This is a genomic window from Pseudomonas sp. UFMG81 (assembly GCF_015354575.1).
Classification (GTDB): domain Bacteria; phylum Pseudomonadota; class Gammaproteobacteria; order Pseudomonadales; family Pseudomonadaceae; genus Aquipseudomonas.
Genome location: NZ_JACAFQ010000019.1, coordinates 1 through 88,063 on the forward strand (window position 1 = coordinate 1; position 88,063 = coordinate 88,063).

Consider the following 88,063-nt stretch of genomic DNA (forward strand, 5'->3'; position numbering starts at 1 on the left):
CCCTTCGTCTACCATTGAAACCTGCCCCCCACCGCCCCATCTAAGCACCATAGCCATTCACGCAGGTGCCCCATGAGCGACCAGCAGGAACTCCCGGAACGCCCCGACGAACACACCGAAGTCGAACACCTCGACCCGGCGACCGAGCCCGGTCAACACCTCGCCCTGCCCGGCCAACAGCTGCCGGACAAGGTCTACGTGATCCCGATCCACAACCGCCCGTTCTTCCCCGCGCAAGTGCTGCCGGTGATGGTCAACGAAGAGCCGTGGGCCGAAACCCTCGACCTGGTGGCCAAGACCCCGCACCAATCGCTGGCGCTGTTCTTCATGGACACCCCGCCGGAAGACCACCGCCACTTCGACACCAACGCACTCCCCGAATACGGCACCCTGGTCAAGGTGCACCACGCCAGCCGCGAAGGTGGCAAATTGCAGTTCGTCGCCCAGGGCCTTTCGCGGGTACGCATCCGCACCTGGCTCAAGCACCATCGCCCGCCGTACCTGGTCGAAGTGGAATACCCGCGCCAGCCGGCCGAGCCCACTGACGAGGTGAAGGCCTACGGCATGGCCCTGATCAACGCGATCAAGGAGCTGCTGCCGCTCAACCCGTTGTACAGCGAAGAGCTGAAGAACTACCTCAACCGCTTCAGCCCCAACGACCCGTCACCGCTGACCGATTTCGCCGCCGCGCTCACCTCGGCCACCGGCAACCAGTTGCAGGAAGTGCTCGACTGCGTGCCCATGCTCAAGCGCATGGAGAAAGTACTGCCAATGCTGCGCAAGGAAGTGGAGGTCGCGCGCCTGCAAAACGAGATCTCCGCCGAGGTGAACCGGCAGATCGGCGAGCACCAGCGCGAGTTCTTCCTTAAAGAGCAGCTCAAGGTCATCCAGCAGGAGCTGGGCCTGACCAAGGACGACCGCAGCGCGGACCTGGAGCAGTTCCAGCAGCGCCTCGAGGGCAAGACCCTGCCCGACCAGGCGAAAAAGCGCATCGACGAGGAGATGGGCAAACTGGCCATCCTCGAAACCGGCTCGCCGGAATACGCCGTCACCCGCAACTACCTGGAATGGGCCACCGCCCTGCCCTGGGGCGTGTATGGCGACGACAAGCTCGACCTTGCGCATGCGCGCAAGGTGCTCGACCGCCACCACGCCGGGCTCGATGACATCAAGGAACGTATTCTCGAATTCCTCGCCGTCGGCGCCTGGAAAGGCGAGATCAGCGGCTCGATCGTGCTGCTGGTGGGCCCGCCCGGGGTGGGCAAGACCAGCATCGGCAAGTCCATCGCCGAGTCCCTCGGCCGGCCGTTCTACCGCTTCAGCGTCGGCGGCATGCGTGACGAAGCCGAGATCAAGGGCCACCGCCGCACCTACATCGGCGCCCAGCCCGGCAAGCTGGTGCAGGCGCTGAAGGAGGTCGAGGTGATGAACCCGGTAATCATGCTCGACGAGATCGACAAGATGGGCCAGAGCTACCAGGGCGACCCGGCCTCGGCGCTGCTGGAAACCCTCGACCCCGAGCAAAACGTCGATTTCCTCGACCATTACCTGGACCTGCGCCTGGACCTGTCCAAGGTGCTGTTCGTCTGCACCGCCAACACCCTGGACTCGATCCCCGGGCCCCTGCTCGACCGCATGGAAGTGATTCGCCTGTCCGGCTATATCACCGAAGAAAAACTGGCCATCGCCAAGCGCCACCTGTGGCCCAAGCAACTGGAAAAGGCCGGCGTGTCCAAGGCCAGCCTGAGCATCAGCGACAGCGCCCTGCGCACGGTGATCGAGGGCTATGCCCGCGAGGCCGGGGTACGCCAGCTGGAGAAACAGCTGGGCAAGCTGGTGCGCAAGGCGGTGGTCAAGCTGCTGGAAGACCCGGACGCGAAACTGAAGATCGCCAACAAGGACCTGGAAGCGGCCCTTGGCATGCCGGTGTTCCGCAGCGAGCAAGTGCTGGCCGGCAAGGGCGTGATCACCGGCCTTGCCTGGACCAGCATGGGCGGCGCCACCTTGCCGATCGAGGCCACGCGCATTCATACCCTCAACCGCGGCCTCAAGCTCACCGGCCAGCTGGGGGATGTGATGAAGGAATCAGCGGAGATCGCCTACAGCTACGTCAGCTCGAACCTGAAGCAGTTCGGCGGTGCGCCGGGTTACTTCAACGAGGCCTTCATCCACCTGCACGTGCCCGAAGGCGCCACCCCCAAGGATGGCCCCAGCGCTGGCGTAACCATGGCCAGCGCGCTGTTGTCGCTGGCCCGCGACCAGGCGCCGAAGAAAGGCGTGGCCATGACCGGCGAGCTGACCTTGACCGGGCAGGTACTGCCGATTGGCGGGGTGCGCGAGAAGGTGATCGCCGCGCGGCGGCAGAAGATCTTCGAGCTCATTCTTCCCGAAGCCAACCGCGGCGATTTCGCGGAGTTGCCGGAGTATCTGAAGGAAGGGCTGACGGTGCACTTCGCCAAGCGCTTTGCCGACGTGGCGAAAGTGTTGTTCTGACAGACCGCCATCGCGGGGCAAGCCCGCTCCCACAGGCATACCGCAGACCCTGTGGGAGCGGGCTTGCCCCGCGATGAGTCCGGCACAGTCAACACAACTTCGGTTATCCTCAGGCCATTCCAGCCTCCGGAGCCAACATGACCCTCCCTCGTCTGCTCGTTCCCCTGGGCCTCGCCCTGCTTACCGCCTGCGCGCAACAACCGCAGCGTACCGTCGAACTGGACGCTGAAAGCGAATGCCCGACGCGCCTGCAGGTCGGCCAGAACATGACCCTCACCCTGCCCAGCAACCCCACCACCGGTTACCGCTGGCTGCTGCAGAACCCGGCCCCGGAGATCCTGCGTGCCCTCGGCCCCGAGGTGTACAGCAGCCCCGAGGAAGCCGGTATCGTCGGCAGCGCCGGCCTCTCCAGCTGGCGCTTCCAGGCCAAGGCCGCAGGCGAAGGCCACCTGATCCTGGTCTACCAGCAGCCCTGGGCCCCGGAAGTGCGCCCGGTGCAGACCTTCGATTGCGTCATCCGGGTCAAGTGAGCCAGCGGCGCCGGTCAGCCAGTCATGCAAGCTTGCCGTGGTTTGGCTAGAATGCCGCCCCTGTAGATTGCCAGCCGCCCGGACCCTTCGTGAGCAAACAACCCGACCGCCTTTTCGCCCAGCCCCTGGAGCAGGTGCCCGACTTCGTGTTCAACGAGGACGTGGTGCAGGTGTTCCCGGACATGATCAAGCGCTCGGTGCCTGGTTACCCGACCATCGTCGAGAACCTCGGCGTGCTTGCCGCGCGCTTCGCCCAACCGAATACCGCGCTGTACGACCTCGGCGCCTCGCTGGGTGCGGTCACCCAGGCGTTGCGCCGCCACGTGCGCAGCGATGGCTGCCGGGTGATCGCGGTGGACAACTCTGCGGCCATGGTCGAGCGCTGCCGCCAGTACCTCACTGCCCAGGACTCGATGTTCCAGGAGTTGCTGCCGGTAAAGGTGCTGGAGGCCGACATCCTGTCGCTGCCGTTCGAGCCCGCCTCGGTGGTGGCGATGAACTTCACCCTGCAGTTCATCGCTCCCGAACAACGCCTGGAACTGCTCGGCCGCATCCGTCAGGCCCTGCTGCCGGGCGGTGCGCTGATCCTCTCGGAAAAACTGCGCTTCGCCGACGACCAGCAGCAGCAATTGCTCAATGACCTGCACCTGGACTTCAAACGGGCCAATGGCTACAGCGAACTGGAAATCGCCCAGAAGCGCAGTGCCATCGAGAACGTGATGAAGCCCGACACCCTGGAAACCCACACCGAGCGCCTGCGCGCCGCCGGTTTCTCCAAGGTCGTGCCCTGGTTCCAATGCCTCAACTTTGCCTCGCTGATAGCCCTGCCATGATCGATCTGTCCCCCCTCGTCCGCCGCCTGGCGGGCACCCCTCTTGCCACCTGGTCCCAAGGCCTGCAGGCGCAACTGCAAGCCAAGCTGGAAAAGGGCCACGGCGACCTCGATCGCTGGCGCGGCGCGCTCGATGCGCTGCCGCAGCTGACCCCGAGCGAAATCGACCTGGTCGACGGCCTGCGCCTGGACTGCGACTGTGACGACGCCACCCGCGCACAGATGCGCCAGGCCTTGATGGGGTTGTCGCCTTGGCGCAAGGGGCCATTCGACCTGTTCGGCGTGCATGTGGACACCGAATGGCGTTCGGACTGGAAATGGTCGCGGGTCGGCCCGCACCTGGACCTTAAGGGCAAGCGTGTGCTCGACGTGGGTTGCGGCAATGGCTATTACCAGTGGCGGATGCTCGGCGCCGGTGCCGACATGGTGATCGGGGTCGACCCCAACTGGCTGTTCTTCTGCCAGTTCCAGGCGGTGCAGCAGTACCTGCCTGAGCTGCCGGCCTGGCACTTGCCGTTTGCCCTGGAAGAGTTGCCGGCCAACCTCGAAGGCTTCGACACGGTGTTTTCCATGGGCGTGTTCTACCACCGCCGCTCGCCCATCGAGCACCTGCTCGCGCTGAAGGACTGCCTGGTCAAGGGTGGTGAGCTGGTGCTGGAGACGCTGGTGATCGAGGGTGATGAAAACCAGGTGCTGGTGCCTGAAGACCGCTACGCGCAGATGCGCAATGTGTGGTTCCTGCCTTCGGTGCCGGCGCTGGAGCGCTGGCTGCGGCGTGCGGGGTTCAGCGAAGTGCGTTGTGTGGATGTCAGCGTTACCAGCGTCGAGGAACAGCGCAGTACCGAGTGGATGCGGTACCAGTCGCTTGGCGACTTCCTTGATCCGAATGACCATGGCAAGACGGTCGAAGGGTTGCCGGCGCCGCGCCGGGCTACGTTGATAGCGCGTAAGTAAGGTCGAGGTCGAGGTCGAGGTCGAGGTCGAGGTCGAAAATTTAGCGTTTGGGTGTTGGTATTGCGTGAATATCCATTGGCGATGGAGACGTTGATTCACCTTTCCGCCCTTACGGCGGCTTACTTTGCTCTTGGGCAAAGTAAGCAAAACCGCCTGCTCCCATCATCCGGCCCCTACGCTGCGCTTCGGGGTTCCCTCACTCCGGCCTTGCTCCCGCGTGGACGCACCGAAGGGCCATCCATGGCCCATCGGTGCTCGATGGGCATCCATGCCCATCGCCCCGCTCCGCAAGTCCTCCGATCGGCCTCCTGAAGTCGCGTTTGGCGGTGACTGGACTATCGCGCGCTTAGAAGCAAGAGCAAGAGCAAGAGCAAGAGCAAGAGCAAGAGCGGATCGTATTTAATTGTTATTGATGTGTTGTTTGTAATGGCCTCATCGCCGGCAAGCCGGCTCCCACAGTGACCGCGTGAGTTTCGAGCTCAGCGCAGTACTTGTGGGAGCTGCGGTTCGCCGCTGCGACTTGCCAGCGATTGCAATTTGAAGTTCAACAAAATAATCAACTAGCGATAGCAGCGCCAATATAGGCGCCGCCCCTAACTTCGCGACTTCAGGAGGCCGATCGGAGGGCTTGCGGAGGGAGGCGACGGGCATGGATGCCCGTCGAGCACCGATGGGCCATGGATGGCCCTTCGGTGCGTACTCCCGGGAGCAAGACCGGAGTGAGGGAACCCCGGAGCGCAGCGCAGGGGCCGTATGAATGGAGCGAGCGGTTTTGCTTACTTTTTCCAAGAAAAAAGTAAGCCGCCGTAAGGGCGGAAAGGTGAATAAGCGTCACCATCGCAAACGGATATGCTCACAACTGTTAAAACCAACTAACCAACTAACCAACTAACCAACTAACCAACTAACCAACTAACCAAAGCATCAGGGTAGTTTTCGCCTTTTCTGTATCCAATCAACACTCGAACACAACATTGTCATTCTTCGATATCAAGCAGGGCTCCATAAAAAAGGCGCCCATATGGACGCCTGAGTACACCTACCGCGAGGAGCCATCGCAACGCAGGTGCCTGTTACTCAATCCTTGGCCAACTCACGCGCCCTTTCCTCAGCCTTGCGCTCACGCTCAACCAGCGCTTCCTGCTTGTCGCCATGCAACCGCGCCTGGTCCTCGCGAAACGCCTGCCAGAACTGCTTGGAACGCTCCGCGCCACCCTCGGCGAAGACGCTGGTGCTGCCCAGGGCGAGGATCGCCAGCAGCAGGTATTTACTCAGGTTCATCGTGCTTGCCTCGTGATAACCGTATCGACAGGGCCATCATCGCAAGTGGCAGCTAACGCCAAGGTGAGGCGCAGATTACAGTGCTGCAAGGCTGGCCTCATCGCCGGCAAGCCGGCTCCCACAGGGAACGCGCCATCCCAAGGCCCGCTTGCCAGCAATGAGGCCAGGCCTGTCACACACATGACCCACGCATTACAAATCCGTAATCCCCACCGTTTACCCATTCGCATCCAGTAACATCCTCGCCGCTTGACCCTGATGTCACTACAGGGTCGAGAATCGCCCCCTTTCCGCCACCCGAGCCCGACCATGCGCCTACTGATCATCGAGGACGAACCCCGCACCGCCGACTACCTGCAACAGGGCCTGCGCGAAAACGGCTACGTGGTCGACTGCGCCCACACCGGCACCGATGGCCTGCACCTGGCCCGCCAGCAGCCCTACGACCTGGTGATCCTCGACGTCAACCTGCCCGAGCTCGACGGCTGGAGCGTGCTGCAACGCCTGCGCGCCGAGTCGTCCACGCGGATCATGATGCTCACCGCCCACGGTCGCCTGGCCGACCGGGTCAAAGGCCTGGACCTGGGGGCCGACGACTACCTGCTCAAGCCATTCGAGTTCCCCGAGCTGCTGGCGCGTATCCGCAGCCTGCTGCGACGTAACGACCAGCGCCTGCAACCGAGCACGCTGAAAGTCGCCGACCTCGAGCTCGACCCCGGCCGCCACCGCGCCTGGCGCGGCGGCCAGCGCATCGACCTGACCGCCAAGGAATTCGCCCTGCTGCACCTGCTGATGCGACAGAGTGGCGAGGTGCTGTCGCGCACGCAGATCATCTCGCTGGTGTGGGACATGAACTTCGATTGCGACACCAACGTGGTGGAAGTGTCGATCCGCCGCCTGCGGGCGAAGATCGACGACCCCTTCGACGACAAGCTCATCCACACCCTGCGCGGTGTTGGCTACGTGCTCGAGGCCCGGGCTTGAAGCGCCCGACCTTGTCCCTGCGCCTGGGCCTGACCGTCACCCTGATGGGTGCGGCACTGGTGCTGCTGCTGGCCACCCTCGCGGTGTTCGCCCTAGACCACGAACTGGACAGCCGCGCGCGCAAGGACCTGACCCGCAAGATGCTGCAGGTCGAGCACAACCTGCGGGTCGACTTGCGCAGCGACGACCTCGGTACCCGAGCCCATCCGCTGCTCGACGTGGTCATGGGCCACGACAACCTCAGCCTCAGCGTCATGGCCGCCAATGGCCGCCACCCTGCCCTGCTCAGCCTCGGTCAGCCCCTTCAATCCCGGCACCTGCTGGCGCTGGAGGCCGATGCGCGAATGACCTTTCATGCCTGGCGCGACGACGAAGGCAACCAGGTGCTGACGGCCAGCCGCCTGATGCGCCTGCGCGACGACACCCCGGTGAAGGTGCTGATGTCGCTCAACCGCAGCGACGATAACGCCCTGCTCCAGGCCTACCTGCACTCCACCCTGCTCGCCCTGCCCCTGCTGCTGGTGCTGATCGGTATCGCCGCCTGGAAGCTGGTACAGCGCGACCTGCGCCCATTGCGCCATTTCCGCCGCATCGCCGGGCAGGTGTCGGCCCAGGAGCTTGGCCATCGCCTGCCGGACGAAGGCCTGCCGACCGAACTGGCCGACCTGGCCCGGGCCATCAACGTCATGCTCGATCGCCTCGACCAGGGCGTGCGCCAGCTGTCGCAGTTCTCCGACGACCTGGCCCACGAACTGCGCACACCGATCGGCAACCTGATGGGCAAGGCCCAGGTGACCCTGGCCCGCGAACGCGATGGCGACAAGTACCGCGAGGCACTGGAGGACAGCGTCGAGGAGCTGACCCGGCTCAACCGCATCATCAACGACATGCTGTTCCTCGCCCAGGTCAGCCAGCCGCAGAGCCAGGTGGCCTTGCAGCCGCTGCCACTGGCCGACGAGGTGGCCCGGGTCAGTGAACTGTTCGCCTTCAGTGCCGAGCTCAAGGGCATCTCCCTGCACCTGCAAGGCTGGGGCACGGCGCTGGCGGACCGGCTGATGTTCCAACGGGCACTGTCCAACCTGCTGAGCAATGCCATTCGGCACAGCCCTGAGCAACAGGCAGTGGCGGTGGGCATCGAGCGCCACGGCAACGAGGTCGCGGTGTGGGTGGAGAACCAGGGGCCGGGGATTGGCGAGGTGCACCTGCCGCACTTGTTCGAACGCTTTTATCGGGCCGGGGCCGGGCGTTCGCGGCTGGAGGGCGGGACAGGGTTGGGGCTGGCGATCGTGAAGTCGATCATGCAGCTGCATGGGGGGCGGGTCGAGGTGAGCAGCCAGGCCGAGGGGCCTATCCGGTTTACCCTGTTATTTCGCAGCGAATAGCGGCTTCACCTGCACTGGCCTAATCGCCGGCAAGCCGGCTCCCACAGGTACTGCGCGGAACCTGAGGCTGGCGCTATACCTGTGGGAGCCGGCTTGCCGGCGATTGTCCCTAGAAGATCAGTGCGAAGCAGCGACGATCAGCGCCTTCATCTCCGCCACCGCAGCTTTGAAGCCGACGAACAGCGCATGGGCCACCAACGCGTGGCCGATGTTCAGTTCGTTGATGCCCTTGATCGCGGCAACGGCTTCGACGTTGTGATAATGCAGGCCGTGACCGGCGTTGACGATCAGGCCCTGGCCGATACCGAAGGCCACGCCATCGACGATGCGTTTGAGCTCTTCGGCCACTTCGGTCGGGGTCTCGGCGTCAGCATAACGGCCGGTATGCAGCTCGATGGCGGGCGCGCCAACACGACGCGAAGCTTCGATCTGCCGTTCGTCGGCATCAATGAACAGCGACACTTCGGCGCCGGTGCGCGACAGGCGCTCGACCGCCGCCTTGATCCGCGCTTCCTGCCCGGCCACATCCAGGCCACCTTCGGTGGTCAGCTCCTGGCGGGTTTCCGGCACCAGGCAGATATGCGCCGGGCGGATCTTCTCAGCGAACAGCATCATCTCTTCGGTGACGCCCATCTCGAAGTTCATGCGGGTCTGCAGCACGTCCTTGAGCACCAGTACGTCGCGCTCCTGGATGTGCCGGCGGTCTTCGCGCAGGTGCACGGTGATGCCATCGGCACCCGCTTCCTCGGCGTCCAGCGCGGCCTTGACCGGGTCCGGATAACGGGTGCCCCGGGCCTGGCGCAGGGTCGCCACGTGGTCGATGTTGACGCCGAGAAGCATGCGGTTGCTGTGAGTCACGAAGGGGCACTCCTGAAAGTTGAGGGCCACAGCATACGTGCTGATCAGCGCTTGCGAAACAGTTCCCGGCTGACCAGCGGCTTGGGCCCCAGGTGCACCGCCAGGGCCTGGCGCATCAGGCGCTTGGCCGCGAGCAAGGCGCCCGGTGCGTCCCAGTCGGCCTGGGCCAGCGCTTGCAGTTCAGTGCCTTTGAACAACCCCGGCTGGAACAGCTCGACCCGCTCCAGGCCCGCGTCCACTTGCAGGCGGTAGAGACCGTCGGCGACCAGCGGATCGTCGTTCACATCATGTTCCAGCGAGAAGGCGTAGCCCAACTCGTCCAGCAGGCGCCATTCGAAGGAGCGCAGCAGCGGCTCCAGCGCCCGGCCGGCGGCCAGGGCCTGCAAGGTGAGGGTGTAGTGCTCGAACAGCGCCGGATGCGGCGCTTCGGCGGGTAACAGGCGCATCAGCAGCTCGTTGAGGTACAAGCCGCTGAACAGCGCATCGCCGTGCAGCCAGGCGGCGATGCCGCTGCTGTCCAGGCGCCCGACGTTCTTCAACTCGCCGCGCCCGCGCAGTTCCACTTCCAAGGGCACGAACGGCCGCACCAGGCTGCCACCCTTGCCCCGCGCCCGGCGCAGCACCGCCCGTACCCGGCCCTGGGGCGTAAGGAAGTCCACCAGGGCGCTGGTTTCCTTGTAGGCGCGGCTGTGCAGCACGTAGGCCGGTTGCGGGGTGGGTTGGTCCATGGGATATCACTCAGACCGGGAGCGTCGCAAGCCCTGTAGGAGCGGCCTTGTGTCGCGAAAGGGCTGCAAGGCAGCCCCAGCAATCTGCGTATCGACGCTGAAATTTTGGGGCCGCTCTGCGGCCCTTTCGCGACACAAGGCCGCTCCTACAGGCAGAGCAGATTCGCGCGTGGGTCTACAGGTCGCCGTAACCCAGCGAACGCAGGGCGCGTTCGTCGTCGGACCAGCCACCCTTGACCTTGACCCACAGGTTGAGCATGACCTTGGAATCGAACAGCACTTCCATGTCCTTGCGCGCTTCGGAGCCGATGCGCTTGATGCGCTCGCCCTTGTCGCCAATGATGATTTTCTTCTGGCCGTCACGCTCGACCAGGATCAGCGCATGGATGTGCAGCACATGGCCCTGCTGCTTGAACTCTTCGATTTCCACGGTGATCTGGTACGGCAACTCCGCACCCAGCTGGCGCATGATCTTCTCGCGGACCAGTTCGGCGGCGAGGAAGCGGCTGCTGCGGTCGGTGATCTGGTCTTCCGGGAAGAAGTGGTCGTTCTCCGGCAGGTGCTTGGCGATCTGGGCTTCCAGCGCGTCGAGGTTGTGCCCCTGCTGCGCGGAAATCGGCATCACTTCGGCGTTCGGCAGTTGTTCCTGCAACCACTGCAAGTGCGGGATCAGCTCGGCCTTCTCTTCCATGCGGTCGGTCTTGTTGACCGCGATGATCAGCGGGCCGGTGACGTACTGCACGCGCTCGAGCACCAGCTGGTCCTCGTCGGTCCACTTGGTGCGGTCAACCACGAAGATCACCACGTCGACGTCCTTCAGTGCCGCCGAGGCGTTGCGGTTCATGTAGCGGTTGAGCGCTTTGTCATTGGCCTTGTGCATGCCGGGGGTATCGACGTAGATCGCCTGCACGTCACCCTCGGTCTTGATGCCGAGCATGTTGTGGCGGGTGGTCTGCGGCTTGCGCGAGGTGATCGCCAGCTTCTGCCCGAGGATGTGGTTGAGCAGGGTCGACTTGCCGACGTTGGGGCGGCCGACGATGGCAACATAGCCGCAGCGGGTCGAAGTGTTTTCAGTCATTGCCATTCTCCACGCCCAGGGCGATCAATGCGGCGGCGGCGGCGACCTGTTCGGCGATACGCCGGCTTACGCCCTGGCCACGGCTTTTCTTGTTCAGCAGGACCACTTCGCATTCCACGAGGAAGGTCCGGCAGTGCGGTTCGCCCTGGATGTCCACCACTTCGTAACGTGGCAGGTCGCAGGCACGCGATTGCAGGAACTCCTGCAGACGGGTCTTGGGGTCTTTGTTGGTGTCGACCAGCGTGAGGCCTTCGAACTCGTCGGTCAGCCAGGCCAGAATGCGCTCGCGCGCGGTCTGCATGTCGGCGTCCTGGTAGATCGCGCCGATCAGTGCCTCCAACGCGTCCGCCAGGATCGACTCGCGGCGGAAACCGCCGCTCTTGAGTTCGCCCGAGCCCAAACGCAGGTACTCGCCAAGGTCGAAGCCGCGGGCCAGACGGGCGAGCGTCTCGCCCTTGACCAGGCGTGCGCGCAGGCGCGACAGCTGGCCTTCGCGGGCCTGCGGGAAGCGCTCGAACAGCGCCTCGCCAACCACGAAGTTGAGAATGGCATCGCCGAGGAATTCCAGGCGCTCGTTATTGCGCCCGGCATAGCTGCGATGGGTCAGGGCCAGCAACATCTGGTCCTGGTCCTTGAAGGTGTAGCCGAGCTTGCGCTCCAGGCGGGCAAGGGAAGCACTCATGGGGCCACCCGTACAAAGTTCAACGCGTTGTTCAAATCAACATCCTGAAAGACGGTTTGGCTGTGGCTCGCCATCAAGATGGCGAAACCTCTCGTTCCCTGAGAACACAGCCTATGTCAGAAAAGCAATCGGCGCTGTCCGCAGACAGCGCCGTCGATACTTAGTGGATCAGGCCGACCCGCGACAAGTTGGGCAGGTGGCTCAGTTTCGGTTCTGGCCAGCTCATCCATACGGCGAACGCCTTGCCGACGATGTTCCGGTCCGGAACCATGCCGTGCAGCTCTTTGGGGATGTTCGGGTCATCCCAGTAGCGGCTGTCGTTGGAGTTGTCGCGGTTGTCACCCATCATGAAGTAGTGACCCGCCGGCACGGTCCATTGCTGGTCCGGCGGCATGCGGTAGCGGGTCATTTCCTTGCGGATCAGGTGCTCGACCTCACCCAGTTTTTCCTTGTACAGCTCGGCGCTGCCCAAGGTGCCCGGCTCGCTGCCGACCAGTTGCTCGGCGACCGCCTGGCCATTGACGAACAGGCGCTTGTCGTTGGTGTAGCGGATCTGGTCGCCCGGCAGGCCGATTACCCGCTTGATGTAGTTGACGTTCGGGTCGCTCGGGTAGCGGAACACCATGACATCGCCGCGTTGTGGGTCACCGACTTCGATGACCTTCTTGTCGATCACCGGCAGGCGGATGCCGTAGGAGAACTTGTTCACCAGGATGAAGTCGCCCACTTCCAAGGTCGGTTTCATCGAACCCGACGGGATTTGGAACGGCTCAACCAGGAACGAACGCAACACCAGCACGATGAACAGCACCGGGAAGAACGACTTGCCGTACTCGACCAGCAACGGCTCCTTGTTCAGGCGTTCGACCACGGCCATTTCTGGCTGGCTGACGCTGCCCTGGTAGGTGGCGATCGCCGCACGCCGGCGCGGGGCCAGGAACAGCAGGTCGATCAGACCCAACAGGCCGCAGACGGCAACGGCGATGACGAGCAACAGCGGGAAATTTAGCGACATAGGACCTAGCTATCCAACCTGAGCACGGCGAGGAAGGCTTCCTGTGGAATTTCCACGTTGCCGACCTGTTTCATGCGTTTCTTACCGGCCTTCTGCTTCTCCAGCAGCTTCTTCTTACGGCTCACGTCGCCGCCGTAGCACTTGGCCAGTACGTTCTTTCTGAGCGCCTTGACGGTGGTCCGCGCAATGATCTGGCCGCCAATGGCTGCCTGGATCGCCACGTCGAACATCTGCCGAGGGATCAGTTCCTTCATCTTCTCGGTCAACGCACGGCCTTTGTAGGCGGCGTTGTCGCGGTGCACGATCAGTGCCAGGGCATCGACCTTGTCACCGTTGATCAGCACGTCCAGCTTGACCAGGTTGGCCGACTGGTAGCGGTCGAAATGATAGTCCAGCGAAGCGTAGCCGCGGCTGGTCGATTTGAGGCGGTCGAAGAAGTCCAGCACCACCTCGTTCATCGGCATGTCGTAGCGCACCTGCACCTGGCTGCCGAGGAACTGCATGTCGCGCTGCACGCCACGCTTCTCGATGCACAGGGTGATGACGTTGCCCAGGTGCTCCTGGGGTACCAGGATGGTCGCGGTGACGATCGGCTCACGGAAATCGGTGACGGACGACACATCAGGCAGCTTCGACGGGTTGTCGACGATGATGGTTTCGCCAGTCTTGAGCTCGAGCTCGTAGATCACGCTCGGTGCGGTGGTGATCAGGTCCAGGTCGTATTCGCGCTCCAGGCGCTCCTGGATGATCTCCATGTGCAGCATGCCGAGGAAGCCGCAACGGAAGCCGAAGCCAAGCGCGTCGGAGCTTTCCGGCATGTATTGCAGCGACGAGTCGTTCAGGGTGAGCTTCTGCAGCGCGTCACGGAAGTCTTCGAAGTCGTCGGAGCTGACCGGGAACAGGCCGGCGTACACCTGTGGCTGGATCTTCTTGAAGCCTGCGAGCACTTCGACCTCGGGGGTCGAGGACAGGGTCAGGGTGTCACCGACCGGCGCACCATGGATGTCCTTGATGCTGGCGATGATGAAGCCCACTTCGCCTGCCTTCAGGTCGGCGGTTTGCGTGTGCTTGGGGGTGAATACGCCGACGCTGTCGACCAGGTGCACCTTGCCGGTGGACTTGACCAGGATCTTGTCGCCTTTCTTGACGCGGCCCTGGCGCACGCGCACCAGCGAGACCACGCCCAGGTAGTTGTCGAACCAGGAGTCGATGATCAGTGCCTGCAGGGGGGCGTCGATTTCGCCTTCGGGCGCAGGGATGGTGTGCACCAGGCGCTCGAGCACCTCGTCCACGCCCATGCCGCTCTTGGCGCTGCAGGCCACAGCGTCAGTGGCGTCGATGCCGATGATCTTCTCGATCTCGTCCTTGACGCGGTCCGGGTCGGCCTGGGGCAGGTCCATCTTGTTCAGCACCGGCATGACTTCCAGGCCCTGCTCGATGGCGGTGTAGCAGTTGGCGACCGACTGCGCCTCGACGCCTTGGCCGGCGTCGACCACCAGCAGTGCACCCTCACACGCCGCCAGCGAGCGCGAGACTTCATAGGTGAAGTCGACGTGGCCGGGGGTGTCGATGAAGTTCAGCTGGTAGGTTTTGCCGTCCTGCGCCTTGTAGTGCAGGGTGACGCTGTGGGCCTTGATGGTGATCCCGCGCTCGCGCTCCAGGTCCATGGAATCGAGGACCTGGGCCTCCATTTCGCGTGCCGACAGGCCACCGCACATCTGGATGAAACGGTCGGCCAGCGTCGACTTGCCATGGTCGATGTGGGCGATGATGGAGAAATTGCGGATATGACTCAAATCACTCACGGGTCAACACTCGAAAAGGCTGCGAGCCGGACGCCCGCCGAAAAATAGCCGGGAATTGTACCTCAAGCCGGAGGGATATGGGAGATTCCTCTATCGGCCAGCGGCATCACCCTGCGGCTGAGCTGAGAAAAACATGTACTTGTGGGAGCGGGCTTGCCCGCGAACACCGGCAAAGCCGGTGCCCTCCACCGCAGCGCCTGCTTCGCGGGCAAGCCCGCTCCCACAGGGCCCGCGCTGCCTGCCAGCGCAGCAGATTGTCCCATAGCAATTTGAGAGCGCTCATGAAAAAGGGCAGCCAGCGCTGCCCTTTTCCTACCTGCCAATCCGCTTATTCAGCCAGCTTGAAGGTGATGAAGCTGGCGCGCCCCTGGCGCAGCACGCGCATCGACACCGAGCGGTTCTTCGGCAGCTCCTTGGCCACCTCGGTGAACTGCTTGGCCGAAGCGATCGGCTGGTTGTTCAGGTGGCTGATGACATCACCCGGACGCAGGCCGATCAGGGCCGCCGGGCCATCCTGAACTTCCTTGATGACCACACCGCCCTTGAGCTCCAGCGATTTTTTCTGCTCGGCGGTCAGGTCGGTCACGGAAACGCCCAGGCGGTTGCTGCTGCGCTCGGCGCCGCCTTCTGCGCCAGTGCCGATGTCTGCCTCGTCGTCCGGCAGCGCTCCCACGGTCACATCGAGGTTCTGGCGCTTGCCGTTGCGGATGATCTCCAGCTTGGCCTTGGCGCCATCCTTGAGGCTGCCGACCAGGTGCGGCAGGTCGGCCGACATGACGATCGGCTGGCCGTTCATGCTCAGGATCACGTCACCGACTTGCAGGCCGCCCTTGGCCGCCGGGCCGTCTTCCAGCACCTGCGCCACCAGGGCGCCGGCCGGCTTGTCGAGACCGAAGGACTCGGCCAGGTCCTTGTTGACCTCCTGGATCACCACGCCCAGCCAACCACGGCTGACCTTGCCGTCTTTCTTCAGCTGGTTGGACACATCGATCGCCACATCGATCGGGATGGCGAACGACAAGCCCATGAAGCCGCCGGAGCGGGTGAAGATCTGCGAGTTGATACCCACCACTTCACCTTTCATGTTGAACAGCGGGCCACCCGAGTTGCCCGGGTTGATCGCCACGTCGGTCTGGATGAACGGCACATAGGTGTCGTTGGGCAGGGTGCGCCCCTTGGCGCTGACGATACCTTTGGTTACCGAGTGGTCGAAACCGAACGGAGAGCCGATGGCCAGCACCCATTCACCGACCTTGAGCTTTTCCGAATCGCCCAGTTTCACGGTTGGCAGGTTCTTGCCCTCGACCTTGAGCAGGGCGACGTCGGTGCGCGGATCGGTGCCGACCAGCTTGGCTTGCAGCTCGCTGCGGTCGGACAGGCGGACGATGATCTCGTCGGCATCAGCGACCACATGGTTGTTGGTCAGCACGTAGCCATCGTCGGAGATGATGAAGCCCGAACCCAGCGACTGCGCCTCGCGCTGGCGATCACCGCGGGGCGAACGCGGCTGCTGCGGCATGTTGCGCTCGAAGAATTCGCGGAACATCGGCGGCAGGCCTTCGAGGTCAGGCATCTGCCCGGCGGCAATGCGCCGGTCCGGCAGTTTCTGCTTGGTACTGATGTTGACCACCGCCGGCGAGGCCTGCTCGACCAGGGTGGTGAAGTCCGGCAGCGACTCCTCGGCCTGGGCACTGAGCACCTGGCCGAGCATCAGCACGGCGGCGAACATCGAAAGGTAGGTTTTCAAGCGTGGTATCGACATACGGCTCCCGTCACAACGAGCGTAGTTAGCAGTGAGTCCCCTGCGAACGCAGGAAAGGCCAGACTCCGAGAAGCCTGACCTATAGAAAATTTACGTCTGGAATGCAAATGACAATGCCTGAAATTCATGTCAGCACTGTGTAACAGAAGCTGTCAAAGCGCGGCCTGACATCATTGTTTGGCCTGGACATCCTGGGCACGCATCGACAGGGCCACTCGCTCGGCGGTACCCAGCGGGATCTCGCCGACCACGGTGACCATCACCTTTCCCTTGGGCGTATTGAGGTGCCGTGAAACCGCGACGGTGGGGCCGAGCTGGGTGCGGGTGTCGGTCCCTGAATCGCTGCCGATTGGCTCAAGGAACACAGAGAAACGTGCCAAACCATCGTCGTACATCAGGCTGGTGACCATGCTTTTACGCTGCGGGTCGCGACGAACATGGCTGTTGACCAGCTCGAAACCTGGCGGCAACCAGTCGGAGCGCCAGCCAGCGACCGTTTCGGAGGCAGTCGCCGCGGTTCGTTCCACCGGTCTGCACGCACTGCTGGCGCTCAGATCGGCGTCGGTCGGCAGGTCGTCGGTGTCCAGGCGAGTCATCTGGAAGCGTTCGAGCAACTGGCCTTTGTCGTTGAGCATCAACGAGCGCAGGGGCAGGCCGGTCTTGGTGTCCAGATGCAATTCGAAAGCGTAGCGGTGCTGGTCACGGGGGGTGAGCGTGACGATCACGGCATCACGCCCGGCGACGCGTGACTTGCCTGCCACACTCAAGTCGTACCAGCTCATCAACTTCAGGGGATCGAGCACACGCGCTGTCGAGTCTGGCGGCGTACCTACGCCACTCACCAGGGCGCCACTGACGCATTGCACCTTGCCATCGACACGCACGATTTCCTGGGCAGCGCCATCGAGCTGAAGCAAACGCTCGCTGACCTTGCCGTCCTGGACGCGATGCCAGATATCGTGGGTGGAGAAGCTGCCGTTACGTTCGTAGACGAAAGAGCCCTGGTAACTCTGCTCTTGCTCGGCCCGTGCCAGCTTGCTCAGCCAACCACTCGCCTCGGGCGAAGAGTTGGCTGCCAGGGCCTGCACGGTCAGGCTGCTGCCAAGCAGCAGCGACACGAGAGGTAGCGCGCGCATGTGCCTCCTTACTAGCGGTTTTCCAGGCTGGCGGCGCGGGCGTAAGGCAGAGCGGTCTCGGTGCCCTTGAGCGCGGATTCCTGGGCATGCTGGCGCAGGTAGCCTGGCAGACGCTGATCCCAGCCGGCCTGGTTCTGCAGCACACCGTTGGCCATCGGCCCGGTCGGTTGTTCGCTGCTTTCACTATAGCCTGCCAGAACGGCCGGGCCTTGAGCCTGAGGCATGCTCAGCCCCTGCTGTGCAGGTTGCTGGGAAGCCAGCTCGGCGCCAGTGATTTCGTCCTGGTTGTAGAAGCGTACGCCGGCCAGCACCGCAACGGTGACCGAAGCGGCCACGGCCAGGCGGCCAATACTGCGCCATGGGCCCTGCTTGACCTTGGCCGGTACGGCCTCGTCGGCCAATGCGGCGGATACCGCCGAAGCGATGTCCAGCTTGGGCAGCAGCAATTCCTTGTGCATGGCTGCACGGGCTACCTGGTAACGCGACCAGGTGGCACGGGTTTCGGCATCGTCGACGGCACTAAGCACCCGACGCAGTTCCAATTCGTCCGCTTCGTTATCCATCACCGCGGACAGCGATTCCTGCAAAGCTTCACGACTCATGGCGGTTCCTCTCTTGGCTGTCGCCGCTGTCTCAGGTTTCCTGCAACAACGGTTGCAGGGCTTTGTCTATGGCCTCCCGAGCGCGGAAAATTCGAGAGCGCACGGTACCCACTGGACATTGCATGACACTGGCAATGTCTTCGTAACTCAGTCCATCGAACTCGCGCAGCGTCAATGCCGTACGCAGGTCTTCCGGGAGTTGCTGGATGGTGCGATGGACAGTGCCTTCGATTTCATCCCGCAACAACGCGCGCTCTGGGGACTCGAGATCCTTGAGACCGTGATCGCCGTCGTAAAACTCCGCATCCTCGGAGCTCACATCGCTGTCTGGTGGCCGCCTGCCGCGGGACACCAGGTAGTTCTTCGCCGTGTTGATGGCGATGCGGTACAGCCACGTGTAAAACGCACTGTCGCCGCGGAAGTTACCGAGCGCCCGGTAGGCCTTGATGAAGGCTTCCTGCGCTACGTCCTGCGCTTCATGGGTGTCGTGTACAAAACGCACGATCAACCCGAGAATCTTGTGCTGGTACTTCAGCACCAACAGATCGAACGCTCGCCTGTCTCCGCGCTGAACGCGCTCGACAAGCTGCTGATCCTCTTCCTGGGTTAGCATGAACACTCCTCGGTGAACTCGAAGGAGCGTTGCATTAGCCATCGTTCAGGCTTGCAACCATAGACTCGGGCTTTGCGCAAAAGTTCTCCCCTCCAAGCAAGTTTCCTGCGGCCCTTGGTCGGCTCGCACGGAAGACGCAGCGCGGTCACGGCCGGCTACGTCGATATTCTGGTTTCATTACGCAGGTGTCAGCCCAAGATAGAGCCGCTGCCTGCGTCGCCGCGGCAAAATGTGGCGTGCGGGCAGCCTTCTTAGGATTTCCCGGGGTGCCGGAAAGTTCCCAAAAAGATCGTTCCAACGTCGCAAGCGCCATTGGAAATCAGGCCCTCGTGCCTGCTATAAAGGCATCCCGGCCAAGTTTCACGATAGTTTCACAATGCCATCTGCGCTCGACTATTGTGCCGCGCCCCCTCCAAAGATTACTAGTGTCCCGACATGAGCCAACAATTCCAACATGATGTCCTGGTGATCGGCAGTGGTGCCGCCGGTCTCAGCCTGGCACTGAACCTCCCTGGCCACCTGCGCATCGCCGTGCTGAGCAAAGGCGACCTGGCCAATGGTTCGACCTTCTGGGCCCAGGGCGGTGTCGCCGCGGTGCTCGACAACACCGATACCGTGCAGTCCCACGTCGAGGACACCCTCAACGCTGGCGGCGGCTTGTGCCATGAAGACGCCGTGCGTTTCACCGTCGAGCACAGCCGCGAAGCCATCGAGTGGCTGATCGAGCAAGGGGTGCCGTTCACCCGTGACGAACACTACAGCGTCGACGACGGCGGTTTCGAGTTCCACCTCACCCGTGAGGGCGGCCACAGCCATCGGCGCATCATCCATGCCGCCGACGCCACCGGTGCAGCGATCTTCAAGACCCTGCTGGACCAGGCGCGCCAGCGCCCGAACATCGAACTGCTGGAGCAACGCGTGGCGGTCGATCTGATCACCGAGCGTCGCCTGGGCCTGGACGGCGACCGCTGCCTGGGCGCCTACGTACTGGACCGCAACACCGGCGAAGTCGACACCTTCGGCGCCCGCTTCACCGTGCTGGCCACGGGCGGCGCGGCCAAGGTCTACCTCTATACCAGCAACCCCGACGGCGCCTGCGGCGACGGTATCGCCATGGCATGGCGCGCTGGCTGCCGGGTGGCGAACCTGGAGTTCAACCAGTTCCACCCCACGTGCCTGTACCACCCGCAAGCCAAGAGTTTCCTGGTCACCGAGGCCCTGCGCGGCGAGGGTGCGTTGTTGCGCCTGCCCAACGGCGAACGCTTCATGCCACGCTTCGACCCGCGCGAAGAACTGGCCCCGCGCGATATCGTCGCCCGCGCCATCGACCACGAAATGAAGCGCCTGGGCGTTGACTGTGTGTACCTGGACATCAGCCACAAGCCGGCCGAGTTCATCAAGAGCCACTTCCCCACCGTCTACGAGCGCTGCCTCACCTTCGGCATCGACATCACCCGCCAACCGATCCCGGTGGTGCCGGCGGCCCACTACACCTGCGGCGGGGTGATGGTCGACGACCGCGGTCACACCGACGTGCCTGGCCTGTACGCCATTGGCGAAACCAGCTTCACCGGCCTGCACGGTGCCAACCGCATGGCCAGCAACTCGCTGCTCGAATGTTTCGTCTACGGCCGCGCCGCCGCCGCCGACATCGAGGCGCACCTCGACCAGGTGAACATGCCGCGCGCCCTGCCCTGCTGGGATGCCAGCCAGGTCACCGACTCCGACGAGGACGTGATCATCGCCCACAACTGGGACGAACTGCGCCGCTTCATGTGGGACTACGTGGGGATCGTGCGCACCACCAAGCGCCTGCAACGCGCCGAGCACCGCGTACGCATGCTGCTGGACGAGATAGACGAGTTCTACAGCAACTACAAGGTCAGCCGCGACCTGATCGAGCTGCGCAACCTGGCCCAGGTGGCCGAGCTGATGATCCGCTCGGCGATGCAGCGCAAGGAAAGCCGGGGGCTGCATTACACCCTCGACTATCCAGGCATGCTGCCCGAGTCCGTGGATACCGTCTTGAGCCCACTCTGAATCGGCGCCGTGGCCTTCGCGGGTAAACCCGCTCCCACAGGTGCAGCGAAGGCCCTGTGGGAGCGGGTTTACCCGCGAAGGCCACGGCGCGATTTCGAATCAGGGGGCAGACACTTCAGCCCACCGGCGCCGGCTGAACTTCAGCCGGACCCGTAGCCGCCGATGCTGCTCGTGGCCCAGCGCATCCCGCGCGATACATTGGCTTTGTGCCCACCAGCGCCCCTTGCGGACAAATCGGAGCACCACCAGCCCCGGCAACGCCAGGCTGTCCCGGCACAGCTGCACGGGCTGCCACCCCTGCGCACGGCTGAACAACTGCCAGCCACGGCTATCGCGGCGCAAACCTGTTATCGCTTCGGGATGCGTCAGCAGAATACGACGAGGAATGGCCCAGGATGCATGGGCGATGCAGGCCGCAAGTATCGACCCGCGCAGCCACAGCGGCATGGCGACGGCGGCGAGGGTGATGATCGCCAACGCCAGGCTGGCGAGGTAGGCCGTCAGCAGCAGGCGCGAACCCTGCCAACGGCACTCGAAGACTTCACTTGGGCTGGACACGGTCCAGGATGATGCGGACCATGCGCTGCAGTTCAGGGTCTTCCGATTCGGTGCGTTCCATGAACCAGCCGAACATGTCCTGGTCTTCGCAGCTCAGCAGGCGAACATAGAGTTCACGGTCGGCTTCGCTCAGGCTGGGGTAGACCTCCTGGGTGAAAGGTACCAGCAGCACGTCCAGTTCCAGCATGCCGCGGCGGCTGTGCCAGAAAAGCCGGTTGAGTTCAGTTTGTTCGACCATGGGGCCCTCCTCGAATGGTCGCGCAGTATACCGCGCGACGCGCGAAGCGACACCGGGCGTTGGTCTAGTCACCTACCTATTTTGTTACCGGCGTTCTATGATGGCCGCCAGTCTCTAGCTACCGCGATGACCCATGGCCGATTCCGCTTTCTTCTGTACGCTCGCCCACGAGGGCATCCTCGCCGTGCGCGGCTCCGACGCCGGCAAGTTCCTGCAAGGCCAACTGACCTGCAACATCAATTACCTCAGCAATGAGCACGCCAGCCTTGGCGCCCGTTGCATGGTCAAGGGCCGCATGCAGTCGAGTTTCCGCATTCTCCCCGAAGGCAACGGCTACCTGCTGGCCATGGCCAGCGAACTGCTCGAGGCGCAACTGGCCGACCTCAAGAAGTACGCCGTATTCTCCAAAGCCACCCTCAGCGACGAAAGTGCTGCCTGGGTACGCTTTGGTGTGCAACAAGGTGAGACAGCCTTGCAAGGCCTGGGCGTGACAGTGTCCGACGAGGCCGGCGCTACCATTCGTCATGAGGGCCTGATCGCCGTCACCGTGTCCGCCGGGCGCGTGGAATTGTGGGTACCTGCCGACCGGGCCGACAGTGTGCACGGGCAACTGGCCGCCAGCCTCGCCCAAGGCACGCTCAATGATTGGCTGCTGGGCCAGGTCCGCGCCGGCATCGGCCAGGTCATGGGCCCGACCCGCGAGCTGTTCATCCCGCAGATGATCAACCTGCAAGCCGTCGACGGGGTGAGTTTCAAGAAGGGTTGCTACACCGGGCAGGAAATCGTCGCGCGCATGCAGTACCTGGGCAAGCTCAAGCGCCGTCAGTACCGGCTGGCACTTGAACAGCACGACGTGCCGGCACCCGGTGCCGAGATCTTCTCGCCCACCCACGGCTCGTCGGTCGGTGAAGTGGTGATCGCCGCCAGCGCGGGCCACGGCGTCGAGCTGCTGGCTGTGCTCAGCGCCGACGCCGTGGCCGACGACAACCTGCACCTGGGCAACCTCGAAGGCCCACGCCTGACGCTGCTCGACCTGCCTTACGAACTGGACCGCGATCGGGAAATCCAACGCTGACCAGCCCGCCCCGTCACGCTGGCGGGGCCGCACCACCTTTGCGGTAGAGAAGTCCATGAACAAGCTGGCCGAGATGGTCCAAGGGCAATTGCTCGCAGCCATCGACAACGACGACCTGGTGCTGCCGACGCTTCCGGAAGTCGCCCTGAGCATCCGCGAAGCCGCCGAAGACAGCGAAATCAGCGTGGCCGCCCTGAGCAAGGTGATCGGCCGCGATGCTGCCTTGTCGGCGCGACTGATCAAGGTGGTCAACAGCCCGCTGCTACGTGCCGCCGTCGAAGTCACCGACCTGCACACCGCCATCACCCGCCTGGGCATCAACTACAGCTGCAACCTGGCCATCGGCCTGGTGATCGAACAGATCTTCCATGCCCGGGCGCCGGCGGTTGAACAGAAACTGCGCGATATCTGGGCCAACAGCCTGGAAGTGGCAGGTATCAGTTACGAAATCTGCCGCAGGTTCACCCAACTCAAGCCCGACCAGGCCACCCTCGGCGGCCTGGTTCACCAGATCGGCGCACTGCCCGTGCTGATCTATGCCGAAGAGCACAACGAACTGATCTCGGACCCAGTCTGTCTGCATTACGTGATCGAGCAGATCCAGCCGGCGCTGGGCGACAAGATCCTCAGCGCCTGGGAGTTCCCCGAGCAGTTGGTCAAGTTGCCTGGCCAAGTGCAAGACCTGGATCGGCGCACCGACCAGATCGACTACATCGACGTGGTGCAGATCGCCCGCTGCATCAGCCAGCGCGGGCGCAGCCGGCCATTGGCCGCCCTGCCCGCCTACCGTCATTTGGGGCTGCCCTACGGGACTGAACTGGATGTCGCCGAGCTGCTGGAAGCACGAAACATGTTGCGTTGACTAGGATGGCCGATCGCGGGTCAAGCCCGCTCCCACGCACGGTGTGGGAGCGGGCTTGACCCGCGATGAGGCTGTCGATCAATCGGCGATGAAACTCACCCGCACCTTCAACCCACCGCGCTCGCCGTCATGCAGGCTGATCTGCGCCAGGTGCGCCCGGCAGATCTCACCGACGATCGCCAACCCCAACCCGCTACCCTGGGCGCTGCGCCGGTAGAAGCGCTCGAACACCCGCTCACGCTCTTCTTCGGGGATACCCGGCCCGTCATCTTCCACCTCCAGCACCGCTGGCGCCAGCACCCGCAGCACCACATCCCCACCAGGCGGGGTATGGGCCAGGGCGTTGTCCACCAGGTTGCTGAGCAGCTCGTTGAGCAGCGTCGGCTCGCCCTTGAGCCACACCGGCGCCTCGGCCTCCAGCGCCAACGACACGCCACGGGCATGGGCCAACGGTGCCATGGCCATGCCCAGCTCGCGGGCCAGTTGGCTCAAATCCAGGCGCTGCGCGCCACCTTCGGCGATGGCCCGGGCGCCATTCTCCACCCGCGCCAGCGACAGCAGCTGGTTGGCCAGGTGGGTCAGGCGGTCGGTGCCCTGGGCGGCGGCGTCCAGGGTCTCGCGCCATTGCTCCGGCGCCTGCGAGCGCCGCCCCAGTTCGATCCGCGCCTTGAGCGCCGCCAGTGGCGTGCGCAGCTCGTGGGCGGCATCGGCGATAAATTGCGCCTGGCGCTCGAACTGCCCGCGCAGGCGCTCGGTGAAGTGGTCAAGTGCCCGCACCAGCGGCCCCAGCTCCCGCTGTACCTGCACCACCGGCAAGGCACGCAGGTCGTCCGGCTGGCGCTCCTCCACCGCCGTGCGCAAGCGTTCCAGCGGGCGCAGGGCGGCGCTGACGGCGAACCACACCAGCACCAGCGCGCCCAGCGCCAGCATGCCCAGGCGCAGCAGGGTGTCGGCCATCAGCCCACGGGCCATGCGCACCCGCGCCTCTTCGGTCTCGGCCACGCGGATCTCGGCCATGCCGTTCATGTTCGGCTCGCTCACCGCCTTGAGCAGGCTTACCACACGCACGTCCTGACCTTGGTAGGTCGCGTCGTAGAAGCGCGCCAAGGCGGGGTAGTCGTCAGTGCGCGGCGTGCCGGGCGGAGGGGGCGGCAGGTGCTCGTAGCCGGAAATCAGCTTCTGGTGGATGTCCAGCACCTGGTAGTAGATGCGCCCGGCACTGTCGTAGGCGAAGGTGTCCAGGGCCACGTAGGGCACATCGGCGCTGAGGGTGCCATCGCGCTGCGACAGGCCGGCGGCGATGGTTCGCGCCGAGGCCAGCAGGGTACGGTCGTAGGCGGTGTCGGCGGCCTCGCGGCCGTTCCAGTAGGCGCTCAGGCCGCTGGCCAGCATCAGCACCACCAACAGCAAGGCTAGATTGCCCAGCAAGCGCCCGCGCAGGCTGCCGTTGTCACGCATCGCGATGCTCGAGCAGGTAGCCCAGGCCACGGAAGGTGACGATGGCCACCGGGTGGCCGTCGAGCTTCTTGCGCAGGCGGTGGATGTAGATCTCGATGGCGTCGGGGCTGGCCTCCTCGTCCAGGCCAAACACCTGGGCGGCCAGCTGCTCCTTGCTCATCACCCGCCCCGGGCGGGCGATCAACGCCTCGAGCACGCTTTGTTCGCGCTGGGTCAAGGTCAACGGCTCGCTTTCCAGACTGAAGCGACGGGTGTCGAGGTCGTAGACCAGCGGGCCGCAGCGCTGCTGGCGCTCGCCGCCGAGCACGCTGCGACGCAGCAAGGCCTTGACCCGCGCCTCCAGCTCACTCAGCTCGAACGGCTTGGCCAGGTAATCGTCGGCACCCAGGTTCAGCCCGTGCACCCGGTCTTTCACATCGCTGCGCGCGGTGAGCATCAGCACTGGCAAGGTCTTGCCGCGCCCGCGCAGGCGCGCCAGCACCTCGAAACCATCCAGGCGCGGCAGCCCGACATCGAGCACCGCCACGGCATAGTCTTCGCTGGCCAGGGCCAGGTCGGCGGCCACGCCATCGTGCAGCACATCCACGGTCAGCCCTTGGCTCTTGAGGGCCTGGGCCACGCTCTCGGCCAGTTGCAGGTGGTCTTCGACCAGCAGCACACGCATCGGATTCTCCCAGCCCGGGCAGGGCTTTTTGCGCGGAGTGTACCGCCGTCACCGGGCCTGTGAAGCCCTGGCGGTAAACCTTTCACGCTGAAAGGTTAGCGAAAGGTTGATTGCCTAGCATCGCACCACGGTCGCCCCACGCGCCGCAAAAAGCACCAGCAAGGTGCAACTCATAAGAACAATAAATGGAGTCATCGACGATGCTGTCTTCGCAGCCGCAGGCGTTCGCGCCTACCCGTTCCTTCGCCGCACGACCTTCCGCCCTCGCCAGCGCCTTCGCCCTTGCCGGTGTCGCGCCCCTGAGCCAGGCCGCCTTCTTCGAAGACAGCACGGCCACCTTCGAAACCCGCAACATGTACTTCAACCGCGACTTTCGCGATGGCACCAGCGCGCAGCAATCCAAGCGCGACGAATGGGCCCAGGGTTTCATGCTCAACTTCGAGTCCGGCTACACCGAAGGCACCGTCGGCTTCGGCCTGGACGCGCTGGGCATGCTCGGGGTCAAGCTCGACTCCAGCCCCGACCGCACCGACACCGGCCTGCTGCCCACCCATGACGACGGCAAGGCCGCCGACGAGTACTCCAAGCTCGGCCTCACCGGCAAGGTGAAAGTCTCGAAGACCGAACTGAAGATCGGCACCCTGATCCCCGAACTGCCCACCCTGCAGCCCAACGACGGGCGCATCCTGCCGCAAACCTTCGAAGGCGGCCTGGTCACCTCCAACGAAATCAAGGGCCTGACCTTCACCGGCGGGCGCCTGGACAAGGCCAAGGACCGCAACGATACCAACTGGGAAGACCTGGCCCTCAACAACAAGAACGGCCGTTTCGGTGGCAGCTTCAGCGCCGACAACCTCGACCTGGCGGGCCTGGACTACAAGTTCACCGACCGCATCACTGGCAGCTACCACTTCGCCCAGCTCGACGACATCTACCGTCAGCACTTCATCGGCATGCTCGCCACCCAGCCCTGGGGCCCGGGCACTTTCGGCGCCGACCTGCGCCTGGCGGTGAGCGACGAGGCCGGCCAGGCCAAGGCCGGGCGCATCGACAACACCACCTTCAGTGGCATGCTCAGCTATGGCCTGGGCGGGCACAAGCTCAGCGCCGGCTGGCAGCAACTGAGTGGCGACAGCGCCTTCCCCTACGTCGACGGTGCCGACCCCTACCTCGTCAACTTCGTGCAGATCAACGACTTCGCCGGCGCCGACGAGCGCTCCTGGCAAGCGCGCTACGACTACAACTTCGCCGCCCTGGGCATCCCCGGCCTGACCTTCATGACCCGCTACATCAACGGTGACAACGTCAACCGCGCCGATGGCAGCGAGGGCAAGGAGTGGGAACGCAACACCGAGTTCAAGTACGTGGTACAAAGCGGCCCGTTGAAGAACGTCGCCGTGCGCCTGCGCAACGCCACCTTCCGCTCCAACTTCGCCCGCGACGCGGACGAGGTGCGGCTGCTGGTGAGCTACAGCGTGGCTCTGTGGTAATCCATAACAACAATGCTCACGGAGAAAGACGATGACCTTTTCACTGCGCCGCCTCGCCCTCGCCACCGGTTGCCTGCTGCTGGCCGGCAACGCCCTGGCCGCTGAACCGAAACGCCCCGAATGTATCGCCCCGGCCTCGCCGGGCGGTGGTTTCGACCTGACCTGCAAGCTGGTGCAAAGCGCCCTGGTGGAAGAGAAGATCCTCAGCAAGCCGATGCGCGTGACCTACATGCCTGGTGGTGTCGGCGCGGTGGCCTATAACGCCGTGGTTGCCCAGCGGCCAGGCGATGCCGGCACCCTGGTGGCCTGGTCCAGCGGCTCACTGCTCAACCTTGCCCAGGGCAAGTTCGGCCGCTTCGACGAGAACGCGGTGAAATGGCTGGCGGCGGTCGGCACCAGCTATGGCGCCATCGCAGTGAAGAACGATTCGCCCTACAAGACCCTCGACGACCTGGTCGCGGCGCTTAAGAAAGACCCGAGCAAGGTGGTGATCGGCTCCGGCGGCACCGTCGGCAGCCAGGACTGGATGCAGACCGCCCTGATCGCCAAGGCCGCCGGCATCAACCCGCGCGACCTGCGCTACGTGGCCCTGGAGGGCGGCGGCGAGATCGCCACCGCCTTGCTGGGCGGGCACATCCAGGTCGGCTCCACCGATATCTCCGACTCCATGCCGCACATCCAGGCCGGCAACATGCGCATCCTCGCGGTGTTCTCCGAAAAGCGCCTGGACGAGCCGGAAATGAAGGACATCCCCACCGCCAAGGAGCAGGGCTACGACATCGTCTGGCCGGTGGTGCGCGGCTTCTACCTGGGGCCGAAGGTCAGCGACGAGGACTACGCCTGGTGGAAGGCCTCGTTCGACAAGATGCTGGCCTCGGAAGACTTCGCCAAGCTGCGTGACCAGCGCGAGCTGTTCCCCTTCGCCATGACCGGTGAAGAGCTGGACGGCTACGTGAAGAAGCAGGTGGCCGATTACAAGGCGCTGGCCCGTGAGTTCGGGTTGATCCAGTAACGAGCACGCTACCCGATCCCTGTAGGAGCGGCCTTGTGCCGCGAAAGGGCTGCGAAGCAGCCCCAGCGATTCAAGCGTCGCCGCTGAAATCCTGGGGCCGCCATGCGGCCCTATCGCGACACAAGGCCGCTCCTACAAGGGTCCGCGTTATGCCCATTACCACCGAGGATTCTTCCATGATCCTGCAACGTATCTTCGCCCTGTTCTTGCTGGCGATATGCGCCATCCTGGCCGTGATGGCCTGGCCCTACCAGGCCGCGTTCTCCTATGAACCAGTAGGCCCGCGCGCCTACCCGCTGCTGATGCTCGGCCTGATGGGCCTGGGCCTGCTGTACCTCGCCATCCGCCCCACCCCGATCGTGCGCAAGGACGACGAACCGGAGCTGGACCGCGAAACCCTGATCAAGATCAGCGCCTGCGTCGGCCTGCTGCTGGTGTTCGCCAGCACCTTCGAAACCCTGGGCTTCATCCTCAGCGCCGTGCTGGTCGGCATCCCCATGGCCCGCCTGTATGGCGGGCGCTGGCTGCACAGCGCCATCGTGGTGGTGGGCATGAGCGTATTCCTCTACTGGCTGTTCGACCGCGTGATGGACGTGCCCCTGCCCCTTGGCCTGCTGAGCGTACTGGAGAACTGACACATGGATACCTTGAGCTACCTCGGCCAGGGCTTCGGCGTCGCCCTGAGCCCTTACAACCTGGTCACCGCCCTCACCGGCACGCTGATCGGCACCGTGGTCGGCCTGCTGCCGGGCCTGGGCCCGATCAACGGCGTGGCCCTGCTGATCCCCATCGCCTTCGCCCTGGGCCTGCCGCCCGAGTCGGCGCTGATCCTGCTGGCCGCGGTGTACCTGGGCTGCGAGTACGGCGGGCGCATCAGTTCGATCCTACTGAACATCCCCGGTGAAGCCTCCACCGTGATGACCACCCTCGACGGCTACCCCATGGCCCGCCAGGGCCTGGCTGGTGTGGCGCTGTCGCTGTCGGCGTGGAGTTCGTTCATCGGTGCCTTCATCGCCACCTGCGGCATGGTGCTGTTCGCCCCGCTGCTGGCGAAATGGGCGATCGCCTTCGGCCCGGCGGAATACTTCGTGCTGATGGTGTTCGCCATCGTCGCCCTCGGCGGTATGGCCGGCGACAAGCCGTTGAAGACCTTCATCGCCGCGCTGATCGGCCTGTTCCTGTCGGCGGTGGGTATCGACGCCAACAGCGGCGTGTACCGCTTCACCGGTGACAGCGTGCACCTGGCCGACGGCATCCAGTTCGTGGTGCTGGTGCTGGGCCTGTTCTCCATCAGCGAAATCCTCCTGCTGCTGGAAAAGACCCACCACGGCCACGTGGCAGTCAAGGCAACCGGGCGCATGCTGTTCAACCTCAAGGAAGCAGCCTCGGTGTTCGCGGTCAATGTGCGCTGCGGCCTGCTCGGCTTCGTCATGGGCGTGCTGCCCGGCGCCGGCGCCACCCTCGCCAGCGCCGTGGCCTACATGACCGAAAAACGCATCGCCGGTGAAAAAGGCAAGTTCGGCAAGGGCGACGCCCGTGGCCTGGCCGCCCCGGAAACCGCCATCGGCGCCTCCTGCTGCGGTGCCCTGGTACCGATGCTGACCCTGGGCGTACCGGGCTCTGGCACCACCGCCGTGATGATCGGCGCGCTGACCCTGTACAACATCACCCCCGGCCCGCTGCTGTTCGAGCAACAGCCGGACATCGTCTGGGGCCTGATCGCCTCGCTGTTCATCGCCAACATCATGCTGGTGATCCTCAACATCCCGATGATCCGCATCTTCACCCGCATCCTCGCCGTGCCGAACTGGGCGCTGGTACCGGTGATCGCGATCATCACCGCGATCGGCGTGTACGCCGTGCATGCCACCACCTTCGACCTGTTCCTGATGGTCGGCATCGGCATCATGGGCTACATCCTGCGCAAGCTGGACTTCCCACTGTCGCCGATCCTGCTCGGTTTCATCCTGGGTGGCCTGATGGAGCAGAACCTGCGCCGCGCACTGTCGATCTCCAACGGTGAACTGGGCATCCTCTGGTCGAGCCCGATCAGCATGTCGGTATGGGTACTGACGGTGCTGATGCTCAGCCTGCCGCTGCTGCGCATCTGGCGCAAACGTGCCCTGCAGCGCCGGGCCATGGCGGATGCCTGATCGGTCGCTGCCCCTGTTTTGGGCCACCGGGCTGGTCGGTCTTGCTGGCGGTTTCGCCGCCAGCAAGGTCGGCTGGCCTTTGCCGTGGATGGTCGGCTCATTGCTGGCGATCATCCTGGTGCGCTGCCTGACCCCCTGGCAGCTCAGCGAAATCCCCAATGGCCGCAAGTGCGGGCAGTGGATCATCGGCATCGGCATCGGCCTGCACTTCACCCCGGCGGTGATCGAGCAGGTCGCCGACCACTTCGCGCTGATCTTCTTCGGCGCGTTGTTCACCACCCTGTCCAGCGTGATCAGCGTGTGGCTGCTGCGGCGCACCGGCGAGGACCGCGCCACGGCGTTCTTCGCCAGCATGCCGGGCGGCTCGGGGGAAATGGTCAACCTGGGCGCCCGCAACGGTGCGGTGCTCAGCCAGGTGGCGGCGGCGCAGAGCTTGCGGGTGCTGGCGGTGGTGCTGTGCGTGCCGGCGCTGTTCAAGCTGCTGCTGGGCGATGGCGTACCGCCGAATCATGCGGGCAGTGTCAGCTGGGGCTGGCTGGCCTTGATCGCGCCACTGGGCGTGGTCGTGGGGCTGATCTGGCAACGCCTGCGCCAACCCAACCCATGGCTGTTCGGGCCGTTGCTGGTGGCCGCCACGGTGAGCCTTGCCGGCAATCTGCAGATCGGCCTGCCCAACGGCGCCAGCCAGATCGGCCAGTGGTTGATCGGCAGCGGCCTGGCCTGCCACTTCAACCGGGCGTTCTTCCGCCGGGCACCGTCGTTCCTCGGGCGCACCTTGCTGGCCACCGGGTTGTGCATGCTGATCGCCGCAGGCGCGGCGTGGGCATTGAGCCTGCTGACGCACCTGGACCTGCGCTCGCTGACCTTGGGGATGATGCCGGGCGGCATTGCGGAGATGAGCCTGACGGCGGAGACGCTGCAACTGTCGGTACCGCTGGTGACGGCGTTGCAAGTAATGCGATTGTTGTTCGTGCTGTTTCTGGCGGAGCCGTTGTTTCGGCGTTGGAATGCGAGTGGAGGGTGAGTTTCAAGAGAACGTTGGCCGCTGCCGCAACTGGCATTTTTGCCAGTTTCGCTCGTTCTTGCAGTGACGTTGAATGGGCTCCAGCAACTCACTCCAGGAGCCATCGATGACCATGATAAGCGTGACCAACCTCCCTACGCTCGAGTGGCTCTTCGAGTGCCGTAGATTCACCCGGCCATCCTTGTTGCTTATACGCTCCGACAGCTGTCCGCCCTGTGTCGAACTGCACCCACAAATCGAGGCACTGGCCAAGGAGCGGTCAAGGCAATTCGACTTCTACGAGTTCAATGTCGAGCACTGTGCAGCCCCAGAGCTGGATGCAAGGTTGACCTTGCTGTTCCAGCGCTGGAGTGTGAAATACCTGCCTTCGCAGGTGTTCCTCGCCACAGGTCTGCCTCCCACCGTCATCAGTACCCGACGGCTGGACGTGATCGAGCGCCGGTTGCATCTGCTCGCACGCCCAGGCGTTGCCATTGGTCAGAAGTCGTAACGCACGCCTACATTCACGCCATAAGGCTGTTCGATGCTCTTGCCGTTGCTGTACTCCACGTCGGCATGCACACGGAACTGCCTGGACAGCGCCAACGACACCCCCGCACCCAGCTCGGCACGCGAGCCGGACAGGTCATTGTTGAACACATTGTTGTTGACCTGTACCTGGTTGCGCTGGGCAAATTCATGGGCGAACGCACCTTTCACATATGGCTGCACCATGGCCCCGCCATCGAGCGGGATGGTCTTGCCGACGGTAGTGCCCACTTTGCCCAGCAACGACTTGGCCATGTCGCCTTCGGCGCGCAGGCCGTTGTCGAAGGTGTAGTCCTTGCCGGCGACAGCAGCGGTGGCAACCTGGACGAAGGGCTCGATGAAGTAACCGTCATTGAGCTTGATGTGCTTGCCCGCCTCCACCGACGCACTCACACCGTGAGTGTCGTAGTCGCCCTTGCTGCGGGTGTGGTCGCTCATGCCGACCTTGGCGTTGTTCTGATAGCGGTTGTACTTGAGCACGGTGTCGACGTAGAAACCTGTCTCGCGGTCCAGCCAGGTGGCGTAGCCGCCAACGTAGTAGCTATCCACGGTACCGGAAGTGCCATAGTCGAGGTTCAGGTCCGAACGGCTGCTACCGGCCAGCAGGCCCACCAACCAGTCGCTATCGGACAGTTGCATGTCTGCGCCCAGGCTCAGGCCGCGCTGGTTCTGCTGGTAACCTACGCCCTGGGAAGCACCGCTGACGTTGTATTGGTTGCCGTAGGCACGCATCCACACGCCGGCGTTGCGCCCTTCGCTGTAGCGCAGTTCGCCCATGCGGCTGCGCAGCGAGCTGAGTTCGCCGTAGGCCACGGTGATCGGCGTGTTGAACAGCGCCATGGCGGCCATGGTGATCGGCGCGACGGTGCGGGTCTCGCGGTTCAACACCCAGTCATTGCCGTTTTGCGCCAGTTCGTAGGAGTAAGCGCCCACATCGACCCGTTCGCGGTCGTTGAGCAAGTGAAATTGCGCACCGCCGTCGGCGGTCTGGACCAGGCGCAGCGACTCGACGCTCGCCTCCTGGCCGCTGCTGCCCACCAGCAGCCCGTGATTGCCTTCGGACGTGCCGGTGACGATCAACTGGTCACCATTGCCGGTGACAAAGTCGCTGTCCATGACGAAGGTGCCGTTACCGGAGAGGTTGGTCACCGTCAGCGTGTGGAAGCTGCCTGGATCGCCAAAGGTGACCTGCCCGCCGCGCATGGCAAGGTTACCGACGTTGCTGTCAGCCGTCATTGTCCAGTCGGAATCAGTCCCTATGGTTGCCTGGCTAACGTTGGTCAGCGTGCCACGCAGCTGCGAGCCACTGTTCATATTCAGTTGCGCTGTGGCACCGGCTTCTACTGCGATGTCGCCCACCAGCCGGCTCTGCTCCATTGCCAGGTCCAGTGAGCCCGGGCTGGCAACCGCGATGTTGCCGGTCATCGACGATCGTGCGAGCTGTACATGGCTCGTGCCACTGGTTAGCAAGTCACCATTGAGTGTTGCTTGATCCAGTGCCGCAGTAAGTGTTCCCGCATTGCGGATGCTGCCTTGAACTGTCGAATTGCCGACTGCCAGATCTGCCTTGGCTTGCGAGGCGAGCTGGATGTCACCTTGCAGTTGCGAATCGGTTACCTGAATGGTCGACTCACTCAAGCGCCCCAGATTGATAGCGGTACCATTGCCTCCATCAAGGCTTGAGCCATTGCGCAGGATGATGGAACTGCGCGCATCGTTGCCAACATCGATTGCCGCGCCCGTGACACCGACCACACGCGAACCGTCGAGCGTCAGCGACGGGGTATTGTTGGTGGCGCTTTCACGGATCATGCGAATACCCGAGGCCTGCCCGGTAATGACGCTGCCATCGCTGATCGTGGCCGTACCTCCGATCAGGCGAACACCGGTCCCGGTAGGGCCGGTGGCGCTTACCTGGGACCCCTGAATATTCAGCTGGCCGAGCGCGCTGGCCTGCGCGCCCACAGCGCCCCCACTGATCTGGCTGTTGATGACCGTGGCGGATGAACCAGTGGTCATCCGCCCGAGCACCAGACCAATACCATTGGCTGAAGTCGAAATGGCGGCATTGGCAATGGTCGCCTGACTGTCCAACAACTCGATGGCATTCCCCGTTGTTGTTGTGGTTGTTCCGCGCAAAATATTTAATTGCGACTGTGTCGATACAATACTGAGCGTGGTGGCATTATCCATGGTCAAAACCGAACCTGCGCTCAGGTTATAGCGATCCAAAGGCGTCGATGCGTCGATCGTCAGTTGCTCCCCAACCAAGTCCCTCGCCAGTGCGGCACCGGAACAAATAGTCAACAGGGTAATGACACCTGCAAGTGAGAGCGTACGTTTTACAATTTCTTCCGGACGAATAGGTTCACTTACCATCGTCGAGCTCCAAAGTTGGGCATGAGAGGCAATAGAGGTGCCCATCGAGCGCACCGCTGTGTTGAGCGCCGGAAAGTTAATCTATCGAGTGACTTTTTCGTGTAGGAATTTTCATCAATAATTCGATATATTTCCCACACGTTCTATCTCACAACAAAAATTGCGGTGGTCAAATGACCACCGCAATGTCTACATTTTCACTGCCCCCAGTTGTCGCAACGCACGCCACCGACCAACGACACCCCCCAGCGCACCATGCACTCCGTAGAGCGACCAATGCTTTCGTCTGCTTTGGTTACCGTGAAGCTGCTGACGAAGCTGCCCCCCAAAGGATCCTGCGGCTGCTCGGCCCCCCTATTGAAGAAGCGGATCGCCAAGTAAGGCACGGTGTGATTGATCGCCCGGCCGTTTAGGTCTGCCTGGCTCACTCGATGTTCGAAGCTGTAGAACTGGTTGACGAACGTCTCGGCAGTGGCTCTGGTGCTCGTGGCGTATTGCAGCCTGATCGTGACCACATCGCCGACAACCACCCAGCCATCTTCGCTCCGCATCCAGTTGACCCTGAGCTGGACGCCGTTCCAGGGTCGGGCCGCACAGTTGATCACGCCCGTCTGATTGACCACCGCTCCTGGACGCTGATTTTGCTGAGCATTCTGGCTCAGGTAGGGGTAACGCACGAAGAGATTCACTGGAATAGGGAAAGTCACAGCTCTCACCGTGACCACGGTGATCGGTGAGCGCTGATAGTTGCCAGCGCTTTCTGACGTATTGTCCGGATAGACCTCGTAGTAGGCTTGCTTCTGGCCATTGCCACTCTCAAGGAAGACATCCCTGGGCAATACCACAGACTTCGTACCCGCCTCGTTACCCACCAGGGTGAGGACTTCCGCCAACTCCTTACCGTCGTAGAAGAACTTGATCACATGCCCCGCCCCTACCTCGGTGTAGTAGGTGAAGGTGATGCCAGCGTCATCGTTTGCATCGGCTTCCGTGATCAGGTTGTCCTGCTGCGATACCGTGCCACGTACCACGATCGGAACCAAGGCGTCGTTGACAGGCCCTTCATCGCCAGGCACTGGCCCCACTGTCCGCAGGTCCACCGGCACCGTATGTGGAAGCGAAGGCCCAACGGTGGTAGTGCCGCGCATCAGTGAATACGTGATCCGCAACAGGTAGTTTGCCTGGCCGTCAGGTACCGCCAGATGCTCCCAGCTTGCCGTGGTGCTACCGGCACCGACGGTGAACTCTGGCAACACCACAGGATTTCCGGGGCGATCTGGATGATGCAAACTCATGCTGATCCGATCGGTCGGCAGTGCGTTGGGAATCACCGGCAAGCTGATCTGGAGCCCAGCACGCGCCACCTCACGATTTACCCGCGGCACAGTGACAATAGGTGGTGGCAATGGGTCGATTGGCACATTCTCCAACCTCAGCGTAAGAGGGCGCGCAAAGGACACTGTAGAGGCCCACCCGGCACGATCGATCAGCTCGTAGACCAGTTCCTTTACACCCTCCCCTAGGGCCTGCAACTGCGCGGAAGGAACATCGGCCGTTGGATTGGGTTCGTCTTGGTCAGCAGGCCACATCAACGCCGTATGCACGATGGTATTGGTACGTCGCTCCCGAACGACGATGCGATCCTCCTTCGCGGCCAAGGTGGCGAGCGGGACAGGGAACTCGAAGATCGGACGGGCCTCAAGCATGGCTTTAGTGATGATGCCTGGCTCCGGGACGTCTGCTGGCAGATTCAGGGCTGCCGGCGTCACACGGTAAGATGGCGGTCGCAGATCGATATAGAGGGGTTGCAGTGGCGAAACCGACGTATTCCTCAACGCGTCGTTACTGACTCGATAGAAGATGTCGTACTGCCCTTCTCTGGGGAACCACTCCAGAAACTTGGGTTCGAGGGTGAAACTCACGCCATTGGGGAAAGCATTCGGATCCGGCGGGAACGGCGTGCTGAACAGCACCTCCGAGTAAGGAACTTCGATGTAGGTAACCTCACCACCCTCATCTACGCTATACTCCCGTCGATAGAGTCTGACAACGTCATTGCTCCCAGCGTAGTCTCCAGCCTCTGCATCGGGAACAGTGGGATCCCAGAGTGGCATGGTTATGCTGATGTAATTGTTTCCATCCGGCTCGACGAGAAACGCAGCAGCAGGCACGGTGTTGAAACGACCGTCATCAATGTTCGGTAGCGTTCCGACAAACTGGAAGTCCGGGGCGACGGGCTCTTCATTGGCATTGATACCAAAAAACGAGAACGAACCTGACACCTTTGACTTTGACTTTAACTTTTCGTTAGATTCTTCACGTATAGCATCAATCTTTGCTGCCAGTTTCTTTTGCTCCTCCAGCGTTGGCCCAGTGCTACTGTAATTTTCATTTTTTTGCACAATACCTTGCGACTCTGGGCTCACCGAGTCGGCTTCTACCAAACCCTGTTTTTCATAAATTGTCATGGCATCTACTCTCAGGATTGAAACGTCGATGTAAAACCTCAACAACTAACCTGCCCTACGCTTACCCAACCGCCCACTCGTCAAGTTACACACTCCTCTCCCCCCTAACGGATGAAAAAAAGTTTCGCTCTTTAATCAAGGGCCAGGCCTCAATGCCCAGCGGCATGAACGTCAATCATTTATTGGTGCTGACATCACCTGAAGCAGTACATACCAGGCTGCCAGGTCTCTGAATATCAATTGCCAGCCATGTCAATTGCGCTTCCCCGGACCGACCATCGACCTTGGTCAACCGGTAGCCAATTCTTGCGTAGCCACTGAATGCTCCCGCCGCGTCACGGAAGACATCGAAAATCAGACGCGTAAATTCGTTCATCAGCAGGACTTGCCCTGAGGCGGCCCCTTCCGTTGTGATTTCTACCGCTGGCAAATACACCGGGGCAGGCATCAATGGCTGCGCTGGCGGAGGCGCTGGCAAACCGGGCTGGGTAGGCTCCTCACCATCACGTTGGGTCCGGAACATCTGCCAACGCACCTCGACGCGATCCCCCGCCTGAACATCTGCCTGAGCTCCCGGTACGATCAGCGGAATGCCCAGCCAAGGTTTGGAAGCACAGTTGATCCAGCCGAAAAGCGACAATGGCGGGCTTTTCACCTTCAACGAAACGAGTTGGCCAATCGGTGGGCGGGCGGCGGTGTCAACACTGACCCGAGTAGCCTTGGCCCGCTGAAAGTTGACCCCGTTGAATGTCCGATAGAAAACCGGTATGGCGGGACCATCACCGACATCCAGAATCACACTCAGGGGCACCAGTGAGAATGTGACTTCCTGCCCTGGAGCCTCAAGGCCGGTTACTGAATAACGTGCCACAACCTGCGCATTCGCATCCGTGTCCGGATCACGCCCCCAATACAAATGGAGAAGGTCCCCCGCTCGTGGATTGTCATAGAGCCTCACCCTGACGGTTACGGGCAGTTCGGCCTCGATATCCTCCCGAGCGATCACATTGTTTGCCGTAAGTCCTTTCACAACGACCGGTTGCAGTTGCGGGTTGATTTCAACAGGCTCCTGCGGGTCGGGACCCGCGACACGCAAGTCGACATTGACCTGGATACCGGTCTCGTCCTGCGAGCCACCATGGCGGCTGCTGGTGTAGTACACACTTGCAGGCACAGGCCCGACAAAGCCCGGGGCCGTGATATCCGCCCAAGGTACCTCCACACGCACCGGCCATTGCTGGACGACCCCCACCGTGACGGCCTGCAATGGCCGGGTGTTCCAGTACACCTGCAGCACGTCGCCAGGCTGCGCCATTTCAATCCTGGGGATCTCGACCCTCACAGGCGTGCGGGCGTCCTTCAGGTCCACCAGCCCATCGGTGGCCAGTGGCACGTGGGCACGTGGAAGCACGACGGGCCCTGACTGCAGCAGCACTTCCACATCGAGTGAAGGTGATGAAGCCCCCACATTTCCAGAGCGATCCAACAACCTGCAAACCACACGAAACTTGCCATTGGTCAATCGCGCGGCAGGTACTTCGACCAGAAACGGAGTTTGCTGTTTGTTATCAGCATTGACAGAAACTTCGAACAAGGGATCAAAAGGCAGGTTCGTCGTGTCCGACGTGCTCGAATCGAGCATGAACAGTTGCACCGTGTCTTCAAGACGGATGTCGGGCCAGCGGTCAAGCTTGAAGGGCGCCTTGTTTCCGTTCTGGTCCAGATACGCTTGATCGATGAGCGTTACATTGTCTTTTCGCAACGGGCAAGGGCGGCCAATATTGGGTGCCGTCTGGTCTATCCGGATGCTGGTCTCAGGAGAAAGTTCTCGGTTGTCGATATACTCGAACCAGACTTCGCACTTGAACGTGCCCTCACCGGGGTCAAGTTTTGACGCAGGTACACTCAGATCGACCGGGAAAAACCGTTCACCGTTTTCATCTTCTTCGACACTGGGCTGCATGTCCCACTGAACGACTTCGCCTATCGCTATGCCGTCCCAGAACGGCTGGAACACCAGCCGAGGTCTCTCATAACCTTGCTCGATCAACCACCTGTAATCGTTTTCGTAGTCAGCCCAGGCCTTTACCCGAAAAGGCAACGCAGTGATCTGCCTTTCAAGGGGCAGTGTGAGGGCACCTTCCTCGTCAGCGAGCAACGGCAGCACACCCACCGGCACAGGGGCGTCGAGAAAGACTTCGCCGGGTTCTGGAGAGAAAATGGAGCCCTTGCTTTTAGCCTTCACCAGTCTCGACATTTTCAAACCCCTGTAATTTACAGCCCCTGCACTGCAAGGGCTGTATGGCTTCTATGGGGTTGAATCTAGCGCTGACGGAAACTCCGCGAAACTGGCAAAAATACTAGGTGCGGCGGTACTACAACGGTGGCAGCGACCAATCGATCGGCGCCATCCCATGCTGCTGCAGGAAGCCATTGGCACGGCTGAAATGCCCACAGCCGAAGAACCCGCGATACGCCGACAACGGCGATGGATGCACCGACTTGAGCACCAGGTGGCGGGTGCCGTCGATCAGCTTCTGCTTGCTCTGGGCATGGGCGCCCCACAGCAGGAACACCACGTTCGGGCATTGTTCGCTGACCACCTGGATCACCCGGTCGGTGAAAAACTCCCAACCCTTCTTGGCGTGCGAGGCGGCATTGGCGCGCTCCACGGTCATGGTGGTGTTGAGCAGCAGCACGCCCTGCTCGGCCCAGCTTTGCAGGTAACCATGGTTGGGGATCGGCAGGTTGAGGTCGCGATGCAGCTCTTTGTAGATGTTCACCAGCGACGGTGGCGTGGGGGTGCCCGGCTGCACGGAGAAACACAAGCCGTGGGCCTGACCAGGCCCGTGGTACGGATCCTGGCCGAGGATCACCACTTTCACCTGCTTCAACGGCGTGGAATTGAGGGCGTTGAAGATCATCGGCCCTGGCGGGTAGATCTCCTTGCCGGCAGCGTATTCACCGCGCAGGAACTCACGTAGCTGATGCATGTAGGGCTGGTCGAACTCGGCACGCAGCGCGGCCTTCCAGCTGGGTTCGAGTTTGATGCGGTCGTCGTCGGTCATGGGGCGGTCCTGAAGCGAAGTGCCGCGACACTAGGAAAGCCGCCGCGGCTTGTCAATCGATCCGACCGACGACCGGCAGCTTCAACGCAGCGGGCCATACTGGTGGGATGACTTGCGCGAGGTAGCCCATGTCCATTCAATGCGAGGTTCTCATCGGCGCCGACGGCGCCCGCATCGGCATCGCCACCCTGGATGCCTCCAAGGCGCTCAACGCCCTGACGTTGCCCATGATCGAAGTGCTCGACGAGCGCCTGCACGCCTGGGCCAGCGACCCCAGCATCGTCTGCGTGCTGCTGCGTGGTGCCGGGCCCAAGGCGTTCTGTGCCGGCGGCGATGTACGCGCGCTGGTCCAGGCGTGCCGTGACCACCCCGGTAGCGTGCCGCCGCTGGCCGCCACCTTTTTCGCCAGCGAATACCGCTTGGACTTTCGCCTGCACACCTACCCCAAACCGCTCTTGTGCTGGGGCCACGGCCATGTGCTGGGTGGCGGCATGGGCTTGCTGCAGGGGGCGGCGGTACGCATTGTCACCCCCAGCAGCCGCCTGGCCATGCCCGAGATCAGCATCGGCCTGTACCCCGATGTCGGCGCCAGCTGGTTCCTCGCCCGCCTGCCCGGCAAGCTCGGGCTGTTCCTCGGTTTGACCGGGGCGCCGATCAACGCCCGTGATGCACTGGACCTGGGGTTGGCCGACCGCTTCCTGGGGGAACATCAACAGGAAGCGTTGATCGAAGAACTGCTGCAACTGAACTGGCAGGAGCAGACCGCGCTGCAACTCAACAGCCTGCTCAAGGCCGAACAGCACCGCGCCTGTGCCGAACTGCCCGAAGGCCAGTGGCTGGCGCGCCGCTCGCTGATCGACGAGGTGCTCGATGTGGCCGACCCGGTGGCGGCCTGGCGCGCGCTGACCGCGCTGGCCCAGCATGATGACCCGTTGCTGGCTGCCGCCGGCCAACGCCTGCACGAAGGCTGCCCGCTGACCGCGCACCTGGTATGGGAGCAGATCCGCCGGGCGCGCCACCTGTCGCTGGCGCAGGTGTTCCAGATGGAATACACCCTGAGCCTCAACTGTTGCCGGCACCCCGAGTTCAGCGAGGGAGTGCGCGCCAGGTTGCTGGACAAGGACAACACCCCGCACTGGCATTGGCCGGACGTGGCGCAAGTGCCGACGGCGGTGGTGGCGGCGCATTTCGCCAAGGTGTGGGAGGGGCGTCACCCGCTGGCGGACTTGGGACAATGAGGGGCGCCGTGTGCCCCATCGCCGCCAAGCCGGTTCCACCCTAAGGCTTGCGCGCCCTCTGTAGGAGCGGCCTTATGTCGCGAAAGGGCTGCGCAGCAGCCCCAGCAATTTATGCGGGAACGCAAGAACCTGGGGCCGCTTCGCGCCCCTTTCGCGACACAAGGCCGCTCCTACAAAAACGGTGCACTCCCATCAACGATGCCGGTTGCGATCCCCGCCCCAGCCACCGTCCGGCCGTCGATCGCCCTGCCCGTTGGAGTGCCAGCGGTCGCCACGCCCCCCACGGTTGTCATTGCGGTAGTCGTTGCGGTTACGGTCACCGCCGTAGTCATAGCGCTGGCGGTTGCCATAGTCGTAACGCGGGTTGCCCTGCCAGCGCGGCTGCATGCCGGGGGCGGGATAGGGCCGGTAGTGCGGCACTGGCGCCGGGCGGTAATAGCGTGGCGCGGGCTGGTAGTAGTAACGCGGCGCCGGGGCCACGTAATAGCGGTCCTGGCGGTAATAGCCGGGGTACACATAGCGATCGGCGGTGTAATAGTCCGTGCGGTAGTAGCCTGCGCTTTCGTAGTACGGCACGCAGGCGGATGTCAGCAGCCCAAGCAGGACGATGAACAGGATTCTCAGGGACATGGCGGCCTCCTGGACCGCGGGGGTGCCCGGCACAGCGGCGCTGGCGGGCGTCGATGGCGATGCGTTGCTCGACACTGGATAAGACAGTCATGCCAGGGTTCGGTGCCATTTACGCAACAAAAAGAAACATCTCGTATAACCCTGAAAAACATGCAGTCATTTTTCGGTCATCTCACTAGAATGTCGCCACCGGCACCTTCCACGGGACGATCATGCCCTCGCCTTCCGCCCTGCTCTCGCAACGCTCGCTGATCTTCACCCTGCTGCTGTTGCTGGCCTGCGGCTTCCTGGCCACGTCGCTGCTGAGCTACTACGCCTCGCGCGGGGCCATCCGTGACGGCATCGTCAACACCGAACTGCCGCTGACCTCCGACACCGTCTATTCCGAGATCCAGAAAGACCTGATCCGCCCGGTGCAGATCGCCTCGATGATGGCCCAGGACACCTTTGTGCGGGACTGGGTGCTGGCCGGTGAGCAGGATGCCACGCGCATCACCCGCTACCTGGGCGAGGTGATGGGCAGCCAGGGCACCTGTACCAGCTTCCTGGTGTCCAACCGCAGCCTCACCTACTACCAGGCCAAGGGCGTGCTCAAGCAGGTCAAGGCCGATGCCTGGCGCGATGCCTGGTACTTTCGCCTGCGCCAGTCCAGCGAGCCCTACGAAATCAACGTGGACCTGGACATGGCCAACCAGGACAAGCTCACCGTGTTCATCAACTACCGCATGCTCGATTACCAGCAGCGTTTCATCGGCGCGGTCGGGGTGGGGCTGAGCGTGGAGTCGGTGGTGAGCCTGATCGACGACTACCAACGCCGCTACCAACGCGCGGTGCTGTTTACCGACGCCCAGGGCAAGGTCCTGCTGACCGGGTCCGACGGTGGCCCCCACGGCCTGCGCGCCGGCCAGCAGTTGAGCGACAGCCGGCAGTGGCAGGAACTGCTGGCACGCATGCCGACCCCCACCCCCGGCAGCCACGAGTACCACGACCGCGACGGCCATAGCCACTTCCTCAACGTGCGCCAGTTGCCTGAGCTTGGCTGGTACCTGCTGGTGGACAAGCGCGAGACCGGCGCCCTGGACCGCATCCGCCAGTCGCTGTACCTGAACCTGGCCATCTGCGCGATGATCACCCTCGTAGTGCTGTCGCTGCTAAATGCCATGATCAAGCGCCATCAGGACAACGCCGAGGCACTGGCCACCCTCGACAGCCTCACCGGCCTACCCAACCGGCGCAGTTTCGACCTGCTGGCCGGCCAGGCGCTGGTCGATGCCCAGCGCGACAGCGCGCCGCTGGTCGCCCTGCTGATCGACCTCGACCACTTCAAGGCGCTCAACGACACCCATGGCCACCTGGCCGGCGACGAAGTGCTGCGCCAGTTCGCCAATGTGCTGCAAGGCAGCCTGCGCCAGTCCGATATACTCTGCCGCTGGGGCGGCGAGGAGTTCATCGTGCTGCTGCGTGAAACCCAAGGCCGCCAGGCCATCGAGGTGGCCGAAAAAATCCGCCGGCGCACCGAGCAGCTGACCTTCAGCCATGCCGAGCAGCCGCTGCGCCTGACCGTCAGCGTCGGCCTCGCCGGCCTGCGGCCAGGCGACACCCTTCACAGCCTGCTCGGCCGCGCCGACCACGCCCTGTATCGTGCCAAACAAGGCGGACGCAACCGTGTCTGCAGCGAAATGCCCGGAACCGAACATGCCTGACGACCAGCGCTGCCCTGCCTGTGGCGCCCCCAACCAATGCGGCTTGGCCGACCCACGCAGCGCCACCCGAGGGTGCTGGTGCTTCGACGTCCGCATCGACCCGGCCGTGATCGCCGCCCTGCCCGCCGAACTGCGCGACAAAGCCTGCCTGTGCCCGGCCTGCGCGCAGGTGGACGAACAGCTCAAGGCAGCGTCATCTGCCGCGATCCGTTAAACTGCGCGCCGATTCCCCGCGACCTGCCGCCATGCGCCTCGACCGTTTTCTCACCAACCTGCCCTGCTACAACCGCCAGCACGTGCGCCTGCTGCTGGCGCAGCGACGTGTGAGCGTGGATGGCGTGGCGGTCAGCGACCCGCTGCACGAAGTGCGTGAGTTCAGCCGGGTCGTAGTGGACGAACAGGTGCTGCAGCCAGGCCGCCCGGCACGCTACCTGATGCTGCACAAGCCCGCCGGTTGCGTCAGCGCCACCCGCGACCCGCAGCACCCCACCGTGCTCGACCTGCTGCCGGCCGACCTGCGCGACGACCTGCACATCGCCGGGCGCCTGGACTACAACACCACCGGCCTGCTGATCCTGACCAACGACGGCCAGTGGTCACGGCGCCTGACCCAGCCGAAAACCCAGGTGGCCAAGACCTACCTGGTGCAGACCGAGGACGAGATCGGCGCTCATTACGTGGACAAGTTCCGTGAAGGGTTCTACTTCGCCTTCGAGGACCTCACCACCCAGCCCGCCCAGTTGGACCTCCTCGGCCCACGTGAGGCACGGCTGGCGATCGTCGAAGGGCGCTACCACCAGGTCAAGCGCATGTTCGGTTTCTTCCAGAACAAGGTGGTGGGGCTGCATCGGCAGAGCATGGGCGCGATCGAACTGGACCCCGGCTTGGCACCCGGCCAATTCCGCGTACTCAGCGACAGCGAAATCGCCTGTTTCTGACGTAACGCGAGCGCCCTGCGACGGCGTTTTTCGCGCAAACGATTGGGTAGTCGCAACGCTTTTCCACTACACCGACCGCCTGGCAGTTCAGCACAAAAAATACCCCGAACGGCACTTGCGCGATGCCGCCCCCGCTGCTTGACTGCCAACTTGTCGGTCCGCATGTGACTCAACGGTCACAAACGCAGTCCAAGACACCTTTTTGCCGGCCACCCAGGGTCTCGATGCCTTGGGGCACGGCAGAATCGCCCGCCACAACAACACCGTCGACACAAGCGTCAAGGATCGACACAAGGGCCTACCGGTTTATCTTCCAGGCGAATGCCTACCTGTCATAAAGCACGTGCACCCTGATGGGCCTGTACGGTTGATCCGCGAATCAACCACACAGACCACCAGGAGACGCGAACACCCTTTTTGCGCCAGGAGTCGATGACATGAGGCCAGAAATCGCTGTACTTGATATCCAAGGGCAGTACCGGGTTTACACGGAGTTCCACCGCGCACAAGGCGCCGAAAAGACCATCATCCTGATCAATGGCTCGCTGGCCACCACCGCGTCCTTCGCCCAGACCGTGCGCAACCTGCACCCGCAGTTCAACGTGGTGCTGTACGACCAGCCGTATGCCGGCAAGTCCAAGCCGCACAACCGCCAGGAACGGCTGATCACCAAGGAGACCGAGGCGCACATCCTCCTCGAGCTGATCGAGCACTTCCAGGCCGACCACGTGATGTCGTTCTCCTGGGGCGGGGCTTGCGGCCTGCTGGCGCTGGCGCACCAGCCGCGGCGGGTGAAGAAGGCCATCGTCAGCTCGTTCTCGCCGGTGATCAACGAACCGATGCGCGACTACCTGGAGCGCGGTTGCCAGTACCTGGCCGCTTGCGACCGCTACCAGGTGGGCAACCTGGTCAACGACACCATCGGCAAGTACCTGCCGTCGCTGTTCAAGCGCTTCAACTACCGCCACGTGAGCAGCCTGGACAGCCACGAGTACGCGCAGATGCACTTCCACATCAACCAAGTGCTCGAACACGACCTGGAACGGGCGCTGAAGGCCGCGCGCAACATCGACATCCCGGTGCTGTTCATCAACGGCGACCGTGACGAGTACACCACCGTCGAAGATGCCCGCCAGTTCAGCAAACATGTGGGGCAAAGCCACTTCAGCGTGATCCGCGACGCCGGCCACTTCCTCGATATGGAACACAAAGGCGCCTGCGAGGATACCCGTGGCGTCATGCTGGGCTTCCTCAAGCCGAGTGCGCGCGAAACCCGCCCACGCCACACCCACACGCAGGGGTACCATGCACTGGCCTACTGAAAGCAACGGTGTCCTGTAGCCCGACTACCCGCAGGCTGCAGGTCGCCAACAGGCTTTTTATGACTTCGGGCTATTAATTGGGTGGGGGTTATGGTAAAAAGTCGAGCGCAAACGCGGGTATAGTTTAGTGGCAAAACGAAAGCTTCCCAAGCTTTAGTTGAGGGTTCGATTCCCTCTACCCGCTCCAGATCGCATTCCCCGCATGACGTTCAAGTAACGTCATCGCTGTCAAAAGGAGCCTCGGCTCCTTTTTTCGTTTCCGCCTTCCAGGTTTATTGACCTGGCCCATGACCACCGTGCGCCCGATCCGCTTGAATGCCCGGCTCCGGTACTGACTTGCAAGCGCCAGGGCCGGCGGCGCATAAGCACCTAAGCTTGAGCAAACATCTCCAAAGGACTGCCCATGTTTCTCTCCCGCTGGCTACCGGGCCTGGCCAATCTGCTGCACTACCGCCGCGAGTGGTTCCACGCCGACCTGCAGGCAGGTCTCTCGGTGGCCGCGATCCAGATCCCCATCGCCATCGCCTACGCGCAGATCGTCGGCCTGCCGCCGCAATACGGCCTGTATGCCTGCGTGCTGCCGATGATGGTTTATGCGCTGGTCGGCAGTTCGCGCCAGTTGATGGTCGGCCCGGATGCCGCCACCTGCGCCATGATCGGCGGCGCAGTGGCCCCGCTGGCCATGGGCGACCCTCAGCGCATCGCCGAACTGTCGGTGATCGTCACCGTGCTGGTGGGGGCGATGCTGATCGCCGCCGGGGTGGCGCGGGCGGGCTTTATCGCCAGCTTCTTCTCGCGGCCGATCCTCATCGGCTACCTCAACGGTATCGGCTTGAGCCTGATCGCCGGGCAACTGTCGAAAGTGGTGGGCTTCAAGATCGAGGGCGACGGTTTCATCCTCAGCCTGGTCAACTTCCTCCAGCGCCTGAACGAGATCCACTGGCTTACCCTGGCCATCGGCCTGGCCGGGCTGGCCTTGCTTATCTGGCTGCCGCGCCGCTTCCCGCGCTTGCCCGCGGCCCTGGTGACGGTGGTGGTGTTCACTGCCGTGGCCGGGCTGTTCGGCCTGGACCACTACGGCGTGGCGATCCTCGGCCCGGTGCCGGCGGGCATCCCGGAGCTGGCCTGGCCACAAAGCACCCTGGCGGAAACCAAGAGCCTGCTGCGCGACGCCCTGGGTATCGCCACCATCAGCTTTTGCAGCGCCATGCTCACCGCCCGCAGCTTCGCCGCCCGCCACGGCTACGCGATCAACGCCAACCATGAGTTCGTCGCCCTCGGCGTGAGCAACCTGGCCGCCGGCATCTCCCAGGGCTTCGCCATCAGCGGCGCCGACTCACGCACCGCAGTCAACGACATGGTCGGCGGCAAGAGCCAGCTGGTGGGCATCATCGCTGCGCTGGTGATCGCCCTGATCCTGCTGTTCTTCACCGCGCCCATGGCCTGGATCCCCCAAGCCGCGCTGGGAGCCGTGCTGCTGATGGCCGGCTGGGGGCTGATCGACGTCAAGTCGCTCAAGACCATCCGCAAGCTCAGCCGCTTCGAGTTCTGGCTGTGCCTGCTGACCACGGTTGGTGTGCTGGGCCTGGGGGTACTGCCGGGCATCGTGTTCGCCGTCACCCTCGCCATCCTGCGCCTGCTGTACAGCATCTACCAGCCCACCGACGCCGTGCTCGGCTGGATGCCGGGCATCGAGGGGCAGGTGGACGTGCGCCAGCACAAAGACGCCCGCACCGTGCCGGGCCTGGTGGTGTACCGCTTCGACGACGCGATCCTGTTCTTCAATGCCGACTACTTCAAGATGCGCCTGCTCGAAGCCGTACAGGGCGCGGAAAACACCGAAGTGGTGCTGTTCGACGCCGAAGCCGTGACCAGCATCGATGTCAGCGGCATCGCCGCCCTGCGCGAAGTGCGCGACACCCTGGCCGCCCAGGGCATCCACTTCGCCATCGCCCGCGCGCGCGGCACCTTCCTGCGCATGCTGGTGCGCTCGGGGATGGCGAGGGAAATGGAAGACAAGCTGCTGTTCGGCTCGGTGCGGGCGGGGATCAGGGCGTATCGGGTGTGGCGCAACAGGAGTCGGCAGAACCCCACCGACAAGTGATGGCCCGGGGAAACCCGGGCCTGACCAAATCAAGCCTGCGGATAACTGCACCCTACGTACAGGTCGCGGTCCTTGTCCTCGGTCGAGACCACCCGCAGCGTGCCTTTGCTGTCGAGCACCCGCTGGTAATCGACGTAACCGTCGGTATCCAGGGTCTTCTTCAACTTGAGCCCGTTGGCGAGCTTGGCGGCATCGGCCTGGGGCGCGGTGCTGCTGGTCAGCAGGTAGAAGCTGAAGCGGTCGGTCATCACCAGGGTGCTGGACGTTACGCCATTGATGCTCAGCGCCGAGGGGACCTGCCAGGCTGCGCCGCCCCAGGGGCTGTGCTCATCGTCCTTGGTGAAGGTCAGTTGCTCGGCATCGGCCAGCTGGTTGAACTGCTCCACCTGCTGCGCGCTGGCCTGGCACTGCGCCAGCGCGGTGAACAGGGCGACCTGGGCCGAGTCGGCAGCGGATACGGAGAACGAGGCCAGGCAACCGGCCAGTGCAATGATACGAAGCGATGTTTTCATGAGAACTTCCCTGTTCAGTCGAATGTGCATTGTTTGAATGCCATGAAGTCACTGCCGGAGGTGAATTGCAACACGCACTCGGCATCGAACTTCTGGCCCAGGCGCATGGCTTTCATGCGCGCGTCCTGGGCCTCGTCGGCACCATTGAGGCGGGCCAGTTCATAGCCGTCATCGTCACCGGCGACGAGCATCGGCGCGCCCTGGAGGTTGCTCTTGACCCCCAGCGCCACGGCCGTGATCTGCACCGGCTGGTTCAGCTCTTCCATGCTCAGCGTGGAATAGCCCTTCTGCTCGTACACCTGGTACAGCGTGGAAATATCCTGGGCATTGGCGCCCGGGGCAAGCAAGAGGCCGCAGGCAAGCGCAGCCATGATCGTGGGTTTCACACTAACTCCTTGTGTCGAATCTCCGGTGCTGGTGCGCCGAAGGCAGGCACTGTGCCATCAACCTGCCCGGCGCGCCATCGGGGTCTCCCTGATTCGCCTAATGTGGCACGCAGGCCTGCGGCGATGCCTGGATGCCACGGCCAAGCAAGCTGATCAACCCGCACGGCAGGCTCCCGCGCCATTGCAGGTAGTCGTGCCCGGCGGGGTATTCGACCTGCTCCACCGCATACCCCTTGGCCAACAGCACATCGCGCAGGTGGCGGTTGGTGTCGAGGATCTTCGGCCCTTCGAACAACCCAGACTGCAAGTAGAAGCGCAGTGGTTGGCGCGGCGCCCTGGCGTACTCGCGGGTCAGCCAGCCGGGCTCATCAGCCGCCTGCGCCCACCAGTAGGAGCCTGACAGGCTCAACACATTGCCGAACAGTTCCGGGTGGGTCAGCCCCATGTAGGCTGAGGCCAGGCCGCCATAGCTGGAGCCGGCGACCACCGTGCGCGAGGCCGGCGCCGACAGCCCCTGCTCTCGCGCCCAGGGCATCAGCTCCTCGGCCATGAAGCGGGCGAAACGTGGATTGGGCGGCAACTCCTGCTGTCGGCTCAGGTCGCTGGGGTTGGCGATGATCAGCGCGGCGGTGGCAGGGATCAGGCCATCGGCGATGAGGTTGTCGAGGATCGTCGGGGTCGGCACCTGGCGGGTGTAGGCATGGGCATCGAACAGCACCAGCAGGCCTTGGTCGGCCTTGCCCGGGCGCCAGCCGGCCGGGCGGTACAGGTAGACGTCCCGCTCGTTGCCCAGCAGCCGGCTGGCCAGGCGCTTGCGCTCGACGCTGCCACGGCGCACGCCTTCGCGCGCGGCCACCCAGGGTTGCGGGGCCGCATCCGGCAGCTCCAGGCGCGAGCGCGACAACCACGGATCACCGCTGCCATCGGCGAAGGTATTCGGGTTGAGCGGGTCGCGTCGTGTGGTGGCGAGGATCACCCGCCGATCATCCGACACCGGCACGTCGGGCGCCATCTGGTAGCTCAGGCGAGTGCCCGCCGGCACCACGAAACTGTGGTACCAGACATCGCTGTCGGCAAGCCGGTGCAATGGCTCGTGATTGCCCGATGGCGCGCCGAACATGCGCACATTGTCACGCGCACCGCGCCACAGGAAGGTCACCAGGCGCTGCTCGGGCTGGCCGTCGAGCGCCTCGACCAGCGGCGTGCCCTCGGCCCCACGGGCCTGCCAGAACGCCACGCTGGTGCCGCCCTCGCTCAACTGCTGTGCCAGCTGGCGCAAGGTCGGGCTGGCCAATGGCACTTGCCCGCGCCGCTGCCCGACGTCAGGCAGCACTTGCTCCAGACACAAGCTGAAGCGTTCGCCCGGGCGGATCGCCAGCGGCTCGGCGCGCAGCGCGTACTGCCCATCCTGCCCCGCAACGAAGAGAAATTCGCGTGGCTGATCCAACCCATCGATCAGCAGGCGCAGCGGATGCCCTTGGGCATTGAGCAGGCGCAGGTCGATATCACCGTCGACACGTCCGCGTACCAGATCCCCGGCCTTGAGGGAAAGGTTCCAGGTTGGCCGGCGTGACTCACCCACCTGCCCCGTCACTGCCCCGCCCACTTCAAGCACCGCCTGCCCTGAAGCCATCACGACCCCAGAGCAGGCCAGCGCCAGGCACAACCCTGCGGCTATTCGCTTGATTCGTTGCATGCCCACCTCAGAAGTCGATGCTGGCGGACAGCTTGACGGTACGCGGCTCGCTGACGGTGGCATAGCCGTCGTTGAACACCCCGGCCCAGTAGGCGCGGTTCTCGACGTTCTCCAGGCTGGCGCGCAGGGTCACGTCCTTGCTCAGCACCTTGGTCGCGTAGCGTGCGCCGAGGTCGTAGCGGGTCCACTGCGGGATCTTCAACTGGTTGGCGCTGTCCAGGTACTGCGAGCTGCTGTGGATGCCCAGCGCGGTCAGGGTCAGGCCCTGCACCCAGGGCAGGTCCCACTCGGCACCGAGGTTGGCCGACCAGGCCGGCACGCCCCGGGCGGTATTGCCGTCCATGGCGCCGTTGGCGGTCTTGCTCAGCACGGCGCGGGTGTAGGTCACGCCACCGAGCAGGCGCACCTGCGGCGTGACCTCGCCGAACATCGTCCATTCCACACCCCGGTTGCGCTGCTCGCCGTCATCGTTGTACCGGTTGCTGGCCTTGTCGTAGATCATGCTCGGCTTTTCGATCTGGAACAGCGCCAGGGTGTGGGTGAAGTCGCCCAGGTCCCATTTCACCCCGGCCTCCATCTGCTTGGCGACGTAGGGGGCGAACTGCTCGTTGTAGTTGGCCGCCTTCACATCGGTGACCATGCCACCCTGGGTCAGGCCTTCGATGTAGTTGGCGTACAGCGACACCGGTGCCTCCCAGGGCTTGAGCACGATACCCAGGGCCGGGGTCAGCTTGCGCTCGTCGTACGACGGCTCGCTCATCTTCTGCCGCACGCGCTGGGCGCGCACGCCGAGGGTGAGCAGCACGCGGTCATCGACGAAGCCCAGGGTGTCGGCCACGGCAAAGCTCGACAGCGTGTTGTCGCCGGTCTTGTCGTTGCTGCCGTGGTCACCGGCGATGATCGGCTTGCCGGGGTGGTAGATGTTGGTCTTGTACTTGCGGCCTGTAACCGTCGGCGCCCGGCCGATGTCCTGGTGCAGCAGCGTGGTGCTGAGCACCAGCTGGTGGCTGACCGGCCCGGTCATGAAGTCGCCACGCAGGCCCGCCTCGGTGGACAGGCTGTGGGTGTAGCCGGCCTGGTTGTAGGTCTCGCCGGTGGCGGTGCCATCGGCCTTGTTCACCACCACCCGGGTGCCGTTGAGGAAACCGTCGTAGCGGGTGCGCGCGCCGCCGACACTGGCGAACGCGCTCCAGTGATCGTCCAGCTGGTACTCGCCGCGCAGTATCACCGCCTTGCTGACCTGCTTGGCATCAATGCCTTCGAGGATATTGGTGTCTGGCTTGGGCGCCTGGGTGACATGGCCGAGCGCGCTGAAGCCGGCCATCATCGGGCTGCCGTTGTCGAGCTTCTCGTGGCTTTCGTAGGCGTCCAGTGCGAGTTTGAAGTCGTCACCCCGGTAGTCCAGCGCCAGCGAGGCCAGTGTGCGGTCCTTGGACTGCTCGTCGACGCCGGTGTCGCCGCTGCCGTACACGCCGTTGAAGCGGATACCGAAGCGGCCGTCGGCGAAACGCCGACCGACATCGAGGTGTTCGGCCACATAGCCATCGGACACGTAGCTGGTGGTCAGGCGGGTCAGCGGCGCATCCCCGGCCCGCTTGGGCACCAGGTTGACCACCCCGCCCACGCCACCGTTGGGCGCCATGCCGGTCAGCAACGCACCAGGGCCCTTGAGCACTTCGACCCGTTCCAGAAACTCGGTGGGTACGTGGCCGTCGGGGGCCAGGCCGTAGAGCCCGTTCATCGCCAGCTCCGTGGAGTCGAGGGCATAGCCACGGATCATGAAGTTCTCGTAGGCATGGCCCTCGCCAGTGCTGAAGCGAATCGACGGGTCGTTGCGCAGCACCGCGCCAACGGTGCCGCTCTGCTGGTTCTCGATGGTTTGCGCGGTGTAGGCGGTGACGCTGAACGGCGTGTCCATGATGTCGCGGTTGCCCAGCATGCCGATGCGCGCACCACGGGCCACCTGGCCGCCGCTGTAGGCCTCGGGCAGGTCGCTATTGAAGGCACTGGCATTGACCGTGGTCGCGCCCAGCGTCAGCGCCCCCTCCTCGGCGCTACCGCGCAGGATGATCACGCCGTTCTCTTCCACCGCCACCAGGTCGCTGCCCGCGAGCAGTTGGCGCAGGGCCTGCATCACCGTGTAGCGCCCGTGCAGGGCCGGGGCATGGCGGCCGGCGAGCAAGCGGCTGTCGGCGGCGATGGCCACGCCGGACTCATGGGCCAGCGCGTGCACCGTGGTTTCCAGCGGCTGGCTCGGCAGGTCGAGGGCCAGCGGCTGGCTGTCGGCCATTGCCAGGCCAGTCGACAGCAGGCCGGCACATGCCAGGGCCAAGCGCCGCAGGGTGCCGGGGAAGCGGGTGGAGGGAAGCGACATGATCTGTCCTTGCAGAAGGTGGGTTCACAGCTGATGACGCGGCACCTTCGCTTTACCCCTCAAAGAAATTCCCGGGCGGTTTCAGCGCCGTACGATCAGGCGCTGCCCGCCCTGTTCCACGATGCTGACGGGCAGGATGCGTGGCAGGGCTTCCAGCAGCACCTCGGGCCGGTCACTGGGGAAACTGCCGGTCAGGCGCAAGTCGGCTGCCCCCGGGTCGAGGTCGAGCGGCCTGGCCACATAGGCGTTGAGTTCGCCGATCACCTCTGCCAGTGGCTGGTCGGTGAACGACCACCAGCCCCGCTGCCAGTGCGCTGGGTCCGGGCCGAACTGGCCGCCGGCGCGCAGGGTGCCAAGGCGGCCCTGTTCATCGAGGCAGACGCGCTCACCGGCTTGCAGGATCTGCTCGCCACCGCGCAGGTCGCGCACTTGCACTCGCCCGCGAGCGACCGCCACCTGCACCCGGCCGCCCCGGTCGCTGACACTGAAGGCGGTGCCCAGTACCTGCACCAGGCCCAGGCGAGTGCTGACCTGGAAGGGGCGCCACCGTTCGTGGGCGACATCGAAGAAGGCATTGCCGTGCAGCAGCAGGACCTGCCGCTCGCCGTGGTCGAAGTTGACCCGCAGGTTGCTCTCGGCCGCCACCAGCACCTGGCTGCCGTCGGGCAGCGCCAATGTGCGAGGCGTTTGGGCGTGGGCGGTCTGTACGTCCTGCCGGTACGGCGCGGTACGCTTGAACATCCAGCCCAGCCAGCCGCCAGCGGCGAGCAGCACTGCCATAGCACTCCCTTGGCGCAGCAGCCGGCGACGGCTTGGGTCGCAGGCCTGCGGCTGAATCGCGCCGCGCAGTTGCGGCGCCAGGCGGTGGACCATCTGCCAGCGCTGCTCGGCTTCCTGCCAGGCACACTCATGTTCCACGCTCTTGCCGCGCCACTGCCGGGCCTGACCATCGACCTTGCGCACGCGCTCAGGGTCATCCCCCTGCAACCCCGCCAGGTACGCCAAGGCCTGCTGCACCTTGCGCGGCGATGCCGGCTCAATCATGGCCTGCCGCCAATCTCAGTTCGGAGAGGTCGAACACCGCCCGGGCGATGTGCAGCTCCACCGCCTTTGCCGACAGCCCCAGCGCCGCGCACACTTCGCGATGGCTATGGCCATGCAGGCGCACGCGGACGAACACTTCGCGGCGCAGCCTGGGCATGCGCTCGATCCGGGCGATCAGTTGCTGCAACTGCTCGCGGGCGATGATGATGTCTTCCACGCTGGGGCTCAGCGGCTCGGCGCGTAGCAGCCAGTCCTCCAGTGCCGCCAGCTCGGTACTGCGCCGCCGGTACTGGTCGATGCACAGGTTGCGCGCGGCCTGGAACAGCAAGGCGCGGGCATTGATCACCGGTGCGTTGAGTGCATGGGCATACGCCTGGGCGAAACTGGACTGGGCAATGTCGGCGGCGTCGTCTGGGTTGCGCAAGCGCCCGCAGAGGTATCGGCGCAGGTCGCTGTAATGCGCCAGCAGGTCGTCGACCACCGCCGCCAGCGGCGGTTGGGTGATCCAGGGCGTGGATAGGGAGGTCATTGCGAATGGCTGTGCAGGAATCGCTTAATAGGAATTCCTATCATTCTCACACATGTCATTCGGCCATCGCCAGCTTCATCTGGGGCTGCTGGGCAGCCCCCTCTGCACTCAATAGCCGAGCTTGCCCAACAGCGTGGCCTCGCTGCCCTGCACCGTACGCCCGTAGAAGCGCATCAACTCACCGGCGCGGTTGGTGAAGATGCCGTCCACGCCGGCGGCCATGGCTTTGTTGAAGTCCACCGCGTCATCGAGGGTATAGACGTGCACCAGCAACCCGCGGTCGTGGGTGGCCTGGTTCATCCACGGCTGGATCAAGTCCGAATAGCTCTGCTCGCCCAAGTTGCTGCGCACCGCCGAGGGCCCGGTGCCGATGGCACCGCCTTGCTTGGCGTAGTCCAGCCAGCGTTCGAACTCGGCGCGGTCCTTGGGGTGCTGGCGGGCATAGAAGGCCGACTTGTCACGTTCACCCGACTCAACGAAGGTTTGCCCCGAGGCCGGTTCGATGCTGCCCTTGGCCACCCACAGCAGGAGGATCTTCGGCACCTTGGGCATGGCCTCGTGCAGCAGCTGGAGGCTGTTGCGGTCGAAGGTCTGCAACACCACCTTGCCCGGTTTGTCGAGCCAACCACGGGCTTCGAGGCGTTGTTTGAGGTCCTTCTCGATGCCGGGGAACTGGGCGGGTTCCTTGGTCTCGATGTACAGGCCGGGGTGGCGTTGCGGGTCACCCTCGGCAATGTCGATCACTTCGTCGAGGGTGAGGATGCGCTGCCCGACAAAAGCGTTGCGGGCCCGTTCGGGGTAGGCCTTGTTGAACCAGCTGCCGGCATCCAGGGACTTGAGCTCGGCCAGGGTGAAGGCACTGACCGGGCTGTTCTTGCGCTCGGGGAAGCGCTCGGCGACATCACTGGTGCGCCCCAGCACATCGTCGTGAACCACCACCAGGGCACCGTCGCGGGTACGCTGCAGGTCCATCTCCAGGTAGTCGGCCCCCAGCTCGCGGGCCAGCAGGTAGGCTGCGGTAGTGGATTCGGGGGCGTCGAACGAAGCACCGCGGTGGGCGATTACCGCCGGGTATGCAATACCCTGGGCGGCGGCAAGCTGGCTGCCATCAGCGGCATGGGCGCCGGTAGTGGCCAGCAAGGTGGCCAGGGCGAAGGCCTGGAACTGAGGCTTGTACATGCAGGGGAATCCTTTTCAATCCAATACGGTCCGTGGGCGGCGAGCCTCTCACACTTTGCATGACATGCTAAAGTCCTCGCGTTTTGAGCCACGCCCATCGGACCCACCATGCCCGCACTCGACGTCCACCTGCCCGCCTGGGCCGACCTCAACCAGCGCCACCCCTGCCCCGCCCTGCTGCTGGGCAATGGCGCCAGCCGCGCGCTGTGGAAGCCATTCGGTTACTTCTCGCTGTACGAAGAGGCCCAGCGCGCCGGGCGCAAGAAAGGCCTGGCGGTCAGCGACCAGGCGCTGTTCAAGTCGCTGGGCACGGAACTGTTCGAGCCGGTGTTGAGCACCCTCAACCACACGGTGCGCGCCAACGCCGCGCTGGCCATCAGCTCCACCGCGCCGCTGAACCGCTACTACTCGATCAAGGAAGCGCTGATCCATGCCGTGCGCACCGTGCACCTGCCCTGGGCGTTGATGCCGGCGAGCACCCTGGCGACGATCAACCAGGCGTTGCGCGGCTATCGCAGCGTCTACACCAGCAATTACGACCTGATCCTGCCCTGGGCCATGCAGCATGCGCCGCAGGGCTTTGCCGCGCTGTTCGACGAGCAGGGCTTCTTCGATGTGCGCCGCACCCGCGCAAAAGGAACACGGGTGATACACCTGCATGGCGGCCTGCATCTGCTCAAGCTGCCGGACGGATCAACCCGCCAGCGCAGCGCCGAAAGCGCCGAACTGCTCGACGGCGTCGCGGTGAATATCCCCGGCGAGGTGCCGCTGTTCATCAACGAAGACCGCAGCGATGAGAAACTGCGCGCCATCCGCCACTCGGACTACCTCGGCTGGTGCCTGGGGCAGTTGGCCGCTGAACGTGATGGGCTTTGCCTGTTCGGCCAACACCTGGACGCCAGCGACCAGCACCTGGTCGAGGCCATCCGCCAGGCGCGCCCGAAACACCTGGCGATTGCCATCCGCCCCTTGAGCGAGGCGTCGATCGTCAATCAGAAGCAGCACTTCACCGAGCGGTTCGCCGGCCTGGACGGGGTGCCACTGCACTTCTTCAACGCGCAAAGCCATCCGCTGGGGCAGGTCGAACTGATGATCAGCGCGCGGTAAGCGCGCTGATGTTTGCTCAGGCTTCCTGGCCGCCGTACACCCGCTCGTGGGCCGTACTGACATTCACCCGCATGGCCGCGAGCGCCAGCTCCAGTATGTCCTGGGCCACGGCATAGGTCCCCCGCATCTGCATCCAGGCGAGGATGTCCGCCAAGTGCCAGAGCGAGGTGGTGCCTTCGTGGATGGGCGTTGGAAAGCTGTGCGAATGGGTGAGCATGAGCTTGCGCATGTTCTGCCGGGTCACGCCCATCAGTTGCGCGACATCGGTCAGGCCGACCAGGTCGGGGCTGGCTTCGATCAAGCGGGCATGCGGCACCACGCGCTGAACATCCGCCAGGGCGCTGTGCATGGCGTCCCTGGCGCTTTCGCCTTGCCGGGCGAAAGCCAGGGCCAGGCGGCCCGGCTGGCCGATGCCGACCAGTGCATCATCGCAGCCGGCCGCGCCCAGGCGCTCGACCAACGCGTCGATATCCTCGTCGCCGGTCAGTTGGTATTTGAGGGTGAATTGGTATTCCATCACTGCTGCTCCACATGCGGGTGGTTGCTGCCGCGGTTCGAGGTGCAGTTGTCCACTACGCGGCGCAATTGACGGGCAAAGGTGCCTGGATTCTTAGGCTTTGTACGAAAAGTGCCTGCGCGACGATCATGCTGCGTTGAAAACAGGCTCGGAATGCTCATTTACAGCCAGTAAACTCCGCTTCCTCGCCTGTTTTCGCCTTGCCTGATCGCCGCTCGGCGACTTTTCGTACAAGCCTAGGTGTGCTCCACACACTGGTGATGCAGAACTCGCCACAGCGGCATTCACGATCATTAAGGGGACAGTAGATCCGCCCCCAGCAATGCCCGCCCCCTACCGTGATCCTCCAGCCCTGCGCCTCGGCGTATCTCAGGGTCTGCTCGACTTCCTTGCTTGGATGGGTAGGACGGGACATCGAGTGCGCTCCAGTATGGTCATGGGAATATCGGTTGTCGAGTGACAACCAGAAGACGCCGACGAACGTCTTCCCCAAACCAGCCTAGGCAGGCTGGAAGCGCTTTTTCGCGCATGGCGACTCTTCCGGAAGAGTCCCATCGCAACTGCAGAACATTCCGCTACCCGCTCGTCCAATCAGCCAGCGATCAGCCCATCCGCCTGCAACAGGCTCTCCAGGCAGTGCTCCTGAACCCCGTAGAACGCCTTGAGCTCGGCGATCTTCTGCAGCAGCGCAGCGTTGTCCTGTGGCTGCCGGCGTTTCACCGCAAGGATCATCTTGTTCTTGTTGGTGTGCTCCAACGAGATGAACTCGAATACCTTGGTCTCATAGCCACAGGCCTCGAGATACAACGCGCGCAGGCTGTCGGTGAGCATCTCGGCCTGCTGCCCCAGGTGCAGCCCGTACTGCAGCATTGGCTGCAGCAGGCCCGGGCTGTGCAGTTGCGGGCGGATCTGCTTGTGGCAGCACGGCGAGCACATGATGATCGCCGCGTTGCAGCGGATGCCGGTGTGGATGGCATAGTCGGTGGCGATGTCGCAGGCATGCAGGGCGATCATCACTTCGATGGCCTCCGGCACCACGCTGCGCACGTCGCCGCACTCGAACACCAGGCCCGGATGCTCCAGGCGCGCGGCGGCGCCGTTGCACAGTTCGACCATGTCCGGGCGCAGTTCCACGCCGGTGACCTGCGCTTCGCGCCCCAAGGTGTTGCGCAGGTAGTCATGCATGGCGAAGGTCAGGTAGCCCTTGCCGGAACCGAAGTCGGCCACCCGCAACAGCTGATCGGCCGCCACCGGTGCACCGGCCAAGGCATGGTCGAAGACTTCGATGAATTTGTTGATCTGCTTCCACTTGCGCGACATCGAGGGGATCAGCGCACCCTGTGCATCGGTCACCCCCAGATCGCGCAGGAAAGGCCGCGACAGTTCCAGGTAGCGCTTCTTCTCCCGGTCATGCCCGGCCGGCGCCGCTTCGCGCTTGGCCGGCTGGGCCAGGTGGCGGCGCAGCATCGGCTTGCCTTTCTTGCTGAACTCCAGCTGCACTTCGCCCGCGCCCGTGTACAGGTGGGCGTTGCGAAAGCTCTCGGGCAACAGTTCGGCAACCAACGCCTGTGCTTGGTCCAGCGGCAGGTTGCGCGTGAGGTCGCGGGTCTGGTGGCGGTACACCAGTTGCAGGCAGGTTTCGCCCTTGAGCTGCACCGGTTTGGCGATGATCCGTTGCAGGCTCTGGTCGGCGCCGACATGGCGAGCCAGCACCAGTTTGCCCAGGCTGCCATCGGCCAGGGCATCGGCCAGCAGGCTCAGGAACTGGGCGCGCGCATCCGGCGCGGTACTTGCGTTTGTTGAGGAAGACATGGGGAGCAGGTGCCTCGGAATGCGGGGAGCGCGTTGCGCAATGCCGCGCATTCTACGTGGGTGACGGCCCATCGCGAAGGTTTTCGCGATGGGCGCGGCTCAGTCGAGGATCACCAGGCGGTTGGGCAGTTCGTTGCGTGCGTGGGTCGGCGGCACATGTTCGCTGAGCAGCTCGCCACAGGCTTCGATGCAATCGACGAAGCCCTGTAGCGTGTGGCCCTGGCAAACCTGTTCGGTGAACCGCGCGACGATCGCCTCGCGGGCGTGCTCGGGGAGGTGTCGGGCAATCCCCTCATCGACCAGGATCTCCACGTGCCGCTCGGCCTCGCTGACGAAGATCAACACCCCGGTGGCGCCAGCGGTGCGCTGCAAGTTGAGTTCGAGAAACTGCTGCCGGGCCAGGCCCGAGGCGCGCCGGCGGCGCAGCATCGACGGTACCAGCCAGGCGGCCACGCGGGGGTGGCGCAGCAGCAGGCACAAGGCGATGAACGTCAACATCTGCGCCAGCAGCAGGCCATTGAGCCCAATGCCGCCCTGCCAGCGGTGCAGCAGCAACGGAATGACCAGCGCCAGCAGCGCGGCCCACAGCAAGGGTAGATAAGGGTAGTCATCGGCGCGCCGGGCCAGCACGGTCACCAGCTCCGCGTCGGTGCGCCGCTCGGCGCGGGCGATCGCCTCGGCGATCTGGCGCTGTTCGTATTCGGTCATGCCATCGTCTCTCGAGCGTTCTTATCGTTGTTATCCCGGCATCGGGGTGGCGAGAGTGTATCTCAACAAGCGCTTCATATAAGGCATAATCCGCGGCTGCGCTGGAGCATGGACGATTGCGCCGCAAGATCGCCAGCAGACTCCCTAACAACAGGCGTACGAATCCTCTCGGAAAAACGCCCCACTCGACAACGGAACTGATGATGAAACTGTCTTTGCTGGGCCTGGCCATGGGCCTCGCCAGTCAGGCGGCCCTTGCCGCCACCCCCGCCCCGCCCCTGCAGGACAAGCAGGCGTTCATCGACCACCTGGTCGGGCAGATGACCGAAGCCGAGAAGATCGGCCAGTTGCGCCTGATCAGCATCGGCCCCGAAATGCCCCGCGAGAAGATCCGCGAGGAAATCGCCGCCGGGCGCATCGGCGGCACCTTCAATTCGCGCACCGCTCCCGAGAACCGGCCGATGCAGGACGCCGCCATGCGCAGCCGCCTGAAGATCCCGATGTTCTTCGCCTACGACACCATCCACGGCGAGCGCACCATCTTCCCGATCGGCCTTGGCCTGGCCTCGTCCTGGGACATGGACGCCGTGGCCAAGGTCGGCCGCACCTCGGCCATCGAAGCCGCCGCCGACTCGCTGGACATGACCTTCGCGCCGATGGTCGACATCGCCCGCGACCCACGCTGGGGCCGCACCAGTGAAGGCTTCGGCGAAGACACCTACCTCACCGCGCGGATCGGCCAGGTAATGGTTCGCGCATTCCAGGGCAAGAGCCCGGCCGAGCACGACAGCATCATGGCCATCGTCAAGCACTTCGCCCTGTACGGCGCGGTGGAGGGCGGGCGCGACTACAACACGGTCGATATGAGCCCGGTGAAGATGTACAACGACTACCTGCCGCCCTACCGCGCCGCCCTCGACGCCGGTGCCGGCGGGGTGATGGTGGCGCTGAACTCGATCAACGGCGTGCCGGCCACCTCCAATACCTGGCTGATGAACGACCTGCTGCGCAAGGAGTGGGGCTTCAAGGGCGTGACCATCAGCGACCACGGTGCCATCCAGGAGCTGATCCGCCATGGCGTGGCCCAGGACGGTCGCGAGGCGGCCAAGCTGGCGATCAAGGCCGGCATCGACATGAGCATGAACGACACCCTGTACGGCGAAGAGCTGCCGGGCCTGCTCAAGTCCGGCGAAGTGACCCAGGCCGAACTGGACCAGGCGGTGCGCGAAGTGCTCGGCGCCAAGTACGAGATGGGCTTGTTCAAGGACCCGTACGTGCGCATCGGCACGCCCGAGACCGACGTCAAGGACTACTACGCCGACAACCGCCTGCACCGCGAGGCCGCCCGCGACGTGGCGCGCCGCAGCCTGGTGCTGCTGGAAAACCGCGAGCAGACCCTGCCACTGAAAAAGGCCGGCACCATCGCCCTGGTCGGCCCGCTGGCCGACGCGCCGATCGACATGATGGGCAGTTGGGCTGCCGACGGCAAACCCGAGCATTCGGTGACCGTACGCGAAGGTCTGCGCCGCGCCGTCGAAGGCAAGGCCAAGCTGGTCTACGCCAAGGGCTCGAACGTGACCGGCGACAAGGCCATGCTCGACTACCTCAACTTCCTCAACTTCGACGCGCCGGAAATCGTCGACGACCCACGCCCGGCCGCGGTACTGATCGACGAAGCGGTCAAGGCGGCCAAGCAGTCCGATGTGGTAGTCGCCGTGGTGGGCGAGTCCCGTGGCATGTCCCACGAGTCGTCGAGCCGCACCACCCTGGAAATCCCGGCGGTGCAACGCGAGCTGATCAAGGCGCTCAAGGCCACCGGCAAGCCGCTGGTGCTGGTGCTGATGAACGGCCGCCCGCTGTCGATCGCCTGGGAGCGCGAACAGGCCGACGCCATCCTGGAAACCTGGTTCAGCGGTACCGAAGGCGGCAACGCCATCGCCGACGTGCTGTTCGGCGACTACAACCCGTCGGGCCGCCTGCCAATCACCTTCCCGCGCTCGGTCGGGCAGATCCCGATGTACTACAACCACATGCGCATCGGCCGCCCGTTCACCCCCGGCAAGCCCGGCAACTACACCTCGCAGTACTTCGAAGAGCCCAACGGCCCGCTGTACCCGTTCGGCTACGGCCTGAGCTACACCAGCTTCGACCTGACCGACCTCACCCTGTCGCGCACCGAGCTCAAGCGCGGTGGCACGCTCAAGGCCAAGGTCACGGTGAAGAACACCGGCAAGCGTGACGGCGAGACCGTGGTGCAGCTGTATCTCCAGGACCAGAGCGCGTCGATCAGCCGCCCGGTCAAGGAGCTGAAGAACTTCCAGAAACTGATGCTCAAGGCCGGCGAAGCACGCACCTTGACCTTCGACATCACTGAAGAAGACCTCAAGTTCTACAATGGCCAGTTGCAGCGGGTGGCCGAGCCTGGTCAGTTCAATGTCCAGGTCGGTTTCGACTCGCAGACGGTGCAGCAGCAGAGCTTCGAACTGCTGTAAGCCGTACCGGCCCCATCGCCGGCAAGCTGGCTCCCACAGAGATCGTGCCGTACCTGTGGGAGCCGGCTTGCCGGCGATGGGGCCCTCATTGACACCCCATGACCAGGATCCGGTCCATGCCCTCTTCCTTCCGCGCCCTGCGTCTGGGGCTGATCATCCTGCTGATCCTGGTCGGCACCGCGCTCAGCGCCGGCTGGGCCATGCACCAGGCCAAGCGCGAGGCGATGCAGACCGACGCGCGCCGCGCCAGCCAGCAGCTTGGCCTGTACGCCAACGCCCTGCACACCTTGATCGAACGCTACCGCGCCCTGCCCGCCGTGCTGGCGCTGGACCCGGAGCTGATCGACGCCCTGCGCGGCCCGGTCACCGAACCGGTGCAGGACGCCCTGAACCGCAAGCTCGAACGCATCAACGGCGCCGCCAACTCATCGACGCTGGAGTTGCTCGACCGCACGGGCCTTGCCATCGCCGCCAGCAACTGGCGCCTGCCGACCACCTATGTCGGCTCCAACTACGGCTTTCGCCCCTATTTCAAACAGACCCGCAGCCAGGGTAGCGGCCGCTTCTATGCGGTCGGTGTAACCAGTGGCGTGCCGGGCTACTTCCTGGCCAGCGCGGTAAACGACGAACACGGCCGCTTCCTCGGCGCCATGGTGGTCAAACTGGAGTTCCCGGAGCTCGAGCGCGAATGGCGCCAGGGCAACGACATCCTGCTGGTCAGCGATGCCCGTGGCATCACCTTCATCGCCAACCAGGACGGCTGGCGCTACCGCGAGCTGCAACCGTTGAGCAGCGCCGACCGCGCCGAGCTGGCCGAAACCCGTCAGTACGACAAGCAGCCCCTGGTGCCGCTGCAGCACCAGGCCCTGACCCGCTTCGCCGACAACAGCCACCTGACCCGTGTGCAGAGCCCGGACGGCACCGCCGAGTACCTGTGGGAGAGCCTGCCACTGGAAGCCGAAGGCTGGACCCTGCACTTGCTGCGCAAGCCACAGGTCGCCGAGGACGGGCGCAACGCTGCCCTGGCCGCCGCCGCGATCTGGCTGACCCTGGTGTTCGCCGCACTGTTCGTCAGCCAGCGCCTGCGCCTGGCCCGCCTGCGCCAACGCAGCCGCGAAGAACTCAAGCGCCAGGTCGAGGAGCGCACCCGCGAACTGCGCACCGCCCAGGAGGGCTTGGTGCAATCGGCCAAGCTGGCGGCGCTGGGGCAGATGTCCGCCGCCCTGGCTCATGAAATCAACCAGCCGCTGACCACCCAGCGCATGCAACTGGAAACCCTGCGCCTGCTGCTCGACCAGGGTCGCCACGACCAGGCGCGCCAGGCCCTGGAACCACTGGAGCAGATGCTCACGCGCATGGCCGCGCTCACCGGCCACCTGAAGACCTTCGCCCGCAACAGCCCCGGCGGCCTGCGCGAGCGGCTGGACTTGGCCGGCGTGGTCGACCAGGCGCTGCACCTGCTCGACGCCCGCATCCGCGCCGAAGACGTCGAAGTGGCCCTGTACCTGGCACGCCCGGCCTGGGTACGCGGCGACGCGATCCGCCTGGAGCAGGTGCTGATCAACCTGTTGCGCAATGCCCTCGACGCCATGGCCGACAAGCGCTACAAACGCCTGGAGATCCGCATCGAAACCGAAGGCGAACAGTGGCGCCTGAGCGTGCTCGATTCCGGCGGCGGCATCGACGAGACCGACCTGGCCAAGGTCTTCGACCCGTTCTTCACCACCAAGCCGGTGGGTGAAGGGCTGGGCCTGGGCCTGGCGATCTCCTATGGCATCGTCGCCGATGCCGGTGGCCACTTGCAGGTCGAGAACCTGCCGGGTGGCGCGCGTTTCAGCCTGACACTGCCCCGTGACCTGGAGCCGGTATGTTGAATTCAGTGATCGTCGTCGATGACGAAGCCAGTATCCGCACCGCGGTGGAACAGTGGCTGAGCCTGTCGGGCTTCAGCGTGCAGCTGTTCGCCCGCGCCGAAGAATGCCTGGCGCACCTGCCGCGCAACTTCCCTGGGGTGATCCTCAGCGATGTGCGCATGCCCGGCCTGTCTGGCATGCAACTGCTGGAGCGCCTGCAAAAAGAGGATCCCGGGCTGCCGGTGATCCTGCTGACCGGCCACGGTGACGTGCCGATGGCGGTCGAAGCGATGCGCAACGGCGCCTACGACTTCCTGGAAAAACCCTTCACCCCGCAACACCTGATGAGCAGCCTCGGCCGCGCCCTGGAAAAACGCCAACTGGTACTGGAGAACCGTCGGTTGCACGAACAGGCCGACCTCAAGACGCAGCTGGAAAGCACCTTGCTCGGCATGTCCCAAGGCTTGCAGCAATTGCGCCGGCAGGTGCTGGACCTGGCCAGCCTGCCGGTCAACGTGCTGATCCGTGGCGAAACCGGTAGCGGCAAGGAACGCGTGGCCCGCTGCCTGCACGATTTTGGCCCGCGCGCCGGCAAGCCTTTCGTCGCACTCAACTGTGCGGCCATCCCTGAAGCGCTGTTCGAAGCCGAGCTGTTCGGCCACGAGAGCGGCGCGTTCACCGGTGCCCAGGGCAAACGCATCGGCAAGCTGGAATACGCCAACGGCGGCACGCTGTTCCTCGACGAGATCGAAAGCATGCCGCTGGCCCAGCAGGCCAAGCTGCTGCGGGTGATCCAGGAGCACAAGCTCGAACGCCTGGGGGCCAACCAGAGTATCGACGTCGACCTGCGGATCATCGCCGCGACCAAGCCCGACCTGCTCGATGAGGCCCGCGCCGGGCGCTTTCGCGAGGACCTGGCCTACCGCCTCAACGTCGCCGAACTGCGTTTGGCGCCGCTGCGCGAGCGGCGGGAGGATATCCCGCTGTTGTTCGAGCACTTTGCCCGCACCACCGCCGAACGCTTGGGGCGGACCGCGCCAACAGTCAGCGGAGGACGTCTGGCGCAGCTGCTGGCCCATGACTGGCCGGGCAATGTACGCGAATTGGCCAATGCCGCCGAGCGGCATGCGCTGGGGCTGGACTCGCCGAACCTCGAGGCATTGCCGGGTGGGCAGTCGCTGGTCGAGCAGATGGAAGCCTTCGAGGCCCAGTGCCTGCGTGCGGCGCTGCGCCAGTACAAGGGGGAAATCAAGGGGGTGATGGAGGCGCTGCAACTGCCGCGGCGCACGCTGAACGAGAAGATGCAGCGGCATGGGCTGGTGCGGGAGGATTTTCTCGGCAGCGAATGAGCGGAATTCCGCTTATTGATTCGGAGAGATGAGCGGAAGTTCGCTTATTGCTTGTTGGATCGCCGGGGCTGCTTTGCAGCCCATCGCGGCACAAGGCCGCTCCTACAGGGATCGCGCAAACCCAGGCACTGCAAGGCCTGTAGGAGCGGCCTCGTGCCGCGATGGGGCGCAAGGCGCCCCCAAATGGATCGCTGCGCACCCATTTGGCACAGCTCCTGCAAAACCCTTCTCAAGCTGCGCCCCGAGCGCGCTCCACAAAAACAACGAGAAGGTATCCCTGATGGATAACGCCAGCACTCTGCCCACCGGGGCGGCCGTTGCGCCCGCCGCGGAAAAATCCACCGCCAGCCGCCTCAAATCGATCTTCAGTGGCTCCATCGGCAACATGGTCGAATGGTACGACTGGTACGTCTACGCCGCGTTCTCGCTGTACTTCGCCAAAGCCTTCTTCCCCGCCGGCGACACCACCGCACAACTGCTCAACACCGCCGCGATCTTCGCCGTGGGCTTCCTGATGCGCCCGATCGGGGGCTGGCTGATGGGCATCTACGCCGACCGCAAGGGCCGCAAGGCCGCGCTGATGGCCTCGGTGCTGCTGATGTGCGCTGGCTCCCTGGTCATCGCCCTCACCCCCGGCTACGAAACCATCGGCGTCGCCGCACCGATCCTGCTGGTGGTCGCGCGCTTGATGCAAGGCCTGTCGGTGGGCGGTGAATACGGCACCTCGGCCACCTACCTCAGCGAGATGGCCAGCAAGGAGCGCCGTGGATTCTTCTCCAGCTTCCAGTACGTGACCCTGATCTCCGGCCAGCTCATCGCCCTGGCGGTGCTCATCATCCTGCAGCAGACCCTCACCACCGAGCAGCTGTATGCCTGGGGCTGGCGTGTACCCTTCGTGATCGGCGCGTTGTGCGCAGTGGTCGCGCTGTACCTGCGCCGCGGCATGGAAGAGACTGCTTCGTTCACCAAGAAAGAGAAGTCCAAAGAAAGCCTGATGCGCACCTTGATGCGCCATCCCAAAGAGCTGATGACCGTGGTCGGCCTGACCATGGGCGGCACCCTGGCCTTCTACACCTACACCACCTACATGCAGAAGTACCTGGTCAACACCGTGGGCATGAGCATCAGCGACTCGACCACCATCTCGGCGGCCACGTTGTTCCTGTTCATGTGCCTGCAACCAATCATCGGCGGGCTGTCCGACAAGATCGGTCGTCGCCCGATCCTGATCGCCTTCGGCGTGCTCGGCACCCTGTTCACCGTACCGATCCTCAGCACCCTGCACACCGTGCAGACCTGGTGGGGCGCGTTCTTCCTGATCATGGCCGCGCTGATCATCGTCAGCGGCTACACCTCGATCAACGCCGTGGTGAAGGCCGAGCTGTTCCCCACCGAGATCCGCGCCCTGGGTGTCGGCCTGCCCTACGCCCTGACCGTGTCGATCTTCGGCGGCACCGCCGAATACGTGGCCCTGTGGTTCAAGAGCAACGGCATGGAAACCGGCTTCTACTGGTATGTCACCGGCTGCATCGCCTGCTCGTTGCTGGTGTACGCGACCATGAAGGACACCAAGCAGCATTCGCGGATCACCACTGACTGATCCGTATCCGCCGAATGTAAAAGGGGCGCCTCGTATGACGAGGCGCCCTTTTTTGTGGGTGGTGAGCCGAATAAATAGCGCTATTCGGCTCACCAGATGAGCCGAATAGCGCTAGTATTCGGCTCATGAAGCCAAAAGAGCACACTGCTGCAGACGCCTTCTGGATCTGGCAGCAGGCCGACTGGCCCGACTTTCATTGGGACCCGTCGCAACTCACACCCTTGCTCAGGGACTGTGTCCAAGCGCAGGGCTGCCTGCTGGGCAGAGCAGGGGCGGTGACCGAGGCCAATGCCAACCTCGATACACTCGACACGCTGCTGCAAAACATTGTCACGTCCTCGGCCATCGAGGGCGACCAGCTCAATGTGGAGTCCGTACGCTCTTCCCTGGCCCGCCGGCTTGGCATTGGCGAGCTGGGAACAACCACGACACGCAGCGAGGGCCTGGCCGAACTGATGGTGGATGCGACCATGGGCTATGTTCGCCCGCTGGATCAGCAGCGCCTGTTCCTTTGGCATCGCTGGCTGTTCCCCGAGAATGACCCTTCGCTCGCACCTGCCCAGCCCGTTGGCGACTGGCGTGACGACGCACCGATGCAGGTGGTATCAGGGCGCACCGACAAACCTCGGGTGCATTTCCAGGCACCACCGCGTACGGGCCTTGAGCAGCAGGTACAGCAGTTCCTCGACTGGTTCGAGCGCAGCCGCAACGATCGGCAACTCGACCCCCTGCTACGTGCAGGGCTCGCCCATTTCTGGTTCGTCACCTTGCACCCCTTCGCCGATGGCAATGGCCGCCTGACCCGCGCCATCACAGACCTGGCGTTGGCCCAGGGCGAGCAGCGAGCGGTCCGTTTCTACGCCATGTCCAGCAGCATCCTCGAGGATCGGGCCGGCTATTACGCAATACTGGAAAGCAGCCAGCGCGGCGGCCTGGACATCACAAGCTGGCTGGCCTGGTTCCTTGCCACCTTGCTGCGCAGCCTTCAGCAAGCGCTGTTGCGCATCGACCGGGTGCTGGCCAAGGCACGCTTCTGGCTTATCCACCGCGCCGACGGTTTGCTGCCCGAACAGGTCAAGGTACTTAATCGCCTGCTCGACGGTGGGCCTCGTGGTTTCGAGTCCGGTATCAGTGCCAGCCAGTACCAGGCTGTGGCCAAGGTTTCCAAGGCCACTGCCACCCGGCATCTGGCCGACCTGCTGGACAAGGGATGCCTGGCTCGACAACCGGGTGGCGGGCGTAGTACCCGCTACACCATCAAGGCGCAGGCTCTCTGAGCCTGGCAGCTCACAAACGCTCCATGACTGGCAGCGGCTGGCGACGTTGGTAATACGTGGCCGCCAGCACCAGCACCAGCAGCACCCCGCCCAGCACCATCGACGAACCCACCGTACCGAAGTCCAACCCGCCCTTTTCGTGGCTCTTGGTCAGTACGTCGCCCAGGGTCGCACCGAATGGGCGAGTGAGCACGAAGGCGATCCAGAACAACACCACGCCGGAGATTTTCGTCCAGTAGCGGGCAGCCGCCACCACGGCGATTGCCGAGCCGATCAACAGCGCACCGCCGGCAAAGCCCAGCCCCGAGTCGTCAGCCAGGTAGTCGCCCAGCGCAGTGCCGAGGGTGTTGGAGAACAGGATCGCCACCCAGTAGAACAGCTCGCCGCTGCGGCTCTTGATGCGCGTGACATCCAGCGGATTGCCGCTCAAGCGCCACACCACGAAGGTCAGCAGCAGGATGCCGATCAGCAGCGCCGAACCTGTTGCATAACCCAGCCCCAGGGTGCGGTCCATGAAGTCGGACATGGTGGTACCGGCAGTGCTGGTGGAGAGGATCACCAGCCAATAGAGCATCGGGTTGTAGCGGCGCGAGTAAAGCTGGGTGACCAGGGTCAGCAGGAACACGCTGATCAACAGCAGCGAGCTCATCGCGTAGCCGATGTTCAGGGTCATCGACAGCAAGTCGCCCGCCGTCTCCCCCAGGGTGGTTGCGCAGATCTTCATGACCCAGAAGGCCAGGGTGATGTGCGGAAGTTTGTTCATCGTTGTGCCGCTCCAGGTGTGGGTGCGGCGATGGTGAAGAGCGGAGCCTGAAAAATTGGTTGGGCGTGTATGAAAAATGCGTTGGGCTTTAACTGCCCATTAATTTCCAACACCCATCCTGTGCTCAACGATGACCTTCTGCGGGAGCCGGCTTGAAAACACTCTAACGGCTGAGGGCCCTATCGCTAGCAAGCCGGCTTCCACCCTGAAGCTTGCACGTCACCTGTAGGAGCGGCCTTGTGCCGCGAAAGGGCTGCGCAGCAACCCCAGCAATTGATACGGGAACGCAAAAACCTGGGGCCGCTTCGCAGCCCTTTAGCGGCACAAGGCCGCTCCTACAAAAAATGAGCAAGACAGTTACTCCCACAGGGAAAGCCTTGCCCACAAACATCGAATTAATCGATTTTTAAGCGCTATTTTTTGCGCTTTTTAATCAAATTAATCGGCGTAGCATTGAATCCATAGAAACAAACAACCCCAACGACATCCCCGGAGCAACGACCATGAAAAACCAACTGATCCTCGCCTTCGCCCTCTCCGCACTGGCCACCGGCGCTTTCGCCGAAGACGGTTTCAACCGCACTAGCGCGCACACCTTCGCCGCCGTGCAGAGCCAATCGGCCAACTACGCAGAAGATGGTTTCGACCGCACCAACGGCCAACGCTTCACCGAAGATGGCTTCGACCGCACCAACGGCCAGCGCTTCGCCGAAGACGGCTTCGACCGCACCAACGGCCAGCGCTTCGCCGAAGACGGTTTCGACCGCACCAACGGCCAACGCTTCACCGAAGATGGCTTCGACCGCACCAACGGCCAGCGCTTCGCAGAAGATGGCTTCGACCGCACCAACGGCCAGCGCTTCGCCGAAGATGGTTTCGACCGCACTAACGGCCAGCGCTTCGCCGAAGATGGCTTCGACCGCACCAACGGCCACCGCATCAGCTGATTGCTGATGCGCGCAACCAGCCCGGCTTCGGCCGGGCTTGATCATTTGCAGCCAGGCAAAGCCTTGGCACACTAGGCGCCTTGTTCCCCACCAGGAAGGGCCTTGCGGCCTTGCACAGATGTACTACTACGAACCCGCCAAAGGCCACGGCCTGCCCCACGACCCATTCAACGCCATCGTCGGCCCCCGGCCCATCGGCTGGATCTCAAGCCACGACAGCGAAGGCCGCTTGAACCTCGCGCCGTACAGCTTCTTCAACGCCTTCAACTACATTCCGCCGATCATCGGTTTCTGCAGCGTCGGGCGCAAAGACAGCCTGAACAACATCGAGCAGACCGGCGAATTCGTCTGGAACCTCGCCACCCGTCCGCTGGCCGATCAGATGAACCAGAGCTGTGCTGCCGTGGCGGCAGAGGTCGACGAGTTCGTGCTAAGTGGCCTGACGCCGGGCCCGTCTCGCGTGGTCGGCGTACCGCGCGTGCAAGAGAGCCCGGTGAGCTTCGAATGCAAGGTGAGCCAGATCGTGCAGCTCAAGCGCGCAGATCAGGAACTGGTGCCCAGTTGGCTGATCCTGGGTGAAGTGGTAGCGGTGCACATTGCCGAGCACCTGCTCAAGAACGGTATCTACGACACCGCTGCTGCCGAACCGATCCTGCGTGGCGGCGGCCCGGCGGATTACTTCGCGCTGGGCGAGCTGTTCAAGATGACGCGCCCACAGGCCTGATCAGAAGACCAGCTCGCCGTCTTCATTCACGCCTTGCAGGCGTTCGAGTTCGGCGCAGGCGGCCTCGTCGGCGGCGATGGCGGATTTGAACACCTGCCCGTCGAGGACTTTGTGAAAGCGCGGCGCGCCGCCCATGACCAGGGCCTTGACGGCAATCGCCGCGTGATAGCCACCGCCTTCCACCGGAACCATTGCCGAAACCGCTTCGAAGTGGGGGAATTCTCTACGTGCCATGCTGAGTGTCGCCTGATTGATCGAAGGCCGGCATTCTATACCTGTAGGAGCCAGCGTTGCTGGCGAACCGCTTCGACGCGGTATCGAGGCGGTTCGCCACGATCAGGCAAAGGTATGCAGGTCCAGGCTGCTGACCACCTGCTCCTGCACCAGCTCACCAAACACCTCTAATGTGGGCGAGGCGAAATAACCGCTCATCGCTTGCTGGTCGGACCAACTGCCGCTGAGCAACCACAGGTCGGCATCGACCTGCGACTGCTGCACGCTAAAGGCCAGGCAACCCGGCGCACACAGCGTGGGCTCGAGCAGATCGCGCAGGCGCATGCCGAGTTCTGCCGAGCGACCGTTGCTGGCACGGATGAAAGCCAGGTGGGTGACCGGTTGCTGCTGGGTCATGAACGATCTCCTTGAAACCTTGGGACGAAAACAGGCTGCCAAGGTTAGGGCCGGCCCCGCGCGCGCCGTTAGGCCAATACTGCCGGGCGATTGCCTGATCCTGCATCACGGCAGGATCAGGCAATCGCTCGGCAGGTTTCGACTAGCGCCCAACTTTGCCCAAACCTATCCTGCGTCGGTCAGCACAGGAAAACCGCCATGACCACACCCCCGCCCCTCGACCCGAACCTGGAGCCACAGCGCCAGGAGCTGGCCGGCCTGATCCAGCGCCACGCCGGCGAACCGCACGGCCCGGCCTCGGCCATCGAAGATCTGTACCTCACGCGTTACGAAGAGGACATCCGCGGGATGCCGGCCTTGGCTCAGCCGGCGCTGTGCATCCTCGCCCAGGGCAGCAAGACGTTGATCCTCGGCGATGAGCACTACGCCTACGACCCGCTGAACTACATGGTGGTGTCGGTGACCCTGCCGATCAGCGGCGCCCTGCTCAAGGCCAGCCCCGAGCACCCGGCGCTGGGCCTGCGCCTGGATATCGACCCGGCGCAACTGAGCCAGCTGATCGCCGAAAGCAGTCCGATGGTGGTACCCAACCGCCCCTCGGGGCGTGGCCTGTACGTGGAAAGAAGCGACCCGCAACTGCTCGACGCCTTGATTCGGCTGATCCGCCTACTGGATTCGCCTCGCGACATCCCCATCCTCGCCCCGCTGATCCGCCGCGAGATCTTCTACCGCCTGCTGCGCGGCCCGCAGGGCCATCGCCTGTACGAGATCGCCCTGGCCAACAGCCAGACCCACCGGGTGTCCCAGGCCATCGCCTGGCTCAACCAGCATTATCAGCAACCGCTGCGCATCGAGGACCTGGCCCGCGAGGTGAACCTCAGCACCTCGACCCTGCACCATCGGTTCAAGGCGGTGACCTCGATGAGCCCGTTGCAGTATCAGAAGCAGCTGCGCCTGCAGGAGGCGCGGCGGTTGATGCTCAATGATGGGCTGGAGGCGGCGGTGGCGGGGTATCGGGTGGGGTACGAGAGCCCGTCGCAGTTCAGCCGTGAGTACAGCCGGCTGTATGGTGCGCCGCCGATCCGCGATGTGGCGCGGTTGCGCGCCAGCGCAGGTTGATCAAAACATCGCGGGGCAAGCCCGCTCCCACAAGGCCATGTGGGAGCAACTGTCTTGCCCACAATTTAAAGACCTGGCGCGATACCTGTGGGAGCGGGCTTGCCCCGCGATGGGGTTTAGCGCCTTACCCAACTACAGCGGCTTGCCATCGGTTCTGATCCACCTGTATCAACGTCGGCCCCTTGCGCTCCACCGCCCGCCCCAGGGCCGCCTGCAACTGCGCGACATCGCCGACGTTTTCGGCCTCTGCGCCCAAGGCCCGCGCCACGCCGATGAAGTCCGGCGTGTGGATATCCACGCCCACCGGCTCGATGGCGCGGTTGACCATGTATTTCTTGATTTCCTCATACCCCTGGTTGTTCCACAGCAGCACGATCAGCGGCACCTGCGCCTCCACAGCGCTGGCCAGCTCCGGCAGGGTGAACTGCAGGCCGCCATCACCAATCAGGCACACCGCCGGTGCGCGCCTGGCGGGCACTTCGGCGCTGCCCAGCCAGGCGCCCATCGCCGCCGGCAGGGCGTAGCCGAGGGTGCCGTAGCCGGTCGAGGCATTGAACCAGCGACGCGGTTGGGCCATGTCCAGGGTCAGGTTGCCGGTGTACACCGGCTGGGTCGAGTCACCCACCATGATCGCGTTGGGCAGCGCTTCGAGGATGCCGGTCAGCAGGCGCGTCTGGCTCAGGGTCACTGCGTCCCACGTCGCGGCATTGTCCTGGCGCAGGCGGGCGGCACGGGCGGCGCCCCAGAGGTTGTCGCGAGGTGGCTGCGGCTGCGCTTGCAGGGCCGCGAGCAAGGCTTGGGCCGCCTCGTCGGCATCGGCCACCAGCGCCAGCTCAGGGAGGTAGTTGCGCACCGTCTGGTCCGGGTCGATATCGATACGCAGCACGCTGCCGGGGATCAGGAAGCCGCCCTTGAAGGTCACGTCGTAGTCGGTCTCGGCCAATTCGGTGCCAATGGCCAGCACCACATCGGCCTCGGCGACCAGGGCGCGGGTGGCTGGCAGGGTCTGAGTCGAACCGATTTGCAACGGATGCTCCGCTGGCAGCAAGCCTTTGGCGTTGATGGTCAGCGCCACCGGTGCCTGCAAGTGCTCGGCCAGCCGGGCCAATGAATGCCCGGCGGCCAATGCGCCGCCACCGGCGAGAATCAGCGGACGACGCGCCTTGGCCAGGCGCTCGGCCATGCGCTTGACGGTCTGCGGCGCGGCGCCTGCGCGGGCGGTACGCACCGGGCGCGCCGGCAGCAAGTGGTCGGCGGGCTCCACCAACACGTCCAGCGGAATTTCGATATGCACCGGGCGTGGCCGGGCGCCGTCGAACACGGCGAATGCACGGGCCAGGGCTTCGGGCAGGTCGTCGGCGCTCATCAAGGTGTGCGAGAAGGCCGCCACCCCCGCAACCAGGCCAGACTGGTTGGGCAGTTCATGCAGCTTGCCGCGCCCGCCACCGAGCTGGCTGCGCGACTGCACGCTGGAGATCACCAGCATGGGGATCGAATCGGCATAGGCCTGGCCCATGGCGGTGGTGATGTTGGTCATGCCCGGGCCGGTGATGATGAAGCACACCCCCGGCTTGCCCCGCGTGCGCGAGTAGCCGTCGGCCATGAAGCCTGCGCCTTGCTCGTGGCGCGGGGTGATGTGGCGGATGGAGGAAGCCGCCAGGCCACGGTAGAGCTCCACGGTATGCACACCGGGAATGCCGAAGACATGGTCCACGCCATAGCCTTCGAGGAGTTTGACCAGCACTTCGCCACAGGTTGCCATCATCGAATACCTGATTCTTGTTGAAATCGGTGTTCATGGAAACAAGCTGCGGCTACCGCCACAATGCAAAAAAACACATACTAGCCATAACTCCACATCATGGCTTATCTCAATGAAACGCCTGCCGCCCCTGCCCGCCCTGTACACCTTCCTGGTGACCGCCCAGCACTGCAATTTCACCCGTGCGGCGCAACAGCTGCATATCACCCAGGGCGCGGTCAGCCGGCAGATCGCCGGGCTCGAGGAACACCTGGGTTATGCCCTGTTCCAGCGCCAGGCCCGCGGCCTGGCCCTGACCCGCGAAGGCCAGGACTGGCTGCCCCGGGTACAGCAGATCTTCGCCCTGGTGGAGCAAGGTGTGCGCGAGGTCGGTGGGCGCAGCGCGACGCTGCAGCTCAAGGCGCCAACCTGCGTGATGCGCTGGCTGTTGCCACGGTTGATGGAATGGCAGGCATTGCGCCCCGATGTACCGGTGGAACTGACCACCACGGTGCAGCATGGGGTGGATTTTCGTCATGAAGGTTTCGATGCGGCGGTGGTTTACGGCGCCGTGCCGAACCACGGGTTGCAGGTACGCAAACTGTTCGACGAGCAGCTGACGCCGGTCTGTGCGCCGTCCCTGATGAACGGCCCGCTGCCGCTGAGGCAGTTGCAGGACCTGACGCGGCACATGTTGCTGCATCCTTCGCGCGATGAGCACGATTGGCGGCTGTGGTTGCAGGTGGCGGGAGCCGGGTTCGAGCCGCAGGGGCCGAAGCAGCATTTCGAGACGTTGGACATGGCGATGGCCATGGCTTCGCAAGGCACCGGCGTGGCCATCGGCGATTGGGCGTTGATCGGTGACGACTTGCGTAGCGGTCGGTTGTGCATGCCATTCGCGTTGAAGGTGACGACCGGGAAAGGGTATTACCTGGTCAGCCCGGCGAAGACGATGGCACCCGGGTTGGTCGAGTTGCTGGAGTGGCTGCAGGAGCGTGCCCGGCATTGAATCGCCGGTGACGCACACAAATCCTGTAGGAGCGGCCTTGCCGGGGCGCCGGACCGGCCGGAAAGGGGTGCGAAGCGCCCCCAGAATCTTGGCCATGCCTTAAAATTGCCGGGGCTGCTGCGCAGCCCTTTCCGGCCGGTCCGGCGCCCCGGCAAGGCCGCTCCTACAAGGGGGGTGTGGACTTGCCGGCGATGCAGGCGCCTCAGTAGCCGACGGTGAAACGCGTTCGCGAATGCGCTGGTTTCTCCAGCTCATCGAGCATCGCGATGGCATGGTCGGCAAAGCTGATCCAGCTTCTGCCCTCGGTATCGATCAGCAGGTGATCCTTGCCCAGCGTGTAGTGCCCCTTGCGCTCACCCTCGACAAACTCCGCCGATGGCGAAAGGAAAGTCCAGTCCAGCACCGACTCCTGGCGCAGCGCCTCGAGAAAGCGTACGCCGCCATTGGCCTCGGCCTTGTAGGCCTCGGGGAAATCCGGGCTGTCGATCACCCGCTGCCCCGACGGCAGCAGCAGGCTGCCGGCGCCGCCCACCACCAGCAGGCGCTTGACCCCGGCCCGCTTGACCGGCTCGATGATCGCTTGCGGCTCAAGGGTGGAAAAATGCGCCGCGCTCAGCACCGCGTCGCAGCCACTCACGGCGGCTTGCAGGGCAGCACCATCCTTGGCGTCCAGCGCCTTGGTGGTCACCCCTTCGCGACCGTGCAGGGTCGAAGGGTCACGGGCAATGGCGACCAGGCTGTGGCCACGGCGCAAGGCCTCTTCCAACAACTGGCTGCCGGCACGGCCGGTGGCACCGATGATTGCGATCTTGCTCATGGGAAACACTCCGTCAGGTTGAAAGGGATTACCACTTCATCTCGCCCTTGGCGACCTTGGCACTCAGTTCCAGAGAGCTTTCGTCACCCAGGTTGGGGTAGCGTTTTTTCATGGCCGCGATCAGCGCCTGGGCGTTGTCGGCCTTGGCGGTCTCGGCATCGAAGTCACGAATGTAGTTGGCGGTGAAACGCACCGCGTCCAGCGAGCGGCTGCTATCGCCCAGGTAGTGCCCAGGGATCACTGTGCGTGGCGCGAGCTTCTCGATGTCATTCAAGGTGCCCAGCCAGTCGGCATGGGATTGCGCGGTCTGGGTGTCGGCCATCCACACGTGGATGTGCTCGGCAACCACCACACCACCCACCACGGCCTTGATCGACGGGATCCAGACGAAACTGCGGTCCGGCTGCGGGCCATCCAGGCCAACCACCTCCAGGGCCTGGCCTTCCAGCTCCAGGCGATTACCCTCGAGCACCTGTGGCACCACCAGTTTCGCCGGTTTGTCCGCGCCCATCTGCGGACCCCAGTAGGCCAGCTTGGCGTCCATGGTCTTGCGAATATGCGCTACGGTGGCGGCCGAGGCCAGCACGCGGGCCTTGGGGAACGCCTGGGTGAGCGTGTCCAGGCCAAAGTAGTAGTCGGGGTCGCCATGGCTGACGTAGATGGTGGTCAGCTGCTTGTCGATACTGCGCAGGCGCTGGACCAGCTGCTCGGCCTGGGCCTTGCCGAACTGGGCATCGACCAGGATGGCATCGTGCTCGCCGCAGACGATCACCGAGCTGACCGGGAAGATGGCGTCATGGCCGGGGTTGTACACCTCGAGTTTGAGTGGTTCGGCGGCCATGGCCGGGCCGGCCAGGGTGATGCAGGCCAGTACCAGGCTGCGCAGCGGCGTGAAGATCGACATCGGGAAATCCTGTGTGCGGGACGATGGAGGCAAGCTTAGTTGCCCGATTCAATACAAAAAATGCGATGCTGCGACATAGTTCATTTCTGAAATCGGGCAAATCATGGACCGACTGAACGCCATGCGCGTGTTCGTCACCGTTGTCGACCTGGGCAGCCAATCGGCGGCAGCGGATCATCTGGAGCTTTCCAGGCCAGTGGTGTCGCGCTACCTGGCGGAGCTGGAGGAGTGGGTCGGCGCGCGGCTGATGCAGCGCACCACGCGCAAGCTCAGCCTGACCGCCGCCGGCCAGGAGACCTTGCCGCGCTGCCGGCAACTATTGGAACTGGCCGGTGACCTGCAGCACGCCGTGCGCCAGCCAGATGACGCCCCTCGCGGCGAGCTGCGCATCAGCGTCAGCACCTCGTTCGGCCAGGCCCAGCTGGTGGATGCCGTGGCGGCCTACGTCAAGCGCTACCCCGGGGTGAAGGTGGAGCTGCAGATGCTCGACCGCACCGTCAACCTGGTGGACGAGCGCATCGACCTGGCCATCCGTACCAGCAACGATGTCGACCCCAACCTGATCGCCCGACGCCTTAGCGTGTGCCGCTCGGTGGTCTGCGCCAGCCCCGCCTACCTGCGCGAGCACGGTACCCCACAACGGGTGGAGGACCTGAGCCGGCACAACTGCCTGACCCACGCCTATTTCGGCCATAGCCTCTGGCATTTCGAAGTGGACGGGCAGAGTGTCGCGGTGCCGGTGCAGGGCAATATCAGCGCCAACGAGGCCATGACCCTGCAAAAGGCCGCGCTGGCCAGCGCGGGTATCGCCATGCTGCCCACCTACCAGGCCGCTGCCGCGTTACGCAGTGGCGAGCTGGTGCGCCTGCTGCCCGATGCGAAGCCACGGCAGCTCAACCTGAATGCGGTGTATACCTCGCGCAAGCACATGCCGGCGACCTTGCGCAGCATGCTGGACTTTCTGGCGCAGCGGTTCGGGGATGAACCTGAATGGGATCGGGATGGCGCCTGACAGAACATGGCGCGGATTCTGACGCCCATCGCCGGCAAGCCGGCTCCCGCCCTGAAGTTTGCACGTTTCCTGTAGGAGCGGCCTTGTGCCGCGAAAGGGCCGCAAAGCGGCCCCGGCAGTCTGTGATGTGCTTGAAATCCTGAGGCCACTGCGCGGCCCTTTCCGGCCGGTCCGGCGCCCCGGTAAGGCCGCTCCTACAGGGGGCGCATGCTAGCCGCCAGGTGGGCCGACTTGCCGGCGATGGGGCACACACAAATCCTGGGCCCGGCCTATGCTTATCGGTAACACCCTGTTGCAGTAACAGGAGGTAAGCACCATGACTATCAAATCCAGGCGTTGCGCCCTGATTCTCGCCTTGGTCGCCGTGGCCGGGGTCTACGGTTCGGCCTGCTGGCGGGTCGAGTTGCTACGCAATCAGCCCAGCGCCGCCAGCAACTGCCCGCAGGAACAGTGCGTGCCACACACTGCATCCTTGAGCGCCGTCCGCTAGAGCGACGGCGCCTCGCCGGTCACTCCTCGACGCTCATGTACTCCTTGGCCCAACGGATGTAGTCCTCGGGCTGGGTATACGTATGCGAAAGTTCGGTGGCGTTGAGGCTGTCCGACTTGTGCTGCAGGCCACGCTGCAAGCGCAGGCAGTCGTATGTAGCCTTGATTGCGGCAAAGTAAGCGGCGTGGCCATCGACCACGATACGCACGCCCAAACGCGCCAGGCGCTCGTCGTCACGCAGGTTAGGGTTGGCGTAGGTGACCAGCATCAGCGGCACGGTCAGGTGCTCGGCGATCTGCTCCAACTGCTCGAAATCCTTAACCCCCACCATGCAGATGCCATCGGCCCCGGCCTTCTGGTAGCTCTGGGTGCGCACGATGATTTCTTCGGTGCTCAGCACCCCGGCGTTGGTCCGGGCGATGATCGCCATCGCCGAATCGACGCGTGCCTCCAGCGCAGCGCGGATCTTGCCGACCCCCTCCTCGACCGAAATCAGGTCGGTGGACTTGCGACCGAACTGGGCCGGCAACAGAGTGTCCTCGATGGTCAGCGCGGCAACGCCAGCGCGCTCCAGTTCGATCACCGTGCGCATCACGTTGAGCGCATTGCCATAGCCATGGTCGGCGTCGGCGAGTACCGGCAGCTGGGCGACACGGCCGATACGGGTGGCCTGCTCGACGAATTCGCTGAGGGTGATCAGGGCGAAGTCCGGCGCGGCCAGGACCTGCAACGAGGCGACCGAGCCGCCGAGGATGCCGACTTCGAAGCCAAGGTCAGCGGCGATGCGCGCGGACATGGGGTCGAACACCGACGCGGTGTGATAGCACGAACCTGAAGCGAGCAGTTCGCGGAAGGCAAAACGCAGATCGTGGTGGGAAGCCTTGGGCATGATCACTCCGCTTGTAATAAGAAATGTTGAACGGCTGACAACCGACCCCTGTATCGGGTCTACCTGACTGATCCAACCGTCGCCATCGGGGCGGTCATGCTCGACATGCAGGCAGAGGAATAGAAGGTGTGGACATACAGCAACGCGAAACCCTGTGGCAAAACGTTGCACCATGCTGGTGCAAGCCCCGGATTTCAGCCTCTGCAGCCTTTGCACGATATCACGCGGCCATGCACCACTGGATGAATGCGCCAATGCCGATCGTGCATAGGGGATGCACAGAGTACATAGGAAGCTACTCAACTCGGGTTACAATCTTCCCTTCCTCGGCTTACATCTTCTAAAGAGGGACGCGGGCTTTGTGGGAGCGGGCTTGCCCCGCGATGGCGACTGTCTTGCCCGACGCTATCGCGGGGCAAGCCCGCTCCCACAAACCCACGCTCACGTCACCGACAATGACAACAAGGTACCCCCGTGACCGCCGCCCTGCCCCCCACCGTTCTGCGCAATGTGCTGACCGCCCTGATGCTGGCGATCTTCCTCGGTGCCCTCGACCAGACCATCGTCGCCGTGTCGATGCCGGCCATCTCCGCCCAGTTCAACGATGTCACGCTCCTGGCCTGGGTCATCTCCGGCTACATGGTGGCGATGACCATCGCCGTGCCGATCTACGGCAAGCTCGGCGACCTGTACGGCCGGCGACGGATGATCCTCACCGGCACCGCGCTGTTCACCCTGGCCTCGGTGGCCTGCGGCCTGGCCCAGGACATGCCGCAGCTGGTGCTGGCGCGAGTCGTCCAGGGCATCGGTGCCGGGGGCATGGTGTCGGTGAGCCAGGCGATCATCGGTGACTTCGTGCCACCGCGTGAACGTGGCCGCTACCAGGGTTATTTCAGCAGCATGTACGCCCTGGCCAGCGTCGCCGGGCCGGTGCTGGGTGGTTGGCTGACCGAATACCTGTCATGGCGCTGGGTATTCTGGATCAACCTGCCGCTGGGGCTGGTCGCCCTGTGGGTGATCCACCGCGCCCTCGATGGGCTGTCGGTGAAACGCCGCGAAGCGCAGGTCGACTACCTCGGCGCCGTGCTGATGATCATCGGGTTGGGCAGCCTGCTGTTGGGTATCACCCTGGTCGGCCAGGGGCACGCCTGGCTGTCGACACCCGTATTGGTGCTGATGGGTTGCGCACTGCTCGGGCTGCTGGTGTTCGTCGCCCACGAGCGGCGCTGCCGCGAGCCTCTGCTGCCGATGAGCCTGTTCGGCAACCGGGTCGCAGTGCTGTGCTGGTGCGTGATCTTCTTCGCCAGTTTCCAGTCGATTTCCCTGACCATGCTCATGCCCCTGCGCTATCAAGGCATCACCGGCGCTGGCGCCGACAGTGCCGCTTTGCACCTGCTGCCACTGGCCATGGGGCTGCCCATCGGCGCCTTCACTGGCGGGCGCATGACCAGCCGCACCGGCCGCTTCAAGCCGCAGATCCTGTTCGGTGCGCTGCTGATGCCGCTGACCATCGCCGCCATGGCCCTGACTCCACCGCAGTCGGGGCTACTGAGTGCGCTGTTCATGCTGTTGACCGGGATCGCCTGCGGGTTGCAGTTCCCCACGTCGCTGGTGGGCACGCAGAGTGCGGTGGCATCGCAGGATATCGGTGTCGCCACCAGCACCACCAACCTGTTCCGTTCGCTGGGTGGGGCGATGGGCGTGGCGTGCATGTCCAGCCTGCTGCTGGCGCTGCTGCACCAGGGTGGGTTCGAGATGCTGGGGAACCCGTTGCTCGGCAGCCTCAAGGCGGGTGAGGCGGATCCGCTGACCCAGGCGCGGTTGCTGGAAACATTCAGGTATCTGTTGCTGGCCAGCGCCGGAGCATCGCTGCTGGGGCTGCTGGCGGCCTTGGCGTTGCCAGACAAACAATTGCGCGGTCGTTAAGGCGACGCCATCCCCGTAGGAGTCAGCCTTGCTGGCGAACCGATTGCGAGCAAAAGCTTCGCCAGCAAGGCTGGCTCCTACGAGACTCGGCGTAATATCCTCTTAATCTTCAGGGGAAACACTTCCTCACAATCCTTCACAAAGTGTCATTTGCGCAGGCCTGGGCTCAGGCGCAGCATATCCAACCCTGTGTCGACCCATTTTTCGACATCACCCAACAGATCGAAACTGTCCGGCAGCAGCAACCAACGCCCGATCAAACCGTCGACGTAGGCGAACATCGCCACGGCGGCACGTTCGCAATCGAGATCCATCGGCAACTGCCCACGCCGCACGGCATTGGCCAGGGTCAGGGCGATGCCCTCATGACAATCCAGCACCGCGCCCTGGCGCTGCTGGCGAATCTCACACATGTCGTCGGTGAACTCGCACTTGTGATGCAGGATTTCATTGATACGCCGCGTCCGCGCATCGAGCACCAGCTCGTTGAACACTTGCAGCAGCAGCTTGCGCATGCAACCCAGCGGGTCGAGCTCATCCTCGCTTTCACTGGCCCGGGCCAGGTGGTCGTGGGTTTCGTGCAGGCTGTCGAGCAACGCCTGCACCAGTTCGGCCTTGTTACTGAAATGCCAGTAGATCGCCCCACGAGTGACTCCCGCGAGTTCGGCGATATCAGCCAGGGTGGTACGCGCAACCCCGCGCTTGTAGAAGGCCTTTTCCGCCGCCTCGATGATCTGGGCACGGGTTTCCTGGGCTTCTTCTTTGGTTCGACGGACCATGGCAGCACAACCTCATCAGGCCCCGCGCGCTCGCATGGCGAGCGGGAATCAGCTCGGGACGGCCTCTTTCAGGGCCGCTCCCGGGTGTATGTGAACAAACCGCAGCGCTGAACACCCTGCACCTGCGGTATTTACAAACAAGCATGAATGTAAGTATATTCGGTAGCAAGCTATTTATCTATCGGATAGCGTTTTTCCGACAAGACACTTCCATTATTCTTGAGCTCCCTTGCTCCAGCGACCCGAGGATCCTCATGCAATTCAAGCCAGCCGTAACCGCCCTGGTTTCCGCCGTGGCCCTGGCAACCCTGCTCAGTGGCTGTAAGAAAGAAGAAGCCGCATCCGCGCCGCAGGCTCCTCTGGTCGGCGTCGTCACCGTGCAACCGCAAAGCTTCACCCTGACCTCGGAACTGCCGGGGCGTACCAGTGCCTACCGCGTCGCCGAAGTGCGCCCGCAGGTCAATGGCATCATCCTCAAGCGCCTGTTCAAGGAAGGCAGCGACGTGAAGGAAGGGCAGCAGCTCTACCAGATCGACCCCGCCGTGTACGAAGCCAACCTGGCCAATGCCCAGGCCAACCTGCAGGCTACCCGCTCGCTGGCCGAGCGCTACAAGCAACTGATCGACGAGCAGGCTGTCTCCAAGCAGGAATACGACGACGCCAATGCCAAACGATTGCAGGCCGAGGCGGCACTCAAGAGCGCCCAGATCGACCTGCGCTACACCAAGGTGCTGGCACCGATCAGCGGTCGCATCGGCCGCTCCTCTGTCACCGAAGGCGCGCTGGTGAACAATGGCCAGGCCAACGCCATGGCCACCCTCCAGCAGCTCGACCCGATCTACGTCGACGTCACCCAGTCCACCGCCGAGCTGCTCAAGCTGCGCCGCGACCTTGAGAGCGGCCAGTTGCAGAAGGCCGGCGACAACGCCGCCCAAGTGCAGCTGGTGCTCGAGGACGGCAGCCTGTTCAAGCAGCAGGGCCGCCTGGAGTTCTCCGAAGTCGCCGTCGACGAAACCACTGGTTCCGTCACCCTGCGCGCGATCTTCCCCAACCCCGACCACACCCTGCTGCCCGGCATGTTCGTGCATGCGCGCCTGAAGGCCGGAGTCAACGCCAACGCCATCCTGGCCCCGCAACAGGGCGTGACCCGCGACCTCAAGGGCGCGCCGACCGCGCTGGTGGTCAACCAGGAGAACAAGGTCGAACTGCGCCAGCTCAAGGCCAGCCGCACCCTGGGCAGCGACTGGCTGATCGAGGACGGCCTGAACCCAGGTGACCGCCTGATCACCGAAGGCCTGCAGTACGTGCGCCCAGGCGTCGAGGTCAAGGTCAGCGATGCCACCAACGTCAAGAAGCCAGGTGGCCCTGATCAGGCCAACGCGGCCAAAGCAGACGCCAAAGCGGAGTAAACCATGTCGAAGTTCTTTATCGATCGCCCGATCTTCGCCTGGGTGATCGCCCTGGTGATCATGCTGGTCGGCGCCCTGTCGATCCTGAAGCTGCCGATCAACCAGTACCCCAGCATCGCCCCACCAGCCATCGCCATCTCCGTCACTTATCCTGGCGCCTCGGCGCAGACGGTGCAGGACACCGTGGTGCAGGTGATCGAGCAACAGCTCAACGGTATCGACAACCTGCGTTATGTATCGTCGGAAAGTAACTCCGACGGCAGCATGACCATCACCGCCACCTTCGAGCAGGGCACCAACTCCGACACCGCCCAGGTCCAGGTGCAGAACAAGCTGAACCTGGCCACGCCGCTGCTGCCGCAAGAGGTGCAGCAGCAGGGTATCCGCGTCACCAAGGCCGTGAAGAACTTCCTGCTGGTGATCGGCCTGGTGTCCGAAGACGGCAGCATGAGCAAGGACGACCTGGCCAACTACATCGTCTCCAACATGCAGGACCCGATCTCGCGGACCGCCGGTGTGGGTGACTTCCAGGTGTTCGGTGCGCAGTACGCCATGCGTGTCTGGCTCGATCCGGCCAAGCTCAACAAGTTCCAGTTGACCCCGGTCGACGTGCGCACCGCAGTGGCGGCGCAGAACGTGCAGGTATCCTCCGGCCAGCTCGGCGGCCTGCCTGCCCTGCCCGGCACCCAGCTCAACGCCACCATCATCGGCAAGACCCGCCTGCAGACTGCCGAGCAGTTCGAGAAGATCCTGCTCAAGGTCAACAGCGACGGCTCCCAGGTACGCCTGGGCGATGTCGCCAAGGTCGCCCTGGGTGGCGAGAACTACGCCATCAGCGCCCAGTTCAACGGCAAGCCGGCCTCCGGCCTTGCGGTGAAGCTGGCCACCGGCGCCAACGCCCTGGACACCGCCAAGGCACTGCGCAAGACCATCGGCGACCTGGAACCCTTCTTCCCACCAGGGGTGAAGGCCGTGTTCCCGTATGACACCACGCCCGTGGTCACCGAATCGATCAGCGGTGTGATCCACACCCTGATCGAGGCCGTGGTGCTGGTGTTCCTGGTGATGTACCTGTTCCTGCAGAACTTCCGCGCCACCATCATCACCACCATGACCGTGCCGGTGGTGTTGCTCGGTACTTTCGGCATCCTGGCCGCCGCCGGCTTCAGCATCAACACCCTGACCATGTTCGCAATGGTCCTGGCCATCGGCTTGCTGGTGGACGACGCCATCGTCGTGGTGGAAAACGTCGAGCGGGTCATGTCCGAGGAGGGGCTGCCGCCCAAGGAGGCGACCAAGCGCTCCATGGAGCAGATCCAGGGCGCGTTGGTGGGTATCGCCCTGGTGCTGTCGGCGGTACTGCTGCCAATGGCCTTCTTCGGCGGCTCCACCGGTGTGATCTACCGCCAGTTCTCGATCACCATCGTCTCGGCCATGGGCCTGTCGGTGCTGGTCGCACTGATCTTCACCCCGGCCCTGTGCGCCACCATGCTCAAACCCTTGAAGAAGGGCGAGCACCACGTGGCCAAGCGCGGCTTCTTCGGCTGGTTCAACCGCAGCTTCGACAAGAGCGTCGTGGGCTACGAGCGCAGCGTGGGCACCATCCTGCGCAACAAGATCCCGTTCCTGCTGGCCTACGCCCTGATCGTGGTCGGCATGATCTGGCTGTTCGCCCGCATCCCCACCGCGTTCCTGCCCGAAGAAGACCAGGGCGTACTGTTCGCCCAGGTGCAGACCCCGGCCGGTTCCAGTGCCGAGCGTACGCAAGTGGTGGTCGACCAGATGCGTGAGTACCTGCTCAAGGAAGAAGGCGACACCGTCGCGTCGGTATTCACCGTCAACGGCTTCAACTTCGCTGGCCGCGGCCAGAGTTCGGGCATGGCGTTCATCATGCTCAAGCCATGGGACGAGCGCTCGAAGGAGAACAGCGTGTTCGCCCTCGCCCAGCGCGCGCAGATGCACTTCTTCAGCTTCCGCGACGCAATGGTGTTCGCCTTCGCCCCGCCTGCGGTGCTCGAACTGGGTAACGCCACCGGCTTCGACGTGTTCCTCCAGGACCGCGCCGGCGTCGGTCACCAGAAGCTGATGGAAGCACGCAACCAGTTCCTGGCCAAGGCCGCGCAGAGCAAGATCCTTGCCGCTGTGCGCCCGAACGGCCTGAACGATGAGCCGCAGTACCAGCTGACGGTTGACGATGAGCGTGCCAGTGCCCTGGGCGTGACCATCGCCGACATCAACGCCACCCTGTCGATTGCCCTGGGCGGTAGCTACGTCAACGACTTCATCGACCGTGGCCGGGTCAAGAAGGTCTACATCCAGGGTGAACCCGGCGCACGCATGAGCCCGGAAGACCTGCAGAAGTGGTACGTGCGCAACAGCAAGGGCGAGATGGTGCCGTTCTCCTCCTTCGCCAAGGGCGAATGGAGCTACGGCTCGCCGAAGCTGTCGCGCTACAACGGCGTCGAGGCGGTCGAGATCCTCGGTACCCCGGCACCGGGCTACAGCACCGGTGAAGCCATGGCCGAGGTCGAGCGCATCGTCGGTGAGCTTCCGAGTGGCATCGGCTACTCCTGGACCGGCATGTCCTACGAGGAAAAACTCTCCGGCTCGCAGATGCCGGCGCTGTTCGCCCTCTCGGTACTGTTCGTGTTCCTCTGCCTGGCAGCGTTGTACGAAAGCTGGTCGATCCCGATCGCCGTGGTGCTGGTGGTACCGCTGGGCATCATCGGTGCGCTGGTCGCCACCAGCCTGCGCGGGCTTTCGAACGACGTGTACTTCCTGGTCGGCCTGCTGACCACCATCGGGCTTGCGGCGAAGAACGCGATCCTGATCGTCGAGTTCGCCAAGGAACTGCACGAACAGGGCCGCAGCCTGTACGACGCGGCCATCGAGGCCTGCCGCATGCGTCTGCGCCCGATCATCATGACGTCCCTGGCGTTCATCCTCGGCGTGGTACCGTTGACCATTGCCAGCGGCGCTGGCGCCGGCAGCCAGCACGCCATCGGCACCGGGGTGATCGGCGGCATGATCAGTGCGACCGTACTGGCCATCTTCTGGGTACCGCTATTCTTCGTCGCAGTGTCGTCGTTGTTCGGCAGCAAGGAACAAAAGGACGCCACCCCTGAAACCCCACGTTATGAGGCTGGGCAATGACCAAGTCTTTGTTGTCCCTGGCGGTCACCGCCTTCATCCTCGGCGGCTGCTCGCTGATCCCCGACTACCAGGCGCCAGAAGCGCCGGTGGCCGCGCAGTGGCCGCAAGGCCCTGCGTATTCGCCGACCGAGTCGGCCAATGTCGCCGCGGCAGAACAAGGCTGGCGCCAGTTCTTCCACGACCCGGCGTTGCAACAACTGATCCAGAGCTCGCTGGAAAACAACCGCGACCTGCGCGTGGCGGCGTTGAACATCGACGCCTACCGCGCCCAGTACCGCATTGCCCGCGCCGACCTGTACCCGGCGGTTTCGGCAAACGGCAGCGGCAGCCGCCAGCGGGTGCCGGCAAACATGTCGCAGACCGGTGAGGCGGACATCACCAGCCAGTACTCGGCAACCGTCGGTGTCAGCGCCTACGAGCTCGACCTGTTCGGCCGCGTGCGTAGCCTCAGCGAGCAGGCCCTGGAAACCTACCTGTCCAGCGAGCAGGCGCGCCGCTCCACGCAGATCGCCCTGGTGGCCAGCGTGGCCAACGCCTACTACACCTGGCAGGCCGACCAGGCGCTGTTCAAGCTGACCGAAGAAACGCTGAAAACCTACGAAGAAAGCTACAACCTGACCCGCCGCAGCAACGAAGTCGGCGTGGCCTCGGCACTCGACGTCAGCCAGGCGCGCACCGCCGTGGAAGGCGCGCGGGTCAAGTACTCGCAGTACCAGCGCCTGGTCGCCCAGGACCTCAACAGCCTGACCGTGCTGGTGGGCACCGGCGTGCCGGCCAGCCTGCCCAAGCCGCTGGCGCTCGACGCCGACCAGCTGGCCGAAGTGCCGGCCGGCCTGCCGTCCGACCTGCTGCAACGGCGCCCGGACATCCAGGAAGCCGAGCACCTGCTCAAGGCCGCCAACGCCAACATCGGCGCCGCCCGCGCAGCGTTCTTCCCGAGCGTCAGCCTGACCGCCAACGCCGGCACCCTGAGCTCGGACATGGGCGGCCTGTTCAAGGGTGGGTCGGGCACCTGGCTGTTCCAGCCGCAGATCAACCTGCCGATCTTCAACGCCGGCAGCCTGAAGGCGAGCCTGGACTACTCGAAGATCCAGAAGGACATCAACGTCGCCAAGTACGAAAAGACCATCCAGACCGCCTTCCAGGAAGTCGCCGATGGCCTGGCCGCACGCAAGACGTTCGAAGAGCAGTTGCAGGCGCAACGTGACCTGGTGGCCGCCAACCAGGACTACTACCGCCTGGCCGAGCGCCGCTATCGCATCGGCATTGACAGCAACCTGACCTTCCTCGATGCCCAGCGCAACCTGTTCAGCGCGCAGCAGTCGCTGATCGGCGATCGCCTGTCGCAGCTGGTCAGCGAGGTCAACCTGTACAAGGCCCTCGGCGGGGGCTGGTACGAGCAGACCCAGCAGCAGGCCTCGATCGAAGCGCCGAAAGGCTGATCGCAAGAGCAACAGCATCAAGCCCACCCTCGCGGTGGGCTTTTTGTTGCCGGTACCGGCCCTATCGCGGGGCAAGCCCGCTCCCACAAGGTGATGGCAAACCTTGTGGGAGCGGGCTTGCCCCGCGATAAGGCACCCCGAACATTACGTTCGATAATCGCCCCATTCCGCTTGCGACGAATTGCCT

Annotated in this window: 76 protein-coding genes and 1 tRNA gene; 38 read left to right on the forward strand and 39 right to left on the reverse strand. The window is 64.0% G+C overall.

Annotated features, from left to right (window positions below):
* Nucleotides 1-72 precede the first annotated feature (72 nt).
* From lon to cmoB, 4 genes are all read left to right on the forward strand, one after another.
* A complete protein-coding gene (gene lon / locus IX761_RS15865; protein ID WP_194790518.1) occupies nt 73-2,493 on the forward strand; it encodes an endopeptidase La in 2,421 nt (806 codons plus the stop codon).
* Nucleotides 2,494-2,630: 137 nt separating this feature from the next.
* Nucleotides 2,631-3,023, forward strand: a complete 393-nt coding sequence (locus IX761_RS15870; protein ID WP_194790519.1) for a protease inhibitor I42 family protein — start codon at nt 2,631-2,633, stop codon at nt 3,021-3,023.
* Between the two features lie 89 nt (nt 3,024-3,112).
* Nucleotides 3,113-3,856 (forward strand): carboxy-S-adenosyl-L-methionine synthase CmoA, encoded by a 744-nt coding sequence (cmoA, locus tag IX761_RS15875; RefSeq protein WP_194790520.1) that lies wholly within the window; start codon nt 3,113-3,115, stop codon nt 3,854-3,856.
* Nucleotides 3,853-4,809, forward strand: a complete 957-nt coding sequence (gene cmoB / locus IX761_RS15880; protein WP_194790521.1) for a tRNA 5-methoxyuridine(34)/uridine 5-oxyacetic acid(34) synthase CmoB — start codon at nt 3,853-3,855, stop codon at nt 4,807-4,809. The genes cmoA and cmoB overlap by 4 nt, the downstream gene beginning before the upstream one ends.
* Before the next feature lie 1,077 nt (nt 4,810-5,886).
* Here the strand turns inward: cmoB and IX761_RS15885 are convergent.
* Nucleotides 5,887-6,090: a hypothetical protein gene (locus IX761_RS15885; protein WP_194790522.1), complete on the reverse strand. Its 204-nt coding sequence runs from the start codon at nt 6,088-6,090 to the stop codon at nt 5,887-5,889.
* Between the two features lie 309 nt (nt 6,091-6,399).
* Between IX761_RS15885 and IX761_RS15890 the strand changes: the two genes are divergently transcribed.
* Together IX761_RS15890 and IX761_RS15895 are read left to right on the forward strand one after the other, a co-directional pair.
* A complete protein-coding gene (locus tag IX761_RS15890) occupies nt 6,400-7,074 on the forward strand; it encodes a heavy metal response regulator transcription factor (RefSeq protein ID WP_194790523.1) in 675 nt (224 codons plus the stop codon).
* A complete protein-coding gene (locus tag IX761_RS15895) occupies nt 7,071-8,456 on the forward strand; it encodes a heavy metal sensor histidine kinase (protein WP_194790524.1) in 1,386 nt (461 codons plus the stop codon). Before IX761_RS15890 ends, IX761_RS15895 begins: the two co-directional genes overlap by 4 nt.
* Before the next feature lie 117 nt (nt 8,457-8,573).
* Here IX761_RS15895 and pdxJ read toward each other — a convergent pair whose 3' ends face one another.
* From pdxJ to rpoE, 10 genes are all read right to left on the reverse strand, one after another.
* Nucleotides 8,574-9,296 carry a pyridoxine 5'-phosphate synthase gene (gene pdxJ, locus IX761_RS15900; protein ID WP_228533614.1) on the reverse strand — a complete coding sequence of 241 codons (723 nt, stop codon included), beginning with the start codon at nt 9,294-9,296 and terminating at the stop codon, nt 8,574-8,576.
* 62 nt (nt 9,297-9,358) lie between these two features.
* Entirely contained in the window at nt 9,359-10,042 is a 684-nt protein-coding gene (gene recO, locus IX761_RS15905) for a DNA repair protein RecO (RefSeq protein WP_194790526.1), read from the reverse strand.
* Nucleotides 10,043-10,217: 175 nt separating this feature from the next.
* On the reverse strand, nt 10,218-11,120 hold the full coding sequence (gene era, locus IX761_RS15910) for a GTPase Era (RefSeq protein WP_194790527.1): 903 nt from the start codon (nt 11,118-11,120) through the stop codon (nt 10,218-10,220).
* On the reverse strand, nt 11,113-11,802 hold the full coding sequence (rnc, locus tag IX761_RS15915) for a ribonuclease III (protein ID WP_194790528.1): 690 nt from the start codon (nt 11,800-11,802) through the stop codon (nt 11,113-11,115). Before rnc ends, era begins: the two co-directional genes overlap by 8 nt.
* A gap of 160 nt (nt 11,803-11,962) precedes the next feature.
* A complete protein-coding gene (gene lepB / locus IX761_RS15920; RefSeq protein ID WP_153788757.1) occupies nt 11,963-12,817 on the reverse strand; it encodes a signal peptidase I in 855 nt (284 codons plus the stop codon).
* A 5-nt stretch (nt 12,818-12,822) separates the two neighbouring features.
* Nucleotides 12,823-14,622 carry a translation elongation factor 4 gene (lepA, locus tag IX761_RS15925; RefSeq protein ID WP_024717450.1) on the reverse strand — a complete coding sequence of 600 codons (1,800 nt, stop codon included), beginning with the start codon at nt 14,620-14,622 and terminating at the stop codon, nt 12,823-12,825.
* A gap of 328 nt (nt 14,623-14,950) precedes the next feature.
* Nucleotides 14,951-16,351, reverse strand: a complete 1,401-nt coding sequence (locus IX761_RS15930) for a DegQ family serine endoprotease (RefSeq protein WP_416366792.1) — start codon at nt 16,349-16,351, stop codon at nt 14,951-14,953.
* A 203-nt stretch (nt 16,352-16,554) separates the two neighbouring features.
* On the reverse strand, nt 16,555-17,520 hold the full coding sequence (locus IX761_RS15935) for a MucB/RseB C-terminal domain-containing protein (RefSeq protein ID WP_194790530.1): 966 nt from the start codon (nt 17,518-17,520) through the stop codon (nt 16,555-16,557).
* Between the two features lie 11 nt (nt 17,521-17,531).
* Entirely contained in the window at nt 17,532-18,122 is a 591-nt protein-coding gene (locus IX761_RS15940; protein ID WP_194790531.1) for a sigma-E factor negative regulatory protein, read from the reverse strand.
* A 31-nt stretch (nt 18,123-18,153) separates the two neighbouring features.
* Nucleotides 18,154-18,735, reverse strand: coding sequence for an RNA polymerase sigma factor RpoE (rpoE, locus tag IX761_RS15945; RefSeq protein WP_010220971.1), 582 nt, complete (start codon nt 18,733-18,735; stop codon nt 18,154-18,156).
* Nucleotides 18,736-19,170: 435 nt separating this feature from the next.
* Here rpoE and nadB point away from each other — a divergent pair, with 435 nt between their 5' ends.
* Nucleotides 19,171-20,775: an L-aspartate oxidase gene (nadB, locus tag IX761_RS15950; RefSeq protein ID WP_194790532.1), complete on the forward strand. Its 1,605-nt coding sequence runs from the start codon at nt 19,171-19,173 to the stop codon at nt 20,773-20,775.
* A gap of 99 nt (nt 20,776-20,874) precedes the next feature.
* On the opposite strand, the gene IX761_RS15955 is transcribed toward nadB, so the two are convergent.
* Nucleotides 20,875-21,333 carry a protein YgfX gene (locus IX761_RS15955; RefSeq protein ID WP_194790533.1) on the reverse strand — a complete coding sequence of 153 codons (459 nt, stop codon included), beginning with the start codon at nt 21,331-21,333 and terminating at the stop codon, nt 20,875-20,877.
* Entirely contained in the window at nt 21,317-21,571 is a 255-nt protein-coding gene (locus tag IX761_RS15960) for a succinate dehydrogenase assembly factor 2 (protein ID WP_054899398.1), read from the reverse strand. Before IX761_RS15960 ends, IX761_RS15955 begins: the two co-directional genes overlap by 17 nt.
* Nucleotides 21,572-21,704: 133 nt before the next feature.
* Between IX761_RS15960 and IX761_RS15965 the strand changes: the two genes are divergently transcribed.
* Together IX761_RS15965 and IX761_RS15970 are read left to right on the forward strand one after the other, a co-directional pair.
* On the forward strand, nt 21,705-22,646 hold the full coding sequence (locus tag IX761_RS15965; protein WP_194790534.1) for a YgfZ/GcvT domain-containing protein: 942 nt from the start codon (nt 21,705-21,707) through the stop codon (nt 22,644-22,646).
* Nucleotides 22,647-22,701: 55 nt separating this feature from the next.
* Nucleotides 22,702-23,508, forward strand: a complete 807-nt coding sequence (locus tag IX761_RS15970; RefSeq protein ID WP_194790535.1) for an HDOD domain-containing protein — start codon at nt 22,702-22,704, stop codon at nt 23,506-23,508.
* A gap of 78 nt (nt 23,509-23,586) precedes the next feature.
* Here the strand turns inward: IX761_RS15970 and IX761_RS15975 are convergent, their stop codons facing one another.
* Nucleotides 23,587-24,966 (reverse strand): sensor histidine kinase, encoded by a 1,380-nt coding sequence (locus tag IX761_RS15975; RefSeq protein ID WP_194790536.1) that lies wholly within the window; start codon nt 24,964-24,966, stop codon nt 23,587-23,589.
* On the reverse strand, nt 24,959-25,630 hold the full coding sequence (locus IX761_RS15980; RefSeq protein ID WP_194790537.1) for a response regulator: 672 nt from the start codon (nt 25,628-25,630) through the stop codon (nt 24,959-24,961). The genes IX761_RS15975 and IX761_RS15980 overlap by 8 nt, the downstream gene beginning before the upstream one ends.
* A gap of 200 nt (nt 25,631-25,830) precedes the next feature.
* Between IX761_RS15980 and IX761_RS15985 the strand changes: the two genes are divergently transcribed.
* From IX761_RS15985 to IX761_RS16010, 6 genes are all read left to right on the forward strand, one after another.
* Nucleotides 25,831-27,120 (forward strand): OprD family porin, encoded by a 1,290-nt coding sequence (locus IX761_RS15985; RefSeq protein ID WP_194790538.1) that lies wholly within the window; start codon nt 25,831-25,833, stop codon nt 27,118-27,120.
* Nucleotides 27,121-27,151: 31 nt separating this feature from the next.
* Nucleotides 27,152-28,132, forward strand: coding sequence for a Bug family tripartite tricarboxylate transporter substrate binding protein (locus tag IX761_RS15990; protein ID WP_194790539.1), 981 nt, complete (start codon nt 27,152-27,154; stop codon nt 28,130-28,132).
* Nucleotides 28,133-28,308: 176 nt separating this feature from the next.
* Entirely contained in the window at nt 28,309-28,767 is a 459-nt protein-coding gene (locus tag IX761_RS15995) for a tripartite tricarboxylate transporter TctB family protein (protein WP_194790540.1), read from the forward strand.
* 3 nt (nt 28,768-28,770) lie between these two features.
* On the forward strand, nt 28,771-30,285 hold the full coding sequence (locus IX761_RS16000) for a tripartite tricarboxylate transporter permease (RefSeq protein WP_194790541.1): 1,515 nt from the start codon (nt 28,771-28,773) through the stop codon (nt 30,283-30,285).
* Nucleotides 30,278-31,309 carry an AbrB family transcriptional regulator gene (locus IX761_RS16005; RefSeq protein ID WP_194790542.1) on the forward strand — a complete coding sequence of 344 codons (1,032 nt, stop codon included), beginning with the start codon at nt 30,278-30,280 and terminating at the stop codon, nt 31,307-31,309. Before IX761_RS16000 ends, IX761_RS16005 begins: the two co-directional genes overlap by 8 nt.
* Nucleotides 31,310-31,415: 106 nt before the next feature.
* Entirely contained in the window at nt 31,416-31,799 is a 384-nt protein-coding gene (locus IX761_RS16010) for a thioredoxin family protein (RefSeq protein WP_194790543.1), read from the forward strand.
* Here IX761_RS16010 and IX761_RS16015 read toward each other — a convergent pair.
* The 4 genes from IX761_RS16015 to ung all read right to left on the reverse strand — a co-directional run bounded on the left by IX761_RS16015 (nt 31,787) and on the right by ung (nt 39,752).
* Complete coding sequence (locus tag IX761_RS16015) at nt 31,787-34,216, reverse strand: autotransporter outer membrane beta-barrel domain-containing protein (RefSeq protein ID WP_194790544.1); 2,430 nt, start codon at nt 34,214-34,216, stop codon at nt 31,787-31,789. The genes IX761_RS16010 and IX761_RS16015 overlap by 13 nt on opposite strands.
* Nucleotides 34,217-34,413: 197 nt before the next feature.
* Nucleotides 34,414-36,684 carry a hypothetical protein gene (locus tag IX761_RS16020; RefSeq protein WP_194790545.1) on the reverse strand — a complete coding sequence of 757 codons (2,271 nt, stop codon included), beginning with the start codon at nt 36,682-36,684 and terminating at the stop codon, nt 34,414-34,416.
* Between the two features lie 175 nt (nt 36,685-36,859).
* On the reverse strand, nt 36,860-38,941 hold the full coding sequence (locus IX761_RS16025; protein WP_194790546.1) for a hypothetical protein: 2,082 nt from the start codon (nt 38,939-38,941) through the stop codon (nt 36,860-36,862).
* Between the two features lie 118 nt (nt 38,942-39,059).
* Complete coding sequence (gene ung / locus IX761_RS16030) at nt 39,060-39,752, reverse strand: uracil-DNA glycosylase (protein WP_194790547.1); 693 nt, start codon at nt 39,750-39,752, stop codon at nt 39,060-39,062.
* Between the two features lie 128 nt (nt 39,753-39,880).
* Between ung and IX761_RS16035 the strand changes: the two genes are divergently transcribed.
* Entirely contained in the window at nt 39,881-40,990 is a 1,110-nt protein-coding gene (locus IX761_RS16035) for an enoyl-CoA hydratase/isomerase family protein (protein WP_194790548.1), read from the forward strand.
* A 192-nt stretch (nt 40,991-41,182) separates the two neighbouring features.
* On the opposite strand, the gene IX761_RS16040 is transcribed toward IX761_RS16035, so the two are convergent.
* On the reverse strand, nt 41,183-41,620 hold the full coding sequence (locus tag IX761_RS16040) for a hypothetical protein (protein WP_194790549.1): 438 nt from the start codon (nt 41,618-41,620) through the stop codon (nt 41,183-41,185).
* 212 nt (nt 41,621-41,832) lie between these two features.
* Here IX761_RS16040 and IX761_RS16045 point away from each other — a divergent pair, with 212 nt between their 5' ends.
* The 6 genes from IX761_RS16045 to IX761_RS16070 all read left to right on the forward strand — a co-directional run bounded on the left by IX761_RS16045 (nt 41,833) and on the right by IX761_RS16070 (nt 47,687).
* Entirely contained in the window at nt 41,833-43,323 is a 1,491-nt protein-coding gene (locus IX761_RS16045; RefSeq protein ID WP_194790550.1) for a sensor domain-containing diguanylate cyclase, read from the forward strand.
* Nucleotides 43,316-43,537, forward strand: coding sequence for a cysteine-rich CWC family protein (locus tag IX761_RS16050; protein ID WP_194790551.1), 222 nt, complete (start codon nt 43,316-43,318; stop codon nt 43,535-43,537). The genes IX761_RS16045 and IX761_RS16050 overlap by 8 nt, the downstream gene beginning before the upstream one ends.
* A 31-nt stretch (nt 43,538-43,568) precedes the next feature.
* Nucleotides 43,569-44,261 carry a pseudouridine synthase gene (locus IX761_RS16055; RefSeq protein WP_194790552.1) on the forward strand — a complete coding sequence of 231 codons (693 nt, stop codon included), beginning with the start codon at nt 43,569-43,571 and terminating at the stop codon, nt 44,259-44,261.
* Between the two features lie 437 nt (nt 44,262-44,698).
* Nucleotides 44,699-45,583, forward strand: a complete 885-nt coding sequence (locus tag IX761_RS16060) for an alpha/beta fold hydrolase (RefSeq protein WP_194790553.1) — start codon at nt 44,699-44,701, stop codon at nt 45,581-45,583.
* A 113-nt stretch (nt 45,584-45,696) separates the two neighbouring features.
* Nucleotides 45,697-45,770 (forward strand) — tRNA-Gly (locus IX761_RS16065).
* Nucleotides 45,771-45,986: 216 nt separating this feature from the next.
* Entirely contained in the window at nt 45,987-47,687 is a 1,701-nt protein-coding gene (locus IX761_RS16070) for a SulP family inorganic anion transporter (protein ID WP_194790554.1), read from the forward strand.
* 29 nt (nt 47,688-47,716) lie between these two features.
* Here IX761_RS16070 and IX761_RS16075 read toward each other — a convergent pair whose 3' ends face one another.
* From IX761_RS16075 to IX761_RS16105, 7 genes are all read right to left on the reverse strand, one after another.
* Nucleotides 47,717-48,199 carry a hypothetical protein gene (locus tag IX761_RS16075; protein ID WP_194790555.1) on the reverse strand — a complete coding sequence of 161 codons (483 nt, stop codon included), beginning with the start codon at nt 48,197-48,199 and terminating at the stop codon, nt 47,717-47,719.
* A gap of 14 nt (nt 48,200-48,213) precedes the next feature.
* The gene (locus IX761_RS16080; protein WP_194790556.1) at nt 48,214-48,585 is read right to left on the reverse strand and encodes a hypothetical protein; all 372 of its coding nucleotides are present in this window, start codon (nt 48,583-48,585) and stop codon (nt 48,214-48,216) included.
* Nucleotides 48,586-48,682: 97 nt separating this feature from the next.
* Nucleotides 48,683-50,281: an alpha/beta hydrolase gene (locus IX761_RS16085; protein ID WP_228533610.1), complete on the reverse strand. Its 1,599-nt coding sequence runs from the start codon at nt 50,279-50,281 to the stop codon at nt 48,683-48,685.
* A 7-nt stretch (nt 50,282-50,288) separates the two neighbouring features.
* The gene (locus IX761_RS16090; RefSeq protein WP_194790557.1) at nt 50,289-52,655 is read right to left on the reverse strand and encodes a TonB-dependent receptor; all 2,367 of its coding nucleotides are present in this window, start codon (nt 52,653-52,655) and stop codon (nt 50,289-50,291) included.
* 81 nt (nt 52,656-52,736) lie between these two features.
* Complete coding sequence (locus tag IX761_RS16095) at nt 52,737-53,699, reverse strand: FecR family protein (protein WP_194790558.1); 963 nt, start codon at nt 53,697-53,699, stop codon at nt 52,737-52,739.
* Nucleotides 53,692-54,228: an RNA polymerase sigma factor gene (locus tag IX761_RS16100; RefSeq protein WP_194790559.1), complete on the reverse strand. Its 537-nt coding sequence runs from the start codon at nt 54,226-54,228 to the stop codon at nt 53,692-53,694. Before IX761_RS16100 ends, IX761_RS16095 begins: the two co-directional genes overlap by 8 nt.
* Nucleotides 54,229-54,336: 108 nt before the next feature.
* Nucleotides 54,337-55,407: a glycerophosphodiester phosphodiesterase gene (locus IX761_RS16105; protein ID WP_194790560.1), complete on the reverse strand. Its 1,071-nt coding sequence runs from the start codon at nt 55,405-55,407 to the stop codon at nt 54,337-54,339.
* Between the two features lie 108 nt (nt 55,408-55,515).
* Here IX761_RS16105 and IX761_RS16110 point away from each other — a divergent pair, with 108 nt between their 5' ends.
* Nucleotides 55,516-56,514, forward strand: a complete 999-nt coding sequence (locus tag IX761_RS16110) for a DUF4917 family protein (protein WP_194790561.1) — start codon at nt 55,516-55,518, stop codon at nt 56,512-56,514.
* A 16-nt stretch (nt 56,515-56,530) separates the two neighbouring features.
* Here the strand turns inward: IX761_RS16110 and IX761_RS16115 are convergent, their stop codons facing one another.
* From IX761_RS16115 to IX761_RS16125, 4 genes are all read right to left on the reverse strand, one after another.
* The gene (locus tag IX761_RS16115) at nt 56,531-57,031 is read right to left on the reverse strand and encodes a helix-turn-helix transcriptional regulator (RefSeq protein ID WP_194790562.1); all 501 of its coding nucleotides are present in this window, start codon (nt 57,029-57,031) and stop codon (nt 56,531-56,533) included.
* A 157-nt stretch (nt 57,032-57,188) separates the two neighbouring features.
* The gene (locus IX761_RS27655; protein WP_416366791.1) at nt 57,189-57,446 is read right to left on the reverse strand and encodes a hypothetical protein; all 258 of its coding nucleotides are present in this window, start codon (nt 57,444-57,446) and stop codon (nt 57,189-57,191) included.
* A 176-nt stretch (nt 57,447-57,622) separates the two neighbouring features.
* Nucleotides 57,623-58,843, reverse strand: a complete 1,221-nt coding sequence (locus tag IX761_RS16120) for a class I SAM-dependent methyltransferase (protein WP_194790563.1) — start codon at nt 58,841-58,843, stop codon at nt 57,623-57,625.
* A gap of 99 nt (nt 58,844-58,942) precedes the next feature.
* A complete protein-coding gene (locus IX761_RS16125) occupies nt 58,943-59,551 on the reverse strand; it encodes a TPM domain-containing protein (RefSeq protein WP_194790564.1) in 609 nt (202 codons plus the stop codon).
* A 200-nt stretch (nt 59,552-59,751) separates the two neighbouring features.
* On the opposite strand from IX761_RS16125, the gene bglX reads away from it, so the two are divergent.
* The 5 genes from bglX to IX761_RS16150 all read left to right on the forward strand — a co-directional run bounded on the left by bglX (nt 59,752) and on the right by IX761_RS16150 (nt 68,122).
* Nucleotides 59,752-62,043, forward strand: coding sequence for a beta-glucosidase BglX (gene bglX, locus IX761_RS16130; RefSeq protein WP_194790565.1), 2,292 nt, complete (start codon nt 59,752-59,754; stop codon nt 62,041-62,043).
* 116 nt (nt 62,044-62,159) lie between these two features.
* Nucleotides 62,160-63,917 carry a sensor histidine kinase gene (locus IX761_RS16135; RefSeq protein ID WP_194790566.1) on the forward strand — a complete coding sequence of 586 codons (1,758 nt, stop codon included), beginning with the start codon at nt 62,160-62,162 and terminating at the stop codon, nt 63,915-63,917.
* Nucleotides 63,911-65,245 carry a sigma-54-dependent transcriptional regulator gene (locus IX761_RS16140; RefSeq protein WP_194790567.1) on the forward strand — a complete coding sequence of 445 codons (1,335 nt, stop codon included), beginning with the start codon at nt 63,911-63,913 and terminating at the stop codon, nt 65,243-65,245. The genes IX761_RS16135 and IX761_RS16140 overlap by 7 nt, the downstream gene beginning before the upstream one ends.
* A 280-nt stretch (nt 65,246-65,525) precedes the next feature.
* Entirely contained in the window at nt 65,526-66,845 is a 1,320-nt protein-coding gene (locus IX761_RS16145) for an MFS transporter (RefSeq protein ID WP_194790568.1), read from the forward strand.
* 125 nt (nt 66,846-66,970) lie between these two features.
* A complete protein-coding gene (locus tag IX761_RS16150; protein ID WP_194790569.1) occupies nt 66,971-68,122 on the forward strand; it encodes a Fic family protein in 1,152 nt (383 codons plus the stop codon).
* Nucleotides 68,123-68,132: 10 nt separating this feature from the next.
* Here the strand turns inward: IX761_RS16150 and IX761_RS16155 are convergent, their stop codons facing one another.
* Nucleotides 68,133-68,885 (reverse strand): hypothetical protein, encoded by a 753-nt coding sequence (locus tag IX761_RS16155; RefSeq protein WP_194790570.1) that lies wholly within the window; start codon nt 68,883-68,885, stop codon nt 68,133-68,135.
* A gap of 503 nt (nt 68,886-69,388) precedes the next feature.
* Between IX761_RS16155 and IX761_RS16160 the strand changes: the two genes are divergently transcribed.
* Both IX761_RS16160 and IX761_RS16165 read left to right on the forward strand, forming a co-directional pair.
* Entirely contained in the window at nt 69,389-69,832 is a 444-nt protein-coding gene (locus IX761_RS16160; RefSeq protein WP_194790571.1) for a heme utilization protein, read from the forward strand.
* A 118-nt stretch (nt 69,833-69,950) separates the two neighbouring features.
* Nucleotides 69,951-70,556, forward strand: coding sequence for a flavin reductase family protein (locus IX761_RS16165; protein WP_194790572.1), 606 nt, complete (start codon nt 69,951-69,953; stop codon nt 70,554-70,556).
* On the opposite strand, the gene IX761_RS16170 is transcribed toward IX761_RS16165, so the two are convergent.
* Together IX761_RS16170 and IX761_RS16175 are read right to left on the reverse strand one after the other, a co-directional pair.
* Complete coding sequence (locus IX761_RS16170; protein ID WP_194790573.1) at nt 70,557-70,790, reverse strand: hypothetical protein; 234 nt, start codon at nt 70,788-70,790, stop codon at nt 70,557-70,559.
* Between the two features lie 102 nt (nt 70,791-70,892).
* Complete coding sequence (locus tag IX761_RS16175; RefSeq protein ID WP_194790574.1) at nt 70,893-71,186, reverse strand: putative quinol monooxygenase; 294 nt, start codon at nt 71,184-71,186, stop codon at nt 70,893-70,895.
* A gap of 198 nt (nt 71,187-71,384) precedes the next feature.
* Between IX761_RS16175 and IX761_RS16180 the strand changes: the two genes are divergently transcribed.
* Nucleotides 71,385-72,305: an AraC family transcriptional regulator gene (locus IX761_RS16180; RefSeq protein WP_194790575.1), complete on the forward strand. Its 921-nt coding sequence runs from the start codon at nt 71,385-71,387 to the stop codon at nt 72,303-72,305.
* A 124-nt stretch (nt 72,306-72,429) separates the two neighbouring features.
* Here IX761_RS16180 and IX761_RS16185 read toward each other — a convergent pair whose 3' ends face one another.
* Nucleotides 72,430-74,067: a 5-guanidino-2-oxopentanoate decarboxylase gene (locus tag IX761_RS16185; RefSeq protein ID WP_194790576.1), complete on the reverse strand. Its 1,638-nt coding sequence runs from the start codon at nt 74,065-74,067 to the stop codon at nt 72,430-72,432.
* Nucleotides 74,068-74,179: 112 nt separating this feature from the next.
* Here IX761_RS16185 and IX761_RS16190 point away from each other — a divergent pair, with 112 nt between their 5' ends.
* Nucleotides 74,180-75,055 carry a LysR substrate-binding domain-containing protein gene (locus IX761_RS16190; protein ID WP_194790577.1) on the forward strand — a complete coding sequence of 292 codons (876 nt, stop codon included), beginning with the start codon at nt 74,180-74,182 and terminating at the stop codon, nt 75,053-75,055.
* A gap of 202 nt (nt 75,056-75,257) precedes the next feature.
* On the opposite strand, the gene IX761_RS16195 is transcribed toward IX761_RS16190, so the two are convergent.
* Together IX761_RS16195 and IX761_RS16200 are read right to left on the reverse strand one after the other, a co-directional pair.
* Entirely contained in the window at nt 75,258-75,872 is a 615-nt protein-coding gene (locus tag IX761_RS16195) for an NAD(P)-dependent oxidoreductase (RefSeq protein WP_194790578.1), read from the reverse strand.
* A 28-nt stretch (nt 75,873-75,900) separates the two neighbouring features.
* A complete protein-coding gene (locus tag IX761_RS16200; protein ID WP_194790579.1) occupies nt 75,901-76,776 on the reverse strand; it encodes an MBL fold metallo-hydrolase in 876 nt (291 codons plus the stop codon).
* A gap of 103 nt (nt 76,777-76,879) precedes the next feature.
* On the opposite strand from IX761_RS16200, the gene IX761_RS16205 reads away from it, so the two are divergent.
* Nucleotides 76,880-77,788, forward strand: a complete 909-nt coding sequence (locus IX761_RS16205; protein ID WP_194790580.1) for a LysR family transcriptional regulator — start codon at nt 76,880-76,882, stop codon at nt 77,786-77,788.
* A gap of 316 nt (nt 77,789-78,104) precedes the next feature.
* Entirely contained in the window at nt 78,105-78,278 is a 174-nt protein-coding gene (locus tag IX761_RS16210) for a hypothetical protein (RefSeq protein WP_194790581.1), read from the forward strand.
* A 19-nt stretch (nt 78,279-78,297) separates the two neighbouring features.
* Here IX761_RS16210 and IX761_RS16215 read toward each other — a convergent pair whose 3' ends face one another.
* Nucleotides 78,298-79,167, reverse strand: a complete 870-nt coding sequence (locus tag IX761_RS16215; protein ID WP_194790582.1) for an isocitrate lyase/PEP mutase family protein — start codon at nt 79,165-79,167, stop codon at nt 78,298-78,300.
* Nucleotides 79,168-79,641: 474 nt separating this feature from the next.
* On the opposite strand from IX761_RS16215, the gene IX761_RS16220 reads away from it, so the two are divergent.
* On the forward strand, nt 79,642-81,093 hold the full coding sequence (locus tag IX761_RS16220) for an MDR family MFS transporter (protein WP_194790583.1): 1,452 nt from the start codon (nt 79,642-79,644) through the stop codon (nt 81,091-81,093).
* 146 nt (nt 81,094-81,239) lie between these two features.
* On the opposite strand, the gene ttgR is transcribed toward IX761_RS16220, so the two are convergent.
* The gene (ttgR, locus tag IX761_RS16225; RefSeq protein WP_194790584.1) at nt 81,240-81,872 is read right to left on the reverse strand and encodes an efflux transport transcriptional regulator TtgR; all 633 of its coding nucleotides are present in this window, start codon (nt 81,870-81,872) and stop codon (nt 81,240-81,242) included.
* 254 nt (nt 81,873-82,126) lie between these two features.
* Here ttgR and ttgA point away from each other — a divergent pair, with 254 nt between their 5' ends.
* From ttgA to IX761_RS16240, 3 genes are read left to right on the forward strand one after another with little or no spacing between them, the layout of a single operon-like run.
* Nucleotides 82,127-83,281 carry a toluene efflux RND transporter periplasmic adaptor subunit TtgA gene (gene ttgA, locus IX761_RS16230; protein ID WP_194790585.1) on the forward strand — a complete coding sequence of 385 codons (1,155 nt, stop codon included), beginning with the start codon at nt 82,127-82,129 and terminating at the stop codon, nt 83,279-83,281.
* 3 nt (nt 83,282-83,284) lie between these two features.
* Complete coding sequence (gene ttgB / locus IX761_RS16235) at nt 83,285-86,434, forward strand: multidrug efflux RND transporter permease subunit TtgB (protein ID WP_194790586.1); 3,150 nt, start codon at nt 83,285-83,287, stop codon at nt 86,432-86,434.
* Entirely contained in the window at nt 86,431-87,876 is a 1,446-nt protein-coding gene (locus IX761_RS16240) for an AdeC/AdeK/OprM family multidrug efflux complex outer membrane factor (protein WP_194790587.1), read from the forward strand. Before ttgB ends, IX761_RS16240 begins: the two co-directional genes overlap by 4 nt.
* The last annotated feature ends 187 nt before the right edge of the window (nt 87,877-88,063 follow it).

What these genes read in the sequence shown, in the direction of transcription:
- IX761_RS15970 (WP_194790535.1), top strand. Translation starts at nt 22,702, where the DNA reads ATGAACAAGCTGGCCGAGATGGTCCAAGGGCAATTGCTCGCAGCCATC.
- IX761_RS16015 (WP_194790544.1), bottom strand. Translation starts at nt 34,216, where the DNA reads ATGGTAAGTGAACCTATTCGTCCGGAAGAAATTGTAAAACGTACGCTC.
- recO (WP_194790526.1), bottom strand. Translation starts at nt 10,042, where the DNA reads ATGGACCAACCCACCCCGCAACCGGCCTACGTGCTGCACAGCCGCGCC.
- IX761_RS15985 (WP_194790538.1), top strand. Translation starts at nt 25,831, where the DNA reads ATGCTGTCTTCGCAGCCGCAGGCGTTCGCGCCTACCCGTTCCTTCGCC.
- IX761_RS16140 (WP_194790567.1), top strand. Translation starts at nt 63,911, where the DNA reads ATGTTGAATTCAGTGATCGTCGTCGATGACGAAGCCAGTATCCGCACC.
- IX761_RS16215 (WP_194790582.1), bottom strand. Translation starts at nt 79,167, where the DNA reads ATGCCCAAGGCTTCCCACCACGATCTGCGTTTTGCCTTCCGCGAACTG.
- IX761_RS16090 (WP_194790557.1), bottom strand. Translation starts at nt 52,655, where the DNA reads ATGTCGCTTCCCTCCACCCGCTTCCCCGGCACCCTGCGGCGCTTGGCC.
- IX761_RS15870 (WP_194790519.1), top strand. Translation starts at nt 2,631, where the DNA reads ATGACCCTCCCTCGTCTGCTCGTTCCCCTGGGCCTCGCCCTGCTTACC.
- era (WP_194790527.1), bottom strand. Translation starts at nt 11,120, where the DNA reads ATGACTGAAAACACTTCGACCCGCTGCGGCTATGTTGCCATCGTCGGC.
- IX761_RS16135 (WP_194790566.1), top strand. Translation starts at nt 62,160, where the DNA reads ATGCCCTCTTCCTTCCGCGCCCTGCGTCTGGGGCTGATCATCCTGCTG.
- IX761_RS16240 (WP_194790587.1), top strand. Translation starts at nt 86,431, where the DNA reads ATGACCAAGTCTTTGTTGTCCCTGGCGGTCACCGCCTTCATCCTCGGC.
- IX761_RS15975 (WP_194790536.1), bottom strand. Translation starts at nt 24,966, where the DNA reads ATGCGTGACAACGGCAGCCTGCGCGGGCGCTTGCTGGGCAATCTAGCC.
- IX761_RS16075 (WP_194790555.1), bottom strand. Translation starts at nt 48,199, where the DNA reads ATGAAAACATCGCTTCGTATCATTGCACTGGCCGGTTGCCTGGCCTCG.
- ttgB (WP_194790586.1), top strand. Translation starts at nt 83,285, where the DNA reads ATGTCGAAGTTCTTTATCGATCGCCCGATCTTCGCCTGGGTGATCGCC.
- ttgR (WP_194790584.1), bottom strand. Translation starts at nt 81,872, where the DNA reads ATGGTCCGTCGAACCAAAGAAGAAGCCCAGGAAACCCGTGCCCAGATC.
- IX761_RS16050 (WP_194790551.1), top strand. Translation starts at nt 43,316, where the DNA reads ATGCCTGACGACCAGCGCTGCCCTGCCTGTGGCGCCCCCAACCAATGC.
- IX761_RS16060 (WP_194790553.1), top strand. Translation starts at nt 44,699, where the DNA reads ATGAGGCCAGAAATCGCTGTACTTGATATCCAAGGGCAGTACCGGGTT.
- IX761_RS15995 (WP_194790540.1), top strand. Translation starts at nt 28,309, where the DNA reads ATGATCCTGCAACGTATCTTCGCCCTGTTCTTGCTGGCGATATGCGCC.
- IX761_RS16115 (WP_194790562.1), bottom strand. Translation starts at nt 57,031, where the DNA reads ATGGAATACCAATTCACCCTCAAATACCAACTGACCGGCGACGAGGAT.
- IX761_RS16120 (WP_194790563.1), bottom strand. Translation starts at nt 58,843, where the DNA reads ATGTCTTCCTCAACAAACGCAAGTACCGCGCCGGATGCGCGCGCCCAG.
- IX761_RS15885 (WP_194790522.1), bottom strand. Translation starts at nt 6,090, where the DNA reads ATGAACCTGAGTAAATACCTGCTGCTGGCGATCCTCGCCCTGGGCAGC.
- IX761_RS16070 (WP_194790554.1), top strand. Translation starts at nt 45,987, where the DNA reads ATGTTTCTCTCCCGCTGGCTACCGGGCCTGGCCAATCTGCTGCACTAC.
- IX761_RS15930 (WP_416366792.1), bottom strand. Translation starts at nt 16,351, where the DNA reads ATGTTCGCCGCCGTGCTGATGCTCGGCCAGGTGCTCAGTGCCCAGGCC.
- IX761_RS16000 (WP_194790541.1), top strand. Translation starts at nt 28,771, where the DNA reads ATGGATACCTTGAGCTACCTCGGCCAGGGCTTCGGCGTCGCCCTGAGC.
- IX761_RS27655 (WP_416366791.1), bottom strand. Translation starts at nt 57,446, where the DNA reads ATGTCCCGTCCTACCCATCCAAGCAAGGAAGTCGAGCAGACCCTGAGA.
- IX761_RS16100 (WP_194790559.1), bottom strand. Translation starts at nt 54,228, where the DNA reads ATGACCTCCCTATCCACGCCCTGGATCACCCAACCGCCGCTGGCGGCG.
- IX761_RS16145 (WP_194790568.1), top strand. Translation starts at nt 65,526, where the DNA reads ATGGATAACGCCAGCACTCTGCCCACCGGGGCGGCCGTTGCGCCCGCC.
- pdxJ (WP_228533614.1), bottom strand. Translation starts at nt 9,296, where the DNA reads ATGCTTCTCGGCGTCAACATCGACCACGTGGCGACCCTGCGCCAGGCC.
- nadB (WP_194790532.1), top strand. Translation starts at nt 19,171, where the DNA reads ATGAGCCAACAATTCCAACATGATGTCCTGGTGATCGGCAGTGGTGCC.
- IX761_RS16105 (WP_194790560.1), bottom strand. Translation starts at nt 55,407, where the DNA reads ATGTACAAGCCTCAGTTCCAGGCCTTCGCCCTGGCCACCTTGCTGGCC.
- ttgA (WP_194790585.1), top strand. Translation starts at nt 82,127, where the DNA reads ATGCAATTCAAGCCAGCCGTAACCGCCCTGGTTTCCGCCGTGGCCCTG.
- ung (WP_194790547.1), bottom strand. Translation starts at nt 39,752, where the DNA reads ATGACCGACGACGACCGCATCAAACTCGAACCCAGCTGGAAGGCCGCG.
- IX761_RS16040 (WP_194790549.1), bottom strand. Translation starts at nt 41,620, where the DNA reads ATGTCCCTGAGAATCCTGTTCATCGTCCTGCTTGGGCTGCTGACATCC.
- IX761_RS16195 (WP_194790578.1), bottom strand. Translation starts at nt 75,872, where the DNA reads ATGAGCAAGATCGCAATCATCGGTGCCACCGGCCGTGCCGGCAGCCAG.
- IX761_RS15935 (WP_194790530.1), bottom strand. Translation starts at nt 17,520, where the DNA reads ATGCGCGCGCTACCTCTCGTGTCGCTGCTGCTTGGCAGCAGCCTGACC.
- IX761_RS15965 (WP_194790534.1), top strand. Translation starts at nt 21,705, where the DNA reads ATGGCCGATTCCGCTTTCTTCTGTACGCTCGCCCACGAGGGCATCCTC.
- IX761_RS15990 (WP_194790539.1), top strand. Translation starts at nt 27,152, where the DNA reads ATGACCTTTTCACTGCGCCGCCTCGCCCTCGCCACCGGTTGCCTGCTG.
- IX761_RS16180 (WP_194790575.1), top strand. Translation starts at nt 71,385, where the DNA reads ATGACCACACCCCCGCCCCTCGACCCGAACCTGGAGCCACAGCGCCAG.
- IX761_RS16085 (WP_228533610.1), bottom strand. Translation starts at nt 50,281, where the DNA reads ATGCAACGAATCAAGCGAATAGCCGCAGGGTTGTGCCTGGCGCTGGCC.
- IX761_RS16210 (WP_194790581.1), top strand. Translation starts at nt 78,105, where the DNA reads ATGACTATCAAATCCAGGCGTTGCGCCCTGATTCTCGCCTTGGTCGCC.
- IX761_RS16165 (WP_194790572.1), top strand. Translation starts at nt 69,951, where the DNA reads ATGTACTACTACGAACCCGCCAAAGGCCACGGCCTGCCCCACGACCCA.
- IX761_RS16155 (WP_194790570.1), bottom strand. Translation starts at nt 68,885, where the DNA reads ATGAACAAACTTCCGCACATCACCCTGGCCTTCTGGGTCATGAAGATC.
- IX761_RS16025 (WP_194790546.1), bottom strand. Translation starts at nt 38,941, where the DNA reads ATGTCGAGACTGGTGAAGGCTAAAAGCAAGGGCTCCATTTTCTCTCCA.
- rpoE (WP_010220971.1), bottom strand. Translation starts at nt 18,735, where the DNA reads ATGCTAACCCAGGAAGAGGATCAGCAGCTTGTCGAGCGCGTTCAGCGC.
- IX761_RS16205 (WP_194790580.1), top strand. Translation starts at nt 76,880, where the DNA reads ATGGACCGACTGAACGCCATGCGCGTGTTCGTCACCGTTGTCGACCTG.
- IX761_RS16095 (WP_194790558.1), bottom strand. Translation starts at nt 53,699, where the DNA reads ATGATTGAGCCGGCATCGCCGCGCAAGGTGCAGCAGGCCTTGGCGTAC.
- IX761_RS16010 (WP_194790543.1), top strand. Translation starts at nt 31,416, where the DNA reads ATGACCATGATAAGCGTGACCAACCTCCCTACGCTCGAGTGGCTCTTC.
- IX761_RS16055 (WP_194790552.1), top strand. Translation starts at nt 43,569, where the DNA reads ATGCGCCTCGACCGTTTTCTCACCAACCTGCCCTGCTACAACCGCCAG.
- IX761_RS16020 (WP_194790545.1), bottom strand. Translation starts at nt 36,684, where the DNA reads ATGACAATTTATGAAAAACAGGGTTTGGTAGAAGCCGACTCGGTGAGC.
- IX761_RS16175 (WP_194790574.1), bottom strand. Translation starts at nt 71,186, where the DNA reads ATGACCCAGCAGCAACCGGTCACCCACCTGGCTTTCATCCGTGCCAGC.
- IX761_RS16170 (WP_194790573.1), bottom strand. Translation starts at nt 70,790, where the DNA reads ATGGCACGTAGAGAATTCCCCCACTTCGAAGCGGTTTCGGCAATGGTT.
- lon (WP_194790518.1), top strand. Translation starts at nt 73, where the DNA reads ATGAGCGACCAGCAGGAACTCCCGGAACGCCCCGACGAACACACCGAA.
- lepB (WP_153788757.1), bottom strand. Translation starts at nt 12,817, where the DNA reads ATGTCGCTAAATTTCCCGCTGTTGCTCGTCATCGCCGTTGCCGTCTGC.
- IX761_RS16110 (WP_194790561.1), top strand. Translation starts at nt 55,516, where the DNA reads ATGCCCGCACTCGACGTCCACCTGCCCGCCTGGGCCGACCTCAACCAG.
- IX761_RS16045 (WP_194790550.1), top strand. Translation starts at nt 41,833, where the DNA reads ATGCCCTCGCCTTCCGCCCTGCTCTCGCAACGCTCGCTGATCTTCACC.
- IX761_RS16160 (WP_194790571.1), top strand. Translation starts at nt 69,389, where the DNA reads ATGAAAAACCAACTGATCCTCGCCTTCGCCCTCTCCGCACTGGCCACC.
- IX761_RS16035 (WP_194790548.1), top strand. Translation starts at nt 39,881, where the DNA reads ATGTCCATTCAATGCGAGGTTCTCATCGGCGCCGACGGCGCCCGCATC.
- IX761_RS15940 (WP_194790531.1), bottom strand. Translation starts at nt 18,122, where the DNA reads ATGAGTCGTGAAGCTTTGCAGGAATCGCTGTCCGCGGTGATGGATAAC.
- IX761_RS16200 (WP_194790579.1), bottom strand. Translation starts at nt 76,776, where the DNA reads ATGTCGATCTTCACGCCGCTGCGCAGCCTGGTACTGGCCTGCATCACC.
- IX761_RS16185 (WP_194790576.1), bottom strand. Translation starts at nt 74,067, where the DNA reads ATGGCAACCTGTGGCGAAGTGCTGGTCAAACTCCTCGAAGGCTATGGC.
- IX761_RS15960 (WP_054899398.1), bottom strand. Translation starts at nt 21,571, where the DNA reads ATGGTCGAACAAACTGAACTCAACCGGCTTTTCTGGCACAGCCGCCGC.
- rnc (WP_194790528.1), bottom strand. Translation starts at nt 11,802, where the DNA reads ATGAGTGCTTCCCTTGCCCGCCTGGAGCGCAAGCTCGGCTACACCTTC.
- bglX (WP_194790565.1), top strand. Translation starts at nt 59,752, where the DNA reads ATGATGAAACTGTCTTTGCTGGGCCTGGCCATGGGCCTCGCCAGTCAG.
- IX761_RS16190 (WP_194790577.1), top strand. Translation starts at nt 74,180, where the DNA reads ATGAAACGCCTGCCGCCCCTGCCCGCCCTGTACACCTTCCTGGTGACC.
- cmoB (WP_194790521.1), top strand. Translation starts at nt 3,853, where the DNA reads ATGATCGATCTGTCCCCCCTCGTCCGCCGCCTGGCGGGCACCCCTCTT.
- IX761_RS16005 (WP_194790542.1), top strand. Translation starts at nt 30,278, where the DNA reads ATGCCTGATCGGTCGCTGCCCCTGTTTTGGGCCACCGGGCTGGTCGGT.
- IX761_RS16150 (WP_194790569.1), top strand. Translation starts at nt 66,971, where the DNA reads ATGAAGCCAAAAGAGCACACTGCTGCAGACGCCTTCTGGATCTGGCAG.
- IX761_RS16125 (WP_194790564.1), bottom strand. Translation starts at nt 59,551, where the DNA reads ATGACCGAATACGAACAGCGCCAGATCGCCGAGGCGATCGCCCGCGCC.
- IX761_RS15890 (WP_194790523.1), top strand. Translation starts at nt 6,400, where the DNA reads ATGCGCCTACTGATCATCGAGGACGAACCCCGCACCGCCGACTACCTG.
- IX761_RS15980 (WP_194790537.1), bottom strand. Translation starts at nt 25,630, where the DNA reads ATGCGTGTGCTGCTGGTCGAAGACCACCTGCAACTGGCCGAGAGCGTG.